Here is a 115,343-nt window from a genome sequence, read left to right as displayed (position 1 = left end):
CCAATGACTGCAAAATAATCAGCGGTTTCAGTAAGTTCAACAGCTTCTTCAAGTGCTGGAACTTCCTCGCCAAACCAAACGATATGCGGACGCAATTGCTGTTTATTTTTGTCACAATCGCCAAAATTCAAATCCTCGGTCCAATCTAGAATGTAATTTGGATTTTGGGTGCTTCGTACTTTTAATAACTCACCATGCAGATGCAAAACATTGGTGCTCCCAGCGCGTTTATGTAAGTCATCTACGTTTTGCGTAATGATCTGCACATCAAAGTCATGCTCTAATTCGGCCAAGATATAATGAGCAGCATTGGGATTAACTTCCTTGAGTTGTTTGCGCCTTTGGTTGTAAAAATCCAGTACTAAGGCAGGATTTTTATGCCAACCTTCAGGCGTAGCGACCTCCATTACATTATGTCCTTCCCAAAGTCCGTCACTGTCACGAAAAGTCTTAATACCACTCTCGGCGCTAATTCCAGCTCCCGTCAAAACCACTAATTTCTTTTTCATTTGAATGTTTAAATTGTCTTTTTTATTTACGAATTTATGCTTTAATCAGAATGTATTCTATAAATTTGTTTGTAAATTACTTTTAAAACAAAATGCGATGAATAAAATATATCTCCTTTTCTTATTTATGAGCAGTTCAGTTTTATTGTCCCAAAATACTAATTCTTCTTTGCATGCCCCAAAATTTGAGGACGTTTTTTTACACTTAAATGTCAGTCATTTTGAAGTTAATAAAATATCTTTTGATTTTTCAAAACTAGAAACACCGTTTTCTCTTTATCACCCCATGCCGGGATTAAATGTCTTTAGATTGAATACAAAGTCTTATTATTCTATGGCAAATACAAGTCGCTTGTTGGGGAATGAAATGAAGAGCTATGAGAAAGAACCAATTTTTCCTGATGTAAAAAAAACAAGTTTAGGCGAAGCTGTATTTTTACAGGTGATGAATTCGTTGTTTGACAAGTAAAACTGATTCTTTTTCCTAGTTTTGCAGCAAATAAAACAAATATGATTGACTTAGAGTATCTCGAATTTCTTGAAAATATTTTAACAGATAACCGCAAGGAGCGCTTTTTAAATGTACTAGAAAACCGAACGAATCATTTTACAATTGCTGTAGAGGATATTTTTCAAATGCACAACGCTAGTGCCGTGATGCGCAGTTGTGAGGTTTTTGGTATTCAAGAACTTAATGTTATCGAGGAACGCTACGGAAAAAGTATTGACAAAGAAATTGCCATGGGTGCCCAAAAATGGGTTGATATCAATACATTCGATTCGGTAAAAAGTTGTCTTGATTCTGTAAAAAGCAAAGGCTACCAAATCATAGCCACAACCCCTCATGAAGATGATTGCTTACTAGAGGATTTTGATATTACTAAACCAAGTGCTTTGTTTTTTGGTACGGAGCGAGATGGACTGTCAGAAGAGATTATGCAACGTGCAGATGGTTTTTTAAAAATTCCAATGGTGGGTTTTACGGAGAGCTTGAATATTTCCGTTTCTGCAGCGATTATCATTCAAAACTTGACGAATAGATTGCGACGATCGACCATTGACTGGCATTTAACAGATGAGGAGATGTTAGTTAAGAGATTGGCTTGGGCCAAAAGTTCGATTAAAGATATCAAAAGAATCGAAGCACGTTATTTTGAAGAAAACCCGCGATAAGATTTGTGTTTTAATTTTTGTCATAGATAGTAGTTGTAGTACTGACTGAAAATGCTATGTTTTATGGGAGTAGGGTAGCGAGTATAGTAAGCTCCTACTGTCACCTTATAAAAAAAACATGTAAAGGAATGCTTTAACAAATAGATGGATTAGGCATATTAAGAATGCAAGCATCTATAAGTTTTATAACATGCAACATTAGTTCATAAATATAATCAAGTCAACATAAAAAATCCCCAATTACAATTGTAGTTGGGGATTTTGTCATTATAGTCGCCTTAGATTAAGTAGGCTTTTTGATTTATTTTACATCAAAGCGATCCGCATTCATAACCTTAGTCCAAGCTGTAATAAAATCATTAACAAATTTTTCTTTACTATCGTCTTGAGCATATACTTCAGCATAAGAACGCAAGATAGAGTTAGAACCAAATACTAAATCCATGCGTGTAGCAGTCCATTTAACAACTCCAGTTCTACGATCACAAATATCATACAAGCCTTCTGTTGTTGGTTTCCAGCTATTCCCCATATCAGTTAAGTTCACAAAGAAATCAGTAGTTAACGCACCTATTGAGTTGGTGAAGACACCATGTTTAGTGTTACCATAGTTAGTTCCAAGAACTCTCATCCCTCCTACAAGAACCGTCATTTCTGGCGCTGTTAATCCCATAAGTTGGGAACGATCTAACATCATTTCTTCAGGGCTTATAGTGTAATCTTTTTGATTATAGTTACGGTATCCATCTGATATTGGTTCCAGTGGATCAAATGACTCTGCGTCAGTCATTTCAGCAGTGGCGTCTCCACGTCCAACTGTAAATGGAACAGTAGTTGGAAATCCAGCTGCTTTTGCTGCTTGTTCTACACCTAGGTTACCAGCTAAAACAATCGTATCAGCAACACTAGCGCCAAATTCAGCAGCGATGGGCTCAAGAACAGATAATACATAAGCTAAACGTTGTGGTTCATTTCCTTCCCAGTCTTTTTGAGGTGCTAAACGAATACGCGCACCATTCGCTCCACCACGCATATCTGATCCACGGTACGTACGTGCACTATCCCAAGCTGTATTGATCATGTCTTGCATAGATAATCCAGATGCAGCGATTTTATTTTTTAAACCGTCTACGTCATAATTTTTATTTCCTGCAGGAATTGGGTCTTGCCAGATTAAATCTTCTTGTGGTACATCAGTTCCAAAATATCTTGCTTTTGGTCCCATGTCTCTGTGTGTTAATTTAAACCAAGCACGTGCAAATACATCAGAGAAATACTCCTGATCGTTCATGAATTTCAATGAAATTTCTCTGTAGATTGGGTCTACTTTCATAGCCATATCTGCATCTGTCATCATTGGGTTCAAACGAATACTTGGATCCTCCACATCTACTGGTTTATCTTCGTCCTTGATACTTACGGGTTCGTATTGCCAAGCGCCTGCTGGGCTTTTTACTAGTTCCCATTCATGGTTGAATAACATTTCGAAATAACCACCATCCCATTTTGTAGGGTTAGTTGTCCAAGCGCCTTCTATTCCGCTGGTTACTGCATCTCGGCCTTTTCCTGTTCTTGTAGGGTTGCTCCATCCAAAACCTTGCTCTTCTATTGGTCCGCCTTCTGGAGATTCTCCTAAAATGCTTGCATCACCATTACCGTGTGCTTTACCAACGGTGTGACCTCCCGCTGTTAATGCAGCAGTTTCCTCATCATTCATTGCCATTCTAAGAAAAGTTTCACGTATGTGGGCAGCTGTTTTTAGTGGGTTTGGTTGACCGTTTACTCCTTCTGGGTTTACATAAATTAAACCCATATGCACAGAAGCTAATGGTTTTTCCATTGTAGATGGGTCTTCTAAGTCAGTATAACGTTGCTCACTTGGAGCTAACCATTCTGTTTCAGATCCCCAATAAATATCGATTTCTGGGCTCCAAATATCTGGACGTCCGAATGCGAACCCAAAGGTTTTTAAACCCATGCTCTCGTAGGCGATAGTACCAGCTAGAACCATTAAATCAGCCCAGCTAAGTTTGTTTCCGTATTTTTTCTTGATAGGCCATAAAAGTCTTCTGGCTTTGTCTAAACTAGCGTTGTCTGGCCAAGAGTTCAATGGGGCAAAACGTTGGTTTCCAGTTCCACCTCCACCACGACCATCAAAAGTTCGGTATGACCCAGCAACGTGCCAACTAAGACGAATCATCAATCCTCCGTAATGTCCCCAATCTGCAGGCCACCAATCTTGGCTATCTGTCATTAAAGCATGAACATCTTTTTTTAAGGCATCAATGTCTAATTTCTTTAGCTCTTCGTGATAATTAAAGTCTTTTCCTAGCGGATTAAGTTTCGTGTCATTTTGGTGTAAAATATCCAAATTAAGTGCATTAGGCCACCAACTTGTAACTGCTGCTTGATTTCCTGTATTTGAACCGTGCATTACAGGACACTTACCTGCTGATGCAGAATGAGAATGATTGCCTTCTACTATTGTTGTTCCGTCAGGTGCAGGAGCTTGTCCGTGGTTTACCGGACATTTACCTTGCTCGTTGTTTGTATTATTTTCCATATTTAAAATTTTATGAGTTGGTTATCGTTTTCTTTTAACAAATCTACACTATTAGTGTCTTTGATTGGGTAAGTAGTAATCTTGATATTTTATTAAGCGATAGTAAAAAACTATAACGGTTTTTTAATCCATAGTTTAAATATATGTCTTATATTTTGGCCTCCTATCAAAAGTAACGAAAATTGATGAAATAGGGGTAGAGGTAAGTGTCTGATTTTGTGTAATTATGATTTTTTTAGCAGTTAGGCGATACTACTTTATAGGTTATTTAGCAATAGCAAAGGATTTTAGGTCTGGTTTGTTAGCGTTACGTTATTTGATGCTAAGCGCTTTTATTGAGGCGAATAATTTTATATTTTGATGGTTAGCCCTGATAGTAGTGGAAAGCCTATGCAGATTGAAAGCTACTTTTTTCTAGTGGTGACAGAGCGACCAGCGGAAGCTCCTGCCAGCGCTTTGAAAAAGAGCTGTAAAACGAATAGCTTGTAGCGAATAGCAGGATTGGCTAGAGGCAAAAAAAATCCCCAACTACTTTCGTAATTGGGGATTGTTAATTAGCTAGATGAAGAATTATTATTCGTTTACAATAACCCAAGCTCCAGTTGTTAATAAAGCCTCTGCTTTTTTATATTTCATAGTTTCTGTTTTACCAGTTGCTATTTCTTTAAGAGTTACAGTATCGTTGCGATTGATTTTTGGCATGTCTCGAACAATAGTTTCTGTTACTTGACGTGGTTGCGTTTCTCCTGCTTCACGATTCATGTTCTCGCTGTTTGGAATTTCGTCTTTACTTAATTGCAAATTTTCTTTTGGACGAGTTACCTCTCTTGCTTCCTGAATTTCTGGAGCTGACTGCTGTGGCAAATCACCTTTGAACAAGAATGATATAACTTCCTTATTGATACCGTTAAGCATACCATTGAATAAGTTGAAAGCTTCAAATTTGTAAATAAGCAATGGATCTTTTTGTTCGTGAACAGCCAATTGAACTGATTGTTTCAATTCGTCCATTTTACGTAAGTGTTTTTTCCAAGCTTCGTCAACAATAGATAATGTGATGTTTTTTTCAAAATCAGCGATTAATTGCTTTCCTTCTGTCTCGTATGCGCGCTTTAGATCAGTAACTACATTTAATGATTTAACACCATCTGTAAAAGGAACGACGATACGCTCAAACTGATTGTCTTTGTCTTCGAAAATGTTTTTAACGATTGGGAAGGCTTCTCTAGCGCTACGATCACATTTTTCGTTGTAATATTTTAATGCTTCTTTGTACACTTTCCCCGTCAACTCCATTTCTGTCGTTTTCGCAAAATCGCTTTCGCTTACAGGAGAGGTGATTGAGAAATAACGAATCAAATCAAATTCGAATGATTTGAAATCATTTGTTGCTTTTGTATTTTGAACGATTAGTTCGCAAGTGTCATATAACATGTTTGCGATATCTAATTTTAAACGCTCTCCAAACAAGGCATGACGACGACGTTTGTATACGACTTCACGTTGTGCATTCATAACATCATCATACTCTAATAAACGTTTACGGACACCAAAGTTATTTTCTTCTACTTTTTTCTGAGCACGCTCGATAGACTTCGTCATCATAGAATGTTGGATTACTTCTCCTTCTTCTAGTCCCATTCTGTCCATTACTTTAGCAACTCTTTCAGAACCAAACAAACGCATTAAGTTGTCTTCTAGCGAAACGTAGAATTGTGAACTTCCCACATCTCCTTGACGTCCTGCACGACCACGTAACTGGCGGTCAACACGACGTGAATCGTGACGTTCTGTACCTACGATGGCTAATCCACCTGCTGCTTTTACTTCAGCAGATAATTTGATATCCGTTCCACGACCTGCCATGTTGGTTGCAATAGTAACTACTCCTGGTTTACCTGCATCCTCAACGATTTGTGCCTCTTGCTTGTGCATTTTGGCATTCAACACGTTATGAGTAACCCCTCTCATTTTAAGCATACGGCTTAACAATTCAGAGATTTCAACAGAGGTAGTACCAATAAGTACCGGGCGACCTGCTTTTGATAATTCGGTTACATCTTCAATTACCGCGTTAAATTTTTCACGTGTTGTTTTGTAGATGAAATCTTCTTTGTCTTGACGTGCCATTGGTCTGTTGGTTGGAATCTCTACCACATCCAATTTATATATTTCCCAAAGCTCTCCAGCCTCAGTAACCGCTGTTCCAGTCATACCCCCTAATTTGTTGTACATTCTGAAATAGTTTTGCAAAGTTACCGTTGCAAAAGTTTGAGTAGCCGCTTCGATTTTTACATTCTCTTTGGCTTCAATCGCTTGGTGTAGTCCGTCAGAATAACGACGACCGTCCATAATACGACCTGTTTGCTCATCGACAATCATAATTTTGTTGTCCATGATCACGTATTCTACATCTTTTTCAAATAAAGAGTATGCTTTTAACAACTGTGTTAAAGTGTGGATACGCTCACTTTTGATACTGAAATCTTGGAATAGAACTTCTTTTTCTTCCGCTTCAGCGTCTTTGTCTAATTTTTTCTTTTCGATGTTAGCAATTTCGGTACCAATATCTGGTAGAACGAAAAAGTCAGCATCAGTATCTCCTGATAGGAATTTGATACCATTATCAGTCAATTCTACTTGATTGTTTTTTTCTTCAATTACAAAATACAACGCTTCATCAATTTTATGCATTTCACGGTTGTTGTCCTGCATGTATTGATTCTCTGTTTTTTGAAGCAATTGTTTGATTCCTTCTTCACTTAAAAACTTAATTAAAGCTTTGTTTTTAGGCAATGCTCTATAAGCTCTTAACAATTGGAAACCACCTTCTTTTGTATTTCCTTCTTTGATTAACTTTTTAGCTTCAGTTAAAAAACCAGTTGCTAGCTGACGTTGTAAACTTACTAGATTTTCGATTTTTGGTTTCAACTCGTTGAACTCATGACGATCTCCTTGAGGTACTGGACCAGAGATGATTAATGGTGTTCTAGCATCATCAATCAAAACAGAATCTACCTCATCGACAATAGCGAAGTTGTGTTTTCTTTGCACTAAATCAGCCGGTGAGTGTGCCATATTATCTCTTAGGTAATCAAAGCCAAATTCATTGTTGGTACCATAAGTGATATCAGCATCGTATGCTTTTTTTCTACCTTCAGAGTTCGGTTGGTGATTATCAATACAATCAACAGTTAATCCATGGAATTCAAATAAAGGAGCTTTCCATGTACTATCACGTTTGGCCAAGTAATCATTCACGGTTACTAAATGCACACCATTGCCGGTTAAGGCATTTAAATATAAAGGTAATGTTGCAACTAATGTTTTACCCTCACCCGTTTGCATCTCAGCTACCTTACCTTCATGCAGTACCATACCACCAATTAACTGAACATCATAATGAATCATGTCCCAAGTAATTTCTTTACCAGCAGCATTCCATTTGTTATGCCAAGTTGCGGTATCAGCCACTAGTGTAACATACGGTTTTGTCGATGAGAATTCACGATCAGCAGTAGTAGCTGTAACAGTGATTTCTGCATTGTCTTTAAAACGTCTTGCTGTTTCTTTTACAACTGCAAAAGCCTCAGGAAGAATATCCATTAAGGTTTTTTCAGATACCGTGTAAGCCTCTTTCTCTAGAGCATCAATTTCACTGTAAAGATCTTCTCTTTTGTCAATGTCTTCGATTCCTTCTACTTCTTTTTTCAGAGCTGCAATTTTAGCATCAACACCTGCTCTAGCAGTTTTGATTGTTTCTTTAAAGAAAACAGTTCTTCCTCTTAACTCATCATGCGATAACGCTATTAGGGTATTTTCAAAAGTTTTAATTTTGTTTAAGTAGGGTTGCAAAGCCTTTACGTCTTTTTGGGATTTGTCTCCCACAAAGGCTTTAATAATGCTATTTATGAAACTCATAATATTATATATTTCTAATTAGTGTATCTCGCTGTAAATTTAACCAAAAAAAAAGCCTCTTTTGAGACTTTTTCTGGGTTGTTTTTTAATACTCATCCTCATTCCAAAGATAATCTTCGTCTGTAGGGTAATCTGGCCAAATCTCTTCCATTGATTCGTATATCTCGCCTTCATCTTCAATAGATTGTAAGTTCTCTACTACTTCTAGTGGAGCTCCTGCACGTATAGCGTAATCAATAAGTTCGTCTTTGTTAGCAGGCCACGGTGCATCACTTAGGTAGGATGCTAATTCTAATGTCCAATACATCTTTTGTCGATTTAGTTTTGTGCAAAAATAAATTTTTTACTGAAAAAGACAAGTAAAAAATCATTTATTTTCAAAAAAAGTTAAGAACGTTGTGTTTGATATTTAGTTGCGAGTTGCAATAAACAATTTTTAACTCCTAAAAATGATGTAAAACATTTTTAAAGAGTCATCAATCAATGGATTAAAGCGTAATCTAAAATTACAGTTTTATTTTCTTGGAATCCATTTTACTTCCTCCGCTTTAAGGTCAAAAGACAACTTTCGTGCCAATACAAAAAGATAGTCAGAAAGTCGGTTTAGGTAGGTAATTGCTATCTCAGCAATAGGTTCATTGTGGTTTAAATGAACTGCTAAACGCTCTGCACGACGGCATACGCAGCGTGCTATATGACAATGTGACACGGTTGTGTGGCCTCCTGGTAATACAAAATGAGTCATAGGTGGCAAATCAGCTTCCATCTTGTCGATTTCGTTTTCAAGAAGCTCAACATCTGAATCTAAAATGCCTAATTTTTGCAGTCTAAGTTCTCCATTTTTCAATACTTCTTTTTCTTGTGGTGTCGCTAAAATGGCGCCAATAGTAAAAAGTCGATCTTGGATTTCAGCTAAAATATCTTTATAGTGCACATTCATTTCTTGATCACGAACTAATCCTATGTAGGAGTTTAATTCGTCAACGGTTCCGTAGCTCTCTATTCGAATATGATCTTTAGGGACTCTGGTTCCTCCAAAAAGCGAGGTTGTTCCTTTGTCTCCTGTTTTAGTATATACTTTCATTTGAATTCTTATGATTATCTAGTCGTTTACAAACTAGGTTTTACTTATGTTTAAGCCAATTAGCTTGTTTATGGTGCTCCTTAATTTATATAATGTTCAATGCCGCGTTTTCTGTTTAGTACCTTTAGGGTTAAAAGCTGTAAATGCGTTTCTCATTGATTGCCTCAAAGATAAAGTAAGTATACGGAAAGAAAAAAAGGATTTTAATCTATATCAGCCTTTAAGCAAGAAAAGCCACTCTTTCGAATGGCTTTTCCTATCTAAGTCTATTATATTTAGTAGCCAAAGATTTCTTCTAACGATAGTTTTTTAACTTCTCCTAACTTCTGCATTTCTTCCATAGGAATATTTTTTTCTGAAGCTACAATTGCATAAGTAAATGGTTTTTTAGAGATGTTTTTACTCTGAAAAGCAACGATGTCATTCATAGTGATATTGTTGACAGTGTTATAACTTTCTTTTCGAATGTCCTCTGTTAAACCAAGTTCTTTCGCTGCTAAATAATTATAGATGATATTGTCTTGTGTGATTCTTTCCGTTTCAATATCTTTCTTCACTTGTGTTTTAGCTAATGCAAGATTGTTCGTTAATTCTGGCATTGTAGTTAATAATTCGTTCATGCTAGAAGCAGCATCTTTGAATTTATCGGCTTGACTTCCTACATATCCCATGTAGTAGTAAGAATCAGTTTTCTTTTGTGGTGCAATATAATAGCCAAAAGTACTATATGCTAGTGCTTTACTTTCTCTAATTGTTTGGAATACGATTGACCCCATTCCTCCACCAAAATAATTATTGAAAACATTAACGACTGTGTTTTGTTTTGCATCGTATTTATCTGTGTTTCTAATCCATCTTGTTTCTGCTTGTACCATGTCGTAATCAGCAAAAAGAACTTGATTTTTAGTTTGTTCCGCTTGTTTGAATTCTTTTGGAGCAGAAGCTACAGCAAATTTAGCAGGAATAGCGTGTGTTTTTTGTAATTCAGTAACTAATGACTTAAGATCTTTAGGGCCATAGTAAATTACAGTTTGTTCGTAATTGTTAATACCTTTAATTTTTTGGATTAATTCAGCAGATGTTATAGTGGCTAAATCCTCGTTAGAAAAGCTATTGTTAAATTTGTTTTTTGGTCCATACATAGCGTAGCTTGTCAATCCTTGTAAAATAGCATTTTTATTGGCTTTAGCATCAGTTCTTGATTTTGTAATTCTAGCTAAAAGCGCTTTTAACGCAGCTTCATCTGGTTGTACGTTGTTGATGACTTCCTCGTAGAGTTGTACTGCTTTACCAAAGTTTTCTTGTAAACCTTCGATTGAGACAGTGGTATATTCTTCACCTGTACTCACATTAAAACTACACGCAATAGTGTAAAATGCTTTTGCAATTTCTTCAGATGATTTTTTATCTGTCCCTAAAAAACGGATGTATTGCGTAGCCAATGATTGCTTTAAATCATTTAGAGTTCCTATTTTATATCTGTATTTTAAACGGAAAATTTGATTGTCAGTGTTTGGTACATATAAAACTGTTGCAGGTCCAATATTTGATTTTTGAATGTCCTTGTTGTAATCAATAAAAACAGGTTTACTCGCATTGCTTGGCATTGCATCGATTCCTGTTACAAAAGGAGATTGTTTATCCGCATTTGTTGCAACTGGTGTAATTTGTGGTTTTTCAATATTTTCCGAAGCTGTTTTTTCTCCTTTTCTCTTGTAAATAGCCGCGTAATTATCTTTTAAATACTTGTTTGCAAAAGCAACAATATCTTCTTTTTTAATTTTAGATAAATTGTCTACGTAAGCTACCTGATCTTTCCAATCTAATTCTGAAGTAAAAGCATCCATTAGCGTGCTTGCTCTATCTGAATATTTTTCAGTTTCGTAAATTTTATCTTTTTTAATATTGTTAATGATTGATGTGATCAATTGGTCATCAAAATTTCCTTTTTTAAGATTTTCAATTTCGTTTAGCACTAAGCTTTTTACTTCGTCAAGCGATTGTCCATTAGTGGGAGCCGCTGACAGATATAAAATTCCGTGATCGATCAAAGTATAGGTAAAAGCACTTGCGTTAAGTAATCTCTGTTTCTTAACTAAGTTTAGATCCATTAAACCTGCTTTTCCGTTAGTCAAAATTTTGCCAACGAGATCCGCTAACAGCACATCTTTGTCTTTATTACCAGGCAATCTAAATCCGATAGTTAAATTTTCAGCATCTGGTCCAACAATTTCTTTAATAATCGGAGCTGTTATAGGGGCTTCATTTTCGAATGTATATTTCTGGAATGGTTTCGTTTGCATTTGACCAAATGACTTGTCAATTTTAGCAATTACTTCATCAGCATTAAAGTCACCAGACAAAATAATTCCCATGTTATTGGGAACATAATATTTGTTAAAATAATTTCTAATTTCAACTAATGAGGGATTTTTTAGATGCTCAACTGTACCAATAGTAGTTTGAAGACCATAGTTATGTTTCTTGAACAAACTAGCAAATAACTCTTCGAATACTTTACTACCATCACTATCTAATGATCTGTTTTTTTCTTCGTAGACAGCCTCTAATTCTGTGTGAAAAATTCTAAAAATAGGATTTCTAAAACGTTCTGATTGTACGGCTAAATATTTATCCAATGAGCTGCTAGGAACATCATCTGTGTAAACGGTTTGCTCAAAAGAGGTAAAGGCATTGGTTCCTTGCGCTCCCATTGCACTCATCATTTTGTCATATTCATTAGCGATAGAATATTTACTAGCTACACCAGAAATAGAATCGATTGCTTTGTATATTTTTTTTCTTTTTGTTTCGTCTTTGCTTTTGTTGTATTGCTCATACAAATCACCAATTTTGTCTAACTCGACTTTCTCCTTAGCCCAGTCTTGTGTTCCATATTTATCAGTACCCTTAAAAAGCATGTGCTCGAGATAATGTGCTAATCCAGTATTTGTTGCTGGATCTGTTTTGCTGCCTGCTTTTACGGCTACGTATGCCTGAATTCTTGGATCCTTGTTTGTGGGACTTAGAATAACGGTTAAACCATTTTTCAACGTATAAAAACGGGCCTTAGCCGGATCGTTTGATACGTATTTGTATTCGTAACCATTACTAGTTTGCTTTTTCCATTCAAATGGAGTTTGTCCTTGTGAAATAACACTGACAAACAGAGCAATCAAAATTAAAATTGATTTTTTCATTGTTTTTTTGTTTGTTAATAAAATTGTTTTAGTTTTCTTTCTAATTGGTTATGGCTGTATTGAATTAATAATTGCTTGTGTAAATCTTTCAGTAGCACCATCACTCAAATTAAGATATAGGTCAGGTTCTATGCACTCGACTTCCATCAAATGCAATTGATTATCGATTATAATACCGTCTACTCTGGCATACAATAAATCATCTGCAAAACGATTCACTATTTTTTGCGCCTGAGTGATTAAATTGCTGTTAGGTTCAACTAAAGTATATTTCCCGCCAAACTGTACCTGGATTCTAAAGTCTCCTTCTACAGGTTTTTTATTTACAGCATGAGAGAATTTTTTATTAAAAAAGATAAATGATGTTTCTCCTAAAGATAGAATTTCAGGGATGAATTCCTGTAAAAGCAATTCTTTTTCAGCTGCTATCACTTTATATTGAAGACTAATAATTTCGCTATCGGTTATGTCAAAAACTTCAGTTTGGTATGATCCAGCCGAAAAAGCGGGTTTTATAACTGCTTTTTTCCAAGTGGAAGGGATTAAAGTTTTTAAACTCAAATTTGATGTTTTATTAATAAAAATGGTTGGCAGTATTTGAACTCCTTGTTGTTCCATTTCTCGCAAATAAAACTTATGCTTGTTTTCTTTTATAATAGCAATTGAGTTTAGGGTTTTGATTCCTAATTTTTCAATCTTAGTAAGCCAGGTATTAAACTGGACTTCTTTTTCAAAATAGTCCCAAGTATTTCTAAAAACTAAGTAATCAAAATCAGACCAATTAACATTTGGATTATCCCAAATTACTGGAATAGCTAGAATAGAATGCTTAGCGAGCTCTAATATCAAAGGTTGGTCCTGAGGGGTTAGCTCAGGTAATTGATTACAAGTTAGTATTGCAATTTTCATGTACTATATTTGCTAATTATTTTTCCTTACGAGTATCACTTTCCACAACTCCATCTCGTAGTCTAATAATACGGTGAGCATACTCAGCAATTTCTTCTTCGTGCGTAACTAATATAACAGTATTGCCATTAGCATGTATTTCATTAAAAAGTTTCATGATTTCTACAGATGTTTTACTGTCTAAGTTTCCTGTAGGCTCATCTGCAAGGATAATAGAAGGTTTGTTTACTAAAGCGCGTGCTACCGCAACACGTTGTCTTTGTCCTCCTGATAGTTGGTTAGAGTGGTGGTCCATGCGATCTGAGAGGCCAACTTGAGTCAAAACTTCTTCGGCTCGTGCTTTACGTTCTGATTTTGAATAACCGGCATAGATCATTGGTAGAGCCACATTGTCTAAAGCAGTTGTTCTTGGTAATAAATTAAATGTTTGAAATACAAAGCCAATTTCCTTATTGCGGATTTCAGCAAGCTCATCGTCTTTCATTTTACTAACATCTTTTCCATTCAGAATGTAGCTACCAGAAGTGGGAGTATCCAAGCACCCAAGGAGATTCATCAAAGTAGATTTTCCAGAACCCGAAGGTCCCATTAACGCGACATATTCTCCTTTATTAATCTCTAAATCGATTCCTTTTAAGACATAAACAATTTCTTCTCCTAGAACAAAATTTCTTTTTATATCGGATATTTTAATTAATGGGTTTTCCATTTAAAGCTATAGTTGATGATTTATTAATGCAGACCTTAAAAGTACGAAACTCTTTGCCTCTTTGTATAAGTTGTATTAAATGCATTTTTGTTACACGCTTATCATTTTAAATAGATAAAATATTTCTTTCATAATGTATTTGATAGGCCGCACTTATATAGATAATATAGTATAATAGTACCATTTGTAACAATGCATTAAATTAGCTGTGAAGATAGCAACTTCTCCTAATTAAATTTTAGATTATAGTTTTATATTATTACCTGCTAATGTTATATAATTTTAATATTTTATCAAAATTATCATAATTTTATTAATTAATTACAAGATTATAATGTTTGTATTGAACATATTGTAATTGTGTTTACATTTGCTTCATACTAACAATTAAAAAAATAAATTATGAAAAGTAGCAACTTAATTCTAGGACTTACAGTAATTGCTCTAGGTTTTACATCATGTAAAAATGAAAAACAAAAAGAAGCAGAAAAAACAGTTGATAGTTACGTAGTTTACGTAGACTCTATAGGAAATGTAACTCAGGATGAAGCCAAAACAAATTGGGAAGCTATCGAGGCTAATTATACTGTAAAGATGAATCAAGCTGAAACGGCACTTACAGATCTTGAAGGAAATAAAGAAATGGCAGAGAAAATCGAAGCCAGCAAAGTAAAGTACCAATCATTAAAAGATGCTATTCAAGCTGAAATTGCTGCTGAAATGCCAAGCGGTAAACAATTAATACGTAATTCATTGTTTGGAGAAGGTAAAATAGGAGAGGATATGAACTTTGCTTGGGTAAATGCCTCTAATATCTTAGGAGTATATGACCAATTCGTAAATACAGTTCAAGCAAATAAAGATACTTATTCACGTGAGGACTGGGATGAAATTAAACTAATGTATGAAGCGTTAGATAGTAGGAAAAATACAGTTGAGAAAGAAGGTTTGTCATCTGATGATAACAGAAAAATCGCTGGCTTGAAATTGAAATTTGCTCCTATGTACACATTGAACAGAATGGGTGCTAAGACAGAAGAAATGGAAAAAGCTAAACAATAATAAATTGGTTATATTGGTTAAAATGACAGTCAGTAATGGCTGTCATTTTTTTGTTGTTGTATAATCAAGATTACCCAGCAATAATGTTAGGTCGTTATTTTATATATTTTTCTGATGTCTTTTAATATTTCATCAAAATCTATATCAAGATCTATCAATTTCCCAGAGTGAATGTCAAAAACCCATCCATAAACTTTTAAGTTACGCTCATTATAGGCTTGTTGAACTTCGGCAGTTTTAATTACATTGATGCACTGCTCCTGTACATTAAGTTCAACTAATCTTTTGTATTTCATTTTTTCATCTACAATAGCATCTAGTTCTTCCCTGTGAATGCGGTAAACATCTCGAATGTTTCGCAACCATGGATTTAGTATTCCAAGATCAGTTTGTTGCATTGCTGCTAGAACTCCACCACATTCATAATGACCACACACTACGATGTGATTCACCTTTAATGCGGTTACGGCATAATTAATAACAGACATGGAATTCAAATCAGTATTTGGAACCATGTTGGCAATATTTCGATGGACAAAAACAGCTCCTGGTTGCAAGCCCATTAGTTCCTCCGCAGAAACTCTACTATCTGAGCAACCGATGTATAAGAATTCTGGAGATTGTCCTTTGCTTAAATCATCAAAATAATTAGGTTTATCAACCAATTTTTTTTCAATCCAGGAACTATTGTTTTTAAATATTTGTTCAATATCCATCGGTTTTGTTTTTAGTATATCGTTATAATCGAATTATAAAATGTTCTTTCGGTTGTTCTCTCCTAAAGAAAACAATTCCCCACTGGAAAACATCGATGGTAACTGTGATCAAGGAATGCTCTTTAATGATGTTCCAAGCTTCTTCCATGTCAGGGGACCAATGTATGTCATCAAAAATCCACACACTATCATTTGTAATTGTTGGTAATAATTTTTCAAAATAAGCTATTGTGGCTTTTTTAGAATGATTTCCATCAAAATAAATCATGTCAAATTTAACTTCGGTGGCGGGAATGGTAGCCAAATAGGAATCGAATTCTGATAGTACGGAATTAATACCTTCTAATTTGAATTCATTAAATTGCTTCTGGGCAATATTAGCTGTTTCACGGCAGCCTTCTAAAGTGATAATTGCAGTTTTATCGTTTCCTAAAGCGAGTGCGGCAGTTGCAAGTCCTAATGAAGTTCCAATCTCTAAAATCGATTTGGGCTTAAAATAATTTGAAATTCTGAAAAGTAGTCGGGAATGTTTCGTGCTTATACCCGCAGTTTTTGCGATTTGTGCAATAGATCTTACATTCGACTTAAAAACTTTAGAACCTACGCCAAAATCTATCACGGTAATCGAATTTGAATTAGCCAAAAGTGATTGCCTATACTTTTCTAGAATCGAATATTGGGGTTTATTTTTCTTGTCGTAAAAACATTTGGTTATGAGGTTAAATACAAAAGGAGAATGAACCGCATGTTCATTTTTAGAATACCAAAGAAATTTTAAGTATGATTTAATCTGGAATAACATAGTAAAGTGCTTCGAGTGTTCAAAGATACAAAGTTTAAGACGTTTACTTTACTAGATTTTCAAGTTAAAAATATAGTTTAAACTTGAAAATTAAGTCACTTCAAAAAAAACTATATTTGCGCTCTTAAAAATAATAGCTAGGATTTCAAAAGATGATGAACGAAGAACAAATAGATGAAGGAGTAATTACATCGGATGAAATTAACCGTTGCATTGCCATTTTATCGCAATTAAACACAAATACAGATCAAATTTTTGATATTCCAAAAGAGCAGCGTATCGCCTTGATTAAAGCAGCGGGTCAGTTTTCGAGACCTGATCGTGATGAACTTGCTCGTCGTAAAAAAGATGGTGTAAAAGCGAATAAGCGTAAAATGGAGAAGCGAGATCGGACTGCTCGTAAAGAGACAGGAATTCGATTTGCTCGCGAATCGGCAGTTTTTATGGCACCAAAGTTGTTGGCTGCTGCCGAATTAGAAAACAGAGAAACCTTAGAACTTGAAACTCCGAGGCAATGTTATGTTTGTAAAACTGATTTTACTAAAATGCATCATTTTTACGACACCATGTGTACGGATTGTGGTGATTTTAATTATGCTAAGCGTTTTCAAACGGCTAATGTAAAAGGACAAGTAGCTGTAATTACTGGCTCCCGATTAAAAATTGGGTACCACATTACCTTGATGTTGTTACGTGGGGGCGCAACTGTTATTGCAACTACGCGTTTTCCGGTAGACTCGGCTCTGCGTTTTGGTAGAGAGCCTGATTTTATGGATTGGGGTCACCGTCTAAAAATTCATGGATTGGATTTACGACATATTCCTTCAGTAGAAATCTTTTGTAATTTTATAGAACAAAAGTATGAGCGCCTGGATATTTTAATCAATAATGCAGCCCAAACAGTACGTCGTCCTGCAGGGTTTTATACGCACATGATCGAAAATGAAGAAAGACCAATAAGTGATTTACCAAAACAAGCACAAGAGTTATTATTAGATCATTTGAACTGCTTAAATGAATTGAAGGTATTGACCTCCGGAGCGTCTTCTAATGAAAATATGCCAGTAACTTGGCACGGACCTGAGCCTGGTATAGGACTTAGAGCTTCCGCCAAATTATCTCAAATTCCGTACTCTTTTGATAATGCCTTGGTTGCAACGGAAGTTTTTCCAGAAGGAGAACTTGATGCCGACTTACAGCAAGTTGATTTGCGAAAAACAAATAGCTGGCGTTTGAAGCTAGGCCAAATTGAAACTACGGAAATGATCGAAGTACAATTAGTCAATTCAGTAGCGCCTTTTGTACTGTGCAATCGCTTATCGGAGGTAATGAAGAAAGATAATACAGGTCAAAAACACATTATCAATGTTTCGGCAATGGAAGGGAAATTCCATCGCTTTTTTAAAGAAGCCCGCCATCCACACACTAATATGGCGAAAGCAGCTTTGAACATGTTAACGCATACCGCTGCGGGAGAATTGGCAAAATCTGGCATTTTTATGAATGCGGTCGACACGGGTTGGGTAACTGATGAAGATCCTGCTGAACTCGCAAAAATGAAGCAAGAACAACAAGACTTTCAACCACCATTAGACATTGTTGACGGAGCAGCTAGAGTAATGGATCCTTTGTTTGATGGAATTAATACAGGAAAGCATTGGTGCGGTAAGTTCTTGAAGGATTACAATCCCATTCCATGGTAATGTTTTAGAAGCGATTGTTTTGAATGCTATTTTATATAAAAAAACCACAGTCCAAATTTTGTTTTACTGTGGTTTTTTTGTCCGGATATCATTAACAATCTATTATTTTAATTAATGGCTTTAAATCGTTTCATTTCTTCTAGCGGTTCTATTGCGTTATAGTCTTTCCATATTTTTGGGTCGTACGATTTGATGGTTGTGTATTTAAAATCTTGCTCTTTTATTTTTTGAATCTCTGCTGTTGTAAATGAGGAACGAGACAAATTTAAAAATTCTATTTTCGAACTTGAATTCCCCTCAACCTTAATATCAAGAGAAAGTACGTCTTTATCTTCGCGAGTTAGTTCAATGAATTTTAATGGGCGACTTAGATAGAAATATTGGCCTCTTTCGATGGTAGCGTACTGCAAGTAATATCCATTGCTGTCACTTTTTTTCTTGTAGATGATAGTTCCTGTACTTCTATTGTCGGCTACTTTAATTCCAAGCAGAAGTTTTAAATTTAAACTATTTAATTTTTCTCCTTCATCAAGGATAAATTCTGCTCGCAGGACTGCATAATCATTTTCAGAGATGTACAATTTCCCCACATATTTAGCCTTGCTTTTTCGCGGTTTAAAACTAAGGATGTAAGCAAATTCATTTTCGGCAGTATAAGTAGTGCCTTCATAAGTATAATCATATAGTTCTGGTTTTTTGATGAAGTTATATTTCTCGCTTTGCGAAAAGTTATTTCCTATCAAAAAGGAGTTTAAATTCGTTTTGGTCGCCGTCAACTGATTTCTTATTTCTTTTGATTTTTTTTGTTCACGCTTTTGATTAAAATCCTTTCGCAACGAAATCGAATCTCTAGATCCAAATAAGCCGCTTTTTACACGGTAAAACTTGGTAGAATCTAAATGTTGTAACATCATATTCATTGCCTTCTTTTCTAATTCTTCAGAGGAAACAGCACTACCTTCTTGTTTTAATTTGGTAGCTTTTAGCACGTCTAATTTAGACAAAAAAGATGTTTTGCTATCTTTAGTTATATTTGCCGTATAGTAATTGCAAAGTATATCTGTGAATTCTTTGGGAGGATTGCGAATTAAACTATTGGCAAAGTTTTTAAGATCAGAATTTACTTTTACAAGCGCTTGTTTGGAGAAACCGGGAGATTTATCAATTTCGACTTCTATTTCTTTTGGATTAAAATACTCGGAGTTTCTGTAAAATAATAAGTCTTTAGATGGGCTGCCGTCACCTTTATAATTGGTTGCTAAATTCGCTTTTACATTAGCCATGATCTCATATGCATTAGGCTTTTTGTTAGAAACATTGACATCATTAAGTTCAAAAATACTAGGAGTAAGTGCAATGGTATAATCGTTGTTTTTTAATGAATTTAAGGCTATTTCTTGATTTGCATAACCAAGGTAAGAAACAAGAAGTATGGTGTTGTCTTGGCTATTTTTTTCTGAGAGTGTAAAGTATCCCTCAGCATTTGAAATCATACTTTCAGATTTATTGATCAAGATATTTGCATAAGGAATGCTTTCTTTTGTGTTGATGTCAATTATTTTTCCTTTGATGTTTTGTCCTATGCTAAACTGTAGTGATAATACAAGTAGGAGCAAGCTGAAGTTGATTTTTTGCATTTGTTAAATTTTTGATTGATGATGGATGATTTCGTCACAACGATTGATTTTATTTCGTTTTTATGTAAAAAAAATTATCATTTTGAGATTTCAAATATATAGGATATTCCATTACTAATCAGAGGGCTTATGCTAATTTGTTGTTAATTTCTTACGGACTTATATTAGCTGACTCTCAAAAAAAACCCCCACTACTTTTAAACTTTAGAAGCTAAAAGCAGTAGGGATTGTATGTTTATAAGAACTGAATTGAATTCTCTATTTTATTTGTGTAGGTGATTAACCTTCCATTTTAGCGCTTAATTCGAACCAACGTTCTTCTTTAGCTTCCATTTTATTGATGAGATTTTGCAATTCATTTCCTTTTTTCTCAATATCGTTCTCGGCTACTTCTCCCTCAGAGAATAAAAGCTCAATTTTAGTTTTTTGCTCTTCTAAATCTTTAATTTCACGCTCTAATTTTTGAAATTCTTTTTGCTCGTTAAAGGTCAAGTTTCCAGTAGGATTGTTTTGTTTCCAATCTTTCTTCTCTGCTTTATTTTCCTCTTTTTGAGCCACATCAGCACTGTCTTCGTAAGCTCTAAAGTCAGAATAGTTTCCTGGAAAGTTTTCGACAACACCTTGTCCTCTAAAAATAAATAAGTGATCCACAATCTTATCCATAAAGTAACGGTCATGTGATACAACTAATAAACAACCAGGATAATCTAGTAAAAAGCTTTCAAGTACATTTAAAGTTACAATATCTAAGTCGTTAGTAGGCTCATCCAGAATTAAAAAGTTTGGATTCTGAATTAAAACGGTACACAAATACAAACGTTTTAATTCTCCACCACTTAATTTCTCTACGTAATCGTACTGTTTTTTGGCATCGAATAGAAAGCGTTCCAGTAGTTGTGAAGCCGAAATCATACGTCCTTTCGAAAGCGGAATAAATTCTCCATATTCTTTAATAATATCAATAACGCGTTGTCCAGGTTTAGGGTTAATTCCGCTTTGTGTGTAATAACCAATTTTTATTGTATCGCCTACAATCACTTTTCCGCTATCAAGAGGCAAAGTTCCGGTTAGTAAATTTAAAAAAGTAGATTTTCCTGTTCCGTTTTTACCAATAATTCCAATACGTTCACCACGCTGAAAATCAAAAGTAAATTCGTTTAAAATAACGTGGTCTTTAAATTTTTTAGAGATTTTGTGTAGCTCAATTATCTTGCTACCCATGCGCTCCATGTTAATTTCGAGTTCCACTTTATTTTCTTTTCGGCGACTTTGTGCTTTTTCCTTAATATCATAAAAGTCGTCCTGACGAGATTTAGATTTCGTTGTTCTCGCTTTAGGTTGTCGTCGCATCCACTCTAATTCTTTTACAAAAAGGTTTTGCGCTTTATCAACACTAGCGTTTTCTGATGCGATTCGTTCTTCTTTTTTCTCTAAATAGTAGGAGTAGTTTCCTTTGTATTGGTATATTTTTCCGTTATCTAATTCAATAATTTCATTACACACACGCTCTAGGAAAAAGCGGTCGTGCGTAACCATAAATAAGGTAATATTTTCTTTAGAAAAATAACTTTCTAACCATTCGATCATCTCTAAATCTAGGTGATTGGTAGGTTCGTCAAGTATTAGTAAATCTGGTCTGTTGATCAAAATAATAGCCAATGACAAGCGTTTTTTCTGACCTCCAGAAAGATTTTTCACTTTTAATTTGAAGTCCTCTAGTTTTAGCTTGAATAGAATTTGCTTGTATTGTGTTTCAAAATCCCATGCATTATGTTGGTCCATTCCATCGAAAGCTTTTTGATAGGCTTCCTCGTCTTCCGGGTTTTCCAATGCTTTTTCGTAGGCTTCAATTACTTTCAAAGTTTCGTTGTCAGAGGCAAAGATGCTCTCCTCGATTGTAAGCTCGTCTTGGAGGTTGTTATCTTGAGATAAAAAGGCCATACGAATGCTTTTACGCAAGATAACTTGTCCTGTGTCTGGTTCATCAAAACCGTTTATGATATTCATAATGGTTGTTTTTCCAGAGCCGTTTTTGGCAATAAAAGCAATTTTTTGGTCTTTGTTAATCCCAAAAGAAACATCTTTAAAAAGGGTGCGTTCTCCAAACGACTTTGAAATATTCTCTACTGAAAGGTAATTCACTGTGCTAATTTTTTGCAAAAGTAAGACTTTAAATATCGATTACCGAATTGTTTAAAGCAATCTGCGATTTTCGTGTTAAATTTTTTAAAGATGTGTAGAAAACTAATTTAAAAAAACAGTAGCAAATCGTTTTACTGATTATCTTTGTTTCATGCAATTATCTGTCGTTATTCTCAATTATAATGTTCGCTATTTTTTAGAGCTTTGTCTACTAAGCGTACAAGAAGCTTTGCGAAACATCGATGCTGAAATTATCGTAGTGGATAATGACTCGGATGATGATAGTTGCCAAATGATAAAGAGTCGTTTTTCAAACGTTAAACTCATAGAGAATTCCGAAAACACAGGATTTCCAAGAGGAAACAATATAGGAGTCGCCCAAGCTCAAGGAGAATTTGTTTGTATTTTAAATCCTGATACAGTTGTTGCCGAAGATACGTTTGAAAAAGTTTTGGCTTTCGCCAAAGCAAAAAAAGAAATAGGGATAATTGGAGTAAAATTGATCGATGGTCGAGGGAATTTTTTACCTGAAAGTAAACGCGGTGTACCAACGCCCTTTGTTGCTTTTACTAAAATGGCAGCTTTGTATAAAGCTTTTCCTAAATCAAAATTATTGGGTCAGTATTATGCGCAGCAATTAGGTCAAGACGAGTCTGGTGAAGTTGCGATACTTGTAGGCGCATTTATGATGATGCAAAGAGAATTGTATATAGAATTAAAAGGTTTTGATGAAGATTGTTTTATGTACTCTGATGATATCGATTTGTCGTACCGGGCACTGTTGGCTGGAAAAACTAATTTTTATTATGCCGATACAAAAGTGATTCATTTTAAAGGAGAAAGTACCGTTAAAGATGGTGTGTATATGCAACGATTTCAGAACGCCATGCATTTTTTTTACAAGAAACATTTTAAGGTTTCTTGGTTCTTTTCTCTTTTCATGCGCATAGGTATTTTTTTGTTTTCCTTTCGAAAGAAAGTACAGGGGAGGCAAATTTTAAAATCGTCGTCAAGAACCAAACATATTTATTCACAGAACAAAGAACTTTTTACATTGATGCAATCTAAGCATCATAAAAATGTTGTGTTTCATGATTTGACAACAGGAAAATTGGTAATTTCGGCAGGAGTTAACAAAGATGATGAATGCGAAATTGTATTAGATTCAAATTTTATTACCTTTAAGCATTGTATTGATTTTATGGAATCAGTAAAAAACAAAGGATTAACATTTAGAATTTTACCAAAAAATACTAATTTTTTAATAGGAAGCGATAATTCTAACGAAAGAGGAGAGATTTTCAAATTATGATGATAAATTATGTTTACTGTAATTTATGTTCAAAAAATTTAGTAATTTCGCAAACTGATAACATAAATCACCTGATAGGGTAACAATATGGCAAGATTTGAATTAAAACTTCCAAAAATGGGAGAGAGCGTTGCAGAAGCTACTATAACGAATTGGCTTAAAGAAGTTGGGGATAGAATTGAAGCTGACGAAGCAGTACTTGAAATTGCAACTGATAAAGTAGATAGTGAAGTTCCTAGTGAGGTTTCAGGTATTTTAGTAGAACAGTTATTTGGCAAGGACGATTTAGTGCAGGTAGGACAAACTATTGCTATCATAGAAACCGAAGGTGGTGAAGCCTCTACAAGTTCAGATAACGTAGCTCCAGAAGTGGTAGCTGCTGTAGAGAAAACAATTGATAGCGCTAAAGATGTAGCTGCTGCACCGGTAGCAGGAAATGCTTTGGATACTTCAAATTCGGATAAATTCTTTTCTCCATTAGTAAAAAATATCGCTGCTGCAGAAGGTGTTACTGTAAATGAGTTAGACTCAATTTCAGGTACAGGAAAAGAAGGAAGAGTGACTAAAAATGACATATTAGAATACGTAAAACACAGATCAAGTCAGCCAGTTATTGCGAAAGTTGCCGAAACGCAAAAGCAAGCGGCTGTTGCATCGGTACCAGTTTCTCAAAAAGCGGCGCCAGTTTCTGTTAATGGAGGTGACGAAATCGTCGAAATGGATAGAATGCGTAAGCTGATCTCTGGTTATATGGTTGCTTCTGTTCAAACGTCGGCTCACGTACAGTCGTTTATCGAGGTGGATGTGACTAATATTGTAAAATGGAGAGAGAAAAATAAAAATGCTTTCGAAAAAAGAGAAGGGGAGAAGTTAACTTATACTCCTATCTTTATGGAAGCAGTTGCTAAATCTTTGAAAGATTTCCCAGGTTTGAATATTTCTGTAGATGGTGATTACATTATCAAAAAGAAAAATATTAATTTAGGTATGGCTGCATCATTGCCTAACGGTAATTTAATTGTTCCTGTAATTAAAAATGCTGATCAATTAAACTTGGTGGGTATGGCAAAAGCAGTGAATGATCTTGGTGGACGTGCAAAAGCAGGAAAATTGAAGCCAGATGATACGCAAGGAGGAACTTACACTGTTACTAATGTAGGTACTTTTGGAAGTGTTTTTGGTACTCCCATTTTGAATCAGCCACAAGTCGGTATTCTAGCTCTTGGGGCTATTAGAAAGGTGCCAGCGGTTATAGAAACACCAGAAGGAGACTTTATTGGTATTCGTCAAAAAATGTTCTTGTCTCACAGTTATGACCATCGTGTTGTAGATGGAGCGCTAGGAGGTGGTTTTGTAAAAAGAGTTGCAGAATACTTAGAAGCATTTGATGTTAATAGAGATGTATAGATCTTAAAAATAAACATTTAGAACCCGATAAATTTTTTAATTTATCGGGTTTCTTTTTTCAATAAAGCTCAGAGCTTGTTTTAAGTGGTTTTAGCATGATTTATTAACTCATTTTTACTTTATAATTAAACGCAAACCTATATATTTGTAATCATACAAAATTTTAAAATGGAATTAAAACTTACCAAACCAATTTGCTTTTTCGATTTAGAAACTACAGGAATCGATATTGGGAAAGATAGAATTGTTGAAATATCAATATTTAAAGTTTTTCCTAACGGAAACAAAGAGAGTAAAACATGGTTAGTAAATCCTACCATTCCAATTCCGCCACAAACCACCGCGGTACATGGTATTACAGACGATAAAGTAGCAAATGAGCCTACTTTTAATGAATTAGCTCCTGCGGTTTATAATATGATTAAGGATAGTGATCTAGCTGGATTTAACTCCGATCGTTTTGATATCCCGTTGCTAGCTGAAGAACTGCTTCGTGCCGGAGTTGATTTTGATATGAAGAACAAGGTTTCGGTAGATGTGCAAACTGTTTTTCATAAAATGGAAGAACGAACATTAAGTGCTGCTTATAAGTTTTATTGTGGTCAAAGTTTAGAAAATGCACATTCAGCAGAAGCAGATACAATGGCGACTTATGAGATTTTGAAAGCACAATTGGATCGCTATCCTGAGCTGGAAAATGACATGAAATTACTATCAGAGTTTACTACAAGAAAGAAAATTGCTGATTTTGCGGGAATGATCGCTTTTGATAAAGATGATGAAGAGATTTTTACTTTTGGTAAACACAAAGGAATAAAAGTGAACACAATCTTAGAGAAAGAACCAGGTTATTTCAGTTGGATACAAAATGCCGATTTTCCTTTGTACACTAAAAAAGTTTTGACGGCAATAAAACTTAGAAAATTAAATACGAAATAAGTAATTGAAGTTCTTAATTGCTAAGATTCTGAGTTTTAACTTTGGCTTAGTACCTAATAACCTAATTAACTCAGCAACTTTAAAAACATGAAAATAATTTGCATTGGTAGGAATTATGTTGATCATATAGAAGAATTGAAAAATGAACGACCAGCTGAGCCAGTTGTTTTTATCAAACCAGATTCGGCTATTTTATTAAAGCAACATCCATTTGTAATACCTGAGTTTTCTCAGGATATTCATCATGAGATCGAACTTATTATAAAGATCAATAAAGTAGGGAAGTATATAGAGCCTAAGTTTGCTCATAAATACTATGATGAAATAAGTGTAGGTATCGATTTTACAGCTCGCGATTTGCAAGCCAATTTAAAAGCGAAAGGTTTGCCTTGGGAAAAATCAAAAGCATTTGATGGATCTGCTGTTATTGGTGATTTTTTGCCAAAAGAGCAGTTTAGTTCACTAGAAAATCTTACTTTTGAATTGACTAACAATAACGAGATTGTTCAAAAAGGAGATTCTAAGTTTATGTTGTGGAATATTGACGAGTTAATCGCACACGTTTCTCAATATTTTACTCTCAAAATAGGAGATATTATTTTTACAGGTACGCCCGCTGGTGTTGCAGCTGTAAAACCAGATGATATCTTGGAAGGATTCTTAGAAGGACATAAACTATTTAGAATACAAGTAAAATAATGGCTTTACATTACAACCTTAGCAAAGTGTACGCACTTTCAGATAACGATCCAGAATTTGTAAATGAAATTCTAACATTGTTCGTGACCGAAGTTCCAGATGATTTGGCACAAATCAAAGAAGGAATTAAAAAGAAAGATCATAAGCATGCTTATGCTTATGCTCATAAAATAAAACCTACGTTAGATCTTTTAGGGATGAACATGGCTTTTGAGGAAATTCTTCAGGTAGAAGCATGGACTAAAATTGAAGGCAAACGAAAAGATATTGATCACACATTTGATAGTATAAAAACTCAAATAAAAGAGGCGATTAAGGAAATCAAAAAAGATTTTAATTTGTGATTTCTTAAAACTGACCTTTTAAAAAAAAAGAAAATTCAACATTCTGACTTATAGAGTGTTGAATTTTCTTTATATAATAAATTCTATTTTTTAAATAGCTATGAAAGCAACTATAATAACTATTGGTGATGAGATTCTAATTGGGCAAATTGTGGATACTAATTCTGCCTTCATTGCCAAATCTTTAGATAAAATCGGAGTAGAGGTCAACGAGATGATTTCTATTACTGACGATAAAAATCATATTTTAGATACTTTTACAAAACTACAAAACAACGTTGATTTGGTTCTAATTACAGGTGGTTTAGGGCCAACTAAAGATGACGTTACCAAGAAGACTTTTTGTGATTATTTTGAGGACGAATTGATAGTTGATCAAAAAGTTTTAGAACATGTTACGGAATTGATTGAGGGTATTTTTAAAAGGCCAATCAATCAGATGAATAAAGACCAAGCGCTTGTCCCTTCAAAATGTACGATATTGCATAACGCAGTAGGAACTGCTCCTGGAATGTGGATGAAGAAAGAGAATACGGTTTATGTCTCCTTACCAGGTGTGCCGTATGAAATGAAATATTTGGTAGAGAATGAGATTATTCCTAAGGTTGTTAGGGAGTATGAACGACCTTATATACTTCATAAAACGGTTTTGACCCACGGTCAAGGAGAGAGTTTGGTGGCGGAGCGAATAGAAGATTGGGAAAATAACTTACCTGAATTTATTAAATTAGCTTATTTACCTGCGCCAGGTAGAGTCCGTTTACGACTGTCTGCGAGAGGGAAAGATAAGGGTTTTTTAGAAAGGGCATTAGAGGAGTATCTGGCGTCGTTAGACGCTATAATAAATGATATAATTGTTGGATATGAAGAAGCGAATACGATAGAAGTTGTTCTTGGAGAATTATTTACAAAACAGCAAAAAACAATTGCAACAGCCGAAAGTTGTACTGGTGGAAGTATAGCCTCGCTTCTGTCCTCTGTTCCGGGATCGTCGGCTTATTTTAGAGGAAGTGTTGTGTCGTACGCTACGGACGTAAAAATAGATTTACTAAATATTCCACCGGAGTTAATAACTGAGTTTTCAGTAGTTAGTGCTGAGGTAGCTTCTGCTATGGCTTTGAGTGTTAAAAAATTGATGAAAACAGATTATGCAATTGCTACCACTGGTAACGCGGGGCCTTCAAAAGGGGATTCAAATGCTGAAATTGGAGCTGTATTTATAGCAGTTGCAACACCAAATGGTGTATTTGTTGAAGAATTTAATTTTGGCCAACCACGTGAAAAAGTGATAGATAGGGCTTTATATAAGAGTTTAGAAATGTTGTACAAAGAAATTTTAAAAAAACAGTTGTAATTTTTTTGCTTCATCCGTTTATTTTTCTTTTCTTTGCACCCTGATTTTGAATAACGATAAAAGATAAGTATAATGTCAAGAGTTTGTGACCTTACAGGTAAAAGAGCGATGGTAGGAAATAACGTTTCTCACGCTATGAATAAGACTAAGAGAAAGTTTTCTGTAAACTTAGTTAAAAAGCGTTTTTATCTTCCAGAAGAAGATAGATGGATTACTCTTAGAGTAGCAGCATCTACGATAAAAACAATTAACAAAAATGGAATTGACGCTGTTTTGAAAAAAGCAAAGTCTGAAGGATTTATTAAATAATCTTTTTCCAAAATAAAACTATAGCAAGATGGCAAAGAAAGGTAATAGAATCCAGGTAATTTTAGAGTGTACAGAGCACAAAACATCAGGTGTTGCAGGTACTTCAAGATACATTACAACTAAGAACAAAAAAAATACTCCAGATAGATTAGAGATTAAGAAATTTAATCCAGTTTTGAAAAGAGTTACTGTTCACAAAGAAATTAAATAATAACAGCATTTTAATTAAGGTCTTACAGTAATTTTACTGAGGATTTAACTAAAATACAAATAACATAGAATCATGGCAAAGAAAACCGTAGCATCGTTACAGACATCTTCTAAGAGATTATCAAAAGCCATCAAAATGGTGAAATCTCCAAAAACTGGTGCATATACATTTGTTGAAACAATTATTGTACCTGAATTAGTTGATGAATTTTTGAGTAAAAAATAATTCATTACAGCAGTATATAGATTAGCTACTTTCTTTCGGAAGTAGCTTTTTTATTTTATATCTTTACCAGTTAGAAATCGTATTGGTTCCATAGATCCGATGATTCATTTTTAATACCAATGATACAATGAGTTTTTTTAAAAGAATATTTTCATCAGAGAAGAAAGAAAGTCTAGACAAAGGTCTAGAAAAAACCAAAACAACCTTTTTCTCTAAATTAAGTAAAGCAGTTGCCGGTAAATCTAAGGTTGATGATGATGTTTTAGATAATTTAGAAGAAATTTTAGTTTCCTCTGATGTAGGTGTCGATACTACTTTGAAAATTATAACTCGAATAGAAGAACGTGTTGCAGCGGATAAGTATTTAGGGATAGACGAGTTGAATCGTATATTGCAAGAAGAAATTGCGGCATTATTATCTGAAACCAATACTGGAGAAGCAACAGAGTTTGTCATACCTATCAATAGTAAACCATACGTTTTAATGGTTGTTGGGGTAAATGGTGTGGGTAAAACTACGACTATTGGTAAATTAGCCTATCAGTTTAAAAAGCAAGGGTACAATGTTGTACTTGGGGCTGCAGATACGTTTAGAGCGGCAGCAATTGATCAATTACAAATTTGGGCAGACAGAGTAGGAGTTCCTATTGTAAGACAAAATATGGGTTCTGATCCCGCTTCAGTTGCATTTGATACTTTGCAATCAGCTGTGGCGCAAAATGCAGATATCGTTATCATAGATACAGCAGGACGCTTACATAACAAAGTAAATTTAATGAACGAGCTTACAAAGGTAAAGCGTGTGATGCAAAAAGTAGTTGTTGATGCGCCGCATGATGTACTTTTGGTACTTGATGGATCAACTGGTCAAAATGCCTTTGAACAAGCTAAGCAATTTACAGCAGCTACAGAGGTCACTGCATTAGCGGTTACAAAACTTGATGGTACTGCAAAAGGTGGAGTTGTAATTGGTATCTCAGACCAGTTCAAAATTCCAGTGAAATATATAGGTGTTGGAGAAGGAATTGAAGACCTACAAGTTTTTAATAAATTTGAATTTGTAGATAGTTTTTTTAAATAATGCTAGGTACCATGAAAGATATTAGTCCGCTTCAATTGTATTTCATAAGTCTAATTTGTTTTGTTATCGCCAATGTGGTTAGAGATAAATCGCAATTCGCACATGGAGCTTTTTTAGGCGCTGGTGTTGTGTTATTTTTATTTGGTGTTTACAAGAAAGTGAGTTCAAAGTAGAACTCGTTTTACTGTGTACTATCCTATTTAGTTTCTTCATAATATTTAAAATATATTACTATTTAACGTGTTTTAAAGTTTTAATTCTTATCGAGAGTCGATACAACTAAACTAGTTAGATTTCTTCCATAACCATTTTTTAAAGCGATTTTTTTATGAGTTATATATCTACTGAAGAAATATTAAAAGAACGAATAAAAGAACTAACTTGCTTATATGACGTTTCTTCTGCGCTTGCTAAACAAGATAGTGCGATAGAAGACAAGTTTGACTCAATTTGCTTTATTTTAAAAAATGCTTGGCGTTTTTCGGAAGATTCTATTGTCGAATTTAAATTAGAGCACTATTACAGCACCACAAACATCCTTCCTATAGATACTATCTTTCAAAAAGTAATAATTAAAATCTTCGATAATGATTTAGGTTATATTAAAGTACACTACCCCTCGGATAAATTTTGTAATCAGCATTTTTTGAATGATGAAGAAAAATTATTAAAAAAAGTAGTCACTGATATTACCTCTTTTTATGAAAAACATTTAAACGAGAGGAAAGAAATCCTTTTAAAGCGAAGTGCTGAGCGTATTGATAGACTTTCTATTTTAGGTGAAATAACAGCTGGAATTGCACATGAATTAAATACACCGTTAGGAAATATATTAGGCTTTGCTGAGTTTATTAATGAAAAATCCAAGGAAAAACAATCACAGATGGATAGCGCTAAAATTATAAAAGCAGCAATTTATTCTAGAGAGGTGGTTAAGAAATTAATGTTTTTTTCATGTGAGATGCCTCAGAACATGAAATTTGTAAAAGTCATTCCGATACTTACAGAAGCAGTGAGTTTATTGCGACCTAACTTTGTAAAAGCCAGCCTTAGATATGAAATAGATATTGAAGACTTTGAATTAGAAGCACAACTTGATCCTATTCAATTTACTCAAGTATTATTTAATATTTTGATAAATGCGATATACGCTTCTCCTCTTGATACGATTATCATAATTAAAACGTACACCTTAGAAAATAGTTTTTTTGTAGAAGTGAAAGATCAAGGCGTAGGTATTGATCCTAATCTAAAATCTAAAATATTCGAACCTTTTTTTACTACCAAACCTATTGGAGAAGGATCCGGCCTAGGTTTAAGTGTAGTGCACGGAATTGTAAAAAGTCATAAAGGGGATATAATTACCTTTGATAATAAACCTAAAGGAACTGTTTTTCAAGTTCGATTACCGCTAAGTAATTCCAAATGAAATTAAATACAGAAAATATTTTAATTGTAGATGATAATTATGATATGCTTGAGTTGCTTCATCGCAATTTAAAAGCTCTAAATTTTCATACTTATAAGGCTTCCTCTGTTGTCGAAGCGATTGAAATTTTAAAATTTACTAAAATTGATCTGCTAATCACTGATTTACAAATGCCTGGCATTAACGGTATTGAACTTGTAAAATATGTTCAAGAGCGTTTTCCTCTTATTCCAAAGCTTGTAATTACTGGATTCCCTTCTGTTGATAGCGCTGTTGAAGCCGTTAAATCAGGTGCTTTAGATTACTTAGCTAAGCCTTTTACTAATGACGAACTAAAAAATGCCGTTTTAAAAGTTTTTGGTAATAAGGATGGTTTTAAAGTTACAACTAAAGAAGTGAAAACTACTGTTTTTGAAAATGTTGCTAACTATGGTAATATTGTTGGTCAATCACAGCAAATGGTAGACCTGTTTGATGTAATTGAGCGTGTAAAAGATAATAGAGCAACCATTTTAATACAAGGAGAGAGCGGAACAGGTAAGGAGCTTGTAGCAAAGGCTATTCACAATCAAGGAATATTCACCTCTAAACCATTTATTGCTGTAAATTGTGGTGCTATCCCAGAAAATCTAATAGAATCAGAGCTTTTTGGATATGTTAAAGGGGCATTTACAGGTGCAAATGAAACAAGAGATGGCTTTTTTCAAGCAGCTAATGGCGGTACTATTTTTTTAGATGAAATTGGAACAGCACCCTTAAGTACGCAAACAAGATTACTACGTGTACTTCAAGAAAAAGAAGTAAGCAGAGTGGGGTCTCAAAAATCTGAAACAATAGAACTAAGAATAATAGCTGCGACTAATGCAGATCTTTATGATCTAGCTAGTAAAGGACTGTTTAGAGAAGATCTTTACTATCGACTCAACGTGGTAAATATTGAGACGCCTCCACTAAGAGAACGTAAGAACGACATTAAATTATTAACTACGACATTTTTAACTAAATATGGGGCAGAATACAATAAGCCTTCTATAACTATTTCTGATAAAGTGTTTGATGTTTTAAAAAGACATTCTTGGCCTGGAAATGTTCGAGAGCTTGAAAATGTTGTACAACGTATGATAATTATGAGTGCTGATCAAATTGAGTTAAGTGATGTTCCTGAATATTTAAAATATTCAATTCCTCAAGAAAATGAAGAACTTAAATCTTTAAAAGATGTTGAAAAAGCGCACATACTTAAAGTGCTTGCAGCAGTGGGAAATAATAAAACGCGTGCGGCCGAGATTCTTCAAATCGATCGCAAAACACTTCGTCAAAAAATTGAGAATTAGTTCCGTTTTTATTGGGTGATTTCTCCCATATCGGGTATTTTCTCTCCGGTAGTTTTTCTTCTATTTTAATTTATTAAAAACCTAAACCCTTAGATATAAGGGTTTTTTTGTTTTATGGTACATCAATATGTTGTGTTGGCATACCTATTGTCTATTAGATGCAAAACAATGAATAAAAAAAATAAATTGTAAAAGATGAATACACTAAATCAACAAACAATGGACTTTGTTCCTATTAGCAAGTTTTCAGGCATGGGAAAAAGGAGTAATACTTTGAGTTGTGGCGTTATGCTAGCTGATAAAATAGAGGTAGCGATCACAGAGAGTAGTGCCGGATTATGTAGTAATTGCGACGCTAACTCTTACTGCACTTTGCAGCGAACTAATAAAATGTTTTGTGAACTTTATAATTAGAATATATGACAGCAGTAAAAGAGAATACCAAAAAAAGCATGTTGGATAATGTGATGCAGCAGTTTAATAAAACGGCAGATTTGATCCATTTGAATTCTAACATCAGAAATATTTTATCAATTACTAACAATGAAATAATACTTCATTTTCCAGTTAAAATGGATACGGGTGAAGTAAAAATTTTCACAGGATATAGAGTACAACACAATAATGCGCTAGGTCCTTATAAAGGAGGTTTGCGCTATCATCCTACCGTAGATGTAGAAGATGCTAAAGCTTTAGCAATGTGGATGACTTGGAAAACGTCATTAGCGGGATTGCCTTACGGAGGTGCTAAAGGTGGAATCCAAATTGATCCAAGAGCGTATTCTATTGGAGAGTTGGAAAGGATAACAAGACGTTTTACCTATGCTTTAGGAGAGAATATAGGCCCAGAGCACGATATTCCAGCACCGGATGTGAATACAAATGAGCAGACCATGGCATGGATGGCAGATACTTTTATGTCTACTAAATCATCATCAGAGCGTTCTCGTAATCAACATGTTGTAACAGGGAAACCCGTAGGTTCTGGTGGTTTAGAAGGAAGAAATCGCTCGACTGGATATGGTGTTTACTTGACAATTAAGTTGCTATATAAAAGTAAAGGTGAAAGTTTAGTTGGGAAGAAATTTATTGTTCAAGGTTTTGGAAACGTAGGCTATTGGACTTCTCATTTTTTAACAAATGATGGCGCTATTTTAGTAGCGGTACAAGATGCTCATGCTACAATTTTTAATGATGCAGGTATTGCTGTAGAGGATTTGTTTGTGCATTCTAAGCCAAGAAAAGGTTCGATTCAAGGTTTTCAAGGGGCAGATGAAATTGATCCATCTTCTTTCTTTGGATTAGATTGTGATATTTTAATTCCAGCTGCATTAGGGAATCAAATCACTGCTGAAAATGCCTATTTAGTAAAAGCTGATGTGATTGCGGAAGGTGCAAACGGTCCTATAGATACGGAAGGTGAAACAATATTACTTGATAAGGGGATCACGATAATTCCAGATATCTTGTGTAATTCTGGAGGTGTAATTGGTAGTTATTTTGAGTGGTTACAAAATAGGAATGGTGAATTGTGGCAGTTGGATGAAGTTATGTTTAAGATCGACAAAAAACTTACTGAGGTTTTCCTTAAAGTAGAAAAAGTTGTTGTTGACGATAAAACCGATTGGAGGACTGCGGCATACATATTAGCAATAAAGCGAATAGAAACCGCTTACGTTCAACGTGGTATTTTTCCATAATTTTAATTAAGAGTGTAAACCTTTATAGTTATTACCCATTTCTATAAAGGTTTATCTTGTCATTAAATTCATTTATATATGAAATACGGTCAACTAATAGTAGATAAAAAAGAGCAGGGATTACTACTTAGAAGTATAGCTAATGCTCACAGTATAGAAGATGCTTCCTACGCTGCATCATTAAAAAAACTAAAATTAGAGCTACTCACAGCAAAAATTCTAGAATCTCAGAAGATGCCGCAGGATGTGATACGTTTTAATTCAGAAATAACAATTACAACCTCTGGTGGATCGGAGCAAAGTTTCCAAATTGTTATTCCAGAAAAGAGTGATATAACCAATCGTAAGATTTCTATTCTGTCCCCAATGGCATTGGCGCTATTTGGATATGCACAAGGGGATATACTCGAGTGGGTTTTTCCTTCAGGGATAAAAAACATCGCTATTATTGATGTAAGACAGCCCCAATAATTTATAACAGAGAACGATATATGAAAGATTTAATTTATAAACACGAAACGATTGATGAGGTCCAAATGAAATTTATGGATCAAGACATTAAGTTTTGGACAGAAGAGATCGCAATGATTAATATCGAGATCTTATTTTTTGAGAGAATGCTAACTTCACGTCTTTTTAAACAAGTAGAGAATAGCAAAAGTAACGTTGACACTTTATTGCAGGATTTGAACACCGTACAAATTTTAAATGAATCTTTTCAAGATCAATTGGTCGAATTTTGTAACAAACTTGAAATGATTAGAGAATGTGATGATGTTCAATGTGAAACCTTTTATTTGAATAATCACACAAAATTTAGAGCTGCGGTGGAGAGTCACTTTTCGTCTTATCGAATTTATAAAGTGAATGTTATTTTGTTTTTGGATGAATATTTAGGTGAATAATTTTTTTCAACTTCAAATGATCTAGCGCGATTGTCTTGTAGGTGGATTTTAATTATACAAAGCATTTATTTTTGTCCAAAGTGCATTATCAAAATCAGATAAAGCTAAATTAACATTGTCCGCGGCTTCACCCATTCTAACAACCACCATTTTTTTACTAGGTATCACGTAAATCTTTTGATCATTTTTGCCTAGTGCCATAAACATATCTTTTGGACCTGCAGGTATTAAACTGCCTTGAAACTCTTGTTGTGATTGTGGTAAACGGTAACTTGATTTGCCGTTTAGCCACCACAGATATCCGTAGGCTTGATTGATGATTTGTGAAGAGGTTGTAGCTGCTGTGCAATAGTTTGGATTAATGATGGTGTTGTTTTCCCATTTTCCGTTGTTGAGTACTAGCAATCCAAAACGTGCCATACTTCTGGTTGTGCTAAAATATACACTACTATTATCAATGGTAAGCCATGCACCATCCATTCCTATTTTATCTCGTAGTTTGGTATTAAAGTAATTTGACCAAGTTTGTTCGCTTGCTTGAGCAATCACATCCTGCAGTTTTACATAAACGTTGTGATAGGCCCAACGTGTTCCAGCATCGGCTTTGTATTGTAAATTTCCTGGAGCTACTCCATCACCATTTAAGATGTCTTCAATTCCTGAAGTCATGGTAAGCAGGTTTTTGCAAGTAATTAAGTTTTCTTTATTTAGCGGTTCACTCGTCCAACCCGGTCCTAAATAGGTAGATACTTTAGCGTTTATATCGATTAAGTTTTCTTGTTCTGCTATTCCTGTGACAGCAGTCGTTAATGTTTTTCCTGCGCTTGCCCAGTACCAATTAGTAGATGCGCTATGGTTATTAAAATAGTTTTCGATTACAATTCGTCCGTTTACGATGATCATAAAAGATTTTGAGTTTTTTAATTCAAGGTAATCGAGCAGTGGTTGCACCGCGTTTTGGTTCCAATTTAGGTTTGCTATAGATTTCGTTTCCCAGATAGTGTTTGTTACCGGAGGGAAGTACATGTTTTCTGAAATCGGATTGCTTCTTACAGGCTCTTTGCTACAAGCAATACAGCATACAAGTAGTACTAATATTGAGGTATGTTTTATCATTTGGTATACGGTTATTTTTTGCTTTGATCAAAAATAGCTAAAATAGTTTAATGTATTTTTCTTTTGCTTTGCCCTTTTTAAGAGTAACTTTGTAAAAGGATAAAGATGTTATGTACCGGGATTTCCTAGCCCTGATGGAAGCGGCATCCCGAGTGTTGATTGTGGAAGAATGGAACAATTAACACGAGGATACAGCGAACAGCGGGAAATAGCTCCTAAAAATTATAGTTATATATTTAAATAGTATTGCACATGAAAAGTAGTTTTAAAATTTTATTTATTTCCTTATTGTTTATTGCCTGCAAGCAAAAAATTGAGCCTACTGATATTGCTAAAATTAATGGCTATTGGGAGATAGAAAAAGTAGTTTTTGATAAAGGGGATGACAAGGATTATAAGATGAATGAAACCTATGATTTTTTTGATATTAAAGATAACTCAGGATTTAGAAAGAAAGTTATGCCGCAATTAAACGGGACTTTTTTAGTGAATGATACTCAGGAAGCGGTAGCGGTTCGTTTTGTAGATGATCAGGTGTTTTTGGATTATAAAACTCCATTTATGAAATGGAGTGAGGAAATTGTAACGCTTACTGATGCAGAATTAGTGGTGGTAAATGCCGATAAAAAAGAATATCATTACAAGAAAACAGAAGCAATAAATTTATTAGGAGATGGCGAAAAGACTAAGTAATCAGAGTACGGTGGGTGATGTGTTGAAACAGATTATTCAAGTTAATAAGTTACAACCCGGCATGGATCAAATAGATGTTAAAGATGCCTGGAGTAATTTAATGGGAAATGGCGTGAATAGTTATACGCGCAATGTAGTGTTAAAAGGAAGTACACTTTATGTAGAGCTGACATCGGCGGTTTTAAGGGAAGAGTTGAGTCATGGTAAATCAAAAATTATTACGATGATTAATGAGGAATTACGCCGCGATGTTGTTAAAGATGTCGTTTTGAGATAAGAATTTAAACGAAAGTTTGTTTTATAAAAAATCCCGTCATGCTCGTGCAGACGGGATTATTAATATTGTAGATTTTTAAATTTGACTTTAAAAACCATGTATGTTTAGCAATATATTAGAACTGCTCTCTTCCAGCAAAATGGAAAGCACCTTCGATAGCTGCGTTCTCATCACTATCAGAACCGTGTACTGCATTTTCTCCAATTGAAGTAGCGTATGCTTTACGGATAGTTCCTTCAGCAGCCTCAGCTGGATTTGTAGCTCCAATTAAAGTTCTGAAATCTTCTACTGCGTTATCTTTTTCTAAAATAGCAGCAACGATTGGTCCTCTTGACATGAATTCAACTAATTCACCGTAAAAAGGTCTAGCAGCGTGAACAGCATAAAATGCTTGAGCGTCAGCAACTGTAAGTTGTGTTAATTTTAAAGAAACGATTTTGAAACCTGCATTTGTAATCATTGCAAGAATGTTTCCGATGTGTCCGTTAGCAACAGCATCAGGCTTGATCATTGTAAAAGTTCTATTAGTAGCCATTTTTTTGTTTATTTTTATATTTTGGGCAAAAATACTATTTTTTTATTAGAATTGTTGCTAAAATTTTAGTTCAAATTACAGAATTGTGATTGTGAAATTTTGGTCTAACGGTTTTAACTGCTTCAGTAATGTAGAAATTAGCTTTTCGCCATTTTCCAAATAAAATTCTGAGAAATTAGTTTGTCTCTCTTGCAAGCTTTTATTTGGGAAAAGTTCGTTCTGTAAATCGGTTACACGTTCTAAAACGTCTGCTAATTTTCGTTTTTGAGCTCTTAATAAGCGTTTTTCTAAATTATCTAAACCCTTTAGTTGTTTTGTCTCTTGTGCTTTGACGGCACCTACAAATGAGGTGTCTGTTTGCTCTGTTATGAGGTGTAAAGTTTCAAACTGTTGTTTTAACTGTTCTTTTAGCGGGGACATATCTATTGAAAACGCAGATAATTGAGCTGTTTTCTTGTTCACTAAATTCATTTGTTTCGAAAATAAATCTGTCCAATTTAAATTTAGTTTGTCTGCTTTTTTAGCCTGCTTTTCGGTGGCTAATAGCACTGAATTTCGTACCAATAGCATTGGAAAAGTAACTTTTACTGCATCAAAAAAAGATTTTAGTTCTAGCCAGTAGGCAATTTCACCACCTCCACCGATATAACAAAGATTAGGCAGAATTACCTCCTGATACAATGGTCTCATGATAACATTAGGGCTAAAGCGCTCTGGATTACTTTCCAATAAGACTAAAATTTGTTCAAGACTAAACTCTTGCTTAGTATTATTTATTTTGTAAACATCATTTTCTAATATAATACGTTCTCTTACCGTGTCCTCAATATAAAACAAGTTAATTTCACGAGGGTTAACTTGTATGTTGTATTCTTGAAGTTGTTCTGTCGTCTCTAAAACTGCTTTATGGGATGTATGCTGTACAAGTTCATCTTTTACAAACGGGATGAAACTGCGTTTTAAGTCAGTGCTATCGGCATCTAGAATAACTAGACCGAAGTCTCCAAATAAAGCATTGGCTAAATAACGCGTTGCATCAGCTAAATTATCATGCTCTAAATACGACTTTGTAAATATTTTTTTTAATTGTTCTGCATTAGTGCTTGTGCCTAACTCTTGCTGGTAAATATCGAAAAATTCACTTAAACCTTCCGTTGATAATCGGCCTACAGGTCCTGTACTTTCCTTGTTCCATCGAAATTTTTTACCTTTAAAATTAAAATAATTAATTTCTTCAAAATCATGGTCTTCTGTTGCCATCCAGTAAATGGGTACAAAATCGTTGTCCGGGTATTTGGCTTTTAACTCTTTAGTGAGGTTAATGGTAGAGATGATTTTGTACAAAAAATACAAGGGACCGCTAAACAAATTTAGTTGGTGTCCCGTGGTTATTGTAAAGGTATGGGTTGACTGTAACAAATTAATGTTTTGCGCAGTTAAATCCGAAATATTGATCTTAGAATATTGTTCTTGTAATGCTTTTACAAGGAGTGCTCTATTTCCATTGGAGAAATTTGCTGACTTTTCTTGTAATTGCTTTCCAAAATTTTCTAAAGTAGGGAATCGATTATATAGTTTGTTTAGCGTATCTTTTTGATTCAAATAATCATTCATCAAAGGAGAAAAATATCCAGAATCTTGATAGCTGATACAGTCTGTTGGCATGTGTAAATTTGTTTTTGTAAAAATACCAAAAATATTGGAACTTCAACTTTCTTGATTTCATAAATAAAAGTCAAATTTAGAAGTACTACTGTATAAACTTCCAGATTTCAGCAATGACTTTAGCGCTTCAAGCTAAAATGGCCTTTGTATTCTTTTCCATCTGCCCAATTTACTACAAACCAATAATCAGTTGCAGGAATCAGTTGCCCATTATAGGTTCCGTTCCAGACTTGGTTTTGATTAAGTACAGTTATTAGCTTACCGTATCGATCAAATATTTTAACTGATAATTGCGGTTCATTTTCAGAGAATCGTATACTCCAAGTATCATTATATCCATCACCATTAGGAGTGAAAAATTTTGGATACATTAATAAATTCACCTCCTCAGTGACCGTGCCGCAACCATTTTTATCTCGTACATGAACCATGTATTTTCCGGTAATAATGTTCATAAATTCATTATTGTCTTGAAAATTGGTTCCGTCAAGTGAGTATTCATAATTACCTTGTCCAGTTACAAACACTTTGATGGTATTTTGATTATCGGTCCAATCTTGTGTTTCGATACCAGTTATGAAGGCAACAGTAGATTTATTTACAGTAAAATTTTTAGTACTAGAACAAGAAATAGTATTGTAGTTGTTAGTGACCGTTACCGAATAATTACCAGGATTTTGAATTAGGATTGTTGGCGAAGTTTCACCAGTTGACCATAGGTAATTGTCGTGACCGTTTCCTGCATTTATTGTAATCGAACTTCCTTCGCAAATCGGCATTAGATCTTGAATAGGAATAATAGGTTTAGTATACAATGTCAGATTTAATTCAACTACTTGATGACAACCGTTATGAGAGTCGATACGGACAAATAAGGTTTGTGAACCTATTGGTAAAATAAAATTATTGATAGAATTGATTTGACTATTTACTATTTTATTTTCAGCAGCTGCAAAAGAATTATAATAAGAAAAGCTATTGCCTGTAGGATTTATAATCAATTTTTGGTTGTAGGTCGGAAGGTTTAAAGTTTCTTTTCCATCATTATCTTCATCACAAAATTCTACCGAGTAATTGGTTGCATTCAACGTATTGATTAAAAAGGTGCTTACTGCAAGCTTATTGACACTTTCACAACTATTCACGGTTTGTGACGCGTAGTAAATGGTATTGTCAGCGATTAGAGTGGTGTTTGGTAATGCAGTATTAGAAGCATCGTACCATTTTATATTGATTCCCGTAATGGCAATATCGCTCAATTTAGCATTTTGTGTACTACAAAAACTTTGATTAGCGTCTGCAGTTGGTGTAGGTGTATTTTGAATATTTATAAAAATAGCAGCTCTATCACTTTCACAACCGTCAATCGTTTGTGAAGCATAATAGGTGATTCCGTTTTGCAGTTCTGTTGTGTTTGGTAAAACCGTTCCATTCGTCAAAGCATTAAACCATTTTATGTTTTGGCCACTTACTGTAATATTGTTGATTGTTGCATTATGTTGGATGCAAAAGGTTTGGGGAGAAAAAGCTACAGGTCTTGCAGGGAAATCAATGAATGGAATTACGATGGACGTTGATGCTTCAGAGATACATCCAGCTGCATTCTTAATTTTAACCAAGTAATCGCCAGAGCTCAAATAACCAGATGTTGGGTTTAAACTCCAAGTTAAACCATTATCAAAACTATATTGACTACCAACACTTGTTATAGTAATAAGTCCTTTTGGGTTTAAACAGTTTGGTTGTAATATTGTGGTGGTTGGTAATTCAGGATAATCAGTAGGTCTAATTATTTGAATTATAACTGCTTCTGATTCGCAACCTGCTGCATTTTTAATCTTGATCTTGTATAAACCAGAGGGCAAGTTACTAGAATTAGCATTCTTTGTCCAACTTAAACCATTATTAAAACTGTATTCAGAAGCAACTGTTGTGATGCTAATTAATCCAAAGGGATTAGCACAACTTGTTGGTTGAGAAATGGTGTAATTAGGTATACTTATTGCGTCTAAAGGAGGGTTGATAGTAGCTTTGACAGAAAGAGATTGGCAACCATTAATACTATTTTTAATTTTGATGAAATAATCACCCGTGGTTAAATCTATAGCAGTTGGAGTAGCAGACCACGTAATTCCATTATCAAAACTGTATAGATTAGCAGTAGTACTTATGGTTATTTTTCCTTTGGAATTTGTGCAACTACTCGGCTGTTCCACTGAAATAGTTGGTGTTTGCGCCGGAATATTTACATTGTAAAGATAAGCTGATTCATAATTTGATTCGCAGCCTAAATTGTTTTTAATTTTTAAATAATAATTTCCAGAATTTAAATTGGTAAATGTAGCGATCGCTGACCAAGTAATACCATTATCGATGCTGTATGCTGCAGCATTTGTTGTAAAAGTTATTTTACCTAATGCTTCGCAATCAGGTTGCGTAATAGAGAACAATGGTTTATTCAGGTAAAATTTTGGAACATAAATGTTTTGTGGATAAGATTCGCATCCTAATTCATTTTTAATTTTTATAGTATAAAATCCTTCCTCTAAATCTTTTTTAGTTGGATTTGTTCCCCATGTTTCTCCATTATCAAAGCTATAAAAGGCTGATGTAGTTGTTATAGTAATACTTCCCCCTGTTCCACATATTGGGGCAGTTGATGTGTAATTTGGTTTAGGTAAATAAAAAGCATAAAGTGTTACACTTCTATACCAAGATTGGCAACCGAGGTTATCCTTGACCCTAATTGTGTAATCTCCTGGAAATAAATTTGATGCTGTATTGTATTGACTCCAGGTTCTACCACCATCAAAACTGTATTGATCAAAAAGGGGATCTATTGTAATAGTACCCTTGTTGCCAGATTCGCAAGTAGGTTGAGTTGCTTCTACCTGAAATCCTGTTATGTAATATTCATTGAAAACAACAGAATATCTTGTTTCAGATATGCATCCAGATTCGTTTTTTATTTTAGGATAATAGTAACCAAGTGGTAAATTTGTAGCAACAGGGTTGGTACCCCAGGTTTCTCCACCATCGAAACTGTAAAAAGGCGCTGGTGTCGTGATTGTAATACTTCCCGCTCTTTCACAAGTTGGATAGATAGCTATGTATTCAGCCTCCTTTATTTTAACAGGAGTAAATTCTACCGTAGGAGCTCCTGATTCACATCCTTCTTTATTTTTTGTTTTTAGTTGATATTTAAAACCTACTGGTAAGTTTGTAGCAGTAGGATTAGTACTCCAACTATTTCCATTATTAAAACTATAAAAATCGGCTGAACTTGTTATAGTAATGCTGCCTACTGCATTATCATCACAGGATGTTGGTTGTACCATAGAATATGTTGGGTCTGGAAGAAGATTCTGATCAATATAGAACCAGTTATATTTACTGATACAACCTGACTCATTTTTAATCCTAAGATAAGCACTAATAGAGCCCTGGGAATAGTGAACGTAGGTTGGATTTGTACTCCATGTTGCACCATCATCAAAACTATAAAATGCCGCTGGAGTTGTAATAGTAACACTTCCTGAAGTAGTGCATGTTGGTTGTACAACAGAATATTCAGGAGGATCTAAGTAATATTCATTATTTATAACTACGAAATTATTTTTTGATTCGCATCCTAGATCATTTTTAATTTTCAAGAAGTACGTTCCGTAAACTAGATTCGAAAAGCTAGGATTTGTACTCCATGTTACTCCGCCGTCGGAACTATAAAATGCTGCAGGAGTTGTAATGGTAATTCTCCATTTTGATTCAGTTTCACAATTTGGATTTGTTATTTTGTATGTAGGTTCATCAAAATAAAAAGCAGGTAACTCTACATATTCAACATCAGATTCACAACCTAATGCATTTTTAATCTTAACTGGATACATTCCTGAAGGTAAATCCGACTTAGTAGGATTGACTTCCCATGTTACACCATCATCAAAACTATAAAATGCTGCAATTGTGTTTATGGTAATACTCCCGTTTGTTTGACACTGAGGCTTTACAATAGTATAAGTTGGTTTTGGGATGTATGAATTTATTTTAACTGTGCTGGCTAGTGATTCACAATTAAGTTCGTTTTTTGTTTTTAGTACATAATTACCAACTTGCAAATTAGTGAAGATTGGTGTTTCTAACCATGTTTGTCCTCCGTCAATACTATATTGATATGAAGATTTTAAAAAAGTAATACTTCCAGTTTCACCACATGTGTTTGGTTGGATAAATTTGAATTCTGGATAGGTAGCATAATATTTTTCAAAATAAATAGGATGAATGGAAGATTGCGATTCACACCCAGATTCATTTTTTATTTTCATATAATAGGCTCCAGGGAGCAAATTTGTAGCAGTTGGATTAGTACTCCATGTTTTACCATTGTCAAAACTATACTCTGAAGCAATTGTAGTAATTGTTATAGTTCCACCTATATTGCATAATGGCGCTGTTGATGTAAAAGTGGGGTATTCAATATAAAATGGAAAAAGAAAAACACTTTGTGAATAGGATTCACAACCGCTACTATTTTTTATTTTAAGCAAGTAATTACCTTCAGGTAAATTTGTTTTGGTGGCATTGTTTTGCCAAGTCAAACCATTATCAAAACTAAATTGCGACGCTGGTGATGTTATAGTGATAGTTCCACTAGAACTGCAAGTTGGTTGAATTATTGAGAATGAGGGTGTGTTTAGTAATATTGGAGGATTTATTGTTACAATTGTAGGTGTAGAAATACAACCTGAAGCGGTTCTTGTTTGGATATAATATTTACCATATTCCTTTGTGATAAAATTGGCATCTGTTTGCCAAACTAAATCTTTTGAAATATAATAGTCTTCTGAAAGCAAAGGCAAACCTTTTTCAAAACTATTTTCAATTCCAGGAGCATTAACTTTAATGTAACCATTTGTATCTTGACAATTAGGCTGAATTACTGTGACAGATGGATTAGGAATATAATTGTTGATAGTTAATTTTGAACTAATATAGCAATCATTTCCATCAGTAACTTTTACCGTGTATTCTCCTAGATTTGTTTTGATTGAGGGAATTGAATATGATTTATTGTTCGCTCCGTTTATAGCGATACCATTTTGATACCACTGGAACGCTGTTGCTAAACTAAAAGTTTTATTCAGGTTAGCCGTCAATATTAAATCATTATTGCAAAAATTACCAGATTGATTAATAGTGACACCATACTTTTCAGCTGTATTTAATATTAAGTTATCATATAAGAATGATGGTTCATATTCTGTATTAAATGACGGTGGTAAAACTTTCTCTGGCCCAAGCATGATGGCGTTAATATCAATATTTGTAGTAAAACTAAGTGTTATTTCACTCCAAATGGTCTGAGGCTGATAGAGCACTTTTCCAATTTCAATCCAAGAAGAGTCAAATGAACTTGGGTCAGTAGTGGTAGATAATAGTAAATTATTTTTGTTGTTGCATCCATAAAGTGTTACGTAGGTGGGGTGTAAAAAGTTAAAATCAAAATTTTTGCTTAAGTTCGATGTTTCGATACTCATTAGTGTAGCTATATTCAATGTTAATTGATAGTTTACTCCCGAAAGTAATGGTGTTGGTAATTTAGTAGCTAGATATTCTTTCTTATTGTTTTTATAAACAGCTCTCACAATTCCTTTGCCATCAGGGAAATTTTGAAGATTTTTTTTGTAAATCTCATTAAAAAGAGAACAATCGGCATTTATATAGTCTGGAGATGGGATAGTTCCTTTTGACCAATTATTAAATGTAGCAATATCATTGTAATTTTGAGGACAGCTTGTTTTTTCTTCAAAAGAATGATTTGGTAAAAGTGAAGTTATTGCAGAATTGTTACAATTGCAATCACTATCGTTTAAGTCTATTTTTCCGTCTCCATCGTCATCTAAACCGTTGTTGCAGATTTCTTGAGAAAAACAAAAGCTTGAAAAAATGAAAAATAGAAATAATAATGTTTTTTTCATAAAAGATAGTCTTGCAAAGGCATAATTTTTCAAATGTAATTAAATACGCTCATAATTTAATGTTCTTTGTAGTAGAATAGTAACATTCCGTGATTTTTTGCGCGGGGAATAATAGAAACTAAAATTATCCCTCATGTTTGGTTGGCAACAATTTCTCTTGAAAATCAAACTTTTGCTCATCGCACCACCTTTTAAACCATTAAATACTCCTTATCCGGATACGGCATACATTAAGGGATCATGGACACTAAAGATATTGAAGTTTTTTATCCTAATTTAGGTATCAATGTAATTTTGAAATTGTTTTCTATCGCTTCAGGCTAAAATGACCTTTGTATTCTTTTCCATCTGCCCGATTTACTACAAACCAATAATCAGTTGCAGGAATCAGTTGCCCATTATAGGTTCCGTTCCAGACTTGGTTTTGATTAAGTACAGTTATTAGCTTACCGTATCGATCAAATATTTTAACTGATAATTGCGGTTCATTTTCAGAAAAGCGTATACTCCAAGTATCATTATATCCATCACCATTAGGAGTGAAAAATTTTGGATACATTAATAAATTCACCTCCTCAGTGACCGTGCCGCAACCATTTTTATCTCGTACATGAACCATGTATTTGCCGCTAATTAAGTTTGTAAACTGATTATTGTCTTGATAATTAATTCCATCAATAGAATATTCAAGGTCACTGTTACCAGTAGTATACACCATAATCGCGTTTTCATTATCAGTCCAATCCTTGATGTCAATGGAAGTAATGCTGGCTATATTTGACTTTGTGACTTCAAAGTTTTTAGTATTTGAGCAACTAATTAGATCGTAATTTTTGGTTACGGTAACCCAATAGTTATTTGGGCTTGTAACTATTATAGATGATGTGGTTTCTCCAGTTGACCACAAATAGTGATCAAACCCTAAACCAGCATCAATGGTAATACTGCTGCTTTCACAAATAGGAACCACATCAGGAATTGTTATTTTAGGTTTTGCTAAAAGAGTTAGTTTTAGTTGAGCGATTGCGAAGCAGGCCGAAGCTGAATTAATTCGAACATAAATTGTTTTAGCTCCCAAAGCTAATTTAAAATCAGAAAAATCAAGAATTTGATTGTTTGTCAATTGATTTGATGCGGCTGCATAGCTTGAATAATAAGCAAATGTATATCCCACGGTGTTAGCAATTAGCTTTGAATTATAGTTCATCAAATTTACTTTTTCAGAACCATCGTTTAAATCATCACACAACAATTCTTCATAATTATTTGCGGGCAAAGTATTGATTAATGATATAGTAATAGCTAATTTATTGGTGCTTTCGCAACCGTTCACTGTTTGAGTGGCATAATAAGTACGACCGTCTTGCAAAGAAGTTGTTGTTGTTGTTAGCGAATTATTCGCGGCATCAAACCATTTGACTTGAGATCCAGTAACTATAATAGCGCTTAATGTTGGACTCTGACTTGCACAGAATGTCTGGATTGCCAGTCCTATTGGAGCTGAGCTATCTTGGATAGTAATTAAAACTGGTGTTCTAATACTTTCACAACCATTTATTGTTTGGCTAGCGTAATAGGTTGTTCCGTTTTGCAGTTGCGTTATAAATGGTAAAACCGTTCCATTAGTCAAAGCGTCATACCATTTTATATTTTGGCCAGTCACTGCAATTTCCTGGATTGTTGCATTTTGTTGGATGCAGAATGTTTGTGAGTTTGACAGTGTTGGTTTGATAGTGAAATTTGTAAATGGAATTATAATAACAGAGGATGAATTTGAAATACAACCAATATTATTTTTAACTTTTATTAAATATGTTGCAGGAGCTAGATTTGATTGTGTTGCATTTGTTGTCCATGTTGTACCATTATCGAAGCTGTATTGTGCAGCATTGTCGGTAATAGTTATCGAGCCTTTTAGATTATTACAGTCAGGTTGGATACTTGTAAATACGGGAGGGGTGGGGTAATCTGTAGGGATATTGATTAGTACAGCTATTGGTAATGATTCACATCCGCTGCTGTTTTTAACACGAACTAAGTGTGTCCCAGGTATGAAATTCCCTAAAACTGGATTAGTTGAATAATGTAAACCATTGTCAAAACTATATTCATATGCTGCACTAGTGACAGTAATTGCTCCAAATGGATTGCCGCAGCTAGTTGGTTGCACAACAGAAACTGTGGGAGTTAAAGGCGTATTTGGTGCTGGATTGATTGTTGCTGCAAATGTATTTGATGCACATCCATTTGTTAATTTTGTTCGGATTAAGTAGTTTCCTGGCGCTAAGCTAGCGGTGTTATTTGTTTGCCAACTGTTACCGTCATCAAAGCTATACAAATTTGCAGTAGTTAATACTGTAATTGTCCCAGTAATTGTCCCACACCCTTGGGGATTTGAAATAATTACTTTTGGCACTTCAGGAGTTACAGGAGCTGCGTTAATTGTTACTGTATTGCTTAGGGATATACAATCTGAGTTATATTTTATCTTTACATTATAGGTCCCTGGCGTAACATTAGATTTTGTATTCGAATTCCCATAAGTGATTCCATTATCAAAACTATATAAATCTGCAATAGTTGTGATACTTACTGATCCTAAAGAATTAGTGCAATTTGGTTGAACTACGGTAAAGTCGGGAGCTTGGAGTGCCGATATTGCATTTATAGTTACTCCAGTAACATCTGAAATACATCCTGCAGCATTTTTTATTTTTATCTTGTAAATACCAGGTGTAAGATCATTTTTTGTATTAGAATAAACATAAGTTAATCCATTATCAAAACTGTAAGTTGCTGCATTTGTAGTAATGGTAATCGAACCTTTTGGCGAGCTGCAATTGGGTTGCGTTGCGGCATATGCTGGGGCTGCGATTGTTGTGCCTGAGTTTAAATTCACTACGTTCGTTAAAGATTCACAACTGTATGAATTCGTTTTAATTTTAATAATATAAGTGCCTTCTCCAATATTAATTTTTGTTGGGTTTGTTGTCCAGCTATTTCCATCGTTAAAGCTATAACTAATAGCAGGAGTTGTTACGGTAATCCGTCCATCTGTTGCTCCACAGGACGATGGTTGAACAATCTGGACCGATGGTGGAGCTGGAATAGTAGGTGGGGTACTAATATAGATAGAATAGCCAGATGAGGTACAGCCTAGCGCATTTTTCACAATAACAGTATAATTACCGCTTGCTAAATTTTTCTTAATAGGATTTGTAGTCCAAGTTACACCATTATCAAAACTATACTGATCTGCTATTGTATTTATTATTATGGTTCCAAAAGGAGTAGCACAGGTTGGTTGAATTGAGGAGATATTTACGGAGGCTATGTAATATTTATTGATCGAGTAATATTGCGAATATGAAGTACATCCCTTAGCATTTTTGATAAGAATAGTATAAGTTATTGGTTTTGGATCTAATAATATAGGATCTGAAGTCCATGTTGTACCTCCGTCAAAGCTATATTGATCAGCTGGCGTAGTTATGCTTATGCTTCCGCCATTTCCGCAACTAGGTTGTATTACTTTTACCTTTGGATTTTGAAGATAATATGGCTGAATATAAACGGATATAACATATGATTTGCAGCCAATAGTATTTTGTATTAATAGGTTATAATACCCAGAGGTAAGTCCAGTAAGTTGTGGATTTGTGGTCCACGTTTTGCCACCATCAAAACTATAGGAATCCGCTACTGTTGCAAACGTGATACTACCGTTAGTGCCACAAGTTGGCTGAATTAGTGTGAAATCTGGATTAGGTAAGTAATAGTTTTGGAGACTTACATTGGATAGATAAAAATTAGATGTACAACCTGTAGCATTTTTTATGCCTAAATAGTAATAACCTGGGTTTAGATTAGTAAACACGGGGCTATTACTCCATGTAGTGCCACCATCTATACTGTACAACGCTGCTGCTACCGTAAAGGTTATATTTCCACCATTACCACAAGTTGGCTGCACTGTTGTGAAAGTGGGATTAGGGAGATAAAAAGGGGAAAGCGATATATAGTTAGGAATTGAAACACAGCCAGATGCATTTTTTGTTTTCACACTGTAGAAACCTGGAGTGAGATTGTTAAAAACTGGATTTGTAACCCAATTTTGACCATCAAGGCTATAAAAATCTGCAGTTGTTGAAAAAGTGATTGATCCATTTGTTCCACAGCCAGGTTGTACTGCGGTTACTTTTGGTGGAGCCAAATAGTTACTATCCAAATTAACACCAAAACTATTTGAAACACAATTAGCTTTTTTTATTTGCAAATAGTAGTATCCAGCACTTAAATTTGAGAAAACATTATTTGTGCTCCAAGTTTGTCCGTAATCAATACTGTAAAAATCAGCAGTTGCGTTGAATGTAATTGAACCAATATTCCCACAACTAGGATTGATAAAAGTGTAATCAGGAGCGGGCAGATTGTATCCAGATATATACACGGAGATTGAATTAGAACTACAACCCAGATTGTTTTTTGTAGATATATTGTAATATCCAGCAATGTTTAAATTTGCTAAAGTAGCATCTGTTCCCCAAGTGCTGCCTCCATCAAAACTATAAAAGTCTGCAATTGTATTTATGGTGATACTTCCAAGAGCAGTGCAGGTGGGTTGGGTAACAGTATATGTTGGCGCATCGATATATGGATTATTCAAATAAATTCCGTTTCCATATGATACACATCCCATACTATTCTTTACTATAACGTAGTAAAAGCCCGGCGGCAATGATTTCGTATTTGAAGTTGTCCAGGTTTGACCGTTATCGTAGCTGTAAAAATCGGATAACGAATTTATACTGATTTTTCCATTTGCACCGCAAGTGGGTTGCTCGATACTAACAATTGGCGCACTCAATAATGGTTGATTTAAATACGCGTAATTAATGGCGCTGACGCATCCTAGACTGTTTTTTACTTTTATTTTATAAGTTCCGTATGGTAAATCAGCTGTATTATTAGTGGTCCAGGTTGCTCCATCATCAAAACTATAAAAGTCAGCAACTGTGTCGATTGTAATATTACCATTACTTCCGCAAATAGGTTGTATAGTAGTAATCCTAGGGTATGAACTAGTAAAATCATCCAAATAAACATAATTAAAATTAGATGTACAGCCCAAGGCGTTTTTAATTCCTACGCGATAACTTCCTGCAGTTAAATTAGTCAAATTATTGGTAGTAACCCATGTTGTTCCCCCATCAAAAGTATAAAAATCAGCAACTGAATTAATAGTTATACTCCCAACAACAGTACACGCAGGCAGTATTAAAGTATAGGTTGGATCATCTAAAGTAGTGCTACTTAGTAACACATTATTAGCGGCAGAAATACATCCTTGCGCATCTTTTGTACGGATTTTATAAAGTCCAGGTTTCAAATTGTCGTCAGTGGAATTATTGACCCAGGTTACACCATCATCAAAGCTATAGTATGTAGATGGTGTTAAAATTGTAATTCGTCCAACATCTCCGCAAAATAAAGGACTAGAATAGGTATAACTTGGGTAAGAAGTTGATACACCAGTTATTGTTGCTTTCTGAGAATAGGAAATACATCCGTTTATTGTTTTTATTTTAACGGAATAACTTCCTGGATATAGATTATCCTTAGTATTGTTTGTAGTCCAAGTTACTCCGTCGTCAAAACTATATTCGGCTGCTGTTGAGGTTATAACAATGCTCCCTGTTGTACTGAAACAAGAGGGTTGGGTAATTTGCAAAATAGGAGAAACGGCAGTTTGACTCGGTTCAATACTAACAGTGGCAGTACTACTACAGCCAAAAGAATCAGCTACAGTTACAGAATAATTACCAATGGCGTTAACGGTAATACTTTGCGTAGTTTCTCCTGTATTCCAAAGATAGGTAGATCCCGAAGTTGCTGTCAATAGAGTACTTCCTGAGCAAACATTTAAAATACCTGTAATGTTTGCCGTTGGATTTTTCACTTCTAAACTAGTCGAAATTATTTTAAAGCATGAAGCGCTTTTATTTATTCGAACAAATAAAGAGGTACTCGTACTCGGATAGCTAGTAAAATTGGTTATTTCATTTAAATTGGCTGCTGCATCATCATAATTTTTGTAGTACTTAAAACTTAGACCAGTGTTTGAAGCAACTACCAGAGCATTAAACTTTGTCAAATCGAAATTCTCAGTTCCGTCCCGATTTGCATCACATTGCGAAATTTTTGCTGTATTTACATTAAAATTACAACTGGAATCACAATTCAAAAATGAAATATCCCATCCCGGATTTGCATCAGAATCTACGGCTGAATTGAATGAAGTTCCCGCGCAAGTAGAGGCAGTAGGGGTATCATAATCAACTTGAACTCCTACATTGTAATTAGCATTGCTAGTATTTGGAAAATTACTAGCACTTAGGGTGAAGCAAAACTTTTTATTTGTTGTGTCCAAACTTGAAGTTGTAGAAGTGCTGTATACTGAAACATTACTGCTATTGTAAACAGTTAAAGTGATTTTTTTTACAGTTGCCGCTATTCCTCCAGAATTTGGCACAGTATAGCTTCCACAAACTGCAACAGGTAAAGTAGGGCATACTTTATTTAGAGGTTCAAGTTCTACAGATCCTTGAAAATTTTCATCGGAATGCAGCAAGCAAATATCATCAATGTACATATAACCAAAATGTCCACCGAGTCCACATCTAGACGCCATAAATTCAACGGTAAATTCTTCATTGTTAGGAATAGACGAAATATCTAATAATCCAGATTGCCAGTTTGATGTGTACAAAGTTACATAATTGGAACTTTGACTTGGGACTTTGGTGAAAATACAGTTTTTTTCATCTCCTACTAAACAAAATTCGTTTACTACAACCCCTTTTTTATTTAAAATACGCGCTTTTACAAATGCTTGATTGTCAGCATGGCTGTTGTCGTAAACACTTTGTAATACGGCTTTGTAATTAAATTTCAGATAATTTTCATTATTGGTTTTGAATCTTTTACCTTGAACAATTGCTCCATAAGTAGAGGAGTTTTCGTGATTTATTTTAAGCGCATATTGATCAAACCCCTTAATGTCTCCAATATAAGGGTCTACCAAGTTGGATGAGACACTGGTAGCCATTAGATTAAGATTATTGGGGTTGTAAAGATTTATGTATGAATCAGCATTATTTGTAATAGAGCGACATTGGGTGGGCCCAGCAGGATCACCTATTGTATAAAGAAAATTTTTAAGGTAACTAGAACCAGTAATACTTTCATGTTGTTCAAACCCTCCATTTGAACACATTTCAACGGCCTGTTGTAGGGCACTTTTTTTTGAACTTAGTGTTGCTTTTTGTAACTCTTGAAGTTCTTTGACCCTTTTTTCTTCCCGACTTTTTAAAAATGTTTTTTGTGCTTCTTCACTTTGAATTAGGTTTCCTTTTTGGTCTTCTACCAAAATATGTGATGATTGTAGCTTTGTTTCTTGCGAAAAAACAAAAAATGTTGGGTAAAAAAGAATAAACAGGACTATGGCTTTAACCTTCATTGTGAGAATTTTGTGCACAAATATACATAAAATCTTATAGTTTCTTAGAGGTATATCAATTATCATATATGAATTTTACCTTTGAAATATTTATTCAAAACAAATTAAAAAAAGGATATTAGAAAGAAAAAGTTAATTCAAATATGACCAATTTAATACTAGTTTATTGTAAGTAATGATATATGATAAAAAATAATAATTATCGCCTACTTTTGCATAAAATAATATCCTTTTGAAAACAAAACTATTTCTAATTACGCCGCCTTTTACGCAATTGAACACTCCTTATCCAGCAACGGCATACATTAAGGGGTTTTTGAATACAAAAGGTATTGAAGCTTTTCAAGCTGACTTAGGTATCGAAGTAATTTTGAAATTGTTTTCGAAAGAAGGCTTACAAAGTTTGTTTGAAGTTGCCCGTTTAAAGTTTCAAGATACCAGCAGTTCGATTTCAGACAATTCAAAACGTATTTATGCTTTGCAGGACGAATACATCAAAACAATTGATCCTGTTATTGCTTTTTTGCAAGGAAAAAACCCAACCTTGGCTTTGCAGATTTGTCAAGAAGATTATTTACCTGAAGCTTCTCGCTTTGCACAATTAGAAGAACTCGATTGGGCTTTTGGTACCATGGGAACGCAGGATAAAGGGAAGCATTTGGCAACTTTATACCTTGAGGATATTTCTGATTTTATTGTAGAATGTGTAGATTCAAACTTTGGCTTCAGCCGATATGCTGAACGTTTAGGTAGATCAGCTAATTCTTTTGATGAATTGTACCAAGCGTTGCAACAGGAGCCTACTTACATTGATTCCGTTTTGCTTTCGACTCTAAAACAAAAAATTGAAGCAGTTAATCCTACTTTATTTTTAATTTCTGTTCCCTTTCCAGGGAATTTATACAGTGCCTTTCGTTCAGCGCAATGGGTAAAAAAACATCATCCCGAAATTAAGATTTCTATGGGTGGCGGTTTCCCTAATACGGAACTAAGGTCATTATCAGACGCTCGTGTTTTTGAGTTTTTCGATTACATTACTTTGGATGACGGCGAAGTGCCTGTTGAAGAACTTGTAAATGCTGTTAGTTCGAGCGCAGTCGAGAAGCAGTACAAAAGAACTTTTTTATTAGAAGACGGAAAAGTGGTCTATAAAAATAATTCTGTAAAACCAGATTACAAGCAATCCCAAGTGGGAACTCCAGATTATTCTGATTTGTTATTGGACAAATACATATCGGTTATCGAAATCGTAAATCCCATGCATCGTATGTGGTCTGACGGTCGCTGGAATAAGCTCACTATGGCCCACGGATGCTACTGGGGCAAATGTACTTTTTGTGATATATCTTTAGATTATATAAAAATTTACGAACCCATTGCTGCTAGTTTGCTATGTGATCGTATGGAGGAAATGATGGAGCAAACAGGAGAAAATGGATTTCATTATGTTGATGAAGCCGCGCCCCCAGCTTTAATGCGTGCCTTAGCGTTAGAAATACTTCGAAGAAAATTATCAGTGACTTGGTGGACGAACATTCGATTTGAAAAAAGCTTTACCGCTGATCTGTGTTTACTTTTAAAAGCATCGGGTTGCATTGCCGTTTCGGGTGGACTTGAAGTTGCTTCAGATCGTTTATTGAAATTAATAGACAAAGGCGTCACCGTAGAACAAGTGGCTAAAGTAACACGTAATTTTACCGAAGCGGGAGTTATGGTGCATGCTTATCTCATGTACGGATATCCTACTCAGACCGTGCAAGAAACGATAGACAGTTTAGAAATGGTCCGCCAATTATTTGAAGCAGGAGTATTGCAATCGGGGTTTTGGCATCAATTTGCAATGACTGCTCACAGTCCGGTAGGGTTGTATCCTGAAAAATTTGGTGTGGTAAAAGAAACTGAAGTTATTGGTACCTTTGCCAACAACGATATTAACTACACTGATAAAACAGGAATTAACCATGATAAATTTTCATTCGGACTCAAGAAATCGTTGTTTAACTTCATGCATGGCATTTGTTTTGACTACGAATTGCAAGAGTGGTTTGATTTTAAAATTCCGAGGACTACAGTAAAAGAGGACTTTATTTTTAACGCTGTTCAACACGATAATGATTTACAAATTAAAACTACAGCTAAAATTGTGTGGCTTGGCGGTAAACCTGCGATAGAGCATTTTACTAAGTCTAAAAAGGGAAACTCTTGGGAAATGGTAGCACTTACTTTTCATGATAAAAAAGAAAGTTTCACCATTCAAACCAACAAAAATGAAGGAGAATGGTTAGCGGATACGTTATCTAAAATCGCTGTTTCTTGTTCGAAAACCTATACTTTTCAAGAACTTAAAGTTGATTTCGAGAAAAATTTTGATGATTTTGAGTTGTTTTGGTTTGCAAAGCCAATTCATACCTTAAGGGAATTTGGACTATTAGTACTTTAATTATATTTTAAATTAGCTATACTAAATTAGCATAAAACTTTAGTTTTTACTTTACGAAAACGTTTTCTTTTCCTTATTTTTACATTCATAAAAATTACACTAATGAGTGATAACTATAAAGTAAAAGTAAACGATTCATTTTCCTTCGATATTAACAAGGAATCAATTTCTCAACTTGATGCAGTACCAACAGAAGCAAACCACTTGCATATTCTGCATCATAACAAGCCTTATAAAGCTGAAATTGTTTTGGCTAATTTCAATCAAAAACAATATGAGGTCAAGGTAAATAACAACACCTATACTGTTGCAATTTCCAATGATTTAGATCAATTAATCAAAGACTTAGGTTTTGAAGTAGGTTTGACCAAGCAAGTCAATGCAATCAAGGCACCTATGCCAGGACTAATTCTAGAAATTAATGTGGTCGTGGGACAAACCGTCAAAGAAAATGATCCTTTACTGATCCTTGAAGCGATGAAAATGGAAAATAGTTTTCTTTCGCCTCGCGATGGAGTAATCAAATCGATTGCTGCGAATAAAGGAGATGCCGTAGATAAAGGACAGTTATTAATTGAATTCGAATAAAGGATGAAAAAAATATTAGTTGCCAATAGGGGAGAAATAGCGATTCGTGTAATGAAAACGGCCCAAAAAATGGGTATTAAAACAGTTGCAGTATACTCTACCATAGATAGAAATGCACCTCATGTCAAATTTGCTGATGAAGCAGTTTGGATTGGTGAAGCTCCATCAAATCAATCGTATTTACTAGGAGATAAGATAATAGAAGTAGCCAAAAAACTTGGCGTTGATGCCATTCATCCTGGTTATGGTTTCTTGAGTGAGAATGCTGATTTTGCTGAAAAAGCAGAACAAAATAATATTGTTTTTATAGGTCCAAAGTCTAAGGCTATCCATATCATGGGAAGTAAGCTAGCTGCTAAGGAAGCAGTAAAGCAATACGATATTCCTATGGTTCCCGGACTAGATGAAGCAATAACGGATATTGCAGAAGCGAAAAAAGTCGCCGCCCAAATTGGATTCCCTATATTGATAAAAGCCTCTGCCGGAGGTGGTGGAAAAGGAATGCGTGTTGTTGAAAATGAAGCAGAATTTGAATCTCAGATGAATCGTGCGATTAGTGAAGCTTTGAACGCTTTTGGTGATGGTTCTGTTTTTATCGAAAAATATGTAGCTTCTCCTCGTCACATCGAAATCCAGATTATGGCCGACAGCCACGGCACTATTTTGTATTTGTTCGAACGCGAATGCAGTATTCAGCGTCGCCATCAGAAGGTAGTTGAAGAAGCTCCTTCTTCGGTTTTAACACCGGAATTGCGTAAGCAAATGGGCGAGGCTGCTGTTTTAGTTGCTAAATCTTGTGATTACCTTGGTGCAGGGACTGTCGAGTTTTTATTAGATGAAAACAACAATTTTTATTTTCTAGAAATGAATACGCGTTTACAAGTAGAGCATCCTGTAACTGAATTGATTACTGGCTTAGATTTAGTCGAAATGCAAATAAAAGTGGCTCGTGGCGAAGCGCTAACCATCAAGCAAGAAGATTTAAAGATAAAAGGACATGCAATGGAATTACGTGTTTATGCCGAAGATCCATTAAATGATTTTTTACCAAGTGTGGGTCATTTAGATGTATATCAGTTACCTGAAGGTATAGGAATACGCGTTGATAACGGTTTTGAACAGGGAATGGATATTCCTATTTATTATGATCCAATGCTTGCTAAATTGATTACTTATGGTGGTACCCGTGAGGAAGCAATCGAAATCATGATCAATGCTATCGATAATTATCTTGTAGAGGGTGTACAAACTACATTGCCATTTGGTAAATATGTGATGGAGCATGATGCTTTTAGATCCGGAAATTTTGACACTCATTTTGTCAAAAAGTATTACAACGCTGCTTCATTGCAGAAGGAAATGGAACAAGAGGCCGAAATTGCTGCTTTAATCGCATTACAGCGTTATTTCGAAGATCAAAAAATAGTGCGCTTGCCTAAGTGATCGATTAAGTCTAGTGATTGAAGATTAAAAGATAGCCAAGTAAGCAGTTAAAAATAGTAAGATGAAAGATAAAATAGAAATATTAAACGATAAAATTGCTAAAGCCCATTTGAGTGGAGGTAAAAATAGAATTGAAAAGCAGCACCAAAAAAAGAAATTAACAGCAAGAGAACGGGTTAATTATTTAATGGATGAAGGGTCTTTTGAAGAAATTGGAATGCTAGTAACCCACCGTACCACTGACTTTGGTATGGAGAAAGAGCAGTACTATGGAGATGGTGTAATCACTGGTTACGGAACTATAAACGGCAGATTAGTCTATGTTTTTGCTCAAGATTTCACCGTTTTTGGAGGTGCGCTATCAGAAACGCATGCTGAGAAAATTTGCAAAGTTATGGACATGGCTGTCAAAATGGGAGCGCCAATGATTGGGCTAAACGATTCGGGTGGTGCTCGTATCCAAGAAGGCGTTCGCTCTCTAGGAGGTTACGCTGATATCTTTTATCGAAATGTGCAATCGAGTGGAGTAATTCCTCAAATTTCGGCTATCATGGGACCATGTGCTGGAGGAGCGGTATATTCTCCTGCAATGACTGATTTTACTATGATGGTCGAAGATACTAGTTATATGTTTGTAACGGGGCCTAACGTGGTGAAAACAGTAACAAACGAAACTGTAACTTCTGAAGAATTAGGGGGTGCTAGCACGCATTCTACAAAATCTGGTGTAGCGCATTGTACTTCGGCTAATGACATTGAGTGCCTTGAGGATGTGAAACGATTGTTGAGTTATTTACCACAAAGCAATAAAGAGACAACCCATAAACTACCTTACATACTCAATGATGAGGTTAGAGAACAACTAGAAAGTATTATTCCAGATAATCCAAATAAGCCATACGACATGCATAATGTTATAGCAGGGATTATCGATGAAGATTCTTTTTTTGAGATTCATAAAAATTATGCAGAGAATATCATTGTTGGTTTTGCAAGGTTAGGGGGTAGAAGTATTGGTATTGTAGCAAATCAGCCACTGTTTTTGGCAGGGTGTCTCGATGTAAATAGCTCTATCAAAGCGGCGCGATTTACTCGTTTTTGTGATGCATTTAATATTCCGCTACTTGTACTTGTGGACGTTCCTGGTTTTTTACCTGGAACAGATCAAGAATGGCAAGGAATTATTGTGCACGGTGCAAAATTATTATATGCATTAAGTGAAGCTACGGTGCCTAGAGTAACTTTGATTACGCGTAAAGCGTACGGAGGGGCTTATGATGTAATGAATTCTAAGCACATTGGCGCCGATATGAATTTTGCTTGGCCTACAGCTGAGATTGCTGTAATGGGGGCAAAAGGAGCATCAGAGATAATATTTAAGAAAGAGATTAGCGAAGCAGATGATCATGTGGCTAAATTAGCAGAAAAAGAAAAAGAGTACGCTGATTTGTTCGCTAATCCATACACTGCTGCACAACGTGGTTTTATTGATGAGGTTATATTGCCTCAAAATACAAGACGAAAACTGTTAAAAGCCTTTAGTATGTTAGAAAATAAGGAGAGTGTAGTACCAAACAGAAAACATGGTAATATCCCTTTATAAAATCTTAATTCACGATAGTTAATTTTTACTGTATTTATTTAACAGATTCTTACATCTGTTGCTTATGAGCCCGATACTGTATCGGGCTCTTTTTTTTATACTTATTTTATGTAATCTTTCTCCTTTCATAGGCTTGGATCCTATTTCTCCTGCATTTAAAAAATTTACACTGGAAAATTTTTATTCACCTTTAATTATAATAGCAAGTAGTTTTTACAATTAGGCTATTCATCAAAGTAATAAAATTGCTATATCTCTTGTACGTAAATTCTAATTTCACTCTTGTTTGTTAAAAAATTTAATTTTAATCTGTACCCCTATAAAAAAAGGGGGTGTGTATTTTTATTTAATATAAAAACACGATTTAATACTTTATTAGTGTTATTTTTTGATTATTATTTTTTATAAAGCAGGGGTGGTGGTGAATTTAGATGTGTGAATTTTTTAATTTTTAGTTATCTAAAATAGAGAATACTTATTTTTTTAGACGGTTTTTTACTTATCGATAATTCTTCTTCTTCAAAGTCAAAAAGGCTACTGTAAATTGTTCATCTACGATAAAAGTTAATAAATTCGTCCCAAGAAAATAAGTAGTCATTTATTGAAATAACTAATTTATTTGTTGAAAAAATACAATATTTATAAATAAAAATAACTAAAACGGCTTTTTTGATGTATATAAATCAATACTGTAATACAGGATACTACACTAACAAAAACCAATAATTAACCACAAAAACACCTAACAACTAACCAAACTAATTATGAAAAAAATAATAGTAACATTAGGATTTATTTTGACCGCCTCAATGACTTTTGCTCAGGATACACCCTTAGAAATTTCAGGATCAGCAGATGTGTATTACAAATATGATTTTTCTAAAACAGGGAATATTTTTACCAGCTTTGCCACAGATCAAAATTCAGTTTCTTTAGGGATGCTTGACATTGCGCTTAAAAAAACCACGGGTAAAACCTCATTTGTAGGTGAACTTTCATTTGGACCAAGAGGACAATTTCAATCTATTCCTAACGGTGATGGAGCTGATCTTAACTCTTTTCACATTCAAAACTTGTATGCGACATATGCTGCAACAGATAAATTAAGTTTTACAGCAGGTTACATGGGAACGTTTATTGGATATGAAGTAATTTCGCCATTAGCTAACTTTCACTATTCTACATCCTATTTATTTACGAGCGGACCTTTTCAAAATGCAGGAGTTAAACTGAACTATGCTATCTCTGATAAAGTGGGAATTATGGTTGGTGCTTTTAATGATTCTTGGAACTCCTACAAGGCAGATCCTATTAAAGGGCTTAATGCTTTTGGTGCGCAATTATCATTTGCTCCTACCGAGAGTGTTAGTGCTTATTTGAACTTTATGGATGGTTCTGTTAGTGGTACGATCGTCGATTTGACTGCCTCGTTTCAATTATCAGAGAAGTTTAAATTAGGTTTAAATGCAGCCGATTTTTCTAACGTGGGAGATGTGGGATATACAGGTGTTGCCTTGTATCCAGGGTATGATTTAAGCGATACTTTTTCTTTAGGTCTCCGAGGTGAATATTTTAAATACAAGCAAGGATCAGGTAATACGTCTCTAACAGCTTTGACACTATCGGCTAACTTAAAATCAGGAGCGCTTACATTTATTCCAGAAGTAAGATTAGATAATAACTCTGACAAAGTGTTTTTTGTTGACTCTAATTTAGTTCCTTCCTCATCAGCGGCTCAGATCTCACTAGCGCTTGTATATGGCTTTTAATAAGCTTGAAAGTTGCTGTGCTTTGCTTAGGACAGTACTCTGCTAATACCATAATTTTTTTTTTTTTGAACTGTCGAAATATTGTAAAGTAGCTCGGCAGTTTTTTTTTGTTATTGATTAGATATCAAAGTCTGTTAAAAGCAAAAAAAAACGTCTTATCATGTGGTAAGACGTTTTAAATTATACATTGTATACTTTTTTACATTTTTTGATAAATAGCATAGATGGTGTTAACTGTTTTTTCATCTAACGTTGCCGTAGTGTCAGTTTGGATATAATGTAGCTTGAAGGCTTTGATCGCTGCAGATAAATTTTTAGTGTCGTATCCTATGATTCGAAGTCCTAAAATAGGATCAAAATTTACTGGTGCTGGCAGGCCGCTATCATCTGCCCATAATCCAAATCCGTTTTCAGCTAGTATTTTCCATGGAAAAAGTACGCTTGGATCTGTCTTTCTAGTGGGAGCAATGTCAGAGTGTCCTATAATGTTTTGAACAGGAATATCGTATTGTTTTTTTAATTTGCTTAACAAAGCCATCAAACTAGTTATTTGTGCTTCCGAAAAAGGTTCGCTACCATTATTGTCTAATTCAATTCCTATAGAGGACGAATTGATATCAGTATCTCTTCCCCATGATCCTCTTCCTGCATGCCATGCTCTTAAATAATCATTTAGCATTTGTACTACATTTCCATTATCTGCAATAACGTAATGCGCACTTACTTGCGTTCTAGTTAGCGTAAATGTTTTTATGGTTTGCTGAATAGAATCTTGAGCAGTATGGTGAATAATGATGAAATTTGGTTTTCTTAGATTAAAATTTACCGTTCCAATCCATTCCGTTTTTATGCCGTTTTCTAAGTCTTTTGGATTCATTTTAGAAATCGTGTCCTTAAAAGTATAAAGTTGCTTCGTATACACATTGTCGATTCCTATAATTGTTTTCGTGACTATAGGTAAAGGTTCAGGCTCCTTGATAGATATAGCCTCTTTAAAAGTATTCAACTGGGTGTCGTACACTTTTTCACTGTCTTTATAGGGATTGGTGCTGCATGATACAATGGTTATTCCTAAAATCAAGAAATAAAAATATTTTTTCATAGGTGTTCAAATCTTATACGATGGAGAGTAAACTAGTCTTTTTTTCTTGATTTCTTTTTTTCTGACTTTTGTCTATCTGAAGGGCCTTTTGCTATAAACTCTTTGTATTTAGCCTTTTGGTCTTCGTTCAAAAATTCGTTTACTTTTCTATTTGTGGTTTCAGAGAGTGCTTGGAATTCCCTTGCTTTTTGCTCTTGATTGCTTTCGGATTTCATCAGCATACCTTGATCCCTAACACTTTCTATAAGTACATTAGATATTGCTATTTCTTGCAATTGATCCAATTGTAATTCCTTTTTCATACCTTCCATTATCTTACCTACAGTCACCTCTATAGGGATTTCTTTTGGCTTTGATGGGGTTTGATTCATCTGACTCATCTGGTTCATTTGATTACTCCTACCATTTCCGTATCCGTTTCCATAACCATTTCCATATTGAGCAGAAACGAAATTAAACGTCATTAAAAGTAATGCAGTGGTAACTATTGCTTGTATTTTCTTCATATTTATTAGTATTAAATAAGGTGTAAAATAAAGATGTCGAATAGGTTAGACTGGTTCTCCGTACAAATCAAATTCTGTCGCTTCGATAATTTTTATCATAGCAAATTCTCCTGTTTTAACATAGTGTTTTGAGGCGTCTATTAGCACTTCGTTATCTACATCTGGACTATCAAATTCTGTTCTACCCACGAAATGACCACCTTCTTTTCTGTCAATAATGCATTTAAATACTTGTCCAACTTTTTCTTGATTCAAATCCCATGAAATTTGAGATTGTAGTTCCATTATTTCATTAGCGCGATCTTGCTTTACATTATCAGGAACATCATCTTCCAGTAAATAAGCATGTGTGTTTTCTTCATGAGAATAGGCGAAACAGCCCATTCGGTCAAATTTCATTTCTTGTACCCAATCTTTCAATATATTAAAATCTTCTTGAGTTTCTCCAGGATATCCAACAATTAAAGTAGTACGAATTGCTATTCCAGGAACAGCAGCTCTAAAGTCCTTAAGTAATTTAGTAGTTTTAGCTTGAGTCGTTCCGCGGCGCATCGATTTTAAAACAGAGTCTGATATGTGTTGCAATGGAATATCAATATAATTACAAATTTTAGGCTCACGTTTCATTAGCTCTAAAACATCCATTGGAAAACCAGTAGGAAAGGCATAATGCAAACGAATCCATTCGATTCCTTCTACAGCAGCTAAATTTTCAAGTAACTCTGCGAGATTTCTTTTTTTGTATATATCTAAACCATAATAAGTCAAATCCTGAGCTATCAGGATTAATTCTTTTACACCATCTCTCGCTAAGCCTTCCGCTTCTTTAACTAATTTTTCAATGGATTGCGAGACGTGCTTTCCTCTCATTAATGGGATTGCACAAAAACTACAAGGTCTATCGCAACCTTCAGCAATTTTTAAATAAGCATAGTTTTTAGGAGTAGTTGTTAAACGTTCACCAAGCAATTCATGCTTGTAATCAGCACCTAATGCCTTTAACAGTTGAGGCAATTCGGTAGTTCCAAAAAACTGATCTACATTCGGAATTTCTTTTTCTAAATCTGGTCTGTAGCGTTCAGATAAGCATCCTGTTACGAAAACTTTGTCTACAAGTCCTCTTTCTTTTTTATCAGCATATTCCAATATCATATTCACTGATTCTGCTTTAGCATTATCAATAAATCCGCAAGTATTAATAACAATAATATTACCTTCACTTTCGGCAGGAGCTTCATGTTCAACTTCCTTGCCGCTAGCACGAAGTTGACCCATTAATACTTCACTGTCATATATGTTTTTAGAACACCCTAAGGTAATTACGTTGATTTTATTCTTTTTTAAAGACTTGGTTCTCATAGATTTGTAAATTGGAGTGCAAAATTACGCTTTTTTTATTTAAACAGCACTCGTTTCCTTTTATTTAGTTCCTTTTTATGGAGCTGATCCCGCTGTGCGCTGCAATCTCCCGAAAAAAAGCGGGAGGATTTTCACTGCCATCGGGGCTGAAAAAAACCGTCCCAATATTAAAATACGAGACGGTTCAAATAACTTTTTTATGGTTTTATAATTCGAATAATAAAGATACTGCGACTGTATTATTGATGTTATTTATTTGTGCACCATTCGTTAATCCTTGTGAGAAAAAACCTTGTTGCGAGTCTCTTTTAGCATAAGCATAAGATAAATCTAATTTAGTTGAACCAAAATTATACCCTAATCCTCCTGAATATCCTGTTAAGTCACCTACTGTAGTTTTGTTTTTATAAGGGCTTTGCTCGTATCGGTAACCTCCTCTAAGACTCAGTCTCTCAATTTTATATTCGGCTCCTATTCGTAGTTCACCTGTGTTTTGAAGTGTGTTGCTCATTTGTGAATTTAAACTACTTAAAAAAGAGTCATTGGTAGGTTTAAATTTGATATTGCTATAATCTTTGATAGCATAGTCAAGACTTATTAAACCAGATTTACCAAATACATAGGCTAAACTTCCAGTCACTTTGCTAGGTGTTTGTAACTTGTAAGGTTCGTAAACATTAAGGTATCTTGGGTCTACAACATCTGAATCTAAGGTCCCTGTGTTGTTACTACTTACTGCAATAAGACGCTGAGACAATTCATCGTTTACGCGGTACCAAGTAGATGACTCATACGTTAGACCCGCGCGTAACTCATTTGTAACTTTAGCTATAGCTCCTAATTGAAACGAAAAACCGCTTCCGTAAGTATATAAATCATTATTGAATTGTACTTGTGTAACTCTGTAATCAGAATTTAAAGCATTGGAGTTATCTTCATAAAACACACTAGATTGTCTAAAGTCAATAAAATGAGAGTTTAAATTAAGACCTATATAAAGTTTATCCTTGTAAGCAGTTGAGGCATTAAATGATAACTTACCATTATATCCTGAGGTTACTACAGTATTTTCCTGATAATAGTTTCCTCCTGGCGCAACACTTGATAAGTAGGTTGAATTGTTGTTGTTTGGATCTGCTGCATCAATTATAAAACCTTGATACCCCAAAAACGCTTGTTGAGCACCAAATCCAGAAAGGCCATTGTATTGATTATTAGGTAAATTTCTTCCTAGAAATGAGTATAAGTTGTTGATTGATTCTCCGTTTTGCAAGTTTACAAACTCCTGCGGTACAGGTGCGCCATTATTAGCATTATTAGCATAACTTAGAAAATAGTTTCCTATAGAATTTGTTGGGTTTACACCCGCTGAGAAAGTAGCGTTATCAAAATTGTTTGTGTTTTCAAAATTTAACCCTACTGCAATTTTTGTCCAGTTGCTTTGTGGGTTTTGACTTTTGAAAACAAAGACACCACCGGCTTGATTTAAATTCAAAGAGTTATTATTTTCAGTAGTGTTTGTTCCAAAATAATTAGAATTATTTTTCCTGTTAGTGCTATTAATCGTGAATCCTACTTGATTATTTGCGAAAACAGCTGATCCGGCAGGGTTAATTCCTATTGATGATAAGTCTCCTCCAAGTGCACCAAAAGCACCACTCATTGCATTAAAACGTGCAGTTCCGGTTAAATTATCTTGTGAATAACGCAGTGCATCTCTAATTTCCTGTGATTGTGTAAAACTAAAGCTTAGCCCAGTTAACAGTATGAATATTTGTTTTTTCATTTTTGAATTTTGTTTATGCCAATTTAAAAGAGATCATTTTATCTTCATCCTCTTCCACCAGAAGATCTTCCACTACTTGACCCACCAGATGATCTACCGCTACTTGATCCACTTGAGGATCTACCAGTATTTGATGATGGTGTATAAGTTCGATTCTGAGTTGAGTTGTTGGTAGGAGTGTAGGACCTATCTTGCCTAGTATTGTTAGTTCTTCCTTGAGTTGGACTGTTTGAATTTCTATTTTGACTTTCTCCTCTTCTAAAGATAGGAGTATTCGTTCTTGTGCCAGAATTAAAGGATCCATTTCTGGAATAAGTACTGTTGCTGTTACTTCTTCCATTGTAGGTTCTATTAATTTGACTGTTACTTGTTCTAGAATTGATATTTCTATTGGTATTTGAATTGTAATTCACAGACCCTCTTCTTCCAGTATTATTCGAATAATTTCTACCAATAATCTGATTTCCATAAATCTGATTTCCGAAATAAGGATTTCCGTAATAACTATTGTAGCCGTAGAAAGGACTGTTCCATCTTAATATTCCAAAACCAAATCCTCGGTAACCAAGTCCGAAAGGGGAGCCCCAGTTATACCCTGCACCGTAGTAGGGGTTGTTCCATCCAAATCCGCCATCAAAAAATGGAGAATTCCATCCAAACCCATTATTAAAATAAGGATTTCCCCAACCATTGTAGCCAAGACCCCATCCCATTCCAAAATTATTAGGATAAATAGTTATGTCTGTTTGTGTGTAATTACTTCCCCATCCTCCATAATTGTTTCCCACTCCGTCAGTATTATCTGGGTTGTCTTGGTAATCATTATAGTTGTCAATGTCCGTGAAAATTTCTGATGACTGACTTTCTTCCTGTAAGGAGCTGAAATAACTTTTGTATCGGTTATTTGAGTCATTTGGAACTTGTCTCTGTGTATTCTGATTCCCGGAGTCCCCATAAATACCATCACCGTAGTAAGAACTGTTTTGATAAGATCCACAGGATGCTATCAAAACACTTAAGACAATGATGAGACTAAAATTGGGCAGTTTAAGGAATGAAAAAGTATTTGTTTTCATATCTATTTCGTTTTTTATTGTTGCACATTACAAAAATAGTTAGTTTTGCGGAACTATTTAGTTAAAATAATTAAAACAAAATTTGTGCCAAACTATTCATTATGAGCAAGAACCTTACTACCCGATCAGAAGATTATTCAAAATGGTATAACGAACTGGTTGTCAAGGCTGATTTAGCCGAGAACTCAGGCGTTAGAGGCTGTATGGTTATCAAGCCTTACGGATATGCTATTTGGGAAAAAATGCAAGCAGAATTGGATAGAATGTTTAAAGAGACAGGACACCAAAATGCTTATTTTCCTTTATTCGTTCCTAAGAGTATGTTTGAAGCAGAAGAAAAAAATGCCGAGGGATTTGCAAAGGAGTGCGCTATTGTAACGCACTATAGGTTAAAAAATGATCCTGACAAACCAGGTAAATTAATGGTGGACCCAAATGCAAAATTAGAGGAGGAGTTAATTGTTCGACCTACAAGTGAAGCAATTATTTGGTCTACTTATAAAGGGTGGGTACAATCCTATAGAGATTTACCATTATTAATAAACCAATGGGCTAACGTTGTTCGCTGGGAAATGAGAACGCGTTTGTTTTTACGTACTGCAGAATTTTTATGGCAAGAAGGACACACGGCTCATGCAACTAGAGAAGAAGCAGTGGAGGAGTCAGAGAAAATGATGAACGTTTATGCTGATTTCGCTCAAAACTTTATGGCAATTCCGGTTGTCAAAGGTTTAAAGACAGAGACAGAGCGTTTTGCAGGTGCTGAAGAGACTTATTGCATCGAAGCATTGATGCAAGACGGAAAAGCATTGCAAGCAGGAACTTCTCACTTTTTAGGTCAAAATTTTGCTAAAGCGTTCGATGTGAAGTTTGCAAATGCCGAAGGGAAACAAGAATATGTATGGGGTACCTCGTGGGGGGTTTCTACTCGTTTGATGGGGGCTTTAGTCATGACGCACTCAGATGATCAAGGTTTAGTGTTACCGCCTAATTTAGCTCCAATTCAAGTTGTAATTGTTCCTATATACAAAACGGATGAACAGTTGTCTGAAATTGCAGCTGCGGTTTCTGTTTTGACAGCTGACTTAAGAAAATTAAATGTAACAGTGAAGTTTGACGATCGTACAACTCAAAAGCCTGGTTTTAAATTTGCAGAATGGGAATTAAAAGGGGTGCCGGTTCGTATCGCTGTTGGTCCAAAAGATTTAGAGAATGGAACTTTTGAAGTTGCAAGAAGAGATATTTTGACAAAAGAAATTAAGGAGAAGGAAGGTATTGCAATTTACATAAAAGAACTTTTGGAACAAATTCAGAATGATTTATTTGATAAAGCTTTGAGTTATCGAAATAATCATATTACTGAAGTGAATGATTTCGAAGAATTTAAACAAATTTTAGAAGATAAAGGTGGGTTTGTGTCAGCTCATTGGGATGGTACTGCAGCAACTGAGGAGAAGATAAAAGACATGACAAAAGCCACTATTCGTTGTATTCCTTTGGATGCTAAGGAAGAGGTGGGAACATGCGTGTTTACTGGGAATCCATCATCAAAAAGAGTGCTTTTTGCTAAAGCATATTAATTTTTTTGATTTTTTTTAGTTTAGGTATTGCACTTCTCGAAAATAGTTGTATTTTTGCATCCGCAATACAGAAGCAGGGCCCGTTCGTCTATCGGTTAGGACGCATGGTTTTCATCCATGTAAGAGCGGTTCGATTCCGCTACGGGCTACTATTTTTATTGTGTTGCAGTATTCCTGGACTTTAAAAGGAAAATGGCCCGTTCGTCTATCGGTTAGGACGCATGGTTTTCATCCATGTAAGAGCGGTTCGATTCCGCTACGGGCTACAATTTCAATCGCTGGATTGATAAAAACTTAGAGGAATGATGGTCCGTTCGTCTAGGGGTTAGGACGCCAAGATTTCGTCTTGGTAACAGGGGTTCGATTCCCTTACGGACTACTAAAATTAGTAAAAGATAAAAATATAATAAAATGGCAAATCATAAGTCAGCTCTAAAGAGAATCAGAAGTAACGAAAAGAGAAGAGTATTAAACAGATACCAGCATAAAACTACTCGTAATGCTATTAAAGCATTAAGAATAGCAACTGATAAGGTAGATGCTACTGCAAAATTGTCAAACGTTATATCAATGATTGATAAATTAGCTAAGAAAAACATCATTCATGATAATAAAGCTTCAAACTTAAAATCAAAGTTGACTAAATTTGTTGCAAAATTGTAAAACTTTGTTTTGATCTTAATACTAAAAAAACCTCCTATATTAGGAGGTTTTTTTGTTTTATATAATTATTTATGAAAGCGCCTCTTTAGCCAAGTTTTTGATTGTGAAAAAAATATCGGCTCTCAACTGTAAATAGTATATTTGAGAGCCGATTGTAATAATTCTTACGATTTTGTGTTAATGTATTCAAGCATAGTTAAAGTAATTGGTTTAGATAAAAAGTCTAATACCATAGGGTATGTTTGTGATTTTTCTAAATCTTTGGGGTCAATCGTGGAGGTTAGGACAACTACTTTGATACTGTGAAACCTATTATACTTTGGTGCGTTAAAGGCGTCTAAGAATTCCCATCCACCCATTACAGGCATGTTTAAATCTAGAAAAATCATCTCAGGTAATTCAATTTTGCTTAAATCAACATCTAGTAAATCATCAAAATATTGCAGTGCTTTTTCTCCATTTTGAGCAGTGATTATTTCTTTAGAAAATAGGCTTTTCATGATTACTTTTTTACAAAGCATTAGCGTTATCGGGTCATCATCTATACATAAGATACGATCTAACATATTTATTTGTTTTTGAATGTTAACGTAAAAGTGGTTCCTTTGTTCACTTCACTTTTAATACTTATGGTTCCTGCCATAGCCTCAACTTGTGATTTTACTAAATATAGTCCCAGTCCTTTGCTGTCAGGATAATCATGAAAACGCTGGTAAAGTCCAAAAACTTTGTCCTTATTTCTGTCTAGATCTATTCCTATTCCGTTATCAGTAAAGGTAAGTATCGTTTTGTCTTTTAATTGGTTTGCTTCTATCGCTATTTCTAGAGTTTTATCAGCGCACTTGTATTTGATTGCGTTTGTTAGAAGATTTAGTAAGATACTCTCTATGTAAGGTTTGTTCATTCTTATAGAAGGCACATCTGCTAAGTTAATATTTAAAATAGGTTGTTCTGCTTCGATTTGAAACGAAAGTTGATTGCATACATTTTTAAAAACATCTTCAAGTAAAACATCTTCTTTTTGAACTGCGCTTTTGTCTTTAATGATCATTACTTTGGTCAAATCGTTTATCGTTTCGTTTAACAGGTTTGTGGATTTTTGAAATCCACCAAGAATTTCTGCTAACTCTGGATCGTCAATTGGTATGTCATCGATTAGATTAAGGAGTCCTGTTAAGTTTGAAACTGGTGCTCTTAAATTGTGCGATGTGATGTAAGAGAATTGTTTTAAGTCTTTATTGTTTTGGGTGAGCTCATTAATAAGATGTTCTTTTTCTTTTTCTTGCTTTTTTTCTTCAGAAACATCTTTTTGCATGGATACCCAATGAGTAAGTTCATGTTCTGAGTTATATATTGGTATCATAGAAAAACGTAACCAAAATTCTTCTTTGTTTTTACGAGTAGATAGTGTTTCAATTAGAGTTTCTTGCCTGCTATGTAATGTTTTCAGGATCTTATACATTGCGCTAAAACTAGCTTTCTGTCCTTGAAATAAATCAGGAGTCTTGCCAATAACTTCGTGTGACTCGAAACCAGTCATTGATGTATATGCAGGATTAGCGTAAACGATTTTTGGAAGTTTATGGTTGTCAAAATCTGCTTCCGTGATAATTATAGATTCTTTTGTTTGTACAATAACCGTTTCTAATAATTTCAACCTTAGTTCTTCTTCCTTTTGTTTTGTTATGTCTTGAATAGCACCTATCATTCTTACTGCCTTACCGTTTTCGTCTTTAAGTAAAAAACCTCTATCTAGTACGTATTTATAGGTGTTGTCTGCACATTTAAATCGGTATTCATCCTGCCATTTTTCTGTTTTTTGTTCAAGAAACGAATATAGTTTGATAGACATTTTTATACTGTCTTCCGGGTGGATATTTTCAAACCACCAATTAGAGCCGTTTCCTACTTCGTTTTCTCCGTATCCATAAACCGCTTGAATTCCTTTACTCCAGATCATTTGATCTTCCTCGATTTTCCAATCCCATATTGTATCACTAGTGGCTTTAGCGACAATGTCGTATTTATCGTTAGATTCCTTGAAGTCTTCGTTGATTTGTTTTAGTTGGTTGAAATAAATGGTACTTCTTTTGTCATTCTTAGTAAGAATGTATCTAAATATTAAGCCTGTTGTTAATACAAGTATAGCGTCTTTTATGAAGTTAAAGTAAGGGTAATTTTCTGTTTGGTAGTAGCTTAATGAAAACTTATAAAATATTATAACTACGAACAAGGCTGTAAGTAGGTAAATTATAATAATTTGGTTGGTTTTATTTTTCATTACTCAAATATAATTAAATATTGTTAATAACAAACGGCAAAATCTAACTAATTTTAAGCCCTCTTTTGTGTCTAAATGGTTAATAATAGGTAAAGTATTTGAGAAATATTTTTTATATCAAAATAAAGTGTACCTTTGCACCCATTAAAAATCACAGATGGAAGCTATTAGAAACATTGCAATTATTGCCCACGTCGATCACGGTAAAACAACTTTGGTTGATAAAATTATGTATCACTGTCAGTTATTTCGTGACAACGAAAACACTGGTGACTTAATCCTTGATAACAACGACTTAGAGCGTGAGAGAGGTATAACTATTACCTCAAAGAATGTTTCTGTACAATATAAAGGTACAAAAATCAACATTATTGACACACCTGGTCACGCCGATTTCGGTGGAGAGGTAGAGCGTGTATTAAATATGGCTGATGGGGTTTGCTTGTTAGTGGATGCCTTTGAGGGTCCTATGCCACAAACTCGTTTTGTACTACAAAAAGCTATTGACTTAGGATTAAAACCTTGCGTAGTTATTAACAAGGTAGATAAAGAAAACTGTACACCTGAAGAAGTTCATGAGAAGGTTTTTGACTTAATGTTTGAATTAGGTGCAAAAGAATGGCAGTTGGATTTTCCAACAGTTTATGGTTCTGCAAAAAATAACTGGATGTCTGATCATTGGGAAAACGTAACTGACAATGTTGAAGCATTGCTAGATATGGTTATTGAAAATGTACCAGCTCCTAAAGTTTCTGAAGGAACTCCTCAAATGTTAATTACTTCTTTAGATTTCTCTGCATTTACTGGTCGTATCGCAATCGGTCGTTTAGAGAGAGGTGTTTTGAGAGAAGGAATGCCAATCTCTTTAGTAAAAAGAGACGGTACAATATCAAAATCTCGTATCAAAGAACTGCATACTTTTGAAGGTCTTGGACGTAAAAAAGTTAGTGAAGTTATTGCAGGGGATATTTGTGCAATAATTGGTGTAGAAGGTTTTGAAATTGGTGATACTATTGCTGATCATGAAAACCCAGAAGGTTTAGCTTCAATTGCTATTGATGAGCCAACGATGAGTATGTTGTTTACGATTAATGATTCTCCTTTCTTTGGTAAAGAGGGTAAATTTGTAACATCTCGTCATATTCGTGAAAGATTAACTAAAGAATTAGAGAAAAACTTAGCCATGAAAATGGGTGAGACTGACTCTGCAGATAAATTCATGGTTTTTGGTCGTGGAGTACTTCACTTATCTGTTCTTATTGAAACAATGAGAAGAGAAGGGTATGAGTTACAAATCGGTCAACCACAAGTTATCATCAAAGAAATTGATGGTAAAAAATGTGAACCAATTGAGGAACTAACAATCGATTTACCAGAAACACTTTCTGGAAGAGCGGTAGAGTTTGTGACTATGCGTAAAGGTGAAATGTTAAGCATGGAAACAAAAGGAGAACGTATGATTGTGAAATTCAACATTCCATCTCGTGGAATTATTGGATTGCGTAATCAATTACTTACTGCTACAGCTGGTGAAGCTATCATGGCGCACCGTTTTATTGGGTATGAGCCTTACAAAGGAGAAATTGCTGGACGTAACAAAGGTTCATTAATTTCTATGGAGAAAGGAAAAGCAATTCCTTATTCTATCGATAAATTACAAGATCGTGGTAAGTTTTTTGTTGAGCCAAATGCTGAAATCTACGAAGGTCAGGTAATTGGTGAAAACTCTCGTGGTGATGATATGTGTGTAAACGTAACTAAGGAGAAGAAACAATCTAACGTTCGTTCATCTGGAAATGATGAAAAAGCTAGAATTATCCCTCCAATTATTTTCTCTTTAGAGGAAGCATTAGAGTATATTCAAAAAGATGAGTATGTTGAGGTTACTCCTAAATCTATTCGTTTAAGAAAGATTTACTTGACAGAAACAGATAGAAAGAGATTTAAATTCTAATATTTAAGTTTGTTTATAAGAGCCATTCGAAAGAATGGCTTTTTTTATGTTCAGTATTTATCCTTTTATTAATTTTTATCTGGCTAGTGAGGATTTTAAGTACTTTGTTTAATATTTCAAGGTTACATATAGTGAGCTAATTAGAGGTGTGTTTGTATGTCCTCTGTGAAGCACAAATAATATTGGTTTGTTAATAGTAATTAAGAATGTCTTTTTAGTACTATGTACGAATTTGGTTTTTATAAAATTTTAGATGGTTTCCAACTGATTTAAATAGTAAGCATTTAGAGTGCTTGTTTTTAAATTCAAGAGTTGGGGTTGTTGTTTATCTATGAAAATTAGTATTGGGGAGTGATCTTGTTCTGATTATATTGCAAGAAAAAGCCATTCGTACAGAATGGCTCTAATTATTATTATTATTATTTCATTTTCTTGTGATTATCTTTTAAGGGCAAAGTGTCCTTTGGCTTCTCTGCCATCTTCTAATTTTATTGTATACCAATAATCATCTGCGGGTAATGGTTGGTTATTAAATGTACCATCCCATCCTGGTCCAGCGGGATTCAATTGACTTAGCAATTTGCCATAACGATCAAAAATATAAATTATAGCTTTTGAATTAAATAAGGCGCTTGCACCTTTTAATTTCCAGTAATCGTTAAATCCATCTCCATTGGGTGTAAAGAATTGAGGTAAACCAAGAATGGCAACTGTTTTATTTACTATTCCACAACCATTCTTATCCTTTACATATACCTCATATATTCCCGGAGGAACATTATCAAAATAATTTGATTCTTGATAAAATCCAAATTTGTCATCAAGAGAATATTCATAATCGCCAGTTCCGGTCACATTTATTGTTATCGCATTGACCTCTGTTAGTTCTTCAATTTCAATATCTGTTATAGTAGCTGCACTAGAAGCTACAACAGTAATTGTTCTCATTCTACTGCAGCCGCCGCTCAAAGTTGTAACAGTTACGGTATATTCGCCCTCTGCATTCACATCTAGTGTTGGACTATTTTGACCATTAATGACCGTCCCGTCTTTTGTCCAGACATACGTGTAGTTGCTTGTAGGCGTTCCATCTACTATAGCCGCATCGAGTTGAACAAAAAAGGATGGTAAATTTGAGCATACTAATTGGTCGTCTAAGTGATCTTCATTTGTATCAATGTTAGGTTTTGCACTTACCACTAACTCAATATATGGACCTAGTCCGTAACAAGCATTATCTAGGTTACTATCTATTCTTACCCAAATGGTTTGTTGGTTGGGTGAGTTTGTGTTTCTATGATTCGTTGGATCTACTATTTTGTTTATTTCGGATAATGCATCTTGCTCATTTTCATAATAAGATATTGTGTAAAGAGAATTGGGACTTGGGAGTAGGTTTAAAATCTCTGTATTCACAGAACTAAAATCAAAAGTTGCAATTCCGTCAGTATCATCTTCGGACGGACTAATGTAGTCGTCACAAGTAGCTAAGGTTCTGCTAAAAGAGGAAGGAATTTGAGTAGTAGATACTACTAAATTAATTTGGGCTATACTGCTGCATCCATTACTATTTTCTACCCTTGACCATACTGTACCATTCCCGCTTGTGTAGGAGATTGGGTTTGTAATTAAAAATAGATTATTATTTGCTGTAGCACCACTAAATGTTGTAAAGTAAGTAAAGGTCATTACAGCAAAATCTGCGGTGATAGTATTGTTTTTTTCTGTTAGGTTAAAGTTTGATATTCCATCTGTATCGTCGTCACACTGTACTAAAGTTATTGGTGAGTTCAAAACGGGCAAAAGATAAACTGTAAGTGATGCGGGATTAGATATTAATCCGCAGGTATTACCGTTTTTTGTTAAAAGCGTACGGTATTGGTACCCATCCATAGAAGTTGTAACGCCATTAACGGTTAACATATTTGTTGTCGCTCCTGTATATGTACCACCGTTAACAATAGAAATCCAATTTGTGCCGTCTGTAGAAACTTGCCATTGATAGGTAGTAACAGTATTTGTGTTTATTGTAAATAATGCTTGCTTAAATTCACAAGTAAATTGATCTTTAGGTTGGTCTATGATTACTATTGGTGCTGCTATTATATAGTTTAAACTAGGGTTAGTATATCCATCGACCCTACTAGTTATTAATCCGTTATTATTTGTAGTAACTGGATTTGTTCCTAGAATTCCATCATTATTATTATCTGTAAATCCAGCTTCTATAACGTCAAAGCAATTATCGGCATCACTGTCTAGGTCAATGTAGTTGTAAAAATTATCGGTGTCAGTATTTGCTATGGTGTAGTTCAGCATACCAGAATCTGGACTAGTTTCTAAATTATTTGCTAATCCGTTTGTGCCAAAAGTAGCCGATGCACCATCAATGCGTCCGTCTAGATTACTATCTAGTGCTGTATTGCCAGATTCTTTAAGATCATGAATCCCATCATTATCACTGTCAAGATCCAAGTAATCTAGAATTGTATCTAAGTCAGAATCTATAGGTACTAAACCAGGCTCAAAAGCATTATCAAGTCCATCTTTATTAGTGTCGATACCTGAATATTTTTTTGTCTCGTTTCCTTGTGCCTCAATCCAATCAGGAATTCCATCATTGTCACTGTCAATATCTAGTAAATTAGGAATTCCATCTCCATCAGTATCGATTAATAAATAATGTTCTATCTGAAAGGTGCTTTTATTGCTACTAGTTTCTGATAGGTTTTTATGGGTAAATGCAACTGCGGAAGTAAGGTAAGATTGAAATTTAAAAGTTCCTGCACCGGCTACTAGAGGGATAGTACTGTTTAATCGAAAACGAATTTCGAAGGAACTGAATTCTTTTACACCTGTCTCATATTGACCATCGTAATTAGTATCAATTAATAATTGGCCATCAGGATCCGTTACCGTTATGGTTCTATCTGTTGGTACATTTAGTATAAAATCGCCATCACTATTCATGTAATCCGTTGCTGGCGTGCTTTGGTTAACATCATTTTGACTTATGTAAGTGAAGGATACCGATGTTGGTTGGTTAAAATTTAAAGTGTAGCTAGAACTATTGATCAATCCTGCAGGAACTTCAGATGAAAATCCATAAACAGGCTTACCAACTATTGTTCCCGTTCCTGTTTGCAAACCGGTGTATTCCGCTCCTATTAAAGGATTAGATTGGTTAAGAACTAGTTTAGTAGCTTCTACACTATTTATTATCCCATCATTATCTAAGTCAATATCTATATTACTATTTGTTCCATCATTATCATTATCTTCAGGACAAGAGCTTACTGGAATTTTATCTGAGAAAATAGGAACTGTACTTGGGCATCCTACAATGCTTCCTTGCACTTGATAATAGCCGGGCTGCGAAGGTGTATATGAATTAGAAACTTCTCCTAGTATTACGGCACCATTAAAATACCATTGAAATGTATCATAGGAAGATAGTGTGCTTATTTTTAAATTTACATTAGGAATACAAGCCGAATTAGCTACTGTGATTTTATCCATTACAATTTCTGGTTTTGTATCAAAACCAGAGTAATAGCCACCGTAAGTTGCGGCGCTATTGGTCCCGAAATAGGACACATAAACTTGTCGTGTAGATTTTACAGCAATATTTCCTGAAAGATTACTTACTGTATAACGCACAAAACCAGGGTTTCCCAGAACAGCCACTGGTGATCCGCTAAAAGCGCTATTGTTTATGGTGACCGTAGCACCAGTTTCGGTCACAATATTTAAACTACCAGAGTAAAAGGTGTTTCCTACGGTTTGAATTACAGGAATATTATCTACAATATTAGGTGTAGCACAATTTAAGGGTGGAACAAAGAATAGATTTTGATTCGCTGCACCAGTTCCACCTGCAATACTTTGATATGCAGAAACATTTTTAGTTGTTCTAATATATAAATTACCAGTTGTAAACTTACTTCCATCAATATCTGCATATTCGCCTCTATTTAAAGTTCTAAATAGCGTAGTTCCATTGAGATAAATCTCTGTGTTATCTTCATTTGCTATTAATATGATTCGCTCGATGTCGTCAGAACCTAAACCTTTAACAAAAATATATTCAGTTCCTGTCTTTTCTACAGGCACAATTTGGTCAAAACCTATATCTCTTCCTAAAGGTACTGTTTGTCCATTTTGTGTGCCTGTAAGACTACTATTACTCCCTCCAAAGGAACCAGAATTAACCACCACGGGTTTATCTGATTCTACGAGTGCACCAATCATTTTTGAGCTATTCGAAGGTGAAATTGCTGAGTTTTCTAATGCTAATACATAACTTTCATTTTTGTTTAGCGTAACTACGATGTCACCAATAGTTGTAATCCCACTTGTAAGGACGGTGCCTACGGGCAAATTAGAGATTGTAATTTTGGTATTGTTCTCTGTCGCTAAAACAGAAGCAAAGTTTAGTAATGAGGAATCGTTTAGAGGATTTGACATTGCGCCGAGACGAAATGTTTTACCAAGTCCACTATTTCCTTTAGAGACTAAGCCACCAGCGTGGTTATATGAACTCACTCCATTTTGAGTGACTAAACCAGCATTAAGCCGTACACTTACATATATTAAGTCTTCTGCTTCTACAATGAAACCTTTATTTGTTACAACTCCAATAGCCGTTTTAGGAGTTATTAAGCCTGTGTCGTTTCCTGTTCCAATGGAGTAAGTATATGGCGAATTATTTGATACAGTACCACTTGCTACAATAGCGCCATTCCGTGTTATTACAAAATTGACATTAGTAGTTGTTGGAGTCGAAATGTATAAATATTGATCTCCCGCTCCGATAGTGTTAGAGCAACTTAATGGTGGTATATAATGAGTTTTGCTAAATTGACTAAATGCGGTAATTGTTGCAAACAGAAATATAAATAGGGTAATTTTTTTCATGTGATAAAAATATAAAAATATTTTCTATCTTTTTAACTAAAATGGTTCTTTAATGACTTATGAGGTTGTTAAATTATAAGAGCATAGGTAAATAAAAACTATATAGTAATTAAAGTTTTACAAGCAGTAAGTGCTTCCAAACAATTTGCAGTTGCACTTACGTAAAAGAGGTGTGTTATTAATAGATTACTATTTTATAAGTCTGCTATGCCAAGGTGTGATAATTACTACAGATCTCTTCTTTTTAAAAGTTTATAGGATAGTGCCATAAAGATAAACGACCAAGCTAACACTATTACTATTGCTGAAAGTGGAACTCCGTAATCTTTAATATCATCTACACCAAGCTGTGTGCCAATATTTTTTATCACATTTAAACGAGTAAAAGGTTCTACAATAAGGTTTGACATTGATTCCAAGGGAAAAAATTGTGTAATGTAAACAGCTATTTTACTATCTGGAAAAATTTGAAATACTAAAAGACCTTTGGCAATACTTTCGATAATTCCCCACACTAGTAAAAAGCCTATAGCAAAAGCAGATCGTTTGACAAGAATTCCTAAAAATAAACAGAAAGAGAAGAAACCAATTAGCTTTACAAAAAAGGCGATGATGTATTCTAAGCTCGAAAAAACAATACTTGTTTCCGTGTACGATGAAAAACTATAACCTAATATTAAACTTAAAACAAACACAAAAATTGTTGAACATAGTGCAAATGCAATAATCGTTAGGAACTTAGAAAGAATAAATTCTTTTTTACTCATTCCGTCTATTAAATTTTGTTTTAAGGTCCCGTAGCTATACTCATTTGCCATCATTGATACAATTACTATAGCAAGAAAGAATTTTAGCCACGCGGCAATATAAGTGTTAAAATGCCAAATAAATGGGAAATTAAAGATTCCCATTTCGGCAAAGTGTAGTTTTATAGCACCAATTTCAAATTTTATAGAAGCTATTAACGCAATGAACGAAAGTAGAATAAAGTAGCATAAAGTTAAAACTTTGCTGGCTTTATTCATCCATATTTTTTGTAATTCTATTGATAATAATCGTTTCATTAGTTAATTTTTTTGAATTGATTTTGATTGGTTTGTCAAGTCTAAAAATTGCTCTTCAAGGCTATTTTTTCGTTTTACTAAATAGCTCAAAACGATGTTTTGTTCAAACAAAAAGCGGTTAAGCTCAGCGGCCTCAAGTGGAGATTTTAAATAGACATAAAATTTATTTTCTTGTACTTTGATACTTTCAATTGCTGGATGCGTCAGTAAAGCCGACTTTAGGGTTTCGTTGTCATCTGCCTGAATTTCGAAGAAACCTTCGTTAGCTGTCATTTCATTTACGCGTCCAGAATAAAGCACTTCTCCTTTTCTTAAAATTAGTACATGAGAACAAACTTTTTCTACTTCGTCTAATAGGTGAGAAGCAAGGAGAATTGTTGTTCCATGTGAAGCTATTTCCTTAATGATGTCTCTAATTTGATGAATTCCTTGAGGATCTAGACCATTAGTTGGTTCATCTAAAATTAAAATTTCTGGATCATTCAATAGCGCAGAAGCAATTGCTAAGCGCTGCTTCATACCCAATGAAAATGTGCTAAACTTGCTGTTTTTTCGATCTTGTAAACCAACAAGTTCTAATTTCTGCTGAATTTTATCGTACGAAATGTTTTTAATTTTACATACTAATTTTAAGTTTTCAGCAGCTGTCATGTAGGGATAAAAGTTTGGTCTTTCGATAATAGCTCCTACTTTTTTCAGTGCTTCATGAGTTTCCATTTTACCATCAAACCAGCTGTAATCACCAGAGGTTTTATTAACTACATTTAGAACAATACCTAGGGTTGTTGATTTCCCGCTACCATTAGGTCCTAAAATACCATAAACGTGTCCTTTTTGAATATCAAATGAAACATCTTTTAGCGCTTGCAAGCTGCCATATCGTTTATTAAGGTTTTTAATCGAAAGTATTGTTTCCAAAATTCTTGTCTTTTAGTTTCATGTATGACGAGTTTGAGTACTAATTGTTACTTGGGAATTAAATTTTGTTTAATGTTCCTACGATTTGGCGGAAATTTTAGAGTGGAATTAGTTATTAGTGGACAATAAAAATTGGAAATATATTCCGATTCTTATCACTTCAAAACTATGGAACTTCACTACGGACAAAGCATCGAAGTTTGATGCTCTTCATTCAAGGCTGTTGCTAGTTTTTAAGATCTAGACTAATTATAGAATTCCTGAATGATTTCTATTGCAATCAACTAGTTAGTGATTTATTGTTTTTTGGTTTTAAATTGGTGTAAATTTGTATTTAATAAAAACGACCATGAGCGATTCAAATATACTTTTCAAAAAACCTTCCTACCCAATCAATAAGCTACTTTTTGATTACTTAGAGCGATTTGATCGTATTTCTAAAGTTTCTGTTTGTTATGATGATTTATTGCGGTTTTCAGGAGCTATTAATGTATATGATAAAAATGATCAAGATACGCTATGGGCTCGTGTGTTTTACAATGAATTTGAAAGAAACGAAATTGATTTAAATCTTAAAAAGATCTATTCGTTGCTGCACTCAGATGGTAACGTGGATATTATTAAGTTTTTGAACGTAGATGCAATTGACTACTGCACTTTTGGTAATTCTAAACCTTTTAGAGTTAAAGTGAGAAATATTCTAAATGATAATTATACTCATTTTTACGTAAAAAAAGCAGATGCTTCGCGTATTTACGGTTTAGAGCTCGAACATATTTTATCACCTGATAAGATAAATTTTTTAGTTTATGAGGATACATTGATCGAAGAACACATTATAGGTATACCGGGCGATGTATTTATAGAAACGCTTTTAACAAGTTGCACTGAATCTGAGAAGGCACAAATTGCCAAAGAGTTTGTGAAATTTAATGAACGTTGTATGATTAGACTGTTGGGTGATATGAGAGCTTATAATTACGTTATAGTTCCTATTCATGATTTTGACCAAGTAGTATACAAAATACGTCCGATTGATTTTGACCAGCAATGTTATGAGGGTAATTTTAAGATTTACAGGCCTCAGTTTTTTAAAGAAAATTTACCAATGGTTAAATTGGTGCGTGAAAAACTACAAGATAGTTCTATAGAGCAGTATAAAAATGAAGAACGCGCTGCATTAGCAAAAAGAATCATATCTGCTGAAAATCGTATTAAAAGAATTTTAAGAATTATGGGGCAAGATAACATAGCTCCACCAGAACATATAGAGCAACTTAAAATGGATTTATATCGCTATACCAATGATATGAACTTTAAAAATGCGAAACGAATGGGTAATGTGTTGAGTGCTGCTTTTAAATTTATTACAAGAAACTACAAACACGCAAATTTATTTAAACCTGGTTTTTAATTACATTTCTTTATTAAAAGAGAAATCAACACATGAAACATATTGAAACAATGAAATACCCTTTTTTACTACTAGTGTTAGCTTTACTACTTTCTTGTAAGCAGCAGTCTGACATCTTGACTAAACGTTTTGCATTGCCTAAAAAATTGAAAGAAGTATCGGGTATTATCTATTCTAATGACTCTAAGCTACTCTATGCTGTTGAAGATAGTGGAAATGACAATGTTATTTACGGCTTAAATAATGAGGGAAAGCTGCAGCACAGTATAAGGATTGTCGATGCAAAAAATGTTGATTGGGAGGATATTACAAAAGATCAGCAGGGTAATTTATATATTGGAGATTTTGGTAATAATGATAATGAACGTAAGGATTTATGTATTTATAAAATTCAAAAAGATTCCTTGATTAAGAAGGAAGCTTATTCGACCTACAAAATTTCATTTGCCTACCCTGAGCAAAATAAATTCCCACCAAAAAACAAGGAGTTGTTTTATGATGTTGAAGCTTTTTTTGAGGTAGAAAACAATTTCTATCTTTTTACTAAAAATAGAAGTAGCTCATTTGATGGTACTACTTTTTTATATAAAGTTCCTAATAAAGCAGGTTTTCATCAAGCCCAATTAATCGGAAAATTTAAGACAGGTGGTAGTTTTTCAGAAAATGCAATAACTAGTGCTACTCTTAGTCCAGATGGGGCAACTGTGGTTTTATTATGTCATGCTAAAGTATGGTTGTTTACTAATTTTACTTCGGATAACTTTTTATCTGGAACAGACAAAGAGTTACAGCTAAATCATTTTTCTCAAAAAGAAGCGATTTGTTTCAAAGACGATTCCACTATAATAATCGCCGATGAAAAGACCAAAAAAATTGGAGGCTATGTTTATGAAGTAACCTTAGAGCAATTAAAATCCCAACCCTAAGCCAAATGTGATTCGGGCTTCGTCATCAGCGCTTTTAAAATAAGTTAATCGCGCAGTAAGTTTATTTAAGCTATTAAGCCACAAACCACCTCCAACCGATTGGTGCCATTTGTTTGAGGTTTCGCCGTCAAGCCAAACTCTACCATAATCAAAGCCACCAAAAACGCCAAATGACATAGGCACTATACTGTTTTTTATATTACCTAATGAATACCTCAAATCACTTGATTGAAAGAAAGACTGATTACCCAAGAAACGCTGGTTTCTAAACCCTCTTAAGTCATAATCTCCACCTAAACTTGCCCCTTGATAAAACTCATAGTTGTTGTTTAGAATTGCTTTTGCTTTTAATAAGGTGGCCAGAATAAGTTTTCCTTTAGAATCAATCCTATGATTGAAATTAAGTTTAGACTCTATTGTAGGAAAGTTGCGTTTAGTGTCATTTATGTTAATTTTCCAGCCTCCATCTATAGAAAAGCCCATTCCCATAGTAGGTAAAGAAGGATTGTCGTAATTTTCATAACTGTATTTTAGACTTGCTCCTGCAAATTGTTGACTATCAAATACAGAAGGGGATACTTGTCCGGAGATAGCAACAAAACGATTTATCGTTTGTTCAACATCATAACTTTCAAAACTAGTTTTTAAGACAACTGTACTTCCATAAAGGCCAACTTTTTTTAGTTGAGGTTCTGCTTTTAAAATTCTAATTCGGACACGATTGTAATCCATTCCTTTACTCTCCTGCTCATTAATTGTATTGTTTCCGTTTCCAAAATAATTAATTGCAAAGTTGGGACTAGTCACTTGGGAGGCTAAATCAAGATTCCATTGTCCCGTTATTTTTGGTATTAGTAAATTATATAAAAGCTCAAAACCTCCTGTCGCAAAGTAATAATTAGCCTTTAGGATGTGCTTTATTGTGTAAGGATTTTGTTTAAAATGGTTTACCGTGTAGTTTACACTAGCGCCAAATTTTAAACCGTCATCAGGATTAAAGCCAATAGTGGGTAATCCAGAGAAAGCGTTGTATTTTGGTTTTTTGTAATTGTAAAGATTAGTAAGATAGTCATCAGTTAACAATTTTTTAGTTTTAGAATCGATATCGAACGTATTATCCTTAGATTCAAAATCAATTATTTGAGTATTGCTTCCTCTCTCTACAGTGTAAATATCATTGTTTTGTCCACCAATAAGCTTAATGTTAAAGTTTGATTTTATATTTCCTTTTATTTCAAATTCATCATCATCATCCAAACCATAAACCCAAATATTCTTAGTTTTCGAGTCTTGTAACTCCTTAGTGTACAGTAACTCATGTCCTTCTTTTTTTATGCGATACACACTTACGGTACTATTATTTTTCGAGCTATGATTAATGCTGATTTTGTCTTTTTTATTTGTTCCAACAATAATAACTGTTTTCAAAAGAACCTTATTATAGGCTGTTGCATACTTTGTTAATTGCTCCCGTCTTTGTTTTAAATTTAGTTTAATTTTTGAAATGGTATAATCTTGTACCTCTTGAGGAATACTATCGAAGGCGTGATCAATTGTTTCATCAGATAAATGGTCTTGAATATACTTTGCTTGAGTGATCCAATCTTTTTCCGTACTATTTTTTAACAATGCAAGATCGAGAGAATACGCTTCTCTATTAAACCATTTTACGTTTTTTATATCTTCCCTAAATGTTTGCATGTGTCGCAAAGCCGGAATATTCATTAAAACAGATAAAAGTGCCCCATCAAACTTAGAAAATGCTTGATCACGATCCCTAGGGATTGGTTTATAAACTACTTGGTCTCCTTTTTTGTACTCTGCCCAACGCCATTGGTCATAATGTCTGTCCCAATCTCCTATGAGCATATCAAATAGTCTGGCTTTTATATATTCGTTCTCATCTATAACATATTTTTCGTCTTTGTGAAGGTTCTCTAATACATCCTCTGTGCTTATTATGGCATCCGGTTTTCCAAAGGTAGTTAGGTCTTTTTGACCGTCAGATGGTCGCTCTTCAACTAAGTATAATTCGTTACCAAATTCGTTATTAAATTCTGCTAGACCTTTTTGTTTAGGGATATATAATAATTCAGGATTGGTATGCAAAACCCCTATTTTTTGAGCAAGATTTCCAACTCCTAGGGGAGCGTAGGGATGTGCTGTGGTATAAAAGTCATATAAAAAACCTTCGGCATATGTATTTCTAAAATCATCTTCCACATATTGATCTTTAAAAGCAACACTTTGTAAAAAACGCCCCACGCTTTTTTTAACAGCACGCATTACGTATTCTTTTCCTTTAGAATCAACTAATCGCAACGATCTTGATTGATGTCCGCCACCTGCTCTTAAAGGACTTAGTCCACCATAGATGGTGTCAATGCTAGCTGTCCGTACATTTATAGGTAAGCCATAATATTTTCTGTAGTGAGTTCCAAAAAGGAAACGATAAAAACCACTTTTTTTAATCATTTCGGGTGTATAAATGGCGCTTTGAAAGGTACTTGGGATGGTGTCAGGATACTTAATTACTACTTCTTTTTTTGGATAGAAGATTCTTTTTTTTAGTAGCAATTGTGTTTTATTTGCCTCTCGACCAAAAAAGGAAACATTAGTTTCTCCATTTTCGTACACATCAACCACAGCATAACCATTTTTACCGTATGAAAAATCATTCGCATTGATTGCTCTTGCGGCCTCAGACTTAGAGCCTGCTCCACTAATTATTTGCTTTATATTCTCCTTGTCAATATATTGTAAATTATGATCATGTCCAGAAAGAACAACAACATTGTTTTGGCTCTGTAAAATAGTTTTAATTCGCTTGACATAAGCTGTATATTGTTTGTTTTGAATATCTTGTGGGCTAATTCCAGACGTTTTTCTAATTATATTAAATAACGATCCTACAATAGGTAAAGGTATATTTTGTTCTAGCGGGAATAATTGTTTTCTTAAAGAGAATTGTCCGCCATGTGTTCCGTTACTCATTAAGGGATGATGCATAGCAATAAATACTATTTTGTCTTTATTTTTTGTTAGTACACTCTCTAATTCCTCAAAAAAAGCTTCTCGACTCTTGATGGTGCAGTCGTCATTTATGGTTGGTGATTTATCCCAGTCCTCTAGAAACCATTGACTGTCTATTGTAACCAAGCAAATATTATCATTAATATCTTCATCCTGGATTGCGCAACCTTTACGTGGAGAAAATGCTTTTTTATCGTTTAAATAAGTTTGAATTATTTTTTCTTCTCTTTCTAATCCTTTGATGCCACTATACCAATCGTGATTCCCAGGAATAAATACAGTTTTACCTTTAAAATCTGTAGTAATTTTTAATTGATTCTTTAATTTATTTACAGCAATTTCATAGTTAGTTTTATCTTCTTCAGGAGGAACCCCTTTTGGATAAACATTATCACCTAAAAATAGCAATGTGCTTTTTTTATCGGCCTTAACTAATTTCTCTTCTAGTGATTGCAGTATTATTTTACTGTTATGATGATCTGAATCACCAGCATCACCTATTAAATAAAAGGTGTGCGCAATTTTTGTATGATTAGGTTCGTTATCGGTACTCGGGTTTTTATTGTTTTCTCCAAGTTGTACGTTATTAGTAGCACACGATTGTAGTACTATGACGGTAAAAATGAAAAGAAGGGATATATTGTATTTGAAGATTCGATTAATTGGAAACAATTTCATATTTTAGTAGCGTAAAAAATTTTTCATGAATCTTATAGAACAAGCTGAAAATTTCGTTTGTAAATTACTCAAAGATAAACTTTCTGACTCATATACCTATCATAATTTTAATCATACTTTAGAAGTGGTCAATGCTGTTAAAACGCTTGCTATTGCTGAAGACTTAAATGAAGTTGATACAGAAATGGTATTAATTGCAGCTTGGTTTCATGATACCGGATATATTAACGGATGTGATAAACATGAGATATCTAGTTCAAAAATTGTGCCTGATTTTTTAATTGATAAACAAAAATCATCTTCTTATATAGAGACTGTTTGCGATGTAATCCAAGCCACGACTTATAATTATAATCCTACAACAGTTCTTGCCAAAGTTATTAGAGATGCAGATTATCATCACTTTACAACCGATGATTATTTTGATCGCTGTGAGTTGCTTAGGGAGGAATGGCGCGTGATGCGCCAGATAGAATACAATGATTTAGAGTGGGCAAAAGAAAATTTGAAGGTTTTAAGAGACTATCATACGTATTATACCGATTATGCAAGGACACACTGGGAGCCACTAAAGCAAAAAAACATTAAATTGATAGAAGAAACAATAAAGAATATAGAGCTGAATACCACCAATCCTTTGACAAAAGATAAGCCAAAGAAAAAGAAATCTAAAAAAGTGAAGCCAGATCGAGGTGTAGACACTTTGTTTAGAGTAACATTAAATAATCATACTCGTTTAAGTGGTATTGCGGATAGTAAAGCTAATATTTTGTTATCTGTAAATGCGATTATAATCTCAATAGCTTTGTCATCGATTATTCCAAAATTAGATAGTCCTAGAAACACTCATTTAATCATCCCTACTTTTGTTCTTTTGATGTTTAGTGTGGTCTCTATCATTTTCGCTATACTATCTACAAGGCCAAAAGTCACAAAAGGTGTTTTTACGAGGCAAGATATTGAAGATAAGAAAGTAAACCTCTTGTTCTTTGGGAATTTTTACAGAATGCCTTTGGAAGAATATGAATGGGCTGTTAATGAAATGATGAAAGACAACGAATATTTATATAATTCCATGATAAAGGATTTGTACTTTTTAGGTCTTGTTTTAGAAAAAAAATATAAGTTATTGCGAATTACCTACAATGTATTTATGGTAGGATTAATAATCTCTGTAATAGCTTTTGTAATTGCTTTTAACTCTTCAAGTATTTAATGCAGCTCATCTAAAAGCTCTTGATACGAATATTTTTTATCGGAGATTTGCTCTTTCTTGTTATCCACCTTTATTCGAATTGCTTTTAGTCCCGATACTCCTTGTAATTCTTCGACATCAAATTGCTCAATTTCTGCTTCTAGTATTTTCTTGAATTGTAGAAATTTTATATATTTCAAATACTCAGCTTGTTCAAATTTATGAGAATAAACAATCGTGATCTTTTCTGATTGTGTTATTCTTTCTTCGGTGTTTTTAATATGTGCTTTATCAATGCGTTTTTTAACCACTTCGTAACGTGCGTTATAAGTTCCATCAACATCAAATCGTTTTTCGTCCATTCTAAACCGGATAGAGATAGGAGAGCTAAATACAAGAATCAATGATGTTACATCCAGTTTATACGGTAAGGCAGATTTTAATTGATGATGCTCCAATTCCATTTTACACATTGTTTGCAACTGCCACAATCTCAAATTATTTAGGTACAGTAAATCAAAAGTTTGTGTAGGTGTTATAGATGCACCGATGTACATATTGTGTTCAACACCATCAGTTTTAAAGCGTTCAAAATAATGCGGAAAAATGGCCTGTGCTGCTTCCTGCTCTTGGTCTATAATGCTTGACATTTTTTTGTTGATGATGGACATAGCATCATCAAACTTTTTTCGAGCATGGTAAAACAAATCTGTTTTAGGATCTAAATCTTCAAAATAGGTGGTAATTAGAAGCAGGCTCTCTTTGTCATCTTGATAAGTTGTTAGAATAGGGTGAATTTGATTTTTAATATAATTTTGAATCTGTTGTTCTGTATCTGCTTGCAGTTCGTTCTCTAAACCTAAAATATAGGATTGCATTTCAAACTTTCTTTGTTCTAATAATGAGAGTTCATTACTCGTTTTTAAATTGTTAAAGATGATTAACAGACGTTCTAGTTGTGCGATCAAATCCGTTTTCACCGTTTCATTACGATGTTCTGACGAACTTTTGATATCTATTTGTCCATAAAGCGGATAGAGCTCTTTAAAAACAATTTCTTTAAAAACATATTCTTTGTTGAAAACATTGTTTTGAAAATATTTCTGAACTTCGTTCTTAAACTTCCAGTATACACTCGAATGAATAGCAGTATATTCTCTTTGGATAATAGCTTCAACTTGATTTTGTAGATCACTATTGTATCGCTCTAAAGTATCTACGATATAGGGGAGTATTAAATCTAAATTGTTTGCGTTTAACGAATTTAGTTCCCCTATTTGAGAAGACACAAGTTCTATGATACCTAATAATTTATTTCCTTTTATTACAGGAGCTAAAATACAGCTTTGAATACCTTGTGAAAGTAAATGTTCTGCAAATCCTTGATTACTATCGGTCGAGCCAAATTTCATTACATTCGAAATACTAAAAGGCTTTTTAGATTCTAAAATGTTTTTGAGGGAACAGCCAAAAGTAGTATTCTCGCAGTTAATTTCCTCGTTGTCATTAAGAATGAAACTCTCTATGGTATTACTATTAAATGGGGGTTTCGTAAACTTGTTTTCTTCTTGATTGAACAGAATAAGACCTACTCTTAAATCAGGAATTTTAAAAATAGATCTAAAAATATCTTGTGTATTCTCGTCAATATCATTTTGTTTTTGCTCCGGTTTTAAAAGACTAGTTTTTAGGTTAGATATAGCACTCTCGATGGTGGCGTTAAATAGTGTAACAATACCAAAGCCTTTTAAAATCCAACTTTCTGGAGGGAATTTTGTTTTCCATAAAGCAATATCATCATAATTGTCCATCAACAAATTAATGTCATCGTTGGTTAAGGCAACGGCTTTGTCGGTTGGCATTAGTTCGATAAAATCAACATTGTATAAAATTCGGTAATGCTTGTGAATACCATTTGTATCAGGGATATCATAAAACAAAGGTCGGCTAATATCAAAATGCTGTTGGTAACAAGTATTTAATATGAGTAGGCAACTCATGATGTAGAACTCGTCATCGTTAAAATCTCTTATTGTCATATCAAAAGAATCTCCTGCATCTCTCAATATTGTTTTGAACCTTTCGGTAAAATTAAAAGTTAGGTTTTGAAAAGGGATTGTAACAGCCTTAATTTCATTATTTGTTAAAGCAGTAGGGAATAAGTCCGATAGTAAATTATGTATAAGTTCTTTGTGTTTATCTATAGTCGACAAATTAGAGATTCCTGTTCTGAACTCAGGTACTGATTCAATTTCAGCTAGTAAAGCTTTTGCATAATTAGAACGATAATCAACATCAGATTCAGCAATACTTTCCATGGACTCAACGAGTTTATGAAAAGAAATTAGCGTTTTGAAAGGACTTTCTTTGAATATATTAATGTTCATACTAAGGAATTGAGGCTGCAAATTTACAAATAAACGATCGTTGCAGGTCTATGAAAGATACAAAAAAAAATCCCCAATTAAATTTTTAATTGGGGATTGAATCTATTAGCAGCGAGGTCAACGCAAATTTCTCTTTAAATATTAATTTTTTTCTTCTTTATTAAAATAAACAAGGTAGTAATACATTTGTTTTTCCTCGTCCCACCCTTTTTCTACATATTTTTCAGCGCTTTCAGGATTGATGAAATCCATTTTTATTTGAATATTTGTATCTAAGTTTATCACGTTTTTTATTGATTTACGTGCGTCAGATACTGCTGCGTTTGCAATAGGAAATGAGGTTATATCTTCAATACTGTACTTTTCTCCTTTATCTACTTTGTAATTTTTAAATTCAGGTATTAAATCAGGATTGTCTAATACTTCATTTAAGAAATTAGTCTCTTCAAATTGATCATTTTTCGCAAAATAATTTACAGATCGGTTCATGAACATTACCTCTTCCTTCTTGTCTTCGGCTGGAAAGACAACATCTTTTGCAAAGTTTTGACAAAATTTCAAGTACTTTTTAGTAATGAAATTTTCATCTTCAAATGCATCAACAGATAAGAAATGCTCTAGCCAGTAACGCGCATCATAGCGGTTACTATCAACAGTTAGAATTTTATACCCTTCTTCTTTTTTGTGATTGAAAATAATGCATCCTTTGTCTAATTTACCTAAGTTAACACCTTGTTGCAAAATCATCTCAAGGTGCGTTCCTTTCTCTTCAAATTGTAAAAAGTCGGCTTGCAATTCACTTTTAAAGATTCCAATGGCATCTACAGGATTGTTGTCAATGTTTACATTTGTCAAATAAGTTACGTAAACTTCTCCATTTTTGATATGTGGATGATTAGATTGCTCAAATAAATGCTTTGTGATTTTCTTTGAAGTTTCATGTAATGTAGACGGGTTATCAAAAATTTCTGTTGCAAATTTAAACATGTCATTATAGTCTAAATCTACTTCATGAGCAAACTGATAATAATTTTCCTCTTTTTCTCTAAAAGGTTTCAAGAAAAATTCCTTCATCAATGGAACAATTTCATCATTAAGACTAAAAGGTTGTTCTGATAAAAAAATGGCTTCATTGCGACTTTTGTTTCCCACTCTGTGGATAGAAAGCGTCTCGATATGCGTATTAAATAAGTTAATCATCTTTTTAGGTTTTATGTTAGATAAAAGAGCCAAGAAAAATGACGTTGCTGAGGTCTTTAATCTTGGCTCTTGATTCTTTTTTTTAAACTATTTTAATTCCAATTCTCTTCAAAACCATAGTCCTCAAAACTATCGTCACCTTCAAACATGTCTAGATCATCCTCATCTAATCCATCTTCATAGTCGTTAGCATAGTCATCGGCATTATCTGCTTCAAAGTTTTTTTCCATAGCTTCATCTGGCATTTCACCATGGGAGAATAAAGTTTCAGGATATAAATTACCTACCTCTTGCTCTTCAACAGCAGCAAGTTCGACGAGGAATGTCCACATATTGATAAAATCATATACGTAGATAATCTTAGTGTTTTCATCATCAAGGATATCAGATAGTACATAATCGCTCATAATTTTTTGCTCTCCAAGAACATCTCCTGTATCAAAAAGCGAAATTTCATCTTCTTGATTCCACGTTTCATCACAAGTATAAAAAGAGGCTACTTCCATACCATCAAATCCAAATGAATTGAAGATTGCATTGTGTAAGTCTTCTAAAGTGTCATCAGCAAGTATCGCAATATCTCTAAAAATATCTTCTTCGGCATCTAGAATTACTCTGAATTTGTAAACCATAATCTTTGTTTTTAATGAGAGGTCAAAGGTAAAATTTAATTTTAAATATCTTCTTGAACTTTAGGCACAGATTCTTGATTTGTTAATAAGATTTTTTAGTATGAAGTCTAATAATTTATAAAGATCTTCTAAAAATTGTAGTCTAAATAAGTTGCAAAAACCATTTTAAGACTCCTTGTACAGATTGATGGTGGAGGCTAATCAGGAAGATTTTTGTGAATCATTTTTCTAATTTTCTTGTATTTTTTATGTGTGGGATAGTATCTATTGGGAGTCATATTATTTACTATAAGAGCAACAAATAAAAGAATTAAAACACCACTTAAAACAGGTGAAAGTACATACCAATATCCTAGCGCTTTAATTTGTGCAGACCCTGTCACTGCTATTAAAGCGGTAGCTCCGCCTGGTGGATGTAATGTTTTTGTGAGTTGCATTAGGATCACGGATATCGAAACAGATAGCGCTGCGGTTAACCACATAATATCAGGTGCAAGTTGCGCGACAGTGACTCCTACAATTGCAGAAATTACATGACCTCCTATTAAGTTTCGGGGTTGTGCTAAGGGACTTTGTATGACACCATAAATTAGAACGCACGAAGCTCCAAAAGATCCAATGAGGAAAACTACATCTGAATCTGGAAGTGTTCGAGATTGTAGATAGGCAATTATTCCTATTCCAGCAAAAGATCCTATAAAAGCCCAAAAATGCTCTTTAAAATCAACTAAAGTCTCCTTATACAAGATATACTTTGTTTTGCGGTATGTTCTCTTTATTTTTTGGATTGCCATAAAATTATTTTATTATTCCTGTTGCGTATGAGTAAACAGAATAAGGATAAATTGCCTGAGCTGTATATTTCGAAATGAGACAAACAAATAGAATTGGTAAAAATAAAGTGTAGTCATTAATCAAACCACAAATTAAAAATAAGGCAGTAAATGGGGCATGAATACTGGCACTTAACATGGCAGCCATTCCGATTACCATAAAGTTAAGCGGAATCACATTAGCATCAAAAAAAGTATTGAAGATTAATGCTACAAGTAAACCTAAAAAAGCACCAATAAACAGGCTGGGAGCAAAGACACCTCCGTCTCCTCCGGAAAATAAAGTAGCTGAGGTCACTACTGGTTTTAAAATAATGATCCCTATAAAAGTAACAAGTAATCCAGAAGTGATTTTAATCTCATTTGGGTTCGTGAATATCATTTTAATAGCATGGTATCCCTCTCCATAAAGTTCCGGAAAGAAAAATAAAGAAGAACTCAGTAGTGCTGATCCTATAAAAATGCGGTAATAGTGGCTTTTAATTTTTCCTAAATTGTTCTTGAAAAACAATACACATCGTGTTAGATAGACAGAATTGATTCCCGCAATTATTCCTAGAATGATAAAATAAGGTATCGCGCTGGTATGCCAAGTTGTGATGTGTACATTAAAAAGAGGTTCTTCATCAATTAAATAAACAAGTCCAAAAGCTACAATTACAGCAATGAGGTTACTAATGATAAAAGCACGAGTTACTTTTCTTGAGATTACTTCAAGCACAAAAAAAAGTCCAGCGATAGGACTGTTAAATAAAGCTGTTATACCTGCTGCAATTCCTGCGCAAATTAGCTCCGTTTTGTAGTCTTTAAAAACATTTTGCTTGCGTTGTGCAACTGATCCTATAGTTGCAGTTGCTACAACTGTTGAAACTTCAATTCCTGTTGAACCTCCAAAAATTACGGTCAATAAACCATTAATGTAATGAGATGGAATCTTGAAACTAGGGAGGTTTTTTGTTTTGGATGAAGTACTGGCAAAAATCTCGTTTATTCCTTTATTTTCTTTTTTATTAAAAACGTACTGTCTCAAAAAATAAATTACAGACAATCCAAAAACAGGAAAAATAAATATAAAGACCGGGTGTAGTGTGGTTTGATTAAAGAAGATTTCTTCATAATGTTCAGTGAGTTTCTTCAATGAAATCCCTAAAAAGGCAGAGAGAAAACTAATTAAAATCGATACAATAATTAATTTTCGTAATTTTATAAACGTAATGTTTTTTTTTATTTGGCTAATGGTGTGCATTTCAGGATCGATTTAAAATCGTTATTAAAGTTCCTTTTAGGAAATGCAAATTTAAAATATTTAAAATGAAATCGGCCATTTTATAGAGAACGATTCCCTTGCAGGATAATTTTGTGAGGTATCATAAACAAGTTACATGTTTTGTCTTCTATGCAAATGGATGCTGGAGCAGAAGTGATTTAGTAGGTGATGTATTGTTTTATAGCAACTTAAAAAAGGTATTACTTCACCTGACTAAAATCTTTAAGCATTTTTATTATTGTACATCAAAAAAGCCTAATCGAATGATTAGGCTTGTCTATTATTTTTTTGTTTCGGAGCAAAGTCCCACAATTTCATGAAACACATCATGCATCTCAGTTAATGATTTTACAATTACATCGTCAGATCCCTTTGTTGTAATTAAGTCATGCAGTGCATTACTCTGTCCCTTTAATTTTTCAACCGATGCATAGATAGCCTTAGTCTTAAATTCTGCAGGCATACTAGCAGTCATAAGTGCAGCAGCTTTATTCATCATTTCCTCGGACCTTGCTTTTATAGGTGTTAGATTCCCTTCCTCTGCAGGATGAAAAGTTTCTGACATTACATCGTGAAACTCTTTGATGGCGGGCCATTTATCGAATGTAGATTGTGCAGATACCGAATTTGCTACAACAAGAAGCAGCAAAACTAAGAATACTCTAAGTGGTTTCATTATAAATTATTTAATGTTAATGATTTTTGCCAAATATAGGCTATTTTTCTATTTGAACTTTTTTTAAATTTTAGCAACCTATTCATTCAATTTCCGAATCACTTTTGCGGGATTACCCACCGCTAACGAATTATCTGGAATATCTTTTGTAACCACTGATCCAGCTCCTATAACGCATCCATTGCCAATTGTGATTCCCGGACATATAACGGAATTGCCTCCTATCCAGCAATCATCACCAATCGTAATGGGTAAAGCGCTTTCTAGTGTTCTGCGCAAATCAGCTTCGAGTGGATGCGTAGCAGTATACAACTGAACATTAGGCGCAAAAAATACATTCGAACCTATGCGCACGGGAGCAGAATCCAGCACAACACAATTCACATTAAAGTAAACATTGTCCCCACAAACAATGTTATAACCATAATCACAGTGAAACGGAGGCTCAATATATAGGTTAGCTCCAACAGCTGGAATCAGTTCTGCAATTATATCTCTAGCTTTTTTGGTAATGCGGTACTCTAGAACATTCAAGCGGTGAAGCAGGTTTTTAGCACGTCGCCTATCTTTAACTAAGGTCGCGTCTCCAGCATGGTAATACACCCCAGCGATCATTTTCTCTTTTTCGGTCATCGTTTTTATTCTTTAATAAATGCTGTATTAGTTGGGCATGCCCTCCAAAATCCCGATAGTTATCGGGGTCGGTCGGGCTATTCGTTACAATCTTTTTTTTGGCCAAAAAGCCTCAAAAAAGGATTTTCACTGCTATCCCTCATGCAAAATACCTACTGCTCACAGTCACGTTTGGTGTAAATATAATCTAAAATAAAAATTACAACAACTCATCCTACATATTCAACAGTTCAGTTAGTTTCAATTTTTGATGGCACACATTTAATTTACATTTGAATCATCAAAATCAAACCACATGAAATCAATTATTACAGTAGTCATTTTATTTTTTGCAACAGCATCATTTGCTCAAAGTACTATTTCGGGAAAAGTAGTAGACAAAAAAGGAAAATTTATTGCAGGAGCAAACATATATATTGACGGTACTTATGATGGTGCTACTACAAACGAGAACGGACATTTTTCGTTTACAACTACTGCAACAGGAAACCAAGTGCTAGTTGCTAGCTTTCTAGTTTATGAAACGAGTAAAACAACAATAAATATTACTGATTTTCAAAACAAAATAATCGTATTACAAGAAACTAGTAATACACTAGATGCCGTTGTTATTTCGGCAGGCACGATGGAAACAGGTGATAAAGCAAGAGTAGCAGTCTTAAAACCGCTGGATATTGTAACTACGGCAGGATCAGCAGGAAATATCATTGCAGCGCTACAAACTTTACCCGGAACACAAAGTGTAGGTGAGGATGGCCGACTTTTTGTACGCGGTGGTGAGGCCAATGAAACGCAGACATTTGTTGACGGAATTCGAGTTGCGCAACCCTACAATGCAACTATTGGGAATGTGCCTACACGAGGTCGCTTTTCTCCATTTTTGTTCAGTGGAATCGCCTTTTCAACAGGAGGTTATTCAGCCGAATATGGCGAAGCGCTTTCTAGCGTTTTACTATTAAATACCGAGGATACACCCGATCAAAACAAAACCGAAATCTCCTTAATGACTGTTGGTTTAGGATTAGGAAATACTCAAAAATGGAATAAAAGTTCGCTTAGCGTAAATGCGTCGTACATCAATTTAGCACCCTATCAAGCTGTTATTCCTCAAAACTTAGATTGGAACAAACCGTTTCAATCCTTGTCTGGGGAGTCGGTTTACCGCTATAATTTTAATAACGGAATTTTGAAGGTCTATGCTGCTTTCGATTCTTCACAATTGGATATCAATCAAGAGAATATAAATACACCTGATAAGGTAAGAGTAGCTGTGAACAACAATAATTTCTATTTTAATACCTCATACAATGGCCGTTTTGGAACAGGATGGCAACTGGTGACGGGTTTAAGTTACGGTTACAGTAAGAACCAAATAGGGCTTGATCTAGATAATGTAGTAAATGACGAAAACGCCGCACACTTGAAGCTAAAACTAAAAAAGAATTTCTCTAATTATTTCAAATTGTCTTTAGGAAGTGATTATTTCATAACCAAATTTGATGAAGATTTCATACCTAATATAGGTGCGACTAAATCAAATGGGTACAACTCTAACATCGCTGCTATTTTTACGGAGGCTGACATTTTATTTTCTAAAAAGTTAGCTGCCAAAGTGGGTTTAAGAGCATCATACAATGATTTGCTTGATGAAACGGCTATAGCGCCACGAATTTCGATGGCGTATAAGGTGTCAAAAAATAGTCAGTTTTCTTTGGCCTATGGGAATTTCACTCAAAGCCCTAGCGTAGATTATATCAAATATTCTAAATTACATCAGTTCGAAAGCGAGAGCGCTTCCCATTATATTCTTAATTTTCAATATAGCAAAGACAATCAGACATTTAGAGCTGAAACGTATTATAAAGCGTATGACAATTTAGTAAAATATGCTACGCCAGCGATTGCTTACAACTCTGTTTTTAACAATACAGGATCAGGTTACGCAAAGGGATTGGATATCTTTTGGAGAGATGGCAAAACTATGAGGAATTTGGAATACTGGTTGTCCTATTCGTACATCGATACGGAAAGAGACTATAAAAACTTCTCTACCACTGCAACTCCAAGTTTTGTAGCTGATCACTCTTTGTCCCTCGTTACTAAATATTTCATCACTGATTGGCGCTCACAAATAGGATTTACTAATTCGTTTAGCTCGGGTCGTCCTTATAATAATCCTAATGAAACTCAATTCATGAACGGAAAAACAAAGGCATACAACAACCTTAGTTTTAATTGGGCCTATCTAATCAGTCAACAAAAGATCTTGTATTTCTCGGTTTCAAATGTCTTGGGAACGCAAAATGTATTCGGGTACGATTACGCTAGGAATCCGGACAATACTGGTTTTTATGACAGAAAAGAAATTATTCCAACTGCTGATCGATTCTTTTTCGTTGGTTTCTTTTGGACCATCAGCAATGACAAAAAAGACAATCAGTTGAAGAATTTATAATTAGTCGCAAGTTTGAAAGTCGCAAGTTGTAACAGGTCCAAAATTAAGATTTTTAAGACCTAAAAGTATTACTAGCAACAATGCTCACTTTAGACTTTAGACTTTCAAACTTTGGACCCAATAACCGATTCATCCTCAAAAAGCGACAGTTCAGTACTATTAAATTTATTTATTGTTACATCAGGACTACTTTTGAACTATAGATAATCAACGTTTTAATCATCATAAAACAATTAATCAACCTTAAAACTAGAAATCATGACTAAATTAATCACCGCATTCACATTATTTGTAATTACTTTTATTTCGGCTCAAGGCCAACAATCGGCAGCTACAGCGAGCGCAGGACAATTTGAACAAGGAATGGGAAAAGCATTTGGGCTTTGGAAACAAGGAAAAAATACCGAAGCTTCAGATTTATTCGAAAGAATTGCCGCTGCTGAGCCCAACAAATGGTTACCTAATTATTATGTAGCTTTGGTAAACACAACAGCTGCTTTTGGAACCAAAGATAAAGAAAAAGTTACCTTATTACTAACTAAAGCTCAAAACGCACTTAGTTTAGAACTTGCTAAAGACGAAACTAACGCCGAGCTTTTAGTGATGCAAGCGATGATTAATACGGCTTGGATAAGTTTTGACCCTATGACTAATGGACAAAAGCTCTCGGGAGCAACTATGGGATTATATGGTAAAGCAGAAGCATTGGCTCCAAACAATCCGAGAGTTATTTTTGGTAAAGCAGAGTTTGAAATAGGAGCGGCGCAGTTTTGGGGAACCGATACAAAACCCATGTGTGCTCAAATAGAAAAAGCTATTGGACTTTTTGCTACTTTTAAGCCTGAAACTTTGTTCTCACCAAGTTGGGGATTAGATAGAGCCTTAGCTGCACAAGCCAAATGTAAATAGTAAACAAGATTTTATTCAAAAAATAAAGATGAATATAAATAGATTTTTAAAAGAGTTTCCAAGAGCATTTTTTATTTCTCTGTCGATTTTTGTAGTATTACTTATAATTGATGTTCTGAACGGAGGCGTTATAAAATTTGATAACCATTTAAAAATCAATTTTTTATACACAATGCTTTACGGAATGGTGTTGTACTATTCTAATGCATGTTTATACATCTACTTAGATACTTTTTTTGAAAGTCGAAAGTATTCAATAAGAAGAATTGTAGTTGGGTTTTTAAGTTCATTTTTTCTTTCCTTATTTGTCATATTCTTGTTGCGGATTTTTGAAGATGTAGTTATAGAAGGTGGTACTCTATCGGATTTTCTGACTAATGAAAAACCAGCAAATTACATTGTGGCTACGATTACAACATTTGTAATATTATTAGGAATTCATTTGATCTATTTCTACAAGGCATATAACGAGAACAAAGTAAAAGAACAAAAAATAATTGCAGGTACTGCTAATGCCAAGTTTGAAAGTTTAAAGAATCAAATAGACCCTCATTTTTTATTTAATAGCTTAAACGTCTTAAGTTCCTTGATAGAAGAAAATCCAGATAATGCGCAACGTTTTACTACTTCATTATCTAAAGTATATCGTTATGTTTTGGAACAAAAAGACAAAGAATTGGTTTCTATCGAGGAAGAATTGACTTTCGCCAAAACATATATGAATTTATTAAAAATGCGTTTTGAGGACAGTTTGGAGTACGAATTAAAAGTAATAAATCCAGATCCAGAAGCCAAAGTAGTGCCGCTTTCACTACAGCTTTTATTGGAGAACGCAGTAAAACACAATGTAATAAGTGCCCAAAGACCCTTACAAATTAGAATTTATATCGAGAACGGCTTTTTAGTAATTCAAAATGACTACCAAAAAAAGGAAGTTTTACAAGACAGGCAAGGAGTAGGACTTCAAAATATAATTAGTCGCTATGCGATAATCACCAAGCGAAAAGTGATAATAGAACAAAACGAAAAAACATTTACGGTCAAAATACCAATTTTAACAAAACAAACCACTGTTATGGAAGCAGCAGCAAATTATAATGAGAACAATGCTTATTTTAGAGCTAAAAAAAGAGTAGAAGAACTAAAGGGGTTTTATGGAAACTTGATTTCGTATTGTTGTGTAATCCCATTTTTGATTTTTATCAACCTCAAATTTTCACCACAATTTCATTGGTTTTGGTTTTCGGCTTTAGGTTGGGGCTTTGGGTTAACTATGCATGCCTTACAAGTTTTCGGATACGGTAAAAACTGGGAAGAGCGTAAAATTCAAGAGATTTTAGAAAAAGACACATCTAAACAAAAATGGAAATAATTATGGAAAATACATATATACAAGACGAGCGATATTTTAATGCTAAAAAGAGAGTTGATGAAATTAAAGGATTTTATAGTAATCTAGCCTCTTACGTGTTTGTTAATTTAGGGCTCTTAGCACTTAATTTATGGACTTCGCCAAACCATTTGTGGTTTTATTGGCCTCTATTAGGATGGGGAATAGGAGTGGTTATCCATGGAATGAAGGTTTTTAATTATATGCCTTTTATGAGCCAAGATTGGGAAGAACAAAAAATAAAGGAATTCATGACCAAAGAGCAAGAGAATCAAAAAAAAGGAGCAAACAAATAAAGGACTAAATTATGGGACGTTACAGAAGAAGAATGTTTGAAAATTATCAAGAACAAGGCAATAACCCTGATGAGTTATATAACTTAGCCTACAAGCGAGTTAAAAGGATTAAAGGGTTTTATGTTCATTCGCTAGTGTTTGTACTGGTAAATGCTTTTATTATTTTTTCGAATTTTAATAGCAATGATAACAGCTCAGAAATATTCATGAAATGGGAAACCTGGAGTACAGCACTTTTTTGGGGAATTGGATTAGCTGCCCACGGATTGTCGGTTTTTGGTAGAGACTTGTTTTTTGGAACCGATTGGGAAGAAAATAAAATTCAGGAATTCATGAAAAAGGATCAAAGTGAAAAATGGGAGTAATTCAGTTTTTATCTCTGTTAATTACAAAAATGATTTAATGAAAAAGTACTTTCCTATTTTAATAATACTAACAATTATAAAATTAGTTATTCATCTCTATGGAAATCACAATTATGGTTTCCATAGAGATGAACTGTTGCATTTATCAGCAAGTGAGCACTTAGCTTGGGGATATTTTGAATTTCCGCCGTTTATCGCTTTAGTTGGTAAAGTTGCTCATTTTGTTTTTGGTTATTCCTTGTCAGGAGTTCGTTTTTTTTCCACTTTGGCGGGTGTTCTAATTCTGGTATTGTGCTGTTTAGTTGCTATAGAGCTTGGAGGAAAAAAGAAGGCAGTTTTGCTTGCTGGAACTGCAGTTTTATCTTTTATACCATATTATCGCAATCATATGTTGTTTCAACCAGTTGCTTTTGATCAGTTGTTCTGGATAGTAGGGTTTTACTTTTTATTGAAATATTTTAATTCTAAAAATGAAAAATTTCTTATTTATTTAGGAATATCTTGTGGTTTAGGATTGATGAATAAATACACTTTCCTAATTTGGATTATGGGAATAGTGATCGGGCTTTTCTTTTATCAAAAGGGCATTTTATTTAAAAACAGAACGCTTTATGTAGGAGGATTAATTACTTTAATAATTTTCCTGCCAAATGTATTTTGGCAATATGATCATGGTTTTCCTGCTTTACTACATTTACAAAAATTAAAAGAAAGTCAGTTAAATCAAAACGGAATTTTTGATTTTGTGTTAGGACAATTGAAACACCCCTTAGTTTTGTCTATAAGCTTGATAGGATTGTATGCTTATTTTTTTGATTCCAAACTAAAAGAGTATAAGGTCATGGGAATCGCAGCGGTGGTTACTTTCATTGTGATGTGGTTTATGCAGTCAAAAGAGTACTACTTTTTTGCCATGTATCCAATACTTTTTGCTGCAGGAGCAGTTAAAGTAGAAAGATTGCTTCAAGGCAGTCCTAAATGGAATTATGCAGTTGCAGCCGCTTTATTTATACCTATAATCCCTTTTATACCGCATGCAATTCCAGTTCTTCCCATTTCAACCTATGTTTCCTATTTGAATCTAAAACCTGAAGATGACGGCCGAGTTATTTTAACAGATGATTTTGCTGATATGTTTGGCTGGGAGGAGCAAGTGCAGTTAGTGCATAACTTGTACAAATCATTACCATCAAGTGAAAGAAAAAAATATATGATCTGGGCTGAAAATTATGGTGAAGCGGGAGCCATTCAGATAATAGGAAAAAAATACAAATTACCTAATCCTGTGTGTGCTCATGGTAGTTTCTGGTCTTGGGGGACTGGGAATACTAAAGGTGAATTTTGTATCAGTATTGGAAATGAAAAACGGGTAATTGAAAAATTTTTTAAAACTTGTAAATTAGTAAAAATGATAAAGCATAAATACGTAATTGACGAGGAAAATAATATTCCCGTGTATCTTTGTTCAGATCCAAAAATAGATTTTATCCAAAACTGGAGTTTACTGGAAAGTCATGTTTTTGATTAATTTTATGTTGATAATTACCAATTACTAAATACTCTAAACTTAAGAAATAGCTATATGACCACAATCATAATCGAAGACGAAAAACCAGCAGCAAGACTATTACAAAGAAAATTAGATAAACTAAATATTGAAGTGGGAGTGATGTTGCATTCGGTTGCTGAAGCTATTGAGTGGTTTTCTAAAAATGAACATCCTGATTTGATTTTTTTAGACATTCAATTATCGGATGGGTTGTCATTTGAGATTTTTGAAAAAATCGAGATTAAAAGTGCTATCATTTTCACTACGGCTTATGATGAATTTGCGCTTAGAGCATTCAAATTGAATAGTATAGATTACCTTTTAAAACCTATCGATGAGGATGACTTAGCATCTGCTGTTTCAAAATTTAAAGAACGTTTACCTAAGCAAGAAAAGTTACAGCTTGATTTTGAGGAAATTAAAAAAATGCTGGCAAATCCTTTTGATAAAGAATACAAAAAGAGATTTACGGTAAAAATTGGTCAACATCTAAAAGTAATAGCTGTCGACGAAATCGAATGCTTCTATAGCGAAAACAAAGGGACTTACATCCACACTTTTGATAATAGGGATTATCTTATTGAATCGACTTTGGAAATTTTAGAACAAGAGCTCGATTCTAAACAATTTTATAGAATAAGCCGCAAGTTCATCATTCCAATGAAAGCAATAAAAGAAATCATAGTATACAGCAATTCGCGACTTAAAGTAATTTTGCCATCCTATAAAGAGGAAGAGGTTATAGTAAGTCGAGAAAAGGTAGCAGACTTTAAAGATTGGTTAAGTAAATAGAATAGTAAAAAAAATCCCACTTGAATTATTTGAAAATAATGCAAGTAGGATTTTTCAACTAATAGATAATTTTTATTCAAATAAAGACATAATCTCTTTCTTAGTCTTACCTAATTTTTGCTGTAGTTTTCCCCACATCTCGTCATCTTTTCCTTCTTCGAATAACAAATCATCTTCGGTAAGTTCAGCATATTTTTGCTTTAATTTACCTTTCATTTCATTCCAGTTTCCTTTTATTTCCTCTGAATTTGGCATAATATATAGATTTAATAATTAATAAATGTCTATTACAAAGATGCTACTAAATGAAGTACAAGGTGTTATAGTTTTTTCGGGAAATGTTGTGATATTTCGATCTGTTGTTTTAGTAACGCTGATCTTCGACCTTGAGAACTGATTTTCTTATCGCAATTAAAACGAAAATCAAAATTGTGTATGCTATAAAAAACGGTATTATATAGGATGCTAAATTAAGTGCAAGCATCAAGGCAATGATCAATAATTGAAAACCTAGACCGTAGAGAGAGACTAGGGTCATAAACCAGTTCGGAAACGTTTTTACTTTGTACGCATCGCTATCCATCATATGAATTATCTTATCGAAACCTCCATAAACAACATTATAAATTTGGAATAAAATATCAACTGCTTTTTGACTCTCATTTCCTAGCGCTTTGGGTGATTTGTATTCAAAAATCTTGCTTGTTGTATCTCCTCCTACAGATTTATTTCTCAAAATCACGTAGTAGTAATTGTAAAGTGTTCCTTGTAGTTGAATACAAAAAAAAGCACCTAATGTCATTATGAAAGAGGTTTCAGTTATGTACCAAATAGTTACTAGAAAAAGAAAATTCAGAATAATATCAAACACGCTATCTAAATAGCGTCCGGTGTAAGATGGTGTATTTTTAATACGTGCTAACTCACCATCTGCGGCATCAATGCCTGACTTTAAAATGATAAAAAATCCAGCAAGATAAAATTGATTTTCCAAAATAAAATAAATAGCAAGCAATCCTGATACTCCAAATAGCAATGTTACGTGAATAGGAGTAAACCGTGTGTTTTTTAATAGATTAGCGAGCATAGTTCCAAAGGATCTCCCGTAATCTGATAGGTCAAGAAATTTATCTTGAGCAGCAAGTTTTGACATTTTAAGTTAATGAACGAGGAAATGCGACAATATAGTCAGTTGTATAAATGTGTTACGAAAGTACTTTTTTTGTTTTCGATTCCAAAATTAAATAAAATTGAATACCAAATAATAGTGTTGCTAGAACAATATGTATAGTTTGAGTTCCAAAAGGGAAATCAAAATAATACATACTAATTCCAGAAGCAATTTCAATTAGTAAAATATAAAACACCCAGTTTAACTTTGTGAATCCAAGTACTAATTTGTTGTTTAAAAATAGTAAATATAAATTAGTCAGTAATACGATTATAGAAAACGAACGGTGTATGTAAAATGAAAGTGTTGGGTTTTGAAGCCACATGATTGCAGGTACACCTGTTTCTGAGATATGATCAACATGCTCTCTTACGCTAGTTCCTAAAACGATTTGAACAATAGTTAATAGCAAAGATGCAATCAAAATCAAATTGAATTTTTTGTTGAAGACAATAGTTTTCTTGTTCTCTTTTACACCATATATAACAATCAATTGCAAGGCAACAATTAATAATGCAGCTAGCATATGTGTCGTGATTTTAAAAGGATTTAAAACAGAATCAACTACGGTTTTTCCTAACCACGCTTGGAAACCCATTAAAGCGCAAATTAAGAAGGTTAGCATGATGATTTTTTTATTCTCTTTCCAGTATCCAAAAGATAAACCAAAGGTAATCACGCAGGCAATTCCGGCTAATGCACCCAATAAACGATTGATGTATTCAACCCAAGTATGAATAGGATTAAAAATAGCATAGTCGTGTTTGGTGTATTTTTCCCAATTTGCTTCATCAAAATTTGATGCTGATACGAAATCAGTTTTCGCAACTAAAAGGGACTCCTCTTTAATAATAACCTGCCCTTTATCATATTCTTTACCAGAAGCAAACAATAGTTCACTTTGCTCTGTTGGAGGAATGTAGTATCCAAAGCATTTTGGCCAATCAGGACAACCCATTCCGGACCCAGTTAGTCTAACGAATGCGCCTGCAAAAATCACTAAATATACTAGTACTAACGCTATTTGTGCCGATTTTAAAAAATACTTTTTCACTTGAATTATTTTTGTATAAAATTATCTATTTTAAGATGAGAAATAAAATGCACAAAAGTTAAACTTTAATTAATCCTAACTTCTTTGCTCGCACTTGCATGAAATCATAAGCAGCTTGATACTCATTGGGAATATCTCCCTCTAAAATAGCTTCTTTAATCGCCTCTTTTAGCACGCCTATTTCTCTACAAGGTTTTAGGTTGTATAGCTCCATAATTTCTTCTCCAGTAATAGGAGGCTGAAAATTACGTACCTGATCTCGCTCTTCAACTTCAACAATCTTTTTTCGAACAATAATGAAGTTGTTATGGTATTTTTTAAATTTAGATGGATTTTTAGTGGTGATATCTGCCTCGCACAATGTCATTAAATTTTCAACATCTTCTCCCGCATCAAATACTAAACGTCTCACAGCTGAATCTGTTACTGTTTCCTGAGACAAAACAATAGGTCGCGAGCTCATGATAACCATTTTTTGAACAAATTTCATTTTATGGTTCAACGGCATGTGCAAACGTTCGAATATCTTTTTCACCATTTTTCCGCCTAGAAATTCATGCCCGTGAAAAGTCCATCCTTGCTTTTTGTTAAAACGTTTTGTTGGCGCTTTCCCAATGTCGTGTAATAGAGCCGACCATCTTAGCCAAACGTCATCAGTATTAGGACATATATTATCGACTACTTCTAGCGTATGGTAAAAATTATTTTTATGTGTTTGACCTTCAATTTCTTCTACATTATTTAAAGCGGTTAGCTCAGGTAAAAGAATGTCGAGAAGTCCAGTTTTATATAGTAGTAAAAAACCAATTGAAGGTTTATCAGTCGAAAGTATTTTATTCAATTCATCGACAATGCGTTCCCCTGAAATAATTTTAATTCGATCTGCGTTTTTAGTAATCGACTGCAACGAATTTGTTTCAATTTCAAAATTTAGTTGATTAGCAAAACGTATGGCACGCATCATACGCAGCGGGTCATCTGAGTAGGTTATATCAGGGTCAAGAGGTGTTTTTAAGATCTTTTTTTCTATATCTTTCAATCCATCAAAAGGATCTAGTAGTTCACCATAATTATTTTTGTTCAATGATATTGCCAAGGCATTTATGGTGAAATCACGACGGTCTTGATCATCTTTAAGAGTGCCATCTTCAACCACTGGATTTCGGCTTTCAAAGTGGTAGGACTCTTTACGAGCACCAACAAATTCAATTTCAGTATCTTCAAAACGAAGCATAGCGGTGCCGTAGTTCTTGAAAACTTGTACTTTAGGTTTTTCAGGAAGTAATTTAGATACTTGTAATGCCAGTTCAATTCCGCTACCAACAGCGACAATGTCAATGTCTTTTTTAAAATCTCTTTTTAAAATCAAATCTCTTACAAAACCACCTATAACATAGCTGTCAATGTTTAGTTCTTGAGATGCTTGAGAGATAACTTGAAAAATTTTATTATGTAATGCTTCTTTGTAATTCATATGTTTCTACCGCGGATGCGCAGATTTTTTATTTTTTTGTGCGAATAATTCGTTTGTATTCTAAGGAATTAGAATTAAAGTTTACTAGCAATGCTAATTCATTACCTGACACTTTTAGATAATTTAAGCATTGATTATAATGGCTATTATTAAAACAATCTACAGTTTTAACTTCTAAAATTATAGATTTATAAAGGACAAAATCGGCGTAAAATCGGTGTTTTAAAATGGTGTTTTTATAGTTCACTGAATACTCTTTTTCACGCTCATATGGAATGTTGTTTATGCCAAATTCAAATTCTAAAGCATCTTTGTAGACTATTTCTGAGAAACCTTTCCCTAAAGTTTTATGAACTTCAAATAGAATTCCAATTATCGTATAAGTTTCATCAGCATATAAATACTCTTCCATAAATTAAAAATTTTAATCTGCGAATCTGTGGTCCTATATTTACGATCTCCAATTATTAGCTATTTCCGAATTACTTTTACCTGCGAATCACTGGTTAACTTGATAATCGTTGATGGTTTTCCAGCAATTTTATCCTTGTGCAAATTTACAACATAGTCTACACCCTTTATAATTTCGGGACTTATTTCTTTAAAACTTTTAGGAGTAGGTTGACCTGTTATGTTAGCTGAGGTGGAAACAAGTGGTTTTTTCATTCGCTCCAATAATTTGAAACAAAAAGGCTCTTTTACAATGCGTATTCCTAGCGTTTTATCAGGAGCAATTAAGTTGGGAGCTACGTTTCTTGGTCCGTCAAGAACCAATGTAGTTGGGTTTTCGGATAAGTCCATTATCTGCCAAGCTACCTCGGGTATTTCTTTGAAAACATTGTACATCATCTTCTCACCGCTCATTAAAACAATCATGCTTTGGGTTTCGGCACGTTGCTTTAATTTGTATATTTTGGCGACAGCCTCAGCATTAGTAGCATCACAACCTATTCCCCAAACCGTATCAGTAGGGTAAAGAATAATACCACCATCTTTAATGACTTCGTATGCTTTTAAGATTTCTTCTTGCATTGTAATTGTTTATATTTGCAAAGATATTAAATCAATACTATTTTACCTTTATAAAACACAATGCAACTTCTCCTATTTATTTTAGTTTATCCGCTTATTTTATTTATTTCGATCTTACCTTTTAGATTGTTGTATATTTTGTCTGATACTATTTTCTTTTTGGTGTACTACATCATTCGTTATAGAAGAAAAGTAGTTCGGGATAATATTGCTTTAGCTCTACCACATTTGTCTGCAGAGGAAAGATCAATTGTTGAGAAAAAAGCATACAAACATATGTGTGATATGTTTCTTGAAATGATGAAAACAATGTCTATCTCTAAACATGAAATAGAGAAACGTTTTGTCTTTAAAAATTTAGAAACTTATTTAGATTTTGAAAAGAAAGGTAAAAGTGTGATCATGATGTTGGCACATTATGCTAGTTATGAATGGGCTATCATTATGAATACTAAAATCACATATGAAGGATATGGCATTTATAAAAAAATAAATAATAAGTATTTTGATCGTCTAGTTATAAAGATACGCTCTAAGTTTAATACACGTTTAATACATACCAATGACAGCTCAAGTGTAATAGCTGAAAATGTTAAACTTGGTAAAAAAGTGATCTATGGTTTTGTGAGTGATCAATCGCCTCAATCGAAGCCTAAAACTCATTGGGCTCCGTTTATGAATATCGGAGTTCCAGTTTATACTGGCGCAGAGTTCCTATCAAAGAAATATGATATGTCCGTCGTTTATCTTAAAGTTACCAAAGTAAAAAGAGGTTTCTATGAAGCAGAGTTCGAAATTTTAGCCGAAAACACTGAAGGGATACCAAATTATGAAATCACTGATTTATTCCTTAGAAAAGTAGAAGCTCAAATTGTAGCAGCACCAGAATTTTATTTGTGGACACATAGAAGATGGAAACACAGGAAGTTTTAAGTTGATTTGATGTACATTTCTCTCAAATAATGATACTTTAAGCCAGCACCTTGCGCTACTAAAATTGCCCATAAGTAGCCCTCGTATCCATTCATGAAATTGCGGTTTAAAATATATTCTCTGAAAAAAGTAAACGGAAAGTTGATGTAAAGTTTAAACCAAGTGCTTTTCTTACCTCTTTTATAATATTCCTCTGCTTTTAATTGAGCATACCTGTCCATTTTAGAAATAGCTTCTTTTAGTTCGTCAATAGTATAATGCAGTAGGTCACCATTTACTTTGGCGGTGGCGCCAGTTATTTGTATGCTTTCATGTACGACATTATCTGTAACTCCTCCTTTAGTTTTATTAAATAATCGTAAGATCCAAATGTTACTTTCCTTACCATGATTAAATCTTCTATTTAAAAAAATATGTCTTCTTTTGATTAAAAATCCAGCATTATCATCGAAGTTTTTTACTGTTAAATTGGTGATGTTTTTTATTAATTCATCACTTAGGATTTCGTCTGAATCAATAGATATAATCCACTCGTTTTTGCATTTAGACATTAATAGTTGCTTTTGAGCTCCAAACCCTTCAAATTTGTTTTGAAAAACGGTGGCGTTGTACTTTTTACAAATATCTAGCGTAGCATCGGTACTGTACGAATCCATGATAATGATTTCGTCACACCAATATAGTTTTTTTAGAACATTTTCGATGTATTTTTCATTATTGAAAGTCAGTATAGCGGCTGATATTTTTTGAGAATTCATCTGGTTTTTTTAGTATCAAATGTATTATATTTTATATTTGCAAACAAGAATTTTCAAAATCTATGGATAAACTAAAAATTGATTTTTTTATAGTTGATCACACTCCAATAGGAGGTGTTCAGCGTGTAAGTTGTAGTTTAATTAATCTATTCATAGCCTCCGGTATTGAAGTGGAGTATTTGCTTTCACAACACAATAATTTTGAAACCCCTCATTTTCCTTATCCTAATTCGATAAAATACTTAAATTTGAGGTCCTCTACAAAAGAGCTTGAAGAAAAATTGTTTAAACAGTTTACTGAACTTAAAATAAAAAATTTAATATTTTCTGGAGACAATATGTCCGTTTCGATTGCTTTGCTAAAGGCAGCAAAGCGTGCAGGAGTCAAAGCTATTCCGCAGTATCATGGTTCACCACATGCCTATTTAGACAAGTATATCTCAGTATCGGATATGCTGAATAAGCCATTTTTGGCCGTTAAATATTTGGTTGCTCAATGTTTTAGACCATTTAAGATTTTAAAGCTAAAAAACTATTTGTTATTATCTGAGAATGGTATAGCCTGTGTTAGTAAAGGGTCAGCCAACGAAATAAAAAAATTATATAGGAATTCGCCACAAGTACTTGATAAAGTGTTTACAATATATAACCCTTTACATATAGATGTAAATAGAATTTATTGTGATGTTAACCTTAAAGATAATGTCATTGTTTATTTGTCTCGATTGGAAGATAAACATAAAAATTCGTTCATGACAGTAAAAGCTTGGAAGCAAATTGCACATAAGTATCCTAACTGGGAATTACATATTCTTGGTGATGGTGCAATTGGTGATAAAATGAAGAGTTATGCTGCAAAAAATAATATTAAAAATATTGTATTTAAAGGAATGGTTACAGATATCGGTACTCATTTATCTGCTAGTAAAATATCTATATTGTCTTCTAACTGTGAAGGTTTAGGGATGGGTCTAGTTGAATCTATTTGTTACTGCAATGCTATAGTAACGACAGCTAGTCATGGAGGTGTTGCTGACCTAGTTCAAAATGGAGTATCGGGATTGGTAGTTCCTAGAAATGATCACAAAGCTTTTGCAGAAAGTATGGAAAAACTCATGAGAAATGATTCTTTGAGGCTTCAATACGTGGAAGAATCGCATAAGGTTTTAGAAAAATTTACAGATGATAAAATCGTTCAAGAATGGAGAAATCGATTTGAATCATAGGTATTGATCCAACCCATTGTCACATCTTTTCAATCTTTGATTGATCACTTTTTCAAGTATTAAATCATTAGCGGGTAACATTTTTTTACTATTTTCTTTATGATAAATATGCAATACGTTTGCATTGAATTTAATGTTTTTTCTAACGATTTCAGCGTTTAATAATCTAACTACAAGTTCAGTATCCTCACGACCCCAACCTATAAAGTCTTCATTAAAACCATTAACTTTTACTAAATCATTTTTAAAACATGCCATATTACATGATCGCACTTGCTTATAACTTTTAGTTTTGTAGCTTATTAGGTTTGATAAAAAAGAATTATTAATCTTATTTTTCGCGTTTGAAATTATGTTGTCAGCTTGGATATCAAAGGTATGTAAGTCATTTTTGATTGCTTCTTTAGAGTAGTTTTCGGTCAAAAGTACTCTAGTTCCAATGGAGAATTGATTTGGTTTAGAATGTTTAATATGATCCAGTATAAAATTAGGGTGTAAAATTAAGTCACCATCGATCATAATTATATATTCTCCTGATGCTTTCGCAATTGCCTTGTTTCTCGAGGCTGCAGCTCTAAATCCATCATCTTCCTGCCACGAATGAATAATGGGGATTTTTATTTTTTGTTGCCAAAGTTTAATTAAATCAGCTGTTTCTTGTGTAGAGCCGTCATCGGCAATGATTATTTCATCAGGCATAACAGATTGTTTTTCGATACTTTTTAAGGTACAATTCAATGCTTCTGGCCAGTTGTAAGTAGTTACTAATAATGTTGTAGTCATAGTACAGTTATTCGTAATAATTAATTTTAATTATCCATAATTGATTGATAAAGTTGGTTCAACTCTTGGTAGATCGCTTCATCATTAAATTGTTGCACAAACTCAAAACCTTTTTTAGAAATGGTAGTTCGCAAATTAGCATCCTTTAGTAGTAATTTGATTTCTGATTCTAATTCTTCAGTGTTATTTGGATCGATATAAATACTATCAGGTCCTCCTGCTTCTGGGAAAACGCCAAATTTATTGGTAATCACAGGAACTTTAGAAAATAATGCTTCGATAATTGGGATTCCAAAACCTTCAAAAATAGAAGGATATACAAATACGGTAGCCAGCTGATAGGTTATAGCTAAATCTTTGCTAGTTAGCCCTTTTAGAAAAATAACTTTGTGGCTCATGTTATTTTTTGCAATATAGGTTTTTATTGCAGCACTATACTTTGTTTCTTTTCCTACTAAAACTAAGGTTGTATCAATATTTTTGATCGCTTTTACAATTGTAAGTGCATTTTTTCGCTCTTCTATTGTTCCTACGTTCAAAATAAATTCCTTTGGAAGATGGTAGCGGTTTGCAACTTCGGTTTTTTCATCAGAACTATATTCTTCTTTAAAAACAGCATTACAACCTTGATATATAACTTGTACTTTTGCAGGATCGACCTTCAAAAATCGTACAATATCAGTTTTTGTCTGCTCGCTAATTGCAATAATTTTGTCTGCATGTGTTGCCGCCTTTTTGAATTTAAAATAATGTATTTTTCTATCAAAAAAGGAATACAACTCGGGGTAATGCATAAAAATAAGATCATGAATAGTCACGATACTTTTTATGTTCTTTTGTTTTAATCCCATTGGAATTTCTCCCGATAAACCATGAAAAAGAGTAATCTCGTCTTGAATCAGATCGGCTACTATACCTTTTTGCCTCCACAGGTTATAGAACTTCGTGTAATAAGGAGTTCTAGGTTTCTTTTCAAATACGTTGCTTTCATTGGTAGTAAACAAATTCTCCTTTGATTGCTTCGGATTGTATAGGAAGTACTTGTTATTAGCAGAATATTGGCTAAGAATACGAATCAAGTCACGGCTGTAATTGCCTAAACCTGTTTTATTGTGAAAAACTCTTTTTGCTTCAAAGCCAATATTCATGATAATTTTATTTGTATTAATTTATACTGCTACGTCGTATTCACGTAAAGCATTGTTCAATGAAGTTTTTAAATCAGTTGATGGCTTACGCGTACCTATGATTAATGCACATGGAACTTGAAACTCACCCGCAGCAAACTTTTTAGTATAACTTCCTGGGATAACTACTGAACGAGCAGGTACAAAACCTTTCATTTCAACTGGAGTATCTCCTGTAACATCTATTATTTTTGTTGAAGCAGTTAAGCATACGTTAGCTCCAAGAACGGCCTCTTTACCAACGTGAACTCCCTCAACTACTATACAGCGAGAACCGATAAAAGCACCATCTTCAATAATAACTGGGGCTGCTTGTAATGGTTCTAAAACACCACCGATACCAACACCTCCGCTTAAGTGAACATCTTTACCTATTTGAGCACAACTTCCCACTGTAGCCCATGTGTCAACCATAGTACCAGCATCTACATAAGCACCAATATTAACATAACTTGGCATCATAATTACACCACTTGAAATAAAAGATCCGTATCGAGCTGATGCACCTGGAACTACACGAACTCCTTTTTCAGCGTAGTCTTTTTTAAGAAGCATTTTGTCATGGTACTCAAAAATTCCTGCTTCCCACGTTTCCATTTTTTGAATAGGAAAGTACATTACTACAGCTTTTTTTACCCATTCGTTTACTTGCCATCCGTCACCCTTAGGTTCTGCAACACGTAATTTTCCTGCGTCAAGAAGTTCAATAACTTCTCTAATGGCAGTAGTAGTAGTTTCTTCTTGAAGCAGAGCTCTGTTCTCCCATGCTTGCTCTATAATCGTTTGTAATGAGTTCATTTTTTTTATAATTTTTTTAATGGATTTGTATGTAATTTTAAATATTTCTTAGCCATAAGTTCAGCTCCACTCGTGTTTAAATGGTCTTCATTTCTGTAGACAATAGAGTTGTCTATTTGGGTTGTAAAATGTGTTTGGTCAATTTTTACGCTTTCATTCATGTCAATAATAATTACCTGAGGAAATCTTTTTTGAATTTTGTACACTAAATAATCGCTAGATCTTGGCTCGGGAGCAAAGATATAACTTTCGTCATAATTTTTTGGATAAGCTTTTGTCAACATTAATTTATGTAATTTCATTTCCGGCAGTGCTCGGAGACAATCAAAAATAACTACATTCTTATTCAGTTTTACTAGTTCTTCAATACTATTTAACACTCGATTGCTATTTATTTTTGATCTACTAATATTGTTCCAGTTAGCAGCAATGAATATTGTTTTAAATTGCTTTGCATATGTTAATCTATCTAGACCATATTTTTCATCCTTAGTAGGTTTGTTTTGATCATCGTGATTCACTAATATTGGATACCCTCCAGCGGCTGAATCATGTATGTACATATTAGCATCTTTTGCTAGAACATCTAAAAATGCAGCAGTATGGTTAGCGAATGAGTCTCCTATTAGAACACCATTCAAGCTATCTTTTTCAATTCCTAAAAAGCACTCTTCGCAGTTACCTATTTTAAATTTATCAAAACAATTTTTTCTGAGGTTACTCGGGTAATTAGTTTTGGGATTGAATTCAGACAAGGTAGGATAGCGGTCAGGAAAACCATCATATTTGTCCACAATTCCATAAATGCTAACTGAGATTGCTACAACAGGTAGCATTATATAAAGCAGTGTTTTCTTGAAATTGAATTTTAAGGTGGTTCGAAATGGCTGCTCAATGTATTTCCAGCTTAAATATGATAGTAGAAAGATAATCAGTAACGCACTTATCCTAGTTGCTCCAATGAGTTCGATACCAAAATATTTAAGAAAGGCAAATAGTGGCCAATGCCATAAATACATCGAATAGGAAATGGTACCAATAAGAACAATGAATTTATTTCTTAAAATTGTATTAACCAATCCCTCATTTCTGTCATTTCCTTTATTAGAGTAAATTAAAAACGCAGCCCCAAGACAAGGCCACAAAGCATTTATACCAGGAAATAAACTTTCTTTTTGTAAAAATACTGCAGGTAGTAAGATTAGTAATAGTCCAACTATAGATAAGATAGTGTTAATCATTTTTTTAGCTAGAGGCAGCGATTGCCAAAAAACGGCTAATGTTGCACCTATGCCCAGTTCAAAAAATCTTCCTTGAAGTAAAAAGTATGCTGTGTTTTGATCTGTATCAGTCAAATAAATGGAGTATCGTAGCGAAATAAATAAGATGCACAGAATGGCAATTCTTTTGACTTTAATCGATTTTAATTTAGATAGCATCAAAAGAATAGCCGGCCATATAAAATAAAATTGTTCTTCTACAGATAAAGACCAAGTATGTAAGAGCGGCATAAGCTCTGAGTTTTCAGCAAAATATTGCTTGTTGTTTATCCATAAGTGAATATTATTGGTAGAAACAATAGTATGAATAAGTGTTCGTGAGAAAGCTTCAAAATCACTTGCAAACATAAAATAAGCAGGAATAGTACAAACAAGTAGAACAAAAAATAATACGGGAATAATTCGCCTAATCCTCCTCAAATAAAACTGTTTAAAAGAAAAACTGTTAGTCAGTATTTCCTTTTCGATTGTGTTTGTAATTAAAAACCCTGAGATTATAAAAAACACGTCAACACCTACATATCCGCCGGGGATCCAAGAGAAATTAGCGTGAAAGAAAACAACAATGAGTACCGCTATAGCTCTTAAGCCGTCAATGTCTGATCTATAAGAAAAATCTTTATTCATTTTAAAATTTTTTCAAAAATAATTTATTTTAATTCAATAAACAATTTTATTGCGTTTTAGCTATATCTGATGTTTCTTACTTCTTTAGTTGGTAATTGAATTGTTAAAAAGCTTAATTTAGCAGACTCTAAAACACAACAAATGCCTAGAATTCTCGCTATTGATTACGGACAAAAACGAAC

Annotated in this window: 90 protein-coding genes and 3 tRNA genes (2 of these 93 only partly in view); 47 read left to right on the top strand and 46 right to left on the bottom strand. The window is 34.1% G+C overall.

All coding sequences use genetic code 11. The features are described from left to right. Positions 1-509, bottom strand: the 5' portion of a protein-coding gene (locus H8R22_RS13045; protein WP_187010828.1) for an SIR2 family NAD-dependent protein deacylase. It extends 184 nt beyond the left edge of the window; 509 of the gene's 693 nt are visible here — the first part of the coding sequence; it begins with the start codon at positions 507-509; its stop codon lies off the left edge, out of view. 97 nt (positions 510-606) lie between these two features. Here H8R22_RS13045 and H8R22_RS13040 point away from each other — a divergent pair, with 97 nt between their 5' ends. Together H8R22_RS13040 and H8R22_RS13035 are read left to right on the top strand one after the other, a co-directional pair. Then, positions 607-978, top strand: coding sequence for a hypothetical protein (locus H8R22_RS13040; RefSeq protein WP_187010827.1), 372 nt, complete (start codon positions 607-609; stop codon positions 976-978). A 41-nt stretch (positions 979-1,019) separates the two neighbouring features. Further along, positions 1,020-1,682 carry a TrmH family RNA methyltransferase gene (locus tag H8R22_RS13035; protein ID WP_187010826.1) on the top strand — a complete coding sequence of 221 codons (663 nt, stop codon included), beginning with the start codon at positions 1,020-1,022 and terminating at the stop codon, positions 1,680-1,682. A 301-nt stretch (positions 1,683-1,983) separates the two neighbouring features. Here the strand turns inward: H8R22_RS13035 and katG are convergent, their stop codons facing one another. From katG to H8R22_RS13000, 7 genes are all read right to left on the bottom strand, one after another. Next, positions 1,984-4,245 carry a catalase/peroxidase HPI gene (gene katG / locus H8R22_RS13030; RefSeq protein WP_187010825.1) on the bottom strand — a complete coding sequence of 754 codons (2,262 nt, stop codon included), beginning with the start codon at positions 4,243-4,245 and terminating at the stop codon, positions 1,984-1,986. A 573-nt stretch (positions 4,246-4,818) separates the two neighbouring features. Then, complete coding sequence (gene secA / locus H8R22_RS13025; RefSeq protein WP_187010824.1) at positions 4,819-8,166, bottom strand: preprotein translocase subunit SecA; 3,348 nt, start codon at positions 8,164-8,166, stop codon at positions 4,819-4,821. 85 nt (positions 8,167-8,251) lie between these two features. Then, positions 8,252-8,473 (bottom strand): DUF2795 domain-containing protein, encoded by a 222-nt coding sequence (locus H8R22_RS13020; RefSeq protein ID WP_007138072.1) that lies wholly within the window; start codon positions 8,471-8,473, stop codon positions 8,252-8,254. Between the two features lie 207 nt (positions 8,474-8,680). Beyond that, positions 8,681-9,250, bottom strand: a complete 570-nt coding sequence (locus tag H8R22_RS13015; RefSeq protein WP_187010823.1) for a cob(I)yrinic acid a,c-diamide adenosyltransferase — start codon at positions 9,248-9,250, stop codon at positions 8,681-8,683. A 275-nt stretch (positions 9,251-9,525) separates the two neighbouring features. Continuing rightward, a complete protein-coding gene (locus H8R22_RS13010; protein ID WP_187010822.1) occupies positions 9,526-12,450 on the bottom strand; it encodes a M16 family metallopeptidase in 2,925 nt (974 codons plus the stop codon). Positions 12,451-12,498: 48 nt separating this feature from the next. Next, positions 12,499-13,359 carry an ATP-grasp domain-containing protein gene (locus H8R22_RS13005; protein ID WP_187010821.1) on the bottom strand — a complete coding sequence of 287 codons (861 nt, stop codon included), beginning with the start codon at positions 13,357-13,359 and terminating at the stop codon, positions 12,499-12,501. 16 nt (positions 13,360-13,375) lie between these two features. Continuing rightward, on the bottom strand, positions 13,376-14,068 hold the full coding sequence (locus H8R22_RS13000; protein ID WP_187010820.1) for an ABC transporter ATP-binding protein: 693 nt from the start codon (positions 14,066-14,068) through the stop codon (positions 13,376-13,378). Positions 14,069-14,470: 402 nt separating this feature from the next. Here H8R22_RS13000 and H8R22_RS12995 point away from each other — a divergent pair, with 402 nt between their 5' ends. Then, positions 14,471-15,130, top strand: a complete 660-nt coding sequence (locus H8R22_RS12995; RefSeq protein WP_187010819.1) for a hypothetical protein — start codon at positions 14,471-14,473, stop codon at positions 15,128-15,130. Positions 15,131-15,216: 86 nt separating this feature from the next. Here the strand turns inward: H8R22_RS12995 and H8R22_RS12990 are convergent, their stop codons facing one another. Beyond that, positions 15,217-15,846 carry a carbonic anhydrase gene (locus tag H8R22_RS12990; protein ID WP_187010818.1) on the bottom strand — a complete coding sequence of 210 codons (630 nt, stop codon included), beginning with the start codon at positions 15,844-15,846 and terminating at the stop codon, positions 15,217-15,219. 22 nt (positions 15,847-15,868) lie between these two features. After that, positions 15,869-16,648, bottom strand: coding sequence for a class I SAM-dependent methyltransferase (locus H8R22_RS12985; protein WP_187010817.1), 780 nt, complete (start codon positions 16,646-16,648; stop codon positions 15,869-15,871). Positions 16,649-16,803: 155 nt separating this feature from the next. On the opposite strand from H8R22_RS12985, the gene H8R22_RS12980 reads away from it, so the two are divergent. Then, complete coding sequence (locus H8R22_RS12980) at positions 16,804-18,351, top strand: SDR family NAD(P)-dependent oxidoreductase (RefSeq protein ID WP_187010884.1); 1,548 nt, start codon at positions 16,804-16,806, stop codon at positions 18,349-18,351. A 107-nt stretch (positions 18,352-18,458) separates the two neighbouring features. Here H8R22_RS12980 and H8R22_RS12975 read toward each other — a convergent pair whose 3' ends face one another. Both H8R22_RS12975 and H8R22_RS12970 read right to left on the bottom strand, forming a co-directional pair. After that, entirely contained in the window at positions 18,459-19,988 is a 1,530-nt protein-coding gene (locus H8R22_RS12975; protein WP_187010816.1) for a carboxypeptidase-like regulatory domain-containing protein, read from the bottom strand. A gap of 279 nt (positions 19,989-20,267) precedes the next feature. After that, positions 20,268-22,130, bottom strand: coding sequence for an ABC-F family ATP-binding cassette domain-containing protein (locus H8R22_RS12970; RefSeq protein ID WP_187010815.1), 1,863 nt, complete (start codon positions 22,128-22,130; stop codon positions 20,268-20,270). Positions 22,131-22,281: 151 nt separating this feature from the next. On the opposite strand from H8R22_RS12970, the gene H8R22_RS12965 reads away from it, so the two are divergent. The 17 genes from H8R22_RS12965 to H8R22_RS12885 all read left to right on the top strand — a co-directional run bounded on the left by H8R22_RS12965 (position 22,282) and on the right by H8R22_RS12885 (position 35,379). Next, the gene (locus H8R22_RS12965; protein ID WP_187010814.1) at positions 22,282-23,442 is read left to right on the top strand and encodes a glycosyltransferase family 2 protein; all 1,161 of its coding nucleotides are present in this window, start codon (positions 22,282-22,284) and stop codon (positions 23,440-23,442) included. A gap of 87 nt (positions 23,443-23,529) precedes the next feature. Then, positions 23,530-24,849 carry a dihydrolipoamide acetyltransferase family protein gene (locus tag H8R22_RS12960; protein ID WP_187010813.1) on the top strand — a complete coding sequence of 440 codons (1,320 nt, stop codon included), beginning with the start codon at positions 23,530-23,532 and terminating at the stop codon, positions 24,847-24,849. Positions 24,850-25,017: 168 nt separating this feature from the next. Further along, the gene (locus tag H8R22_RS12955; protein WP_187010812.1) at positions 25,018-25,788 is read left to right on the top strand and encodes a 3'-5' exonuclease; all 771 of its coding nucleotides are present in this window, start codon (positions 25,018-25,020) and stop codon (positions 25,786-25,788) included. A gap of 87 nt (positions 25,789-25,875) precedes the next feature. After that, a complete protein-coding gene (locus H8R22_RS12950) occupies positions 25,876-26,487 on the top strand; it encodes a fumarylacetoacetate hydrolase family protein (protein WP_187010811.1) in 612 nt (203 codons plus the stop codon). Next, complete coding sequence (locus H8R22_RS12945) at positions 26,487-26,831, top strand: Hpt domain-containing protein (protein ID WP_187010810.1); 345 nt, start codon at positions 26,487-26,489, stop codon at positions 26,829-26,831. The genes H8R22_RS12950 and H8R22_RS12945 overlap by 1 nt, the downstream gene beginning before the upstream one ends. Positions 26,832-26,931: 100 nt before the next feature. Next, on the top strand, positions 26,932-28,185 hold the full coding sequence (locus tag H8R22_RS12940; protein WP_187010809.1) for a CinA family nicotinamide mononucleotide deamidase-related protein: 1,254 nt from the start codon (positions 26,932-26,934) through the stop codon (positions 28,183-28,185). A 72-nt stretch (positions 28,186-28,257) separates the two neighbouring features. After that, positions 28,258-28,494, top strand: coding sequence for a 50S ribosomal protein L28 (gene rpmB, locus H8R22_RS12935; RefSeq protein ID WP_187010808.1), 237 nt, complete (start codon positions 28,258-28,260; stop codon positions 28,492-28,494). A gap of 28 nt (positions 28,495-28,522) precedes the next feature. Next, positions 28,523-28,705: a 50S ribosomal protein L33 gene (rpmG, locus tag H8R22_RS12930; protein ID WP_016988713.1), complete on the top strand. Its 183-nt coding sequence runs from the start codon at positions 28,523-28,525 to the stop codon at positions 28,703-28,705. A 72-nt stretch (positions 28,706-28,777) separates the two neighbouring features. Then, positions 28,778-28,930 (top strand): DUF4295 domain-containing protein, encoded by a 153-nt coding sequence (locus tag H8R22_RS12925; protein ID WP_187010807.1) that lies wholly within the window; start codon positions 28,778-28,780, stop codon positions 28,928-28,930. Between the two features lie 127 nt (positions 28,931-29,057). Then, positions 29,058-30,011, top strand: coding sequence for a signal recognition particle-docking protein FtsY (gene ftsY, locus H8R22_RS12920; protein ID WP_187010806.1), 954 nt, complete (start codon positions 29,058-29,060; stop codon positions 30,009-30,011). Between the two features lie 11 nt (positions 30,012-30,022). Then, positions 30,023-30,184, top strand: a complete 162-nt coding sequence (locus tag H8R22_RS12915) for a hypothetical protein (protein WP_187010805.1) — start codon at positions 30,023-30,025, stop codon at positions 30,182-30,184. A gap of 155 nt (positions 30,185-30,339) precedes the next feature. After that, positions 30,340-31,440 (top strand): sensor histidine kinase, encoded by a 1,101-nt coding sequence (locus H8R22_RS12910; protein WP_187010804.1) that lies wholly within the window; start codon positions 30,340-30,342, stop codon positions 31,438-31,440. Beyond that, positions 31,437-32,774, top strand: coding sequence for a sigma-54-dependent transcriptional regulator (locus H8R22_RS12905; RefSeq protein WP_187010803.1), 1,338 nt, complete (start codon positions 31,437-31,439; stop codon positions 32,772-32,774). Before H8R22_RS12910 ends, H8R22_RS12905 begins: the two co-directional genes overlap by 4 nt. A gap of 195 nt (positions 32,775-32,969) precedes the next feature. Then, positions 32,970-33,188, top strand: a complete 219-nt coding sequence (locus tag H8R22_RS12900; protein WP_187010802.1) for a hypothetical protein — start codon at positions 32,970-32,972, stop codon at positions 33,186-33,188. Positions 33,189-33,193: 5 nt separating this feature from the next. Further along, entirely contained in the window at positions 33,194-34,474 is a 1,281-nt protein-coding gene (locus tag H8R22_RS12895; protein WP_187010801.1) for a Glu/Leu/Phe/Val family dehydrogenase, read from the top strand. Positions 34,475-34,552: 78 nt separating this feature from the next. Beyond that, complete coding sequence (locus H8R22_RS12890) at positions 34,553-34,945, top strand: GreA/GreB family elongation factor (protein WP_187010800.1); 393 nt, start codon at positions 34,553-34,555, stop codon at positions 34,943-34,945. Positions 34,946-34,965: 20 nt separating this feature from the next. Then, positions 34,966-35,379 (top strand): hypothetical protein, encoded by a 414-nt coding sequence (locus tag H8R22_RS12885; protein WP_187010799.1) that lies wholly within the window; start codon positions 34,966-34,968, stop codon positions 35,377-35,379. Positions 35,380-35,427: 48 nt separating this feature from the next. On the opposite strand, the gene H8R22_RS12880 is transcribed toward H8R22_RS12885, so the two are convergent. Then, entirely contained in the window at positions 35,428-36,495 is a 1,068-nt protein-coding gene (locus H8R22_RS12880; RefSeq protein WP_187010798.1) for a serine hydrolase domain-containing protein, read from the bottom strand. Positions 36,496-36,747: 252 nt separating this feature from the next. Here H8R22_RS12880 and H8R22_RS12875 point away from each other — a divergent pair, with 252 nt between their 5' ends. Next, positions 36,748-37,188: a lipocalin family protein gene (locus H8R22_RS12875; protein WP_187010797.1), complete on the top strand. Its 441-nt coding sequence runs from the start codon at positions 36,748-36,750 to the stop codon at positions 37,186-37,188. Continuing rightward, the gene (locus tag H8R22_RS12870; protein WP_187010796.1) at positions 37,169-37,465 is read left to right on the top strand and encodes a DUF721 domain-containing protein; all 297 of its coding nucleotides are present in this window, start codon (positions 37,169-37,171) and stop codon (positions 37,463-37,465) included. The genes H8R22_RS12875 and H8R22_RS12870 overlap by 20 nt, the downstream gene beginning before the upstream one ends. 115 nt (positions 37,466-37,580) lie before the next feature. Here the strand turns inward: H8R22_RS12870 and H8R22_RS12865 are convergent, their stop codons facing one another. The 4 genes from H8R22_RS12865 to H8R22_RS12850 form a co-directional block, all read right to left on the bottom strand. Further along, on the bottom strand, positions 37,581-38,000 hold the full coding sequence (locus H8R22_RS12865) for a nucleoside-diphosphate kinase (protein WP_072941331.1): 420 nt from the start codon (positions 37,998-38,000) through the stop codon (positions 37,581-37,583). 75 nt (positions 38,001-38,075) lie between these two features. Beyond that, on the bottom strand, positions 38,076-39,665 hold the full coding sequence (gene bshC / locus H8R22_RS12860) for a bacillithiol biosynthesis cysteine-adding enzyme BshC (protein ID WP_187010795.1): 1,590 nt from the start codon (positions 39,663-39,665) through the stop codon (positions 38,076-38,078). A 119-nt stretch (positions 39,666-39,784) separates the two neighbouring features. Beyond that, positions 39,785-45,640 carry a T9SS type B sorting domain-containing protein gene (locus H8R22_RS12855; protein WP_187010794.1) on the bottom strand — a complete coding sequence of 1,952 codons (5,856 nt, stop codon included), beginning with the start codon at positions 45,638-45,640 and terminating at the stop codon, positions 39,785-39,787. Between the two features lie 307 nt (positions 45,641-45,947). Beyond that, entirely contained in the window at positions 45,948-53,159 is a 7,212-nt protein-coding gene (locus H8R22_RS12850; RefSeq protein WP_187010793.1) for a T9SS type B sorting domain-containing protein, read from the bottom strand. Between the two features lie 232 nt (positions 53,160-53,391). Between H8R22_RS12850 and H8R22_RS12845 the strand changes: the two genes are divergently transcribed. From H8R22_RS12845 to H8R22_RS12825, 5 genes are all read left to right on the top strand, one after another. Then, positions 53,392-55,599, top strand: coding sequence for a B12-binding domain-containing radical SAM protein (locus H8R22_RS12845; protein ID WP_187010792.1), 2,208 nt, complete (start codon positions 53,392-53,394; stop codon positions 55,597-55,599). A 102-nt stretch (positions 55,600-55,701) separates the two neighbouring features. Further along, positions 55,702-56,187: an acetyl-CoA carboxylase biotin carboxyl carrier protein subunit gene (locus tag H8R22_RS12840; RefSeq protein WP_187010791.1), complete on the top strand. Its 486-nt coding sequence runs from the start codon at positions 55,702-55,704 to the stop codon at positions 56,185-56,187. 3 nt (positions 56,188-56,190) lie between these two features. After that, positions 56,191-57,630, top strand: a complete 1,440-nt coding sequence (gene accC, locus H8R22_RS12835) for an acetyl-CoA carboxylase biotin carboxylase subunit (RefSeq protein WP_187010790.1) — start codon at positions 56,191-56,193, stop codon at positions 57,628-57,630. Positions 57,631-57,691: 61 nt separating this feature from the next. Beyond that, positions 57,692-59,233 carry an acyl-CoA carboxylase subunit beta gene (locus tag H8R22_RS12830; RefSeq protein WP_187010789.1) on the top strand — a complete coding sequence of 514 codons (1,542 nt, stop codon included), beginning with the start codon at positions 57,692-57,694 and terminating at the stop codon, positions 59,231-59,233. A gap of 764 nt (positions 59,234-59,997) precedes the next feature. Next, positions 59,998-61,002: an outer membrane beta-barrel protein gene (locus H8R22_RS12825; RefSeq protein ID WP_187010788.1), complete on the top strand. Its 1,005-nt coding sequence runs from the start codon at positions 59,998-60,000 to the stop codon at positions 61,000-61,002. Positions 61,003-61,201: 199 nt separating this feature from the next. Here the strand turns inward: H8R22_RS12825 and H8R22_RS12820 are convergent, their stop codons facing one another. From H8R22_RS12820 to H8R22_RS12800, 5 genes are all read right to left on the bottom strand, one after another. Beyond that, positions 61,202-62,104, bottom strand: coding sequence for an N-acetylmuramoyl-L-alanine amidase (locus tag H8R22_RS12820; RefSeq protein WP_187010787.1), 903 nt, complete (start codon positions 62,102-62,104; stop codon positions 61,202-61,204). Between the two features lie 32 nt (positions 62,105-62,136). After that, positions 62,137-62,610, bottom strand: a complete 474-nt coding sequence (locus H8R22_RS12815) for a hypothetical protein (protein ID WP_187010786.1) — start codon at positions 62,608-62,610, stop codon at positions 62,137-62,139. Between the two features lie 45 nt (positions 62,611-62,655). Beyond that, positions 62,656-63,969 (bottom strand): 30S ribosomal protein S12 methylthiotransferase RimO, encoded by a 1,314-nt coding sequence (gene rimO, locus H8R22_RS12810; RefSeq protein ID WP_187010785.1) that lies wholly within the window; start codon positions 63,967-63,969, stop codon positions 62,656-62,658. 205 nt (positions 63,970-64,174) lie between these two features. Next, entirely contained in the window at positions 64,175-65,755 is a 1,581-nt protein-coding gene (locus H8R22_RS12805) for an OmpP1/FadL family transporter (protein ID WP_187010784.1), read from the bottom strand. Between the two features lie 44 nt (positions 65,756-65,799). Then, entirely contained in the window at positions 65,800-66,831 is a 1,032-nt protein-coding gene (locus tag H8R22_RS12800; protein ID WP_187010783.1) for a hypothetical protein, read from the bottom strand. 101 nt (positions 66,832-66,932) lie between these two features. Here H8R22_RS12800 and proS point away from each other — a divergent pair, with 101 nt between their 5' ends. The 5 genes from proS to rpsT all read left to right on the top strand — a co-directional run bounded on the left by proS (position 66,933) and on the right by rpsT (position 69,074). Further along, positions 66,933-68,411: a proline--tRNA ligase gene (proS, locus tag H8R22_RS12795; protein WP_187010782.1), complete on the top strand. Its 1,479-nt coding sequence runs from the start codon at positions 66,933-66,935 to the stop codon at positions 68,409-68,411. Between the two features lie 77 nt (positions 68,412-68,488). After that, positions 68,489-68,560, top strand: a tRNA-Glu gene (locus tag H8R22_RS12790). A gap of 45 nt (positions 68,561-68,605) precedes the next feature. Further along, positions 68,606-68,677: transfer RNA gene (locus H8R22_RS12785), tRNA-Glu, on the top strand. Positions 68,678-68,718: 41 nt separating this feature from the next. Continuing rightward, positions 68,719-68,790, top strand: a tRNA-Glu gene (locus tag H8R22_RS12780). A gap of 32 nt (positions 68,791-68,822) precedes the next feature. Continuing rightward, the gene (rpsT, locus tag H8R22_RS12775) at positions 68,823-69,074 is read left to right on the top strand and encodes a 30S ribosomal protein S20 (protein ID WP_187010781.1); all 252 of its coding nucleotides are present in this window, start codon (positions 68,823-68,825) and stop codon (positions 69,072-69,074) included. A 164-nt stretch (positions 69,075-69,238) separates the two neighbouring features. Here the strand turns inward: rpsT and H8R22_RS12770 are convergent, their stop codons facing one another. Both H8R22_RS12770 and H8R22_RS12765 read right to left on the bottom strand, forming a co-directional pair. Next, positions 69,239-69,640 (bottom strand): response regulator, encoded by a 402-nt coding sequence (locus tag H8R22_RS12770; protein ID WP_187010780.1) that lies wholly within the window; start codon positions 69,638-69,640, stop codon positions 69,239-69,241. Positions 69,641-69,642: 2 nt separating this feature from the next. Then, a complete protein-coding gene (locus tag H8R22_RS12765; protein WP_187010779.1) occupies positions 69,643-71,355 on the bottom strand; it encodes a sensor histidine kinase in 1,713 nt (570 codons plus the stop codon). A gap of 157 nt (positions 71,356-71,512) precedes the next feature. Between H8R22_RS12765 and typA the strand changes: the two genes are divergently transcribed. Continuing rightward, positions 71,513-73,309, top strand: coding sequence for a translational GTPase TypA (typA, locus tag H8R22_RS12760; RefSeq protein ID WP_187010778.1), 1,797 nt, complete (start codon positions 71,513-71,515; stop codon positions 73,307-73,309). A gap of 438 nt (positions 73,310-73,747) precedes the next feature. Here the strand turns inward: typA and H8R22_RS12755 are convergent, their stop codons facing one another. From H8R22_RS12755 to H8R22_RS12745, 3 genes are all read right to left on the bottom strand, one after another. Continuing rightward, positions 73,748-78,226 carry a T9SS type B sorting domain-containing protein gene (locus tag H8R22_RS12755; RefSeq protein ID WP_187010777.1) on the bottom strand — a complete coding sequence of 1,493 codons (4,479 nt, stop codon included), beginning with the start codon at positions 78,224-78,226 and terminating at the stop codon, positions 73,748-73,750. Positions 78,227-78,453: 227 nt separating this feature from the next. Then, positions 78,454-79,290: an ABC transporter permease gene (locus H8R22_RS12750; protein WP_187010776.1), complete on the bottom strand. Its 837-nt coding sequence runs from the start codon at positions 79,288-79,290 to the stop codon at positions 78,454-78,456. A 3-nt stretch (positions 79,291-79,293) separates the two neighbouring features. Then, positions 79,294-80,208 (bottom strand): ABC transporter ATP-binding protein, encoded by a 915-nt coding sequence (locus H8R22_RS12745; RefSeq protein WP_187010775.1) that lies wholly within the window; start codon positions 80,206-80,208, stop codon positions 79,294-79,296. A gap of 349 nt (positions 80,209-80,557) precedes the next feature. On the opposite strand from H8R22_RS12745, the gene H8R22_RS12740 reads away from it, so the two are divergent. Both H8R22_RS12740 and H8R22_RS12735 read left to right on the top strand, forming a co-directional pair. Further along, a complete protein-coding gene (locus H8R22_RS12740) occupies positions 80,558-81,622 on the top strand; it encodes a hypothetical protein (protein ID WP_187010774.1) in 1,065 nt (354 codons plus the stop codon). Between the two features lie 32 nt (positions 81,623-81,654). Then, entirely contained in the window at positions 81,655-82,548 is an 894-nt protein-coding gene (locus H8R22_RS12735; RefSeq protein WP_225876026.1) for an SdiA-regulated domain-containing protein, read from the top strand. On the opposite strand, the gene H8R22_RS12730 is transcribed toward H8R22_RS12735, so the two are convergent. Further along, positions 82,531-86,259, bottom strand: a complete 3,729-nt coding sequence (locus H8R22_RS12730) for a metallophosphoesterase (protein WP_187010773.1) — start codon at positions 86,257-86,259, stop codon at positions 82,531-82,533. The genes H8R22_RS12735 and H8R22_RS12730 overlap by 18 nt on opposite strands. Positions 86,260-86,284: 25 nt before the next feature. Here H8R22_RS12730 and H8R22_RS12725 point away from each other — a divergent pair, with 25 nt between their 5' ends. After that, on the top strand, positions 86,285-87,475 hold the full coding sequence (locus H8R22_RS12725; protein ID WP_187010772.1) for a Pycsar system effector family protein: 1,191 nt from the start codon (positions 86,285-86,287) through the stop codon (positions 87,473-87,475). On the opposite strand, the gene H8R22_RS12720 is transcribed toward H8R22_RS12725, so the two are convergent. The 7 genes from H8R22_RS12720 to H8R22_RS12690 all read right to left on the bottom strand — a co-directional run bounded on the left by H8R22_RS12720 (position 87,472) and on the right by H8R22_RS12690 (position 95,082). After that, positions 87,472-89,841, bottom strand: coding sequence for a GAF domain-containing protein (locus tag H8R22_RS12720; RefSeq protein ID WP_187010771.1), 2,370 nt, complete (start codon positions 89,839-89,841; stop codon positions 87,472-87,474). The two genes, H8R22_RS12725 and H8R22_RS12720, sit on opposite strands and share 4 nt — an antisense overlap. A gap of 141 nt (positions 89,842-89,982) precedes the next feature. Next, a complete protein-coding gene (locus tag H8R22_RS12715; RefSeq protein WP_187010770.1) occupies positions 89,983-91,041 on the bottom strand; it encodes a nucleoid-associated protein in 1,059 nt (352 codons plus the stop codon). Between the two features lie 92 nt (positions 91,042-91,133). Continuing rightward, complete coding sequence (locus H8R22_RS12710; RefSeq protein ID WP_187010769.1) at positions 91,134-91,673, bottom strand: IS1096 element passenger TnpR family protein; 540 nt, start codon at positions 91,671-91,673, stop codon at positions 91,134-91,136. A gap of 197 nt (positions 91,674-91,870) precedes the next feature. After that, a complete protein-coding gene (locus H8R22_RS12705) occupies positions 91,871-92,467 on the bottom strand; it encodes an HPP family protein (RefSeq protein ID WP_187010768.1) in 597 nt (198 codons plus the stop codon). A 4-nt stretch (positions 92,468-92,471) separates the two neighbouring features. Further along, a complete protein-coding gene (locus tag H8R22_RS12700; RefSeq protein ID WP_187010767.1) occupies positions 92,472-93,752 on the bottom strand; it encodes a chloride channel protein in 1,281 nt (426 codons plus the stop codon). Between the two features lie 301 nt (positions 93,753-94,053). Continuing rightward, positions 94,054-94,449: a hypothetical protein gene (locus H8R22_RS12695; protein WP_187010766.1), complete on the bottom strand. Its 396-nt coding sequence runs from the start codon at positions 94,447-94,449 to the stop codon at positions 94,054-94,056. 78 nt (positions 94,450-94,527) lie between these two features. Beyond that, positions 94,528-95,082, bottom strand: a complete 555-nt coding sequence (locus tag H8R22_RS12690; RefSeq protein WP_187010765.1) for a sugar O-acetyltransferase — start codon at positions 95,080-95,082, stop codon at positions 94,528-94,530. Positions 95,083-95,377: 295 nt separating this feature from the next. Here H8R22_RS12690 and H8R22_RS12685 point away from each other — a divergent pair, with 295 nt between their 5' ends. The 7 genes from H8R22_RS12685 to H8R22_RS12655 all read left to right on the top strand — a co-directional run bounded on the left by H8R22_RS12685 (position 95,378) and on the right by H8R22_RS12655 (position 102,838). After that, a complete protein-coding gene (locus H8R22_RS12685) occupies positions 95,378-97,537 on the top strand; it encodes a TonB-dependent receptor (protein ID WP_187010764.1) in 2,160 nt (719 codons plus the stop codon). A 258-nt stretch (positions 97,538-97,795) separates the two neighbouring features. Then, positions 97,796-98,446, top strand: coding sequence for a hypothetical protein (locus H8R22_RS12680; RefSeq protein WP_187010763.1), 651 nt, complete (start codon positions 97,796-97,798; stop codon positions 98,444-98,446). 28 nt (positions 98,447-98,474) lie between these two features. Next, a complete protein-coding gene (locus H8R22_RS12675; RefSeq protein WP_187010762.1) occupies positions 98,475-99,818 on the top strand; it encodes a 2TM domain-containing protein in 1,344 nt (447 codons plus the stop codon). Between the two features lie 2 nt (positions 99,819-99,820). Next, complete coding sequence (locus tag H8R22_RS12670; RefSeq protein WP_225876025.1) at positions 99,821-100,132, top strand: 2TM domain-containing protein; 312 nt, start codon at positions 99,821-99,823, stop codon at positions 100,130-100,132. 11 nt (positions 100,133-100,143) lie between these two features. Next, positions 100,144-100,497 carry a 2TM domain-containing protein gene (locus tag H8R22_RS12665; RefSeq protein ID WP_187010760.1) on the top strand — a complete coding sequence of 118 codons (354 nt, stop codon included), beginning with the start codon at positions 100,144-100,146 and terminating at the stop codon, positions 100,495-100,497. Between the two features lie 37 nt (positions 100,498-100,534). Further along, positions 100,535-102,025, top strand: a complete 1,491-nt coding sequence (locus H8R22_RS12660; protein WP_187010759.1) for an ArnT family glycosyltransferase — start codon at positions 100,535-100,537, stop codon at positions 102,023-102,025. A gap of 54 nt (positions 102,026-102,079) precedes the next feature. After that, entirely contained in the window at positions 102,080-102,838 is a 759-nt protein-coding gene (locus H8R22_RS12655) for a LytR/AlgR family response regulator transcription factor (protein ID WP_187010758.1), read from the top strand. Between the two features lie 72 nt (positions 102,839-102,910). Here the strand turns inward: H8R22_RS12655 and H8R22_RS12650 are convergent, their stop codons facing one another. The 6 genes from H8R22_RS12650 to H8R22_RS12625 all read right to left on the bottom strand — a co-directional run bounded on the left by H8R22_RS12650 (position 102,911) and on the right by H8R22_RS12625 (position 107,569). Further along, positions 102,911-103,093 carry a CsbD family protein gene (locus H8R22_RS12650; RefSeq protein ID WP_187010757.1) on the bottom strand — a complete coding sequence of 61 codons (183 nt, stop codon included), beginning with the start codon at positions 103,091-103,093 and terminating at the stop codon, positions 102,911-102,913. A 109-nt stretch (positions 103,094-103,202) separates the two neighbouring features. Continuing rightward, complete coding sequence (locus tag H8R22_RS12645; RefSeq protein ID WP_187010756.1) at positions 103,203-103,991, bottom strand: CDP-alcohol phosphatidyltransferase family protein; 789 nt, start codon at positions 103,989-103,991, stop codon at positions 103,203-103,205. 52 nt (positions 103,992-104,043) lie between these two features. Continuing rightward, on the bottom strand, positions 104,044-105,063 hold the full coding sequence (locus tag H8R22_RS12640) for a COX15/CtaA family protein (protein ID WP_187010755.1): 1,020 nt from the start codon (positions 105,061-105,063) through the stop codon (positions 104,044-104,046). A gap of 58 nt (positions 105,064-105,121) precedes the next feature. Next, positions 105,122-106,537: a CCA tRNA nucleotidyltransferase gene (locus H8R22_RS12635; RefSeq protein WP_187010754.1), complete on the bottom strand. Its 1,416-nt coding sequence runs from the start codon at positions 106,535-106,537 to the stop codon at positions 105,122-105,124. 28 nt (positions 106,538-106,565) lie between these two features. Beyond that, positions 106,566-106,949: a GxxExxY protein gene (locus H8R22_RS12630; protein ID WP_187010753.1), complete on the bottom strand. Its 384-nt coding sequence runs from the start codon at positions 106,947-106,949 to the stop codon at positions 106,566-106,568. A 59-nt stretch (positions 106,950-107,008) separates the two neighbouring features. Then, a complete protein-coding gene (locus H8R22_RS12625; protein WP_187010752.1) occupies positions 107,009-107,569 on the bottom strand; it encodes an L-threonylcarbamoyladenylate synthase in 561 nt (186 codons plus the stop codon). 60 nt (positions 107,570-107,629) lie between these two features. On the opposite strand from H8R22_RS12625, the gene H8R22_RS12620 reads away from it, so the two are divergent. Next, positions 107,630-108,502 (top strand): lysophospholipid acyltransferase family protein, encoded by an 873-nt coding sequence (locus tag H8R22_RS12620; RefSeq protein ID WP_187010751.1) that lies wholly within the window; start codon positions 107,630-107,632, stop codon positions 108,500-108,502. Here H8R22_RS12620 and H8R22_RS12615 read toward each other — a convergent pair. Continuing rightward, positions 108,499-109,260 carry a glycosyltransferase family 2 protein gene (locus H8R22_RS12615; protein WP_187010750.1) on the bottom strand — a complete coding sequence of 254 codons (762 nt, stop codon included), beginning with the start codon at positions 109,258-109,260 and terminating at the stop codon, positions 108,499-108,501. The two genes, H8R22_RS12620 and H8R22_RS12615, sit on opposite strands and share 4 nt — an antisense overlap. A gap of 62 nt (positions 109,261-109,322) precedes the next feature. Between H8R22_RS12615 and H8R22_RS12610 the strand changes: the two genes are divergently transcribed. Next, entirely contained in the window at positions 109,323-110,486 is a 1,164-nt protein-coding gene (locus tag H8R22_RS12610) for a glycosyltransferase (protein ID WP_187010749.1), read from the top strand. Here H8R22_RS12610 and H8R22_RS12605 read toward each other — a convergent pair. Genes H8R22_RS12605 through H8R22_RS12590 form a run of 4 tightly spaced genes read right to left on the bottom strand, consistent with a single transcriptional unit; the run spans position 110,481 to position 115,161 of the window. Then, entirely contained in the window at positions 110,481-111,269 is a 789-nt protein-coding gene (locus H8R22_RS12605) for a glycosyltransferase family 2 protein (RefSeq protein ID WP_187010748.1), read from the bottom strand. The genes H8R22_RS12610 and H8R22_RS12605 overlap by 6 nt on opposite strands. 26 nt (positions 111,270-111,295) lie before the next feature. After that, a complete protein-coding gene (locus tag H8R22_RS12600) occupies positions 111,296-112,417 on the bottom strand; it encodes a glycosyltransferase family 4 protein (protein ID WP_187010747.1) in 1,122 nt (373 codons plus the stop codon). A 21-nt stretch (positions 112,418-112,438) separates the two neighbouring features. After that, positions 112,439-113,254, bottom strand: a complete 816-nt coding sequence (locus H8R22_RS12595; protein WP_187010746.1) for a 2,3,4,5-tetrahydropyridine-2,6-dicarboxylate N-succinyltransferase — start codon at positions 113,252-113,254, stop codon at positions 112,439-112,441. A 5-nt stretch (positions 113,255-113,259) separates the two neighbouring features. Beyond that, positions 113,260-115,161: an acyltransferase family protein gene (locus H8R22_RS12590; protein ID WP_187010745.1), complete on the bottom strand. Its 1,902-nt coding sequence runs from the start codon at positions 115,159-115,161 to the stop codon at positions 113,260-113,262. Between the two features lie 141 nt (positions 115,162-115,302). Between H8R22_RS12590 and ruvX the strand changes: the two genes are divergently transcribed. After that, a protein-coding gene (ruvX, locus tag H8R22_RS12585; protein WP_187010744.1) for a Holliday junction resolvase RuvX crosses the window boundary here: on the top strand, positions 115,303-115,343 show its 5' portion. It continues 376 nt past the right edge of the window; the window shows 41 of its 417 coding nt (coding positions 1-41); it begins with the start codon at positions 115,303-115,305; its stop codon lies off the right edge, out of view.

The organism is Flavobacterium kayseriense, assembly GCF_014305095.1.
GTDB lineage: Bacteria > Bacteroidota > Bacteroidia > Flavobacteriales > Flavobacteriaceae > Flavobacterium > Flavobacterium kayseriense.
Note: the sequence above shows the minus strand (reverse complement) of the source record. Positions and strands in the feature narration are given on the sequence as shown.

What these genes read in the sequence shown, in the direction of transcription:
- H8R22_RS13040 (WP_187010827.1), top strand. Translation starts at nt 607, where the DNA reads ATGAATAAAATATATCTCCTTTTCTTATTTATGAGCAGTTCAGTTTTA.
- H8R22_RS13035 (WP_187010826.1), top strand. Translation starts at nt 1,020, where the DNA reads ATGATTGACTTAGAGTATCTCGAATTTCTTGAAAATATTTTAACAGAT.
- katG (WP_187010825.1), bottom strand. Translation starts at nt 4,245, where the DNA reads ATGGAAAATAATACAAACAACGAGCAAGGTAAATGTCCGGTAAACCAC.
- secA (WP_187010824.1), bottom strand. Translation starts at nt 8,166, where the DNA reads ATGAGTTTCATAAATAGCATTATTAAAGCCTTTGTGGGAGACAAATCC.
- H8R22_RS13020 (WP_007138072.1), bottom strand. Translation starts at nt 8,473, where the DNA reads ATGTATTGGACATTAGAATTAGCATCCTACCTAAGTGATGCACCGTGG.
- H8R22_RS13015 (WP_187010823.1), bottom strand. Translation starts at nt 9,250, where the DNA reads ATGAAAGTATATACTAAAACAGGAGACAAAGGAACAACCTCGCTTTTT.
- H8R22_RS13010 (WP_187010822.1), bottom strand. Translation starts at nt 12,450, where the DNA reads ATGAAAAAATCAATTTTAATTTTGATTGCTCTGTTTGTCAGTGTTATT.
- H8R22_RS13005 (WP_187010821.1), bottom strand. Translation starts at nt 13,359, where the DNA reads ATGAAAATTGCAATACTAACTTGTAATCAATTACCTGAGCTAACCCCT.
- H8R22_RS13000 (WP_187010820.1), bottom strand. Translation starts at nt 14,068, where the DNA reads ATGGAAAACCCATTAATTAAAATATCCGATATAAAAAGAAATTTTGTT.
- H8R22_RS12995 (WP_187010819.1), top strand. Translation starts at nt 14,471, where the DNA reads ATGAAAAGTAGCAACTTAATTCTAGGACTTACAGTAATTGCTCTAGGT.
- H8R22_RS12990 (WP_187010818.1), bottom strand. Translation starts at nt 15,846, where the DNA reads ATGGATATTGAACAAATATTTAAAAACAATAGTTCCTGGATTGAAAAA.
- H8R22_RS12985 (WP_187010817.1), bottom strand. Translation starts at nt 16,648, where the DNA reads ATGTTATTCCAGATTAAATCATACTTAAAATTTCTTTGGTATTCTAAA.
- H8R22_RS12980 (WP_187010884.1), top strand. Translation starts at nt 16,804, where the DNA reads ATGAACGAAGAACAAATAGATGAAGGAGTAATTACATCGGATGAAATT.
- H8R22_RS12975 (WP_187010816.1), bottom strand. Translation starts at nt 19,988, where the DNA reads ATGCAAAAAATCAACTTCAGCTTGCTCCTACTTGTATTATCACTACAG.
- H8R22_RS12965 (WP_187010814.1), top strand. Translation starts at nt 22,282, where the DNA reads ATGCAATTATCTGTCGTTATTCTCAATTATAATGTTCGCTATTTTTTA.
- H8R22_RS12960 (WP_187010813.1), top strand. Translation starts at nt 23,530, where the DNA reads ATGGCAAGATTTGAATTAAAACTTCCAAAAATGGGAGAGAGCGTTGCA.
- H8R22_RS12955 (WP_187010812.1), top strand. Translation starts at nt 25,018, where the DNA reads ATGGAATTAAAACTTACCAAACCAATTTGCTTTTTCGATTTAGAAACT.
- H8R22_RS12950 (WP_187010811.1), top strand. Translation starts at nt 25,876, where the DNA reads ATGAAAATAATTTGCATTGGTAGGAATTATGTTGATCATATAGAAGAA.
- H8R22_RS12945 (WP_187010810.1), top strand. Translation starts at nt 26,487, where the DNA reads ATGGCTTTACATTACAACCTTAGCAAAGTGTACGCACTTTCAGATAAC.
- H8R22_RS12940 (WP_187010809.1), top strand. Translation starts at nt 26,932, where the DNA reads ATGAAAGCAACTATAATAACTATTGGTGATGAGATTCTAATTGGGCAA.
- rpmB (WP_187010808.1), top strand. Translation starts at nt 28,258, where the DNA reads ATGTCAAGAGTTTGTGACCTTACAGGTAAAAGAGCGATGGTAGGAAAT.
- rpmG (WP_016988713.1), top strand. Translation starts at nt 28,523, where the DNA reads ATGGCAAAGAAAGGTAATAGAATCCAGGTAATTTTAGAGTGTACAGAG.
- H8R22_RS12925 (WP_187010807.1), top strand. Translation starts at nt 28,778, where the DNA reads ATGGCAAAGAAAACCGTAGCATCGTTACAGACATCTTCTAAGAGATTA.
- ftsY (WP_187010806.1), top strand. Translation starts at nt 29,058, where the DNA reads ATGAGTTTTTTTAAAAGAATATTTTCATCAGAGAAGAAAGAAAGTCTA.
- H8R22_RS12915 (WP_187010805.1), top strand. Translation starts at nt 30,023, where the DNA reads ATGAAAGATATTAGTCCGCTTCAATTGTATTTCATAAGTCTAATTTGT.
- H8R22_RS12910 (WP_187010804.1), top strand. Translation starts at nt 30,340, where the DNA reads ATGAGTTATATATCTACTGAAGAAATATTAAAAGAACGAATAAAAGAA.
- H8R22_RS12905 (WP_187010803.1), top strand. Translation starts at nt 31,437, where the DNA reads ATGAAATTAAATACAGAAAATATTTTAATTGTAGATGATAATTATGAT.
- H8R22_RS12900 (WP_187010802.1), top strand. Translation starts at nt 32,970, where the DNA reads ATGAATACACTAAATCAACAAACAATGGACTTTGTTCCTATTAGCAAG.
- H8R22_RS12895 (WP_187010801.1), top strand. Translation starts at nt 33,194, where the DNA reads ATGACAGCAGTAAAAGAGAATACCAAAAAAAGCATGTTGGATAATGTG.
- H8R22_RS12890 (WP_187010800.1), top strand. Translation starts at nt 34,553, where the DNA reads ATGAAATACGGTCAACTAATAGTAGATAAAAAAGAGCAGGGATTACTA.
- H8R22_RS12885 (WP_187010799.1), top strand. Translation starts at nt 34,966, where the DNA reads ATGAAAGATTTAATTTATAAACACGAAACGATTGATGAGGTCCAAATG.
- H8R22_RS12880 (WP_187010798.1), bottom strand. Translation starts at nt 36,495, where the DNA reads ATGATAAAACATACCTCAATATTAGTACTACTTGTATGCTGTATTGCT.
- H8R22_RS12875 (WP_187010797.1), top strand. Translation starts at nt 36,748, where the DNA reads ATGAAAAGTAGTTTTAAAATTTTATTTATTTCCTTATTGTTTATTGCC.
- H8R22_RS12870 (WP_187010796.1), top strand. Translation starts at nt 37,169, where the DNA reads ATGGCGAAAAGACTAAGTAATCAGAGTACGGTGGGTGATGTGTTGAAA.
- H8R22_RS12865 (WP_072941331.1), bottom strand. Translation starts at nt 38,000, where the DNA reads ATGGCTACTAATAGAACTTTTACAATGATCAAGCCTGATGCTGTTGCT.
- bshC (WP_187010795.1), bottom strand. Translation starts at nt 39,665, where the DNA reads ATGCCAACAGACTGTATCAGCTATCAAGATTCTGGATATTTTTCTCCT.
- H8R22_RS12855 (WP_187010794.1), bottom strand. Translation starts at nt 45,640, where the DNA reads ATGAAAAAAACATTATTATTTCTATTTTTCATTTTTTCAAGCTTTTGT.
- H8R22_RS12850 (WP_187010793.1), bottom strand. Translation starts at nt 53,159, where the DNA reads ATGAAGGTTAAAGCCATAGTCCTGTTTATTCTTTTTTACCCAACATTT.
- H8R22_RS12840 (WP_187010791.1), top strand. Translation starts at nt 55,702, where the DNA reads ATGAGTGATAACTATAAAGTAAAAGTAAACGATTCATTTTCCTTCGAT.
- accC (WP_187010790.1), top strand. Translation starts at nt 56,191, where the DNA reads ATGAAAAAAATATTAGTTGCCAATAGGGGAGAAATAGCGATTCGTGTA.
- H8R22_RS12830 (WP_187010789.1), top strand. Translation starts at nt 57,692, where the DNA reads ATGAAAGATAAAATAGAAATATTAAACGATAAAATTGCTAAAGCCCAT.
- H8R22_RS12825 (WP_187010788.1), top strand. Translation starts at nt 59,998, where the DNA reads ATGAAAAAAATAATAGTAACATTAGGATTTATTTTGACCGCCTCAATG.
- H8R22_RS12820 (WP_187010787.1), bottom strand. Translation starts at nt 62,104, where the DNA reads ATGAAAAAATATTTTTATTTCTTGATTTTAGGAATAACCATTGTATCA.
- H8R22_RS12815 (WP_187010786.1), bottom strand. Translation starts at nt 62,610, where the DNA reads ATGAAGAAAATACAAGCAATAGTTACCACTGCATTACTTTTAATGACG.
- rimO (WP_187010785.1), bottom strand. Translation starts at nt 63,969, where the DNA reads ATGAGAACCAAGTCTTTAAAAAAGAATAAAATCAACGTAATTACCTTA.
- H8R22_RS12805 (WP_187010784.1), bottom strand. Translation starts at nt 65,755, where the DNA reads ATGAAAAAACAAATATTCATACTGTTAACTGGGCTAAGCTTTAGTTTT.
- H8R22_RS12800 (WP_187010783.1), bottom strand. Translation starts at nt 66,831, where the DNA reads ATGAAAACAAATACTTTTTCATTCCTTAAACTGCCCAATTTTAGTCTC.
- proS (WP_187010782.1), top strand. Translation starts at nt 66,933, where the DNA reads ATGAGCAAGAACCTTACTACCCGATCAGAAGATTATTCAAAATGGTAT.
- rpsT (WP_187010781.1), top strand. Translation starts at nt 68,823, where the DNA reads ATGGCAAATCATAAGTCAGCTCTAAAGAGAATCAGAAGTAACGAAAAG.
- H8R22_RS12770 (WP_187010780.1), bottom strand. Translation starts at nt 69,640, where the DNA reads ATGTTAGATCGTATCTTATGTATAGATGATGACCCGATAACGCTAATG.
- H8R22_RS12765 (WP_187010779.1), bottom strand. Translation starts at nt 71,355, where the DNA reads ATGAAAAATAAAACCAACCAAATTATTATAATTTACCTACTTACAGCC.
- typA (WP_187010778.1), top strand. Translation starts at nt 71,513, where the DNA reads ATGGAAGCTATTAGAAACATTGCAATTATTGCCCACGTCGATCACGGT.
- H8R22_RS12755 (WP_187010777.1), bottom strand. Translation starts at nt 78,226, where the DNA reads ATGAAAAAAATTACCCTATTTATATTTCTGTTTGCAACAATTACCGCA.
- H8R22_RS12750 (WP_187010776.1), bottom strand. Translation starts at nt 79,290, where the DNA reads ATGAAACGATTATTATCAATAGAATTACAAAAAATATGGATGAATAAA.
- H8R22_RS12740 (WP_187010774.1), top strand. Translation starts at nt 80,558, where the DNA reads ATGAGCGATTCAAATATACTTTTCAAAAAACCTTCCTACCCAATCAAT.
- H8R22_RS12735 (WP_225876026.1), top strand. Translation starts at nt 81,655, where the DNA reads ATGAAACATATTGAAACAATGAAATACCCTTTTTTACTACTAGTGTTA.
- H8R22_RS12730 (WP_187010773.1), bottom strand. Translation starts at nt 86,259, where the DNA reads ATGAAATTGTTTCCAATTAATCGAATCTTCAAATACAATATATCCCTT.
- H8R22_RS12725 (WP_187010772.1), top strand. Translation starts at nt 86,285, where the DNA reads ATGAATCTTATAGAACAAGCTGAAAATTTCGTTTGTAAATTACTCAAA.
- H8R22_RS12720 (WP_187010771.1), bottom strand. Translation starts at nt 89,841, where the DNA reads ATGAACATTAATATATTCAAAGAAAGTCCTTTCAAAACGCTAATTTCT.
- H8R22_RS12715 (WP_187010770.1), bottom strand. Translation starts at nt 91,041, where the DNA reads ATGATTAACTTATTTAATACGCATATCGAGACGCTTTCTATCCACAGA.
- H8R22_RS12710 (WP_187010769.1), bottom strand. Translation starts at nt 91,673, where the DNA reads ATGGTTTACAAATTCAGAGTAATTCTAGATGCCGAAGAAGATATTTTT.
- H8R22_RS12705 (WP_187010768.1), bottom strand. Translation starts at nt 92,467, where the DNA reads ATGGCAATCCAAAAAATAAAGAGAACATACCGCAAAACAAAGTATATC.
- H8R22_RS12700 (WP_187010767.1), bottom strand. Translation starts at nt 93,752, where the DNA reads ATGCACACCATTAGCCAAATAAAAAAAAACATTACGTTTATAAAATTA.
- H8R22_RS12695 (WP_187010766.1), bottom strand. Translation starts at nt 94,449, where the DNA reads ATGAAACCACTTAGAGTATTCTTAGTTTTGCTGCTTCTTGTTGTAGCA.
- H8R22_RS12690 (WP_187010765.1), bottom strand. Translation starts at nt 95,082, where the DNA reads ATGACCGAAAAAGAGAAAATGATCGCTGGGGTGTATTACCATGCTGGA.
- H8R22_RS12685 (WP_187010764.1), top strand. Translation starts at nt 95,378, where the DNA reads ATGAAATCAATTATTACAGTAGTCATTTTATTTTTTGCAACAGCATCA.
- H8R22_RS12680 (WP_187010763.1), top strand. Translation starts at nt 97,796, where the DNA reads ATGACTAAATTAATCACCGCATTCACATTATTTGTAATTACTTTTATT.
- H8R22_RS12675 (WP_187010762.1), top strand. Translation starts at nt 98,475, where the DNA reads ATGAATATAAATAGATTTTTAAAAGAGTTTCCAAGAGCATTTTTTATT.
- H8R22_RS12670 (WP_225876025.1), top strand. Translation starts at nt 99,821, where the DNA reads ATGGAAAATACATATATACAAGACGAGCGATATTTTAATGCTAAAAAG.
- H8R22_RS12665 (WP_187010760.1), top strand. Translation starts at nt 100,144, where the DNA reads ATGGGACGTTACAGAAGAAGAATGTTTGAAAATTATCAAGAACAAGGC.
- H8R22_RS12660 (WP_187010759.1), top strand. Translation starts at nt 100,535, where the DNA reads ATGAAAAAGTACTTTCCTATTTTAATAATACTAACAATTATAAAATTA.
- H8R22_RS12655 (WP_187010758.1), top strand. Translation starts at nt 102,080, where the DNA reads ATGACCACAATCATAATCGAAGACGAAAAACCAGCAGCAAGACTATTA.
- H8R22_RS12650 (WP_187010757.1), bottom strand. Translation starts at nt 103,093, where the DNA reads ATGCCAAATTCAGAGGAAATAAAAGGAAACTGGAATGAAATGAAAGGT.
- H8R22_RS12645 (WP_187010756.1), bottom strand. Translation starts at nt 103,991, where the DNA reads ATGTCAAAACTTGCTGCTCAAGATAAATTTCTTGACCTATCAGATTAC.
- H8R22_RS12635 (WP_187010754.1), bottom strand. Translation starts at nt 106,537, where the DNA reads ATGAATTACAAAGAAGCATTACATAATAAAATTTTTCAAGTTATCTCT.
- H8R22_RS12630 (WP_187010753.1), bottom strand. Translation starts at nt 106,949, where the DNA reads ATGGAAGAGTATTTATATGCTGATGAAACTTATACGATAATTGGAATT.
- H8R22_RS12625 (WP_187010752.1), bottom strand. Translation starts at nt 107,569, where the DNA reads ATGCAAGAAGAAATCTTAAAAGCATACGAAGTCATTAAAGATGGTGGT.
- H8R22_RS12620 (WP_187010751.1), top strand. Translation starts at nt 107,630, where the DNA reads ATGCAACTTCTCCTATTTATTTTAGTTTATCCGCTTATTTTATTTATT.
- H8R22_RS12615 (WP_187010750.1), bottom strand. Translation starts at nt 109,260, where the DNA reads ATGAATTCTCAAAAAATATCAGCCGCTATACTGACTTTCAATAATGAA.
- H8R22_RS12610 (WP_187010749.1), top strand. Translation starts at nt 109,323, where the DNA reads ATGGATAAACTAAAAATTGATTTTTTTATAGTTGATCACACTCCAATA.
- H8R22_RS12605 (WP_187010748.1), bottom strand. Translation starts at nt 111,269, where the DNA reads ATGACTACAACATTATTAGTAACTACTTACAACTGGCCAGAAGCATTG.
- H8R22_RS12600 (WP_187010747.1), bottom strand. Translation starts at nt 112,417, where the DNA reads ATGAATATTGGCTTTGAAGCAAAAAGAGTTTTTCACAATAAAACAGGT.
- H8R22_RS12595 (WP_187010746.1), bottom strand. Translation starts at nt 113,254, where the DNA reads ATGAACTCATTACAAACGATTATAGAGCAAGCATGGGAGAACAGAGCT.
- H8R22_RS12590 (WP_187010745.1), bottom strand. Translation starts at nt 115,161, where the DNA reads ATGAATAAAGATTTTTCTTATAGATCAGACATTGACGGCTTAAGAGCT.